General features: G+C 47.7%; 100 protein-coding genes, 4 tRNA genes and 1 riboswitch (2 of these 105 cut by a window edge). Of the genes, 43 read left to right on the forward strand and 61 right to left on the reverse strand.

The annotated features are described in order from the left end of the window. The 4 genes from BC792_RS04285 to BC792_RS04300 all read right to left on the reverse strand — a co-directional run. Positions 1–640: the 5' portion of an efflux RND transporter permease subunit gene (locus BC792_RS04285; RefSeq protein ID WP_148907756.1), read on the reverse strand. 2,549 nt of this gene lie to the left of the window's left edge; the window shows 640 of its 3,189 coding nt (coding positions 1–640); it begins with the start codon at positions 638–640; its stop codon lies beyond the left edge, outside the window. Positions 641–670: 30 nt separating this feature from the next. Then, complete coding sequence (locus tag BC792_RS04290) at positions 671–1,753, reverse strand: efflux RND transporter periplasmic adaptor subunit (protein WP_148907757.1); 1,083 nt, start codon at positions 1,751–1,753, stop codon at positions 671–673. A 266-nt stretch (positions 1,754–2,019) separates the two neighbouring features. Beyond that, positions 2,020–2,457, reverse strand: a complete 438-nt coding sequence (locus BC792_RS04295; RefSeq protein ID WP_148907758.1) for a hypothetical protein — start codon at positions 2,455–2,457, stop codon at positions 2,020–2,022. Between the two features lie 135 nt (positions 2,458–2,592). Then, a complete protein-coding gene (locus tag BC792_RS04300) occupies positions 2,593–3,507 on the reverse strand; it encodes a diacylglycerol/lipid kinase family protein (RefSeq protein ID WP_148907759.1) in 915 nt (304 codons plus the stop codon). Positions 3,508–3,868: 361 nt separating this feature from the next. Here BC792_RS04300 and surE point away from each other — a divergent pair, with 361 nt between their 5' ends. The 4 genes from surE (at position 3,869) to BC792_RS04320 (ending at position 7,276) form a co-directional block, all read left to right on the forward strand. Continuing rightward, entirely contained in the window at positions 3,869–4,597 is a 729-nt protein-coding gene (gene surE / locus BC792_RS04305) for a 5'/3'-nucleotidase SurE (protein WP_148907760.1), read from the forward strand. 282 nt (positions 4,598–4,879) lie between these two features. Continuing rightward, entirely contained in the window at positions 4,880–5,608 is a 729-nt protein-coding gene (locus BC792_RS04310; RefSeq protein ID WP_262713434.1) for a DUF3857 domain-containing protein, read from the forward strand. A gap of 9 nt (positions 5,609–5,617) precedes the next feature. Then, positions 5,618–6,532: a transglutaminase-like domain-containing protein gene (locus tag BC792_RS04315; RefSeq protein WP_148907762.1), complete on the forward strand. Its 915-nt coding sequence runs from the start codon at positions 5,618–5,620 to the stop codon at positions 6,530–6,532. 27 nt (positions 6,533–6,559) lie between these two features. Further along, entirely contained in the window at positions 6,560–7,276 is a 717-nt protein-coding gene (locus BC792_RS04320; RefSeq protein WP_170249951.1) for a DUF2569 family protein, read from the forward strand. 49 nt (positions 7,277–7,325) lie between these two features. Here BC792_RS04320 and BC792_RS04325 read toward each other — a convergent pair whose 3' ends face one another. Further along, a complete protein-coding gene (locus BC792_RS04325; protein ID WP_148907764.1) occupies positions 7,326–7,766 on the reverse strand; it encodes an acetyltransferase in 441 nt (146 codons plus the stop codon). 513 nt (positions 7,767–8,279) lie between these two features. Between BC792_RS04325 and BC792_RS04330 the strand changes: the two genes are divergently transcribed. After that, positions 8,280–10,301: a glycoside hydrolase domain-containing protein gene (locus BC792_RS04330; protein ID WP_148907765.1), complete on the forward strand. Its 2,022-nt coding sequence runs from the start codon at positions 8,280–8,282 to the stop codon at positions 10,299–10,301. A 390-nt stretch (positions 10,302–10,691) separates the two neighbouring features. Here the strand turns inward: BC792_RS04330 and BC792_RS04335 are convergent, their stop codons facing one another. The 4 genes from BC792_RS04335 to BC792_RS04350 form a co-directional block, all read right to left on the reverse strand. Next, positions 10,692–11,927, reverse strand: a complete 1,236-nt coding sequence (locus BC792_RS04335) for a chloride channel protein (protein ID WP_148907766.1) — start codon at positions 11,925–11,927, stop codon at positions 10,692–10,694. 144 nt (positions 11,928–12,071) lie between these two features. After that, positions 12,072–12,455 (reverse strand): DUF423 domain-containing protein, encoded by a 384-nt coding sequence (locus BC792_RS04340; RefSeq protein ID WP_148907767.1) that lies wholly within the window; start codon positions 12,453–12,455, stop codon positions 12,072–12,074. Between the two features lie 3 nt (positions 12,456–12,458). After that, complete coding sequence (locus BC792_RS04345; RefSeq protein WP_148907768.1) at positions 12,459–13,178, reverse strand: thioredoxin domain-containing protein; 720 nt, start codon at positions 13,176–13,178, stop codon at positions 12,459–12,461. Between the two features lie 96 nt (positions 13,179–13,274). Next, the gene (locus tag BC792_RS04350; protein ID WP_148907769.1) at positions 13,275–14,141 is read right to left on the reverse strand and encodes a helix-turn-helix domain-containing protein; all 867 of its coding nucleotides are present in this window, start codon (positions 14,139–14,141) and stop codon (positions 13,275–13,277) included. Between the two features lie 133 nt (positions 14,142–14,274). On the opposite strand from BC792_RS04350, the gene fucP reads away from it, so the two are divergent. From fucP to BC792_RS04390, 8 genes are all read left to right on the forward strand, one after another. After that, positions 14,275–15,534, forward strand: a complete 1,260-nt coding sequence (gene fucP / locus BC792_RS04355) for an L-fucose:H+ symporter permease (protein ID WP_148907770.1) — start codon at positions 14,275–14,277, stop codon at positions 15,532–15,534. Between the two features lie 33 nt (positions 15,535–15,567). Then, the gene (locus BC792_RS04360) at positions 15,568–15,900 is read left to right on the forward strand and encodes an L-rhamnose mutarotase (protein WP_148907771.1); all 333 of its coding nucleotides are present in this window, start codon (positions 15,568–15,570) and stop codon (positions 15,898–15,900) included. Continuing rightward, on the forward strand, positions 15,900–17,564 hold the full coding sequence (locus BC792_RS04365) for a UxaA family hydrolase (RefSeq protein WP_148907772.1): 1,665 nt from the start codon (positions 15,900–15,902) through the stop codon (positions 17,562–17,564). Before BC792_RS04360 ends, BC792_RS04365 begins: the two co-directional genes overlap by 1 nt. Positions 17,565–17,594: 30 nt before the next feature. After that, entirely contained in the window at positions 17,595–18,905 is a 1,311-nt protein-coding gene (locus tag BC792_RS04370) for an alpha-L-fucosidase (protein WP_148907773.1), read from the forward strand. Position 18,906: 1 nt separating this feature from the next. Then, complete coding sequence (locus tag BC792_RS04375) at positions 18,907–19,671, forward strand: SDR family NAD(P)-dependent oxidoreductase (RefSeq protein ID WP_148907774.1); 765 nt, start codon at positions 18,907–18,909, stop codon at positions 19,669–19,671. Positions 19,672–19,704: 33 nt separating this feature from the next. After that, complete coding sequence (locus BC792_RS04380) at positions 19,705–20,562, forward strand: fumarylacetoacetate hydrolase family protein (protein ID WP_148907775.1); 858 nt, start codon at positions 19,705–19,707, stop codon at positions 20,560–20,562. 70 nt (positions 20,563–20,632) lie between these two features. Next, positions 20,633–21,460 carry an amidohydrolase family protein gene (locus BC792_RS04385; protein ID WP_148907776.1) on the forward strand — a complete coding sequence of 276 codons (828 nt, stop codon included), beginning with the start codon at positions 20,633–20,635 and terminating at the stop codon, positions 21,458–21,460. Between the two features lie 10 nt (positions 21,461–21,470). Then, positions 21,471–22,259, forward strand: a complete 789-nt coding sequence (locus tag BC792_RS04390; RefSeq protein ID WP_148907777.1) for an L-fucose dehydrogenase — start codon at positions 21,471–21,473, stop codon at positions 22,257–22,259. 103 nt (positions 22,260–22,362) lie between these two features. On the opposite strand, the gene BC792_RS04395 is transcribed toward BC792_RS04390, so the two are convergent. Continuing rightward, positions 22,363–23,253: a cation diffusion facilitator family transporter gene (locus tag BC792_RS04395; RefSeq protein ID WP_148907778.1), complete on the reverse strand. Its 891-nt coding sequence runs from the start codon at positions 23,251–23,253 to the stop codon at positions 22,363–22,365. A 266-nt stretch (positions 23,254–23,519) separates the two neighbouring features. On the opposite strand from BC792_RS04395, the gene BC792_RS04400 reads away from it, so the two are divergent. After that, complete coding sequence (locus BC792_RS04400; RefSeq protein WP_170249952.1) at positions 23,520–23,891, forward strand: YkvA family protein; 372 nt, start codon at positions 23,520–23,522, stop codon at positions 23,889–23,891. A gap of 222 nt (positions 23,892–24,113) precedes the next feature. Here the strand turns inward: BC792_RS04400 and BC792_RS04405 are convergent, their stop codons facing one another. After that, entirely contained in the window at positions 24,114–25,295 is a 1,182-nt protein-coding gene (locus BC792_RS04405) for a hypothetical protein (RefSeq protein ID WP_148907780.1), read from the reverse strand. A 165-nt stretch (positions 25,296–25,460) separates the two neighbouring features. Then, positions 25,461–26,006: a helix-turn-helix domain-containing protein gene (locus BC792_RS04410; RefSeq protein WP_170249953.1), complete on the reverse strand. Its 546-nt coding sequence runs from the start codon at positions 26,004–26,006 to the stop codon at positions 25,461–25,463. Positions 26,007–26,381: 375 nt separating this feature from the next. Here BC792_RS04410 and BC792_RS04415 point away from each other — a divergent pair, with 375 nt between their 5' ends. After that, the gene (locus tag BC792_RS04415; protein ID WP_148907782.1) at positions 26,382–27,872 is read left to right on the forward strand and encodes an alanine/glycine:cation symporter family protein; all 1,491 of its coding nucleotides are present in this window, start codon (positions 26,382–26,384) and stop codon (positions 27,870–27,872) included. Between the two features lie 420 nt (positions 27,873–28,292). Here the strand turns inward: BC792_RS04415 and BC792_RS04420 are convergent, their stop codons facing one another. After that, positions 28,293–28,952, reverse strand: a complete 660-nt coding sequence (locus tag BC792_RS04420; protein ID WP_148907783.1) for a YceH family protein — start codon at positions 28,950–28,952, stop codon at positions 28,293–28,295. A 313-nt stretch (positions 28,953–29,265) separates the two neighbouring features. On the opposite strand from BC792_RS04420, the gene BC792_RS04425 reads away from it, so the two are divergent. The 3 genes from BC792_RS04425 to BC792_RS04435 all read left to right on the forward strand — a co-directional run bounded on the left by BC792_RS04425 (position 29,266) and on the right by BC792_RS04435 (position 32,527). Further along, a complete protein-coding gene (locus BC792_RS04425; RefSeq protein WP_148907784.1) occupies positions 29,266–30,171 on the forward strand; it encodes a histone deacetylase family protein in 906 nt (301 codons plus the stop codon). Between the two features lie 198 nt (positions 30,172–30,369). Next, positions 30,370–31,425: a nucleoid-associated protein gene (locus tag BC792_RS04430; protein ID WP_148907785.1), complete on the forward strand. Its 1,056-nt coding sequence runs from the start codon at positions 30,370–30,372 to the stop codon at positions 31,423–31,425. Then, positions 31,409–32,527: a DUF3810 domain-containing protein gene (locus tag BC792_RS04435; protein ID WP_148907786.1), complete on the forward strand. Its 1,119-nt coding sequence runs from the start codon at positions 31,409–31,411 to the stop codon at positions 32,525–32,527. The genes BC792_RS04430 and BC792_RS04435 overlap by 17 nt, the downstream gene beginning before the upstream one ends. A 21-nt stretch (positions 32,528–32,548) precedes the next feature. On the opposite strand, the gene BC792_RS04440 is transcribed toward BC792_RS04435, so the two are convergent. Next, on the reverse strand, positions 32,549–33,709 hold the full coding sequence (locus tag BC792_RS04440; RefSeq protein WP_148907787.1) for an MFS transporter: 1,161 nt from the start codon (positions 33,707–33,709) through the stop codon (positions 32,549–32,551). A gap of 218 nt (positions 33,710–33,927) precedes the next feature. On the opposite strand from BC792_RS04440, the gene BC792_RS04445 reads away from it, so the two are divergent. After that, the gene (locus tag BC792_RS04445; RefSeq protein WP_148907788.1) at positions 33,928–35,073 is read left to right on the forward strand and encodes a DUF2891 domain-containing protein; all 1,146 of its coding nucleotides are present in this window, start codon (positions 33,928–33,930) and stop codon (positions 35,071–35,073) included. 51 nt (positions 35,074–35,124) lie between these two features. Here the strand turns inward: BC792_RS04445 and BC792_RS04450 are convergent, their stop codons facing one another. Beyond that, positions 35,125–35,391 carry a 5-oxoprolinase gene (locus BC792_RS04450; protein ID WP_148907789.1) on the reverse strand — a complete coding sequence of 89 codons (267 nt, stop codon included), beginning with the start codon at positions 35,389–35,391 and terminating at the stop codon, positions 35,125–35,127. Between the two features lie 67 nt (positions 35,392–35,458). Continuing rightward, positions 35,459–35,551, reverse strand: a riboswitch (SAM-I-IV-variant riboswitch). 197 nt (positions 35,552–35,748) lie between these two features. Between BC792_RS04450 and htpG the strand changes: the two genes are divergently transcribed. Further along, positions 35,749–37,635, forward strand: coding sequence for a molecular chaperone HtpG (gene htpG / locus BC792_RS04455; protein ID WP_148907790.1), 1,887 nt, complete (start codon positions 35,749–35,751; stop codon positions 37,633–37,635). Positions 37,636–37,723: 88 nt separating this feature from the next. On the opposite strand, the gene BC792_RS04460 is transcribed toward htpG, so the two are convergent. From BC792_RS04460 to BC792_RS04490, 7 genes are all read right to left on the reverse strand, one after another. Next, on the reverse strand, positions 37,724–38,860 hold the full coding sequence (locus BC792_RS04460) for an agmatine deiminase family protein (protein WP_148907791.1): 1,137 nt from the start codon (positions 38,858–38,860) through the stop codon (positions 37,724–37,726). Positions 38,861–38,919: 59 nt separating this feature from the next. Next, positions 38,920–39,795 carry a carbon-nitrogen hydrolase gene (locus tag BC792_RS04465; protein ID WP_148907792.1) on the reverse strand — a complete coding sequence of 292 codons (876 nt, stop codon included), beginning with the start codon at positions 39,793–39,795 and terminating at the stop codon, positions 38,920–38,922. A gap of 118 nt (positions 39,796–39,913) precedes the next feature. Next, positions 39,914–39,987, reverse strand: a tRNA-His gene (locus BC792_RS04470). 186 nt (positions 39,988–40,173) lie between these two features. Next, positions 40,174–40,707 carry a DUF1697 domain-containing protein gene (locus tag BC792_RS04475; RefSeq protein ID WP_148907793.1) on the reverse strand — a complete coding sequence of 178 codons (534 nt, stop codon included), beginning with the start codon at positions 40,705–40,707 and terminating at the stop codon, positions 40,174–40,176. A gap of 59 nt (positions 40,708–40,766) precedes the next feature. After that, positions 40,767–41,219 (reverse strand): SRPBCC domain-containing protein, encoded by a 453-nt coding sequence (locus BC792_RS04480; protein ID WP_148907794.1) that lies wholly within the window; start codon positions 41,217–41,219, stop codon positions 40,767–40,769. 170 nt (positions 41,220–41,389) lie between these two features. Then, on the reverse strand, positions 41,390–42,214 hold the full coding sequence (locus tag BC792_RS04485; protein ID WP_148907795.1) for a VOC family protein: 825 nt from the start codon (positions 42,212–42,214) through the stop codon (positions 41,390–41,392). A 249-nt stretch (positions 42,215–42,463) separates the two neighbouring features. Then, positions 42,464–42,907: a VOC family protein gene (locus tag BC792_RS04490; protein ID WP_148907796.1), complete on the reverse strand. Its 444-nt coding sequence runs from the start codon at positions 42,905–42,907 to the stop codon at positions 42,464–42,466. 392 nt (positions 42,908–43,299) lie between these two features. On the opposite strand from BC792_RS04490, the gene BC792_RS04495 reads away from it, so the two are divergent. Further along, positions 43,300–44,850: an alpha-N-arabinofuranosidase gene (locus BC792_RS04495; protein WP_148907797.1), complete on the forward strand. Its 1,551-nt coding sequence runs from the start codon at positions 43,300–43,302 to the stop codon at positions 44,848–44,850. Between the two features lie 154 nt (positions 44,851–45,004). Here the strand turns inward: BC792_RS04495 and BC792_RS04500 are convergent, their stop codons facing one another. The 6 genes from BC792_RS04500 to BC792_RS04520 form a co-directional block, all read right to left on the reverse strand. Further along, complete coding sequence (locus BC792_RS04500) at positions 45,005–45,619, reverse strand: YdeI/OmpD-associated family protein (protein ID WP_148907906.1); 615 nt, start codon at positions 45,617–45,619, stop codon at positions 45,005–45,007. Positions 45,620–45,722: 103 nt separating this feature from the next. After that, positions 45,723–45,929, reverse strand: a complete 207-nt coding sequence (locus BC792_RS18285; RefSeq protein ID WP_170249946.1) for an iron chaperone — start codon at positions 45,927–45,929, stop codon at positions 45,723–45,725. Between the two features lie 43 nt (positions 45,930–45,972). Further along, positions 45,973–46,398: a DUF6157 family protein gene (locus tag BC792_RS04505; protein ID WP_148907798.1), complete on the reverse strand. Its 426-nt coding sequence runs from the start codon at positions 46,396–46,398 to the stop codon at positions 45,973–45,975. A gap of 29 nt (positions 46,399–46,427) precedes the next feature. Beyond that, entirely contained in the window at positions 46,428–46,859 is a 432-nt protein-coding gene (locus BC792_RS04510) for an SRPBCC domain-containing protein (protein ID WP_148907799.1), read from the reverse strand. A 14-nt stretch (positions 46,860–46,873) separates the two neighbouring features. Continuing rightward, positions 46,874–47,287: a hypothetical protein gene (locus BC792_RS04515; RefSeq protein ID WP_148907800.1), complete on the reverse strand. Its 414-nt coding sequence runs from the start codon at positions 47,285–47,287 to the stop codon at positions 46,874–46,876. An 88-nt stretch (positions 47,288–47,375) separates the two neighbouring features. Then, positions 47,376–47,954, reverse strand: a complete 579-nt coding sequence (locus tag BC792_RS04520) for a Crp/Fnr family transcriptional regulator (RefSeq protein WP_148907801.1) — start codon at positions 47,952–47,954, stop codon at positions 47,376–47,378. Positions 47,955–48,101: 147 nt separating this feature from the next. On the opposite strand from BC792_RS04520, the gene BC792_RS18290 reads away from it, so the two are divergent. Continuing rightward, a complete protein-coding gene (locus BC792_RS18290) occupies positions 48,102–48,251 on the forward strand; it encodes a hypothetical protein (RefSeq protein ID WP_170249954.1) in 150 nt (49 codons plus the stop codon). Positions 48,252–49,249: 998 nt separating this feature from the next. On the opposite strand, the gene BC792_RS04525 is transcribed toward BC792_RS18290, so the two are convergent. After that, positions 49,250–51,835 (reverse strand): DUF5686 and carboxypeptidase-like regulatory domain-containing protein, encoded by a 2,586-nt coding sequence (locus BC792_RS04525; RefSeq protein ID WP_148907802.1) that lies wholly within the window; start codon positions 51,833–51,835, stop codon positions 49,250–49,252. A gap of 163 nt (positions 51,836–51,998) precedes the next feature. Continuing rightward, complete coding sequence (locus BC792_RS04530) at positions 51,999–53,681, reverse strand: RluA family pseudouridine synthase (protein WP_148907907.1); 1,683 nt, start codon at positions 53,679–53,681, stop codon at positions 51,999–52,001. A gap of 126 nt (positions 53,682–53,807) precedes the next feature. Between BC792_RS04530 and BC792_RS04535 the strand changes: the two genes are divergently transcribed. The 3 genes from BC792_RS04535 (at position 53,808) to BC792_RS04545 (ending at position 55,871) form a co-directional block, all read left to right on the forward strand. After that, the gene (locus BC792_RS04535; protein WP_148907803.1) at positions 53,808–54,764 is read left to right on the forward strand and encodes an aldo/keto reductase; all 957 of its coding nucleotides are present in this window, start codon (positions 53,808–53,810) and stop codon (positions 54,762–54,764) included. Between the two features lie 19 nt (positions 54,765–54,783). Beyond that, positions 54,784–55,257, forward strand: coding sequence for a Dps family protein (locus BC792_RS04540; RefSeq protein ID WP_148907804.1), 474 nt, complete (start codon positions 54,784–54,786; stop codon positions 55,255–55,257). 194 nt (positions 55,258–55,451) lie between these two features. After that, the gene (locus tag BC792_RS04545; protein ID WP_148907805.1) at positions 55,452–55,871 is read left to right on the forward strand and encodes a DoxX family protein; all 420 of its coding nucleotides are present in this window, start codon (positions 55,452–55,454) and stop codon (positions 55,869–55,871) included. Positions 55,872–55,937: 66 nt separating this feature from the next. On the opposite strand, the gene BC792_RS04550 is transcribed toward BC792_RS04545, so the two are convergent. The 6 genes from BC792_RS04550 to BC792_RS04575 all read right to left on the reverse strand — a co-directional run bounded on the left by BC792_RS04550 (position 55,938) and on the right by BC792_RS04575 (position 62,347). Then, on the reverse strand, positions 55,938–57,593 hold the full coding sequence (locus tag BC792_RS04550) for a PNGase F N-terminal domain-containing protein (RefSeq protein WP_148907806.1): 1,656 nt from the start codon (positions 57,591–57,593) through the stop codon (positions 55,938–55,940). Positions 57,594–57,747: 154 nt separating this feature from the next. After that, a complete protein-coding gene (gene fabV, locus BC792_RS04555) occupies positions 57,748–58,947 on the reverse strand; it encodes an enoyl-ACP reductase FabV (protein WP_148907807.1) in 1,200 nt (399 codons plus the stop codon). 132 nt (positions 58,948–59,079) lie between these two features. Next, positions 59,080–59,508, reverse strand: coding sequence for a hypothetical protein (locus BC792_RS04560; protein WP_148907808.1), 429 nt, complete (start codon positions 59,506–59,508; stop codon positions 59,080–59,082). 60 nt (positions 59,509–59,568) lie between these two features. Beyond that, a complete protein-coding gene (gene asnA / locus BC792_RS04565) occupies positions 59,569–60,573 on the reverse strand; it encodes an aspartate--ammonia ligase (RefSeq protein ID WP_148907809.1) in 1,005 nt (334 codons plus the stop codon). A gap of 179 nt (positions 60,574–60,752) precedes the next feature. After that, entirely contained in the window at positions 60,753–61,079 is a 327-nt protein-coding gene (locus BC792_RS04570) for a HesB/IscA family protein (RefSeq protein WP_148907908.1), read from the reverse strand. Positions 61,080–61,174: 95 nt separating this feature from the next. Next, complete coding sequence (locus BC792_RS04575; protein WP_148907810.1) at positions 61,175–62,347, reverse strand: cysteine desulfurase family protein; 1,173 nt, start codon at positions 62,345–62,347, stop codon at positions 61,175–61,177. Positions 62,348–62,412: 65 nt separating this feature from the next. Here BC792_RS04575 and BC792_RS04580 point away from each other — a divergent pair, with 65 nt between their 5' ends. After that, positions 62,413–63,264, forward strand: a complete 852-nt coding sequence (locus BC792_RS04580; protein WP_148907811.1) for a mechanosensitive ion channel family protein — start codon at positions 62,413–62,415, stop codon at positions 63,262–63,264. Here the strand turns inward: BC792_RS04580 and BC792_RS18295 are convergent. The 10 genes from BC792_RS18295 to BC792_RS04625 all read right to left on the reverse strand — a co-directional run bounded on the left by BC792_RS18295 (position 63,261) and on the right by BC792_RS04625 (position 78,003). Then, on the reverse strand, positions 63,261–63,407 hold the full coding sequence (locus tag BC792_RS18295; RefSeq protein ID WP_170249955.1) for a hypothetical protein: 147 nt from the start codon (positions 63,405–63,407) through the stop codon (positions 63,261–63,263). The genes BC792_RS04580 and BC792_RS18295 overlap by 4 nt on opposite strands. A 119-nt stretch (positions 63,408–63,526) precedes the next feature. Continuing rightward, positions 63,527–64,864 (reverse strand): glycerol-3-phosphate transporter, encoded by a 1,338-nt coding sequence (gene glpT, locus BC792_RS04585; protein WP_148907812.1) that lies wholly within the window; start codon positions 64,862–64,864, stop codon positions 63,527–63,529. Between the two features lie 14 nt (positions 64,865–64,878). Beyond that, a complete protein-coding gene (locus tag BC792_RS04590) occupies positions 64,879–65,715 on the reverse strand; it encodes a glycerophosphodiester phosphodiesterase family protein (RefSeq protein WP_148907813.1) in 837 nt (278 codons plus the stop codon). Between the two features lie 107 nt (positions 65,716–65,822). Beyond that, on the reverse strand, positions 65,823–67,529 hold the full coding sequence (locus BC792_RS04595; protein WP_148907814.1) for a calcineurin-like phosphoesterase C-terminal domain-containing protein: 1,707 nt from the start codon (positions 67,527–67,529) through the stop codon (positions 65,823–65,825). Between the two features lie 120 nt (positions 67,530–67,649). Then, positions 67,650–69,197, reverse strand: a complete 1,548-nt coding sequence (locus tag BC792_RS04600; RefSeq protein ID WP_148907815.1) for a DUF5689 domain-containing protein — start codon at positions 69,195–69,197, stop codon at positions 67,650–67,652. Positions 69,198–69,239: 42 nt separating this feature from the next. Beyond that, the gene (locus BC792_RS04605; protein WP_148907816.1) at positions 69,240–70,709 is read right to left on the reverse strand and encodes a SusD/RagB family nutrient-binding outer membrane lipoprotein; all 1,470 of its coding nucleotides are present in this window, start codon (positions 70,707–70,709) and stop codon (positions 69,240–69,242) included. A gap of 136 nt (positions 70,710–70,845) precedes the next feature. After that, positions 70,846–74,079: a SusC/RagA family TonB-linked outer membrane protein gene (locus BC792_RS04610; RefSeq protein ID WP_170249957.1), complete on the reverse strand. Its 3,234-nt coding sequence runs from the start codon at positions 74,077–74,079 to the stop codon at positions 70,846–70,848. 59 nt (positions 74,080–74,138) lie between these two features. After that, entirely contained in the window at positions 74,139–74,864 is a 726-nt protein-coding gene (locus BC792_RS04615; RefSeq protein WP_148907818.1) for an MIP/aquaporin family protein, read from the reverse strand. Between the two features lie 24 nt (positions 74,865–74,888). Beyond that, the gene (gene glpK, locus BC792_RS04620; RefSeq protein WP_148907819.1) at positions 74,889–76,391 is read right to left on the reverse strand and encodes a glycerol kinase GlpK; all 1,503 of its coding nucleotides are present in this window, start codon (positions 76,389–76,391) and stop codon (positions 74,889–74,891) included. Between the two features lie 46 nt (positions 76,392–76,437). Then, positions 76,438–78,003 (reverse strand): glycerol-3-phosphate dehydrogenase/oxidase, encoded by a 1,566-nt coding sequence (locus BC792_RS04625; RefSeq protein WP_148907820.1) that lies wholly within the window; start codon positions 78,001–78,003, stop codon positions 76,438–76,440. Positions 78,004–78,131: 128 nt separating this feature from the next. Between BC792_RS04625 and BC792_RS04630 the strand changes: the two genes are divergently transcribed. The 3 genes from BC792_RS04630 to BC792_RS04640 are packed head-to-tail and all read left to right on the forward strand — an operon-like array spanning position 78,132 to position 83,606. Further along, positions 78,132–78,890 (forward strand): DeoR/GlpR family DNA-binding transcription regulator, encoded by a 759-nt coding sequence (locus BC792_RS04630; protein ID WP_148907821.1) that lies wholly within the window; start codon positions 78,132–78,134, stop codon positions 78,888–78,890. Between the two features lie 33 nt (positions 78,891–78,923). Beyond that, complete coding sequence (locus BC792_RS04635; protein WP_148907822.1) at positions 78,924–80,192, forward strand: Gfo/Idh/MocA family oxidoreductase; 1,269 nt, start codon at positions 78,924–78,926, stop codon at positions 80,190–80,192. An 18-nt stretch (positions 80,193–80,210) separates the two neighbouring features. Beyond that, positions 80,211–83,606, forward strand: coding sequence for a DUF1080 domain-containing protein (locus BC792_RS04640; protein ID WP_148907823.1), 3,396 nt, complete (start codon positions 80,211–80,213; stop codon positions 83,604–83,606). 223 nt (positions 83,607–83,829) lie between these two features. Here BC792_RS04640 and BC792_RS04645 read toward each other — a convergent pair whose 3' ends face one another. From BC792_RS04645 to BC792_RS04660, 4 genes are all read right to left on the reverse strand, one after another. Then, the gene (locus BC792_RS04645; RefSeq protein ID WP_148907824.1) at positions 83,830–84,918 is read right to left on the reverse strand and encodes a hypothetical protein; all 1,089 of its coding nucleotides are present in this window, start codon (positions 84,916–84,918) and stop codon (positions 83,830–83,832) included. Positions 84,919–85,189: 271 nt separating this feature from the next. Next, the gene (locus BC792_RS04650; RefSeq protein WP_148907825.1) at positions 85,190–85,768 is read right to left on the reverse strand and encodes a hypothetical protein; all 579 of its coding nucleotides are present in this window, start codon (positions 85,766–85,768) and stop codon (positions 85,190–85,192) included. Between the two features lie 843 nt (positions 85,769–86,611). Continuing rightward, positions 86,612–86,701 (reverse strand) — tRNA-Ser (locus BC792_RS04655). A gap of 107 nt (positions 86,702–86,808) precedes the next feature. Continuing rightward, entirely contained in the window at positions 86,809–88,950 is a 2,142-nt protein-coding gene (locus BC792_RS04660) for an HD family phosphohydrolase (protein WP_148907826.1), read from the reverse strand. 226 nt (positions 88,951–89,176) lie between these two features. Here BC792_RS04660 and rpe point away from each other — a divergent pair, with 226 nt between their 5' ends. Further along, positions 89,177–89,857 carry a ribulose-phosphate 3-epimerase gene (rpe, locus tag BC792_RS04665; protein ID WP_148907827.1) on the forward strand — a complete coding sequence of 227 codons (681 nt, stop codon included), beginning with the start codon at positions 89,177–89,179 and terminating at the stop codon, positions 89,855–89,857. A gap of 209 nt (positions 89,858–90,066) precedes the next feature. Continuing rightward, on the forward strand, positions 90,067–92,334 hold the full coding sequence (locus BC792_RS04670; RefSeq protein WP_148907828.1) for an aconitate hydratase: 2,268 nt from the start codon (positions 90,067–90,069) through the stop codon (positions 92,332–92,334). A 496-nt stretch (positions 92,335–92,830) separates the two neighbouring features. On the opposite strand, the gene dapA is transcribed toward BC792_RS04670, so the two are convergent. The 4 genes from dapA to BC792_RS04690 form a co-directional block, all read right to left on the reverse strand. Beyond that, the gene (dapA, locus tag BC792_RS04675; protein WP_148907829.1) at positions 92,831–93,712 is read right to left on the reverse strand and encodes a 4-hydroxy-tetrahydrodipicolinate synthase; all 882 of its coding nucleotides are present in this window, start codon (positions 93,710–93,712) and stop codon (positions 92,831–92,833) included. 21 nt (positions 93,713–93,733) lie between these two features. Next, entirely contained in the window at positions 93,734–95,752 is a 2,019-nt protein-coding gene (gene ligA / locus BC792_RS04680; RefSeq protein WP_148907830.1) for an NAD-dependent DNA ligase LigA, read from the reverse strand. A gap of 121 nt (positions 95,753–95,873) precedes the next feature. After that, positions 95,874–96,905, reverse strand: a complete 1,032-nt coding sequence (locus BC792_RS04685) for a glycosyltransferase family 2 protein (RefSeq protein ID WP_148907831.1) — start codon at positions 96,903–96,905, stop codon at positions 95,874–95,876. Then, entirely contained in the window at positions 96,902–97,768 is an 867-nt protein-coding gene (locus tag BC792_RS04690; protein ID WP_148907832.1) for a lysophospholipid acyltransferase family protein, read from the reverse strand. The genes BC792_RS04685 and BC792_RS04690 overlap by 4 nt, the downstream gene beginning before the upstream one ends. 76 nt (positions 97,769–97,844) lie before the next feature. Between BC792_RS04690 and BC792_RS04695 the strand changes: the two genes are divergently transcribed. From BC792_RS04695 to BC792_RS04710, 4 genes are all read left to right on the forward strand, one after another. Then, the gene (locus BC792_RS04695; RefSeq protein WP_148907833.1) at positions 97,845–98,453 is read left to right on the forward strand and encodes a WbqC family protein; all 609 of its coding nucleotides are present in this window, start codon (positions 97,845–97,847) and stop codon (positions 98,451–98,453) included. Between the two features lie 162 nt (positions 98,454–98,615). Next, a complete protein-coding gene (locus BC792_RS04700; protein WP_148907834.1) occupies positions 98,616–99,278 on the forward strand; it encodes a hypothetical protein in 663 nt (220 codons plus the stop codon). Between the two features lie 2 nt (positions 99,279–99,280). Then, positions 99,281–100,936, forward strand: a complete 1,656-nt coding sequence (locus BC792_RS04705) for an ABC1 kinase family protein (RefSeq protein ID WP_246154842.1) — start codon at positions 99,281–99,283, stop codon at positions 100,934–100,936. 415 nt (positions 100,937–101,351) lie between these two features. Further along, the gene (locus BC792_RS04710) at positions 101,352–102,152 is read left to right on the forward strand and encodes an alpha/beta hydrolase (protein ID WP_148907836.1); all 801 of its coding nucleotides are present in this window, start codon (positions 101,352–101,354) and stop codon (positions 102,150–102,152) included. Positions 102,153–102,168: 16 nt separating this feature from the next. Here the strand turns inward: BC792_RS04710 and BC792_RS04715 are convergent, their stop codons facing one another. Beyond that, positions 102,169–102,801, reverse strand: coding sequence for a sugar O-acetyltransferase (locus tag BC792_RS04715; protein ID WP_148907837.1), 633 nt, complete (start codon positions 102,799–102,801; stop codon positions 102,169–102,171). Positions 102,802–102,890: 89 nt separating this feature from the next. Between BC792_RS04715 and BC792_RS04720 the strand changes: the two genes are divergently transcribed. Continuing rightward, complete coding sequence (locus tag BC792_RS04720) at positions 102,891–105,152, forward strand: glycosyltransferase family 4 protein (RefSeq protein ID WP_148907838.1); 2,262 nt, start codon at positions 102,891–102,893, stop codon at positions 105,150–105,152. On the opposite strand, the gene BC792_RS04725 is transcribed toward BC792_RS04720, so the two are convergent. Continuing rightward, positions 105,098–106,567 (reverse strand): glycoside hydrolase family 130 protein, encoded by a 1,470-nt coding sequence (locus BC792_RS04725; RefSeq protein ID WP_148907839.1) that lies wholly within the window; start codon positions 106,565–106,567, stop codon positions 105,098–105,100. The genes BC792_RS04720 and BC792_RS04725 overlap by 55 nt on opposite strands. 110 nt (positions 106,568–106,677) lie before the next feature. On the opposite strand from BC792_RS04725, the gene BC792_RS04730 reads away from it, so the two are divergent. Beyond that, positions 106,678–108,141 carry an aminoacyl-histidine dipeptidase gene (locus BC792_RS04730; protein ID WP_148907840.1) on the forward strand — a complete coding sequence of 488 codons (1,464 nt, stop codon included), beginning with the start codon at positions 106,678–106,680 and terminating at the stop codon, positions 108,139–108,141. Between the two features lie 56 nt (positions 108,142–108,197). On the opposite strand, the gene BC792_RS04735 is transcribed toward BC792_RS04730, so the two are convergent. Both BC792_RS04735 and BC792_RS04740 read right to left on the reverse strand, forming a co-directional pair. Beyond that, on the reverse strand, positions 108,198–108,830 hold the full coding sequence (locus BC792_RS04735; protein ID WP_148907841.1) for an NAD(P)H-dependent oxidoreductase: 633 nt from the start codon (positions 108,828–108,830) through the stop codon (positions 108,198–108,200). An 8-nt stretch (positions 108,831–108,838) separates the two neighbouring features. Then, a complete protein-coding gene (locus tag BC792_RS04740; RefSeq protein ID WP_148907842.1) occupies positions 108,839–109,444 on the reverse strand; it encodes a TetR/AcrR family transcriptional regulator in 606 nt (201 codons plus the stop codon). A 157-nt stretch (positions 109,445–109,601) separates the two neighbouring features. Between BC792_RS04740 and BC792_RS04745 the strand changes: the two genes are divergently transcribed. Next, positions 109,602–110,429, forward strand: coding sequence for a patatin-like phospholipase family protein (locus tag BC792_RS04745; protein WP_148907843.1), 828 nt, complete (start codon positions 109,602–109,604; stop codon positions 110,427–110,429). On the opposite strand, the gene BC792_RS04750 is transcribed toward BC792_RS04745, so the two are convergent. After that, a complete protein-coding gene (locus BC792_RS04750; protein ID WP_148907844.1) occupies positions 110,392–111,216 on the reverse strand; it encodes an alpha/beta fold hydrolase in 825 nt (274 codons plus the stop codon). The genes BC792_RS04745 and BC792_RS04750 overlap by 38 nt on opposite strands. Before the next feature lie 156 nt (positions 111,217–111,372). Between BC792_RS04750 and BC792_RS04755 the strand changes: the two genes are divergently transcribed. The 4 genes from BC792_RS04755 (at position 111,373) to obgE (ending at position 113,566) form a co-directional block, all read left to right on the forward strand. Continuing rightward, a tRNA-Arg gene (locus BC792_RS04755) sits at positions 111,373–111,446 on the forward strand. Between the two features lie 378 nt (positions 111,447–111,824). After that, positions 111,825–111,898, forward strand: a tRNA-Arg gene (locus tag BC792_RS04760). 74 nt (positions 111,899–111,972) lie between these two features. Beyond that, positions 111,973–112,542, forward strand: coding sequence for an adenylate kinase (locus BC792_RS04765; RefSeq protein WP_148907845.1), 570 nt, complete (start codon positions 111,973–111,975; stop codon positions 112,540–112,542). Between the two features lie 22 nt (positions 112,543–112,564). Further along, the gene (gene obgE, locus BC792_RS04770; RefSeq protein ID WP_148907846.1) at positions 112,565–113,566 is read left to right on the forward strand and encodes a GTPase ObgE; all 1,002 of its coding nucleotides are present in this window, start codon (positions 112,565–112,567) and stop codon (positions 113,564–113,566) included. 94 nt (positions 113,567–113,660) lie between these two features. Here obgE and BC792_RS04775 read toward each other — a convergent pair whose 3' ends face one another. Continuing rightward, a complete protein-coding gene (locus BC792_RS04775) occupies positions 113,661–114,272 on the reverse strand; it encodes a hypothetical protein (protein WP_148907847.1) in 612 nt (203 codons plus the stop codon). Positions 114,273–114,278: 6 nt separating this feature from the next. After that, the gene (gene panB, locus BC792_RS04780) at positions 114,279–115,094 is read right to left on the reverse strand and encodes a 3-methyl-2-oxobutanoate hydroxymethyltransferase (protein WP_148907848.1); all 816 of its coding nucleotides are present in this window, start codon (positions 115,092–115,094) and stop codon (positions 114,279–114,281) included. A 137-nt stretch (positions 115,095–115,231) separates the two neighbouring features. Between panB and BC792_RS04785 the strand changes: the two genes are divergently transcribed. Next, a protein-coding gene (locus BC792_RS04785) for an RluA family pseudouridine synthase (RefSeq protein WP_148907849.1) crosses the window boundary here: on the forward strand, positions 115,232–115,343 show its beginning. Its footprint extends 632 nt past the window's final position; the window shows 112 of its 744 coding nt (coding positions 1–112); it begins with the start codon at positions 115,232–115,234; its stop codon lies off the right edge, out of view.

Genomic DNA, 115,343 nt, shown 5'->3' on the forward strand with positions numbered 1-115,343 from the left:
TAATGCTCTGCTGTCCCATAGCCTCCATCACTTCGTCTGTGGAAACGTTGTAGGCACGCATACGTTCCGGATTGAGCCACACGCGCATGGCGTAGATGCGGCTTCCTAATATTTTGGCGCTACCAACACCCTTAAGACGGCTGATTTCCGGAATGACGTTTACGTTGGCGAAGTTATAAAGAAACTTCTGATCGGCCTGGGGATCTTTGCTGAATACATTCACATACATGAGCATGTTTGGCGATGTGTAGCTGACAACGAGTCCTTCCCGCTGGACGAGTTCGGGCAGTCGGTTCGTTACCTGCTCAATGCGTGTTTTGACGTTTACCATCGCCTGACTGGGGTCTGTACCGAGGTCAAAATAAACCATGATAGTCGCTTCGCCCGCGCTTGTGGCGTCTGAGGTCATGTATTTCATGCCCGGCGTGCCGTTGATCGATTTTTCCATAGGTATGAGCACCGACTCGGTCAATACGTTGGCGCTGGCCCCGGGATAGGCAATGTTGACGACGACGACCGGAGGCGCAATGTCTGGAAATTGGGAGATGGGGAGCGTGCCTATCGCCAGCAGCCCCAGAAATATGATGACGATGGATAGCACAATGGCCAGCACCGGTCTTTTTATAAATTTTTCAAACATAGCTTTCGAAACTGATAAGACATCTATTGATTATTCGCTGGGTAAAATCAAATCGGACATGATTTGACGAGGCTGCTTCATAGCGTAGCTGATTTTATCGCCGTCCTGTACTTTTCGGATACCCTCGAGTAGGATCTTTTCGCTGCCGGTCAGACCGCTGCCGACAATGTAAAGATCGGGCAGCTCTGCTTTGACCGTGATCGGAGTGAGCTTCACTTTATCGGCTTTATCGACGATATAGACATATTTCTTGTCCATAATTTCGAACGTAGCTTTCTGGGGGATGATGATGGCTCGAGGCATTGGAATGCTCATCCGTATGTTGCCGGTTTGCCCGTTTCGCAGCAGGTTTTCCGGGTTCGGGAAAGTGGCCCGGAAGGCTATGTTTCCAGTTTCGTTGTTGAAGTCGGCTTCTATCGTCTCGACCTTCCCGTGATGCCCGTAGATGTCCTGATTGGCGAGAACAAGCTGGACCTGATCCAGGTTTTGTTCACTTTTATGACTTCTATAGTTTAGGTATTCGGCCTCCGGTACATTAAAATACACCCACATTGTGCTGTTGTCGGACAACGTAGTCAGGAGGTCTCCTTCGTCTACCAAGCTACCCAGTTTCATGTCCAAGTGGTCTATGATTCCGTCGTAAGGCGCGGTGATTTTTGTGAAGGAAAGGTGCGCCGATGCGAGCTCCATCTCTGCCTGTGCTTTTTTTAGCCGTGCTTTTGCCATGGAGAGCTCATTGGGAGAGACGACATTCTTTTCAGCCAGGGTCTGTATATTCTGTAACTCGATCGCCGTTGCTTCGGCTTCTGCCTGAGCTTTATGGAACTCGGCGTTGTAAATTTTTGTCATAATCTGGAAAAGCAGTTGCCCCTTGCGGACGTATTGCCCCTCGTCGACAAAGACCTTTTCGAGGTAGCCCCGTTCCTGGGAGCGCACCTCGATATGCCTGATGGATCGGATCTGGCTCACGTATTGCTTTAGGATGGTGGTGTCGGTCACCAAAGGTGTCGAGACCAGGAAATGGAGGCTTTCTTCTTTGTTTTCCTTATGGGTGCTGCAGCCGGCCCATGCGAGCCATGCCACGCAACCGATAAGCATGATGTTTTTTTTCATATGCTTGATGCGTTGATTAAATCTGTTTGGTGGGATAGGAAGCATACATCGTCTGCCACGCGTGACGGACACATATATATCCTATATGAAGTCGCTACGACGGCTGCCTAAAAGAAGGCCGTCGACGTACGGACTCCTACCCGCAGGTTGAATTAAATGTTATTTAGAAATCGATGAGTTGTGTGCTGGCAAATACGACTGGCCAGACCTGGTCTCTTATATCCGGGCGGCGGCAGGTTTACCATTAAAACATGCAAGGGGAATGTCTATGTCCGGAAATCGCGGAACAATAAGTATCTTTCTTTGTCAAAGCAGGTTGTAGGATGGGCAATGTCTGCCACGGTATGTTTAGACTGAAAGATGTAAGAAGAAAGACGGAAGGACAGGGGGCGTTGTGGGAGAAAACTGATGAGTGGCAGCGGAAAGTGGCCGGGGTCTTTTGGAACCTTTGGATCTCTCTCTTCAACCTTCTCTGAGCTCTCTTCATCATGATGGTGATGATACAGGGTTTTCCTTCTGAACTGCTGATAGTCGTCGTCGGCCCCGTTTAAAAATGTTTGGCTGTTGGCAGCTATAGCAAAAGGAGTCGCTTCGGAAGCGGGTTGTGCTGCGTTTCCTATTGACGCGAAGATATCCAATACCGCACCTAAGTTGATTAAAGCAATCAACAAGAGGAAAGATGATCGTATTACCCGCTTCGTCATTTGGTGGCAAATCTATAAAAAAGTATCAAAAACCAATGTTAATTTTTTGTAATATACTTTTTGCTGGGAAACTAGGTTTCGCATTGTATGCGCACCTGGTTGCCACATCACGAAGAAGCCGATTGGTGCCGATTGTTATGCCGAAGTATCGCTCACAAGGAAATCGACGATATCCTCGCGGCTTTCTACCGACACCGGAGCCTGCAATGGTAGGATCAGTTCGTCGTCCACATGCGTATAAGCACTGGGGCAGTCGATCAACAGGTTTTTCGCCTGGAATCTATGCCAGGTGAAAGAAGCTTCTTTTCCCGCTGCCAGCCGGCTGATATAGTCTGCAAATTCGTCGCGTTGATCATCGCCTACGACAACGATGTCGAAGACGCCATCATCGGTTTTTGCGTCGGCGGCCAACACGAGATTCGGCCCGACGGATCGGATGTTCATGACTTCCAATAGTATACAGCGTCCTTCGAAGATCTGGTTGTCTGCCTGTATGCGATAGGGCGTCGTATCCGCCGATAACGTCAGCTTGCGTAAGGCTCTCAAGGCAAACTGTAGCTCTTCGTCGGCAGAGGTCAGGCTGCTTGTATCTCTGTTGTCCATATGCCATATCAGGCGCGCGAAGACGCCGAAACCCATACTTTCCAAAAAGAAATTGGTATGGTGCAGGCTTTTTATCACGCCGAGATCAAAGCGTTGGCGTTTACTATTTTTCCAGTTTTTGATATGGTGCTCATGGCTGAGCTGAGGGTCGATGCCCAAGGTCTTTGCGAGGTTGTTGGCTGTTCCCATTGGTAGGATGGCCAACGGCAATTTTTTTTCGAGCAGGCTGCGCTGCAGCAGCTCTTTCATCACCTTCCGTACCGTGCCATCGCCTCCTGCCACGGCTACGAAATCGGTCTGGTCTAACTGTTCTTTCCAGTTGTCGCCTTTCTTTACCGAAAAATAGATACCGTTATATCCTTCGTCTTCGATGGTGCGTACGAGATCCATCTGAAGGTGATTTTTGTCGCCTGCGCCGGGGTTGTGCAATAAGATTACCGTTTTCATCCGTTTAAATTATATATAAGTGTACAGTACGTGGCCAGATCCCTGCTTTGCGGTCGTCGACGTTCCTCCTGCCCACACTGACGAACAACTATGTTTTGTCATGTATTAAAGTTATGCGTGTGGCATCTCCATTCTACAGAGGAGCGCGTCACACCCGGATTGTTTCTTATCGGGATGAAGCTATCAGATTTTTCACCCGTGTGCGGTTTGAATAAATCATGATGGTTTCACGACCTGTTTTACCTATGAACCTTTTGGGAAGGCAAATTGTTGTTATATAACATATAAATATTTACGTGAACGAGAGGGACGGCGCCGAGTAGCAGATTTTGAAGCGCCCTTCCCGCAAAAAGATGGTGAAATGAAGATACTGGTTACAAATGATGATGGCATATACAGTCCCGGAATAGCCGCGTTAGCCCGCGTGGCGAAGAAGTTTGGTGATGTAAAGGTTGTGGCTCCCGACGTAGAGCAGTCGTCCATGGGACATGCCGTAACGCACTCCCGTCCATTAAGTTGCAAGAAGTCGCCCATTGAGTTTCAGGACATTGAAGCTTATCGGGTCAATGGAACGCCTGCGGATTGTGTCGCGATGGGGACACACCTTTGGAAGAATGTGGACGTCGTGTTGTCCGGCATCAATATGGGACCTAACCTGGGGAACTCCATGTGGCATTCAGGTACGCTTGCAGCAGCGAAGCAGGCTGTTCTTTTCGGTATAAAAGGCATTGCGCTGAGCACGCCTGTAGGAAAGACGGAGCCGGACTTTGATTTGCTTGAGCCATTCGTCGAGCAGGCGCTCGGGCTGTTGCTGAAAGGCGACGAGCTTGCGCTGTACAACGTAAATTTTCCGGAGAGCCCGAAAGATATTGTTTGGACCAGGCAGTCGGTGAGGTTGTATGACGGGACCATCATTCCGGGGAAAGACCCTATGGGCCGTAAGCACTATTGGTTCACTGTTACGCCGTTGGAGGCGGCTGAAGAGGGTACGGACCGATGGGCGGTGGAAAACGACATGGTCTCGATTACGCCGTTGCGGCTCGATCTGACGGATGAAGCCACGCTGCAGGAAAAACTCGGAGAGACGTAGAGACCGCGCCGGATTTTTTTAGCAAATATTTCAGAGTAGTTGAAGTTATTCTTATATTCGGTAAACGTTATTAACCGATGAGAATAGGGCTATTTTGTACATTCTTTTTTCTTTTTATTGTCGGACAGTTGTCCGGATATGGTGCGACGCCAAGATTGAGCAAGGCGGACATTCCGCGATGGGTGCAAAGCACCCCAAAGCACCCCAAAGCAACCGAAGGCGCCTGATGACGAAGACATCAGTGCTGGTTACTATTTCGAACGTGTCGAATACCAGGTCAATATCGGTGACCAAAGCCGCTTTTACCGGGATGTTAAAGTGCTTACAGAAAATGCCGGCGCCGAATACGCCGGGCAGGTCAATATCACCTTTAACCCGCAGTATCAGACGCTAACACTGCATGAGCTATATGTCATCCGTGACGGAAAGCCAATAGACAAGCTGGACATTTCTAAATTTCAGCTGCTGGCGACAGAAGGAGAACTTTCGCGCTTCATTTATAACGGTACATATTCCGCTTATCTTTTGCTGGAGGATTTGCGCAAGGATAATACGATTGTCGTTTCGTATTCACTGAAGGGTTTTAATCCGGTATTTGGCAACCGGTTTTTTGATACCCAGTTCTTACAGGGGCCAGAGCCGGTTGGGCTTTTGTATGTGAACTATATCGTGCCCAAGGGGCGGACACTGCGTTTTAAAGGCTTTAAGGAGGCGCCGCCCGCCACGCAGCAGGATCTCGGAAACGCCATGTCCTATTCTTGGTCGATTGCGGGGACTGGGAAAGTAGACTATGAAAGCGACGTTCCGCTATGGTATGCAACACGGCAGCGTATAGAATGCTCGGAGTTTAAAAGCTGGGCGGAGGTGGCGCAGTGGGCGGCCGACGTAAATCCGATTCCGACGCTGGCTGTAGGCAGTAGGCTGCAGCATTTTGCGGACCAGCTGTGGAGCAAGGCCAACGGAAACTCTACACAGTACGTGAAGGAAGCGACCGACTTCGTGCAGAATTAGGTACGTTATATGGGGGTGGAAGTGGGCGAATACTCACACCGCGCAAATAACCCTGAAAAGGTGTTCGATCAACGTTATGGCGATTGCAAGGATAAGTCCGTGCTGCTTAGCGCACTGTTGAAATATAAGGGGCTCGGCGCCACTTTGGTTTTAGCAAACTCTTACGAAGAGTACGAACTACCGGAGTATCTGCCATCGCCGTCCGCATTTAATCACATGGTCGTTTATGCCGAGGTCGACGGCAGAGGCCAATATATAGACCCTACGATCAGCAATCAGGGTGGGCATATTCGCGACCGCTACTTTCCGTTTTATGGAAAGGTGCTGTGGGCAACAAAAGGAGGAAAGTTGAACGATACAGAAAAGATCGTGTCGGGAAACACCCGTGTGGAGGAACGCTTTCAGTTGCAGAAGGACGGTGGGGCGACGCTCGATGTGCTGACCATCTACACCGGAGCAAACGCCGATAATATGCGTAATTATTTTAAGCAGACGGCAAAGAAGCAAATCGAGACGTCGTATCTGGAGTATTATCAGCGGTTTTATAAGCAGCTTTCTAAGCGTTCGGCACTGACCTATGAAGACGACGTCGAAAATAACGTCTTTTCGACAAGAGAGTATTATACCATTAAACAGGCGGTGGATGTAGATGCAGCCACCGGTAGACGTCATATGGGTATATACTCAGCCACGCTGAGCAACTACCTACCAGAGGTCAACGACGCGCGCACGGCTCCCATCGCATTGCAATATCCGCTGTCTATTGAACATGATGTGTATGTGATCAATCCCGAAGGGAAGCCTGTTCCGGCAATGAAAGAAGCCACATTCACGGATAGGGAAAGCTACTATTTTGGCAAAACAATCTCTACCTCAAAGGATACCCTAAAAATTGCTTACCGTCTGGGGTTCCATGATACCTAGGTTGCCGGAGACAAGATAAATGAATATTTGGCCGATTTTTCGGATAGGGAAAGCTTGTTTTCGAACGCGGTCTATTTCGATGAGAACGGTTTCCTCTGGGGGTCCGGAGGCGGCGGGAAGTTCAGCCTATGGGCTATATTCGCTTTTTTCGGCTTACTGGCGATACTGGTTTGGGCGACAATCCGATATTATCACTGGCGCGGGGCGTCATCGCTGGTTCCGTTATATGATGAACCTGATTACGACAGCATTGGTGGCTGGCTGATTGTCCTGTTGCTGCTGCTGATTATTATACCTATCAATGTTTTTTATACGACAATGGTGGAGAGTGGGTTCCGGGAATCAGCGTGGACCATTATCACAATTGATTCGGGAGTTTCGCCGCTCATTTATCGCGCCCTTCTGGTCTTTGAATTTACTTGCAATACTTTCGTGATTTTCTTATCGGGATACTGCATATACCTACTTATCAAACGCCGTGATATTTTTCCGCAGACATTTTTCTGTTTCCTGGTGATCAGGGTAGCTTGTATGTTGATCGACTTGTTGCTTGTCTGGATTTTTCTCAAGGAACCGGTCACAGTCTTGGAGAGTCTGTCTGCTCTTGGAGGCATGTCGGTGTATGCGGTACTCTGGTCGTTGTATATATTCAATTCGACGCGGGTGAAAGGCACATTTCTGGTGCAAAGCGCCATATCTCGGGAACAACAGCACGCGGGAGGGGTTCAGCAGCTTGAGCAGTAAAGACGTGCGCCTCATCGGGACGTCGGGCAGCCTAAGAAAAAACCGGCTTTTATTTCCGGTATTCAAGGTGTAGGAGCGGGTATGGTTCGCCGAGGCCGTCGAGCGGGGATCTACCCGCTATTTTATAACCCGCCTTCAAATAGAATTCTGTCGCTTCCGTATTCTGTTCGTTGACATCCACCTTTAGTACACCCAGGATCTGGATTACATGGTGTAGCGCCTTCGTGCCCAATCCCCGCCCCCGATAGGCTGGGTCTACAAACAACATTTCAAGGTTGTCGGCAGAAACAGCAAAGAAAGCATATGCGACTGCCTGTTCTTCCAGGACAAAGACCTTGAGATGGGGCAGGAAGTCCTCAGGTATCCGTTTCTTTAATACTTCGAAGTAGTCTTCGGCCAAGAAGTGGTGAGTGGCCTTTACAGCCCGCTCCCAGATCGTCATGATGTCGGAGAAGTCTGCCGCGGTTGCCTGCCTGATAAGAATGTTCATCGTCTCTGCTTGTTTGCTACAAAGGTACGCGCTACCACGCGAATATCCTATTCCACATTAGGGACGGCAGAGGGAACGGAGCCCCAGAAGGGCGAGTATAGCTTAACATGGGTTTAACATAAGTTTGTTATCTTTGATGACGGTGCTTTACCCGATTTAGCGTGTGTTTACGCCGTATGAAACCTGCTGCATCGCCAGACAGTGAACGATTCATGCAAGCTTTCATTCTATTGAGCTGCCGGAGGCAACATGAACGGGGAGGGGCCATGCGATCATTCCCATATTATACGATGAATAACCGAATGTAGTGCTTCCGTGAATACTGTATAATACCCGTTGTGCATGATAGCGCCATTTATTGTCCGAAAGCCCTGATATGTCGTTTTGGGCTTCGACAGAACCGGTACTGAGCCTGCTGAAGTGTTCAGCGCGATGTCAAGGCTCTTGTATTTCAAAATGCAAACAGCGTGAATACTGCCTTCGAATTAGACACCAGGATAAACAGATTTTTGAATGAGACAACTATTTTCTTTCTTCTTTGCCATTTGCTTTCACGTAGGTATGGCGCAGACCATTCCGGTAAATGTATTTTTAGGTTCATCAGGAGATCATGGTCAGCTTTCCCCTGCTGCGTCATCGCCGTTTCATCAGCTGAGTATTCTGCCGTTCACCAACCCCGGAACGCACACGGGCTACGAATATTTAGCAAAGGAAATTAAGGGATTTACACATAACCGGTTCGAAGGAGTGGGCTGTATGGGAAGCGGCGGGCTCATTTTGGTGCAGCCGTTTTTAGGCGAGTACGTGGCGGACCGCCCGTTGCATAAAGTCCGTGAAGAGGCATCGCCCGGCTTTTACGAGGTTGAGACTGCCGAGGGAATAACCGTGCGTATTGCGACGGACCGCGACTTCGGTAGGGAACGGTTCGACTATCCAAAAGGAACCAAAGGTCTATTTATCGATCTGGCACACGCCTTTAACGGGGCGTTCGTATCGAATACGTTCATCAGGGAAGGCAACCGCCTTCTGGGAACGCTGCGCGCTAAGACCACCTGTCATGTGGGCATCTATACAATCTATTATGCGATGGAGATTCCTGCTGCACAAGCGTGGCACACGGTGGATAATAAGCTTTGGGTTACGTTACCCGAACAGGAGACGTCAGCCGATCTTAACATTACATTTTCGTCCGTAGATGTCGCAGATGCAGAAGCGAAGCTGGAAAGCGGTCGTTCCCGCGACTTTGATGCTATACGGAAGTTGTCGGAGGAACATTGGCGTCGTGTGCTGGGTACTGTCAAGGTAAAAGGCGACAAAGAGTTGACCGGTCTGTTCTATTCGTTGCTGTATAGGGTCTTTCAGTCGCCATACCTCATATCGGCGGCGGATGGAAGGTTTCAGGGGACAGATGGCGAGCAGCACCGATCGGACGAACGAAGGTACCACGGCTGGGCTATCTGGGACAACTACAAAACGCAACTGCCTTTGCTCGAGCTGTTGCTGCCTGATATGTATCAAGGCGTGACCTCTTCTATCGTGGATTTGTATCGCTATGGGAAATATGATTTTGCCGGCCCTTGGGAGCCCGCCAATTCCGTACGCACCGAGCATGCTGCCGTCGTACTCCTGGATGCACAGCGTAAAGGGTATAGCGTGCCGGTAGACGAGATCCGTGATTCTCTCGTTAGAGATACAGCGCGTTTTGACTTCTCTAAACCGGATAAATATTTAGAGGCGTGTTACGACATGTGGGCGTTAAGTAAGCTGCTGCCGGAGCAGGCTTCTCATTATAGGAGCAGGGCCGAAAGTTATAAGTATGTTTGGAACAAAGAGTTTAAGGACCTGTCCCGTCGGGACGTCGACCGCATGTCTGCGAGAGACATGTACCAGGGCACGGTCCGCCAATACAGGTGGAGCGTGCCGTTCGACGTGGTTGGTCTGCGGGAGCTGATGGGCGGCCCCTCATCATTTACCGAGCAGATAGACGAGTTTTACGACGGCTATTATTTTAACAGGGCGAACGAACCGGATATGCAGTCGTTTACCCTGTACTACGCCAGCGATAAGCCGTGGCGTTACCAGGAATGGGTGCGCCGCATCGCACAGGATACAACCATTCAGTACTATTTCAATGATAACAGCCGGGGAATAGGTGCGCATATTGACCGGATTTATAAAAACGAACCGAAGGCTTTTGTCCGCACGATGGACGACGATGCCGGCGCCATGTCAGCATGGTGGGTGCTGTCTGCCCTTGGCCTGCACCAGCCTCTCGTGGGCGAGCCTGTCTTTTACCTGAGTGTGCCTTTTTTCGATGAGATCGTCCTTGTCAACGGAGAAAAGCCATTGACCATTACGGTGTCCGACCCGGGAAACCGCTATATTAAAACGGTGCGCTGGAATGGCAAGGATCTGGGAAGGGTGTGGATGACACATGAAGAGTTACGCCGCGGCGGGCATCTGTTTATAGAAACTGCAGAAAAGCCTACGGAATACGGTCTCACCGACATCTGGGTCAGCGACCTGAAGAAGTAGCTTACGGAGCTGCAAAGAAAAATAAAAGAGCAAAGTACCTGTTATTGGGCTTTGCTCTTGGATTATATGTGCTACGCGAATATTTTGGATGTTAGCTGGCGATAGCCAACTCATCTGCTTCGTTAGAATCTTCTAGAATGGCCATCAATAAAAGATAATAGCCTTTTTCTAAACCTAATCGAGCTGCTTTTTCTTCTATATTTTCCATAATCTTTCCGTTTTAAGTTTTCAATGTCTGTTTGTTCACGGAAACTTTTTCAAAGCACGTGCCAAAGTATCATTATTTTTACAGACGGGGGTTATTCGCACGGTTTTCAGGTGTTAAGAGTCTCGTTCAGGGTATTATTACGTGCAGGCTGCCGCTTTTCCCGGATATTTACGGAATCGGGGTCAACTACGGAAGACCCGTTTGATCAGTCGGCCGGGGGTGTGGCTTTTCTGTGCGCTGTAGATGCCTTCTTTGCCGGAGACGATGAGGCTTACCATGCAGGTAATGAAAAAAAACAGGGCGCCTTCCAAGCCGAACAACTCCATAGCCATCACGGTACAGGCTATGGGGGTTTTGGTGCAGCCGGCGAACACCGACACAAAGCCCGTAGCGGCCAATAGGATCATGGGAAGCGGGATAAATGGGGCCAAAGCGTTGCCGAGTGTTGCGCCGACAAAAAACAGCGGAGTAACTTCCCCCCCTTTAAATCCGGCACTCAGTGTTAAGGTGGTAAGGATTATCTTTATCAGGAAGTCGTATGACGGCAATGGGGTCTCAAATGCGCTGAGGATTGTCGGGATGCCGAGGCCAATATGGCGCGTACTTTGAAGCAGAAAGACCGTAGCAACAACGGCGACGCCGCCGACTACCGGGCGGAAAAGCGGTTGCCTGATTTTGCTGAACAGTGCGTTAAAGAGATCGCCGCTTTTACAGAACAGCCGCGCGGCAAGACCAAACGCGAGACCCGCGGCGATGAGGTAGACGAGCACCTTCGGCGATAGGTGGGGGAGTCCGCCGAGCTGCGGATAATGCGTGTGGAGGTCGCCATATAAGCCGCATATTATATTAGACAGGTAGGCTGTACCGACGATGGGTACGATGCCCTTCCAGCGTGTACGCCCTAGTTGTACCATTTCCAGAGCGAATAGAGCGCCTGCCCAAGGTGTTCCGAAGAGGGAAGCGAAGCCGGCCGCAATGCCGCAAAGGAGCAGTGTCCTTTTTTCCTCCTTCGTCAAAGAGACCACTTTCCGCAGCTGGTCCGCTATTGACGCTCCATACTGAACAGCTGTTCCTTCCCGTCCGGCCGATCCGCCAAATAGGTGCGTAGCCAAGGTGGCCAGGATGATCATGGGCGCCATCCGAAAGGGGATACCGTCGTCCGGCCGGTAATATTCCAGCAGCAAAAGGTTGTTGCCTTTCTGCACTTTGCCTCCATACCGTTGATACCACCAGGATAGGAGAAGACCCACAACCGGCAGAAATAGAATGATGAACAGATGTTCTTCGCGCAGCGCCGTGACCCTGTTTAACAGATAAAGAAAGCAGGCTGATGTGCTGCCGACAGCCAGCGCCACAGCGAAGACGATAAATAGCCACTTGGCAAAAAAGAGAAACCCCGGATTTGCCAGCTTGATCATATTTTGTCGCTTCGTTTAAGTGTATTGATATTCATCTTCGGTCATACTTGATGGTATTCATAAATGCACTCCCGTCAGTTTTGCAGTTATGGACATTTTTATAAACGGAAAAAGCTGTCCGGGTTAGGTAAGCCGTTTCACCAACTAGCTGTTCGTTAAGAAGCTGACCATGAGGCTTATCCAGCCTATGATCATCAGGAGACCGCCGATCGGTGTTATAGGACCTAAAAAGCGTAATCGTACCTTCCAATAGGCGGCCAGGGAGAGCAGATAGATACTTCCTGAGAAAAGGAGCGTGCCTATAGATAACCCATAGAATGCCCAGCGGGCAACAGCAAGATCAAAGTTAAGGTGATAGCCTGTTATCAGCAGGGCCAGGGCGGCGTACATCTGATAGCGGACGCCGACCTCAAAAGAGGAGAGTTTTTCTTCCGGCAGTATCTTTTTTAGCGCGTGGGCTCCGAAAGCTCCGAGAACGATGGCTAGTGTGCCGTATACGCCGGCAACGGTTAAAACGAGCGTTTGCATAGTTTATTTCTGTTTGGTGTCAATGGCTTCGTATAAGTCTGTTTCCGCTATAAACCCGGTATGCTCCCAAACCAGGGTGCCATGGTGATAGAGCTGTAGGCGGGGAATACCGTCGATTGCCAGCTGCGTGAGAAGGCCTGCATGTTCATCGGCGTCTACGCTGACAACGCGCACGTCGTTAGCGCTGTCGTTTTCGAGGCGGGACAAAAAAGGCTTCATTTTTTGACATGGTGCACACCACTTCGCGGTGAAGTTGATCAATACCTTGTCGGCGGCACGAGTGAGCTTGCGGAAAGCAGCCAGATCCAGCCCGTTCGCACGGGCGGGTGTGGTATGGGGTAACGTTTCCTGATCAGGCTGTTTGGTTGGGAGACGCAGCATGCCTCCATCCAGCTCGTATACGTCGAATCCGCGTTCGGTCAGGTAAGTAGCGGCCTTTGCGCTTCGGCCTCCACTAAAGCAAAAAAGATAAACGGGGGTACGCACATCGAGCTGCTGTGCGTAGGCTTCGAAATCCGGCCTGTCGTTCCAGTCGCTATTTTTTGCATAAGCCAATGTTCCTTTTTGAAATTCTTCCGGCGAACGGACATCAATGAGGATACGTGGCTGTTTCTGGATACTATCCAGAAAACTTCCTGCGTCTAGTTTGGTCTGCGCCACTGTGCTGAGCGTGCAGCCCACCCATACCAACATTAAAAGCTGGCGTACCCTTGCATATGTCATACACAAAGATACATATTCCCAACCGGAAGAAACAACGCAAGGGGAGGTTAACAGTGGACAGTGATCATCATATGATGATGCAAGAGATCCATCTTCTCAGCGGGATCGTTGCGCTGCTTCACGATATGCCGACGGGGTGGTCCGTGTAATGGTTTTAAATATTTTGTGAAAGCTGACGAAATTTTGAAAGCCGCAGTCGAAGCAGATCTCTTTTATGGATAAACTCGTTTCGGTAAGCATCTTGCAGGCCTGTCCGACACGGATCTCATGAAGAAAAGCAACGAGCGTTTTTCCTGTGCGCTGCTTAAAGTATCGGCAAAACGAATTGGATGTCATCCCGGCGAGCTGAGCGACGTCTTCAAGACGAACTTTAGCTTTGTATTGTAACCGTATGTATTCCATAACCTTATTCATGCGTCTGAGGTCTTCCTCTTGTTGCAGGAGCGTATAATCGGGACTAACCAATGTTGCATAGCACGACAGGCCGGCGATATAACCGAGTGTCTCCAAGAGGGCTGTCAGCCGTTGGAAAGGCGCTTGTCGAACAATGCGGTCGAAAAAAACGGATAGTCTGGTATCCTCCTCAAAAATAAGGGCTCTCCTGGCTTTTTGATATAACTGTTTGATGTGAGATGCTTCTGGCAGAAGAAAGAAATCGGCGCCGATGAAGTCGGGCCGGAAATGTACCACGCGTATGTCGGCAGGTGCCGAGGGGCTTTGGTGAACGTATTCTTCGTCGAACAGCCAGTAGTGCGGTGTATTAGAGCCAATTAAAACAGTAAACTCTTCGGTAAAATGGTGGATGCAATCGCCAACGAAAAAGGTGCCTCTTCCTTTTTTTATGGAGATAAATTCAAGCTCTTCATGCGAGTGCCATACGTTGTGATTTTGCGGTGTCTGATCATGCCTTACGACAACCGTAGACGGCGTGCCAAAGGTGGGGGCAAGACGTTGGATAAACATGTAATAATTTATTTATTCTGATGAAGGGGTAAATGTAAAGTTTATGATGGTAATATTGTTTATTAATTCGGTAAAATTGTTCAATAGCCTTTTGCAGATTTCATTTAGTTTTACATTTTCCAATATAATTCCTATGGCACAAGCAAAAAACTACACGTTAGCGATTGTCCTGATTACCTCGCTGTTTTTCTTCTGGGGTTTCATCCATAATCTGGATCCTATACTGATTCCGCATCTGCGGAACGCGTTCAGCTTGTCGCATTTTCAGGCTTCCCTGGTAGATTCGGCTGTTTTTATAGCTTATTTCCTATTGGCGATACCTGCGGGACTGATCATGAAGCGTTTCGGATACAAAGCGGGAATCATTGTGGGGTTGGTATTGTTTGCGGTGGGGTGCTTCTTGTTTGTTCCCGCGGCGAATACGGTAAGCTATGCTTTTTTTCTCGGGGCGTTGTTTGTTGTGGCCTGTGGATTGGCAATTTTGGAAACGGCGGCAAATCCATACATTACAGTATTAGGAGATCCGTCGAAAGCTACCCAGCGTCTGAATTTTGCACAGTCATTCAATGGCCTTGCAGCCTTTGTCGCTCCGATTATCGGAGGCAAATATATTTTGACCGAGGAACCCAAGTCTGCCGATGAGATTGCCGCGCTTGGCGAGCAGGCTCGTGCGGCGTACATACAGGCAGAAACATCTTCTGTTAAGGGGCCCTATCTTATTCTCGGCTTGGTCATCCTGGCGATAACTGCGGTTTTTGTGTTGACCCGATTGCCCGACGTTAAGGAGGATGAACAGAGCCAATCTACCGGTGTCTTTCGGGCTTTCCGTCATAAAAATGTCACGTGGGCAGTAATTGCTCAGTTTTTTTATGTGGGGGCGCAGGTCTGTGTGCTGAGCTTTCTGGTTATGTTCGCGACCGACGTGGCGGGAATAGCTCCGGCAGAGGCAAAGTACTATTCGGGGGCAGCGGGGCTGGCGTTTATGGTCGGCCGTTTTGTCGGCACGTTTTTTATGCGCTATGTGGCCCCTACGAGGTTGTTGTTCATCTACGCGCTGGTGGCGTCGGCACTGACGCTTGTGGCGATCTATGCTACTGGACCGGTGACGCTATACGCGATGGTCGGCATTGCCTTTTTTATGTCCATCATGTTTCCGACAATTTTCGCGCTGGGAGTAGAGGGGATAGGTGCGGATACAAAGTCGGCGTCGAGCTTAATCGTGATGTCGATCGTAGGAGGAGCGGTTCTGCCCCCGCTCCTGGGGCTTGTTTCCGGCGCTACGGGAAGCTTTCAGCTGGCGTATTACGTCGTGCTGGCCTGTTTTGCCGTCGTCGCACTTTTTGCATGGAATAACAGCGGGAAGCGGATTCAGGAAGTGTCCGGAGGACATTAAGTTACAGGAATAACGGTTTAGAAAAAGAACGATATGAGAAGATACGCATTAGGACTAGATCTGGTGGATGATCCGCACCTGATTGCAGAATACGAAGCTTATCACCGAGCCATATGGCCCGAGATTGAAGCTTCAATCCGGGATGCCGGTATACAACATATGGAGATATACCGGTTTGGAAATCGGCTGTTTATGCTTATGGAGGTCAATGAAAAGTTTTCTTTCGAAGGGAAGGCTGTCATGGACGCTTCAAACGAAAAGGTGCAGGAATGGGAACAGCTGATGTGGAAGTACCAGCAGGCTATCCCAGGAGCAAAACCGGGTGAAAAATGGGTATTAATGGATAAAATATTTGAGTTAAAATAATGGAGAGAGCGCGTTTGTCGTATCTGCAAATCCATCCGAAAGATAATGTATTGGTGGCTTTGCGCGATTTACCCAAGGGGTTTGTTGTTGATTTTGAAGGAAAGCGTTTTGCGTTGCTGCGGGATGTCGCCGCCAAACACAAATTTACGCTAGGGCCTATGGATAAAGATGCTGCTGTAACGATGTACGGCGTGCTGGTCGGGAGATTGAATGAAGCAGTGGAGGCGGGAGAGCTGCTGACTACACAAAACCTGCGTCATGCGGCGGAGGACTTCAGGCTGGGGCAGCGTAAGCTGGAATGGACACGCCCCGATGTTTCCGCATTTGCGGGCCGTACTTTTAACGGCTTTCATCGCAGTAATGGCCGTGTGGGTACCGCCAACCACTGGCTTGTGATCCCGTTGGTATTCTGCGAGAACAGAAATGTGTTGACTCTAAAGGCTGCGCTCGAGGAGAAGCTGGGATACCGGGTGCAAACGAAGGACTACGGCAGCGAGGTCGATGAGCTTATTCTTCGCTACCGTAAGGGTGCCTCGGTCGAGGAGCTGCTGGGGGTTGATCTATCGTCCGCGCGTACCAGCAGCGATTCTAAGCGATTGTTTCCGAACGTGGACGGCGTTAAATTCTTAAACCATGATATGGGATGCGGCGGCACCCGGATGGATTCGGATGCGCTTTGCGGGCTACTTGCCGGATACATCACCCATCCGAATGTTGCAGGAGCCACCATACTGAGTTTAGGGTGTCAACATGCACAGGCCTCCATTCTTCGGGCCGAGATTGCCAGACGCGACCCTCAGTTTGATAAACCTCTTTATATCTTTGAACAACAGGTTGAGGGTACGGAACAGGAGCTGATGCATAAAGCTATCAAAGCAACGTTCGCGGGACTGACGTTAGCTGATAAGCAGCAGCGACAGCCAGCATCATTGGATAAGCTGTGCGTTGGATTGGAATGCGGCGGGTCTGACGGCTTTTCCGGCATATCGGCAAATCCTGCTTTAGGCTACCTTTCGGATATGCTCGTCGCGTTGGGCGGATCCGTAATACTGGCCGAGTTTCCCGAGTTATGCGGCGTAGAACAGGAGCTCAGCGACCGGTGTATTGACGAGGCAACGGCGGAGCGGTTTATGCACCTGATGAAAACATATAATGCGAAGGCTGAAGCGGATGGCTCGGGTTTTTACATGAATCCTTCGCCCGGAAACATTCGGGATGGGCTTATTACCGACGCCATAAAATCAGCAGGGGCAGCAAAAAAAGGGGGAACGTCACCGGTCGTGGCTGTCGTCGATTATCCGGAGCTTGCCAACTCTCCGGGTCTCAACCTGTTATGCACACCGGGGAACGATGTGGAGAGTACGACCGCTGAGGTGGCGGCGGGAGCCAATGTCGTGTTGTTTACTACCGGGCTGGGTACGCCTACGGGAAATCCCATAGCGCCGGTCGTGAAGCTGTCGACAAATACGAGAACGTATGAAAGGATGCCGGATATTATTGATTTGAACTGCGGAACCATCATTGATGGAGAAGAGACAATCGCAGAAGCTGCACATCGCATACTGGAATATGTTATCGAGGTGGCCAGCGGAAGGCTGAAGCCAAAAGCGGTACAATTGGGACAGGACGATTTTATTCCCTGGCGCAGAGGTGTGTCCTTATAAGTGTCTAAACGAATATCTAATCTATTTGTTATGAAGAAGGTATATGCTGTCATTTTATTTATCTGTTTACTACAGGTTTGTTTCGGGCAAGCTGGCTACCGGCCTGATCCCGAGAATCAAAGAAACCGCGAATGGTTTGAGGCTGCACGTTTCGGCGTGTTTATCCACTGGGGCGTCTATTCGTTACTGGGCGACGGGGAATGGGTCATGGAACAGCAGAACCTCGGTCTGGCGGAGTACGGCTTATTGCCCGGCTTTTTTAATCCGGTGGGCTTCAACGCCAAGGAATGGGCGAAATTGTTCAAAAGTGCGGGAGCCCGTTATATCACATTCACATCGCGACACCACGACGGCTTCTCCATGTGGAATTCACGCGCCTCCGATTACAATATTGTGAAGGCTACGCCCTTTCGACGGGACGTCGTGAAAGAGTTGGTAGACGCCTGTAGGGCGGAAGGGCTCAAGGTGATGTTTTATTATTCGCTGCTGGATTGGAAGCGCGATGATTACCTGCCGTCCGGACGTACCGGAAAGGGAATCGCGGGCCGGGACGAGAAAAAGGGCAACTGGGACGCGTATATTCAGTTTATGAAAAGCCAACTGACGGAACTGCTGACCGACTATGGGCGGATCGACGGGATCTGGTTTGATGGGCACTGGGATAAACCGTCTGCCGATTGGCGCTATGACGAAATTTATTCGTTGATCCACAAGCTGCAACCACATTGCCTAATTGGTAACAACCACCATCTGGCACCTTTTGCGGGTGAAGATTTCCAGATGTTTGAAAGGGATTTGCCGGGACATAATACAACGGGTTTCGGTACGGCGGCGGAACATGTTGGAGAGCTGCCGAAGGAAGTCTGTGGAACCATTGCAGGTTCTTGGGGATTTGATATTAAAGACCGGCAGCGGAAGTCGTTCAAGGAGATCTTGTCTTATTTGGTTAAAGCGGCCGGCTATGGCTCAAACCTCCTGTTAAACGTCGGACCAATGCCCAGCGGTAAAATCCCAGATTATCAGCAGGAAAGGCTTGTTCAGCTTGGGGAATGGTTGAAGATTTATGGAGAAACGGTGTACGGTACTGAAGCGGGGCCCGTGATGCCGACAGACGAATACGCGATGACAAAGAAGGGTAATACGATTTTTCTACATCTCTTTCGTCCTGATAACGGCAGCTTTATCATACGGGATTTTCCATACGAGTTGTCGTCGGTCGTATCCTTTGACGGGAAAACGAGCGTTCCCTATCAATTGCTGGATAAAAAGGTATTAGTGGTACAGCTTCCGGAAGGGTTGACGGATGCTCATGATTTGGTTTTAAGGTTAAGTATAAAGTGATATGTTAAAATTAGCGAATAAGGTTGCCGTCATTACTGGTGGCGGGAGCGGTATTGGACAGGCAATTTCTGAGCTGTTTGCTGCGGAAGGGGCCCGTGTTCACATCCTGGATCTGAATGCTGCGGTGGCGCAGCATGTTGTCGACGGCATCGTTGCCCGGGGTGGTACGGCGCAGGTGCACGCCTGTAACGTAAGCGATCAGGAGGAGGTGGTTTCCGCTGTGGAATCTATCGGCAGGGTTGACATCTTGGTCAACAATGCGGGCGTAGCGCACGTAGGTAATCTCGAGAAGTGTACAGAAAGCGACTTTGAGCGGATCTTCAACGTCAACGTAAAAGGCGCCTATAATGCCCTTTATGCCGTGGTTCCCGTGATGAAAAGTAACGGAGGAGGCGCTATTCTGAACCTGGCATCGATCGCGGCCGTAGTGGGTATAGCTGACCGCTTTGCCTATTCGATGAGTAAGGGGGCGATCTACGCGATGAGCATGTCGATTGCACGGGATTATATGAAAGACAATATCCGTTCCAATTCCATCTCGCCCGCGCGGGTGCATACGCCTTTTGTGGATGGATTTATAGCGAAAAACTATCCCGGTCAGGAATCGGAAATGTTTGAGAAGTTGTCGAAGTCGCAGCCTATAGGCAGGATGGCTAGACCGGAAGAAATTGCTAAATTGGCGCTGTTCCTCTGTTCGGATGACGCTGCGTTTATTACAGGAAATGACTATCCTATCGATGGCGGCTTTATAAAATTAAATAACTAGTAATAACGAATTTCGGATAAAAATAGAATCAAAATGAAGTTAATACGTTTCGGAGAATACGGAAAGGAAAAAATCGGCGTTCAGATTGACGGCGTCAACTACGATGTGTCGGCTTTTGGCGGCGATTACAATGAGCAATTTTTTGCAGAAAATGGATTGGCCAGGCTCGAGGAATTTGTGAAGGCGAATCAAGGAAAGTTAATAGAGGTTCCGCAGGGAACACGGCTAGGTGCGCCGTTTGCGCGTCCTTCTAAAATCGTGTGTATAGGCTTGAACTATAAAGATCACGCGGAGGAGACAGGGGCTAAAATTCCGGCGGAGCCAATTATCTTCATGAAGTCTACCACGTCGCTGGTAGGCCCTTATGATCAGATTGTTATTCCAAAAAATTCCGTTAAAACGGACTGGGAGGTTGAGTTTGGTATAGTTGTGGGGAAAAGAGCGAGTTATGTGGAAGAATCTGATGCATTGGATTATGTTGCAGGCTACGTGTTGCATAATGACGTTTCGGAACGCGCCTATCAGCTCGAGCGGGGTGGAACATGGGACAAAGGCAAAGGATGTGATACCTTTGCGCCAATGGGACCTTACCTGACGACAACCGACGAGATTCCAGATATTAATAATGTACGTTTATGGCTGAAAGTAAATGGCAAGACGTATCAGGACGGTAATACAAGCAATCTGATCTTTTCTGTGGCGCACGTTGTATCTTACGTATCGCAGTTTATGACATTGCTGCCCGGTGACGTTATCTCTACAGGGACGCCTGCGGGGGTTGGACTCGGATTTAATCCGCCTATCTATCTCAAGCCGGGAGATGTTGTTGAATTGGGGGCCGATTATCTCGGCGAATCCCGTCAGGAGGTGGTAGCCTTCGGACAAAATTAAACTGTACCGGCCCGTATCAAACCGTTTATCATGGTGCGGGCTTTTGTTGTTTACTTTAGATTTGATTTATATGCGTATCGATGCACATCAACATTTTTGGATTTTCGATGCTGAGCGCGATGCTTGGATTACGGACGACATGTCTGCCATCCGGAAGAACTTTTTGCCCACGGACCTAGGGCCTGTATTGAAGTCTAATGGCATTGACGGGGTTGTGGCAGTGCAAGCTTCGCAGTCGCATGAGGAGACGCAGTTCTTGGTCGACCTGTCCACCATGTATGCTATGATCAAAGGCGTAGTGGGGTGGGTCGATCTGCAATCGGCGGAAGTAGAGAAACATCTGACGTATTTTAAACAGTTTCCGATTATCAAGGGGTTTAGACATGTCATTGAGGCGGAAGAGGACCCCGACTTTCTGATCCGTCCTGCGTTCCTGCAAGGAATCCGACAGCTGACAGCCTTCGGCTATACCTACGATCTGTTGATCAGGCCTAGGCATTATGCGAGTACGCTCGTCTGCGTAGCGCAGAACCCTGGCCAACGTTTCGTTCTCGATCATATGGCCAAGCCTGCCATTAAAGCAGGGGAATTCGATGCCTGGGCGGCGTTCATGGAAAAGCTGGCCAGTTTTCCGAATGTCTATTGCAAGATCTCCGGACTGGTAACAGAAGCGGACTGGAACAGGTGGACGGTTAGTGACTTTAAGCGCTATATAACGCATGCTGTGCGTTGTTTTGGGGCAGAAAGGGTTATGTTCGGGACGGACTGGCCGGTTTGCCTCGTGGCTGCCTCTTATGCAGATGTTATGTCTATTGCCGGACACGGTGTGTCCGGGTTTTCGCAGGACGAGCGGGATGCCTTTTGGGGAGGTAATGCTGTTCGTTTTTACAACTTATAAACAAAGAAAGATGGATTTAAACTTGAAAGATAAAGTAGTGATCGTCACCGGAGGCGCCAAGGGAATCGGCCGGGCTGTGGTGATAGCGTTAGCTAAAGAAGGAGCCATACCGGTAATCGTCGGCCGCAAAAAGGCCGACAATGAGCGGGTCAGGGAAGAGGTGGCCCAGTTGGGAGCGAATGCGCTCGCGATAGAGGCGGAGCTATCGATACCTGAGGCGTGTAAACAGGCTGTGGAGGAGACGCTGCGCGTTTTCGGACGCATCGACGGACTGGTGAATAATGCAGGGCATAACGACGGTGTGGGCCTTATTTCGGGTAATTATGAGCGTTTCGTAGACTCGCTTCATAAAAACCTCATTCACTACTACCTGATGGCACATCATTGTATCGATGCCCTACGCGTTTCCCGCGGGAGCATCGTTAATATCAGCTCCAAGACAGCCGAGACGGGGCAGGGCAACACTTCTGCTTACGCTGCTTCCAATGGTGGGCGTAATGCGTTGACCAGAGAGTGGGCGGTAGAGCTGCTGCCTTACAGCATCCGCGTGAACGCCGTTATTGTGGCGGAATGCGCCACGCCGCAATACGATTCCTGGATACAGACACTGGATAATCCCGCCGAGACATTGAAAAAGATTACTGATCGTATTCCGTTGGAGCATCGTATGACGACACCGGAGGAGATTGCCAACACGGCCGTGTTTCTTCTGTCTGATAAATCCAGCCATACGACAGGGCAGCTTATTCATGTGGACGGAGGCTACGTCCATCTGGACCGTTCGCTCATCAAGGAGTAGTAATAGTAGCCGGTGGTCGTTTATCGTTGACGTTGTTGGCGCGACGTTGGCGATAGGCTTTTCTAACGTATTCGTCTGCCGCCGGCTTTCCGGTTGCCGGAAACTATTTTTGGGGTATTGTGTCTTCTGTAAATGGTTCGATGTGGACAAAGACGTTGCCGATATTTTCCAGGTTGGCTATCAGATAGTCTTTAAGGTTGTGTGCAATGTCGTGGCCCTGGCGAACGGACAGGTCCGGGTCGACAACGGCGTGGAGATCAATCTGGAACAACATGCCGATTTTGCGAATATAACATTTCTCAATGAGTAATACGCCGTCCACCCGGAGCGATTGCAGCCTGACCTCTTCCTCTAGATCACCGTATTGGTGTTCGTCCATTATTTCAGCGAGGGCAGGGCGGAATATGCCATAGCAGTTGTAGAGAATAAGTCCGGAAGCAAACAATGCTGCCCAGTCGTCGGCCGACTCGTATCCCTCGCCGCAAAATAATGCGATGGAGATACCGATAAATGCGGCAACTGATGTGATGGCGTCGCTGCGATGGTGCCAGGCGTCTGCTTTTAGGGAAGAGCTGTTTAAGGCTTTGCTCTTGCGGATGATTATACGGAAGGAAATCTCCTTCCATAGTATAATGGCACCAAGGACAATCAACGTCCAGGGCTTGGGGAGGTCGTGCGGTGTTCTGATGTTGTGGATACTTTCTTTCGCGATGACAAATGCCGAAACAACCAGGAAGATCACCACAATGAATGTAATAAGTGGTTCAATACGTCCGTGTCCATAGGGATGGGTTTCGTCTGCCGGCCGTTTGGAGTATTTTAATCCGAGCAGTACCAAAAAGGAAGAAAAGATGTCTGCCGTAGATTCGATGGCATCGGCGATCAATGCATAGGAATTGCCAAAAAAGCCGGCCAGCCATTTCAACAGGGCCAACAGGAAGTTGGTAAGTATGCTGAAGTACGTCGTCCTGATGGCCTTATCTGCGTTTGACATGCTCTTTTTTTTCAAAGATAGGGCATTTTCGGGAGGAAGGCTAGAGGGGTGGAAAAATTGCTGTCGTTCCGGCGCAACCCGTGGCGTTAAACCCTGGAGCGAAGGCGGTGTCTATTTAAACATAACATAACCCCGTTGTTCATATAGAGCGATAAGAGTCTTAATGTCACGCCGAGCACGCCGCGAGGCCAACTGTAGCTCAGGCGAGGGCCCGGACTTTCGCATGGTAAATGGGCACTATATTGTACAGCGGGTACTATAACGATATGAAAATAAAATGGCATAGAGCACTTTTGCTCTTTGAACAATTCCGCTCAAGACGTATCACGTCGGAGGATCTAGAAGCAGCTGACAAAAAAGCGACGCTGCTGGAGGATAAAATGGATGACTTTAGGCTGCTTATCGCCATGTGCAAAGATAGCATGGCGGGAAGGTATGCCCTCAGCAAATGGAACCTGTCGGTAGTGGTGGCTACAATTATTTATGTGGTTTCGCCACTGGACGCTATTCCGGATATGATTCCGGTCCTCGGATGGCTCGATGATATCAGCATCGTAGGCTATGCCATAAGCAAACTCGCCGAAGAAATGAAGCGATACCAGCAGTTTCGGAAAGAAAATAGGCTTTCTGCGGAATAATCCCAGAAGGATAGGGTACGGTGCCTGGCGGTTTCGGTCCCGTTTTTTTTTGTCAAAGTCCACATGAACAGCGGAAAAGGAAGGCGGGTGTCAGATCTATTGAATGAAATATCAACGTTACGTTCAGTCCTCTATGCTGAACGTAACGTTGATATCTTTTAGAAATGGCCGTTTTCAGTGTCACGTAGGCCGAATATGGCGAGATTGTCGTCTACGTGAATATCATTCGTTTGACATTTGTTTCAGGTAGCTTTCATAGTTGAAATAAGGCTCATTGGAGAGCGAATTTGGTTTCAGATACAAAGTGCCTGTTCGGTTGTCTAAAATCACATTGAAATGTTTTAAGACTTGGTTGCCGAAAAGACTTGCTTTTGCATTCGGTACAGCAGGATTGGAGGCATTGGTAACGATATCTCTGAACCCGACACCTGCGATGCGCGCATCGAGACGTATTATCTTCCGTCCATTGACCATAGTAAGTGCCTGAAGCTCATTCCAATTGTTTTCTACTGCCGTAAAATCATTTCCGATCTGCATCGAGCCGTCCCGTCCGGTATCGAAAAGAAACCATGCGGAATATTTTTTGTTATTGTGTACGATTTCTGCCTCAAACATTGGCCGGTGCTGTACATAGTAAACGGGCATTTTTTTATAGGTTTTGGCATCGCTTGGCAGCTGTTCGTAGATCGTGAATTCACGCTTATCGTAATCGATGCCGATGATCTTATCACGGAAAAGTCCGTTTCCGATAATCAGATCTTCAAAGTCGTCCATATTCCCGACTTCCGTTAGTGGGATATTGTCCCATTGTAAATGATGTATAGCCAGCTGGTTACCGAGGCTTGTTCTTTCTTTGTTTAACCCGTCTGTATTGCTGACCATTTTGTATGAAGAAAATTCCAGACCAATTTTTCCCGAGGAATTCCGATTCACGGCGCTGGTGCCAGCGCCCAAATCCAACTGAATGAGCACATTTTTTTTGTTGACTTTCCCGTTGAGGAAAATCTTGGAATTGATCAACTGAAAGGGGATATGAATCGGATGTGTCAAGGTTGTTTTCGCATCAGCCGCATCCGGGGGTAGGGTCGATGCGATCTGCACATGGCAGCTGTCTTTGCCATTGAGCAACACGACGAAATTATACTTTTTCCCTGGCTGCGTGTGAATGATTAGCCGATCTTGATCCGTTTCAAATTTTACGACGCTCTTTTTCGCCGGGACGTTTACATAGTAGGCGTCTGGATTTGCTGCGGGTTCCAAATGCCAATCCATTTTTACGTGCTCTCCATCGCTGATCCATGCTTTTTCTGAAGTGGCGGTTATCGTCCTGATTTTTTTTTGTGCTTGTGTCGTGTTTATCCAAAAGATGAGGATGGCCACGGTGGCAAAAAGGTGTTGTTTCATATGGGTTGTTTTCATTTGCTTATAGATACCCGTGCGGATTGATACTCCGGAAAGACGAGTATGCTGTTATTTGTTTTATGAGCAAAAGAATACGGTTCCATGGATAAACGCAAAAATATCGCCTGCCAATGCTACGACAGGAACCCGACAAATACCTGACAGTATTTATAACATGTTGATATTAGGGTATATACGATCTGTTTTTCCGCTGTTCAAAACCAGCGCATTTCTGACGATGACAAGTCCGTTTAGTGTGATCCATACGATCGGGATCAGCATTTTGGAGTTGCTTTGTACTGCCAACCAATCGTTTAGAATCAGAATGAAAACAAAAAGCAGGAGGGAAGCCAGCGTCCAAACGATCTGGATGGACAGGAGTTGCCTGTTGACCGGATTGAATTGCTTTTTCCAAACAATAATAGCTAATGGAACGAGGATATTAAGCGGAGGGAAGCAGACAAAAGGCAATACGGAAAGGTTGACGATTTTGTTCCACTTCAGTACGTTTTGGTAGGTACCGGCGAGGTCTCTGTCTGCGTCGAAATACGATTCGTCGACATCTAATGCCCGCGCAAGTGCTTTGCGCGTATAGCCCTTCGGTCTTTGGCCTGATTCAATTCTTTGAATCGTTCTTACGGAAATACCTGATTTTTCCGCTAACTCTTCTTGTGTTAGGTGAAGCTTTTCCCGCTGTTCCGTTAATTTCGACATTCCGATTTTTAGTTGATTATGTTGTGCAAGATATGAAAACAATTGTTGTTCAACAATCGCTAAACAGTTCCCTATCCTTAATTTACTGTATAACATATCATACCTATCTGTACTGCCGGGCGCGGTTTCAGGTGGGCGTCACGACAAGAACCTGCTCGCGGAGCGCGTAAACACTTTGTTACATAGCGTACGATTTGACGTTTTGTATAGGGTGAGCTCGTTTAGGCAACAGATTTTAGGCGGAAACCTCCGGTTTGCAAAGCGATGCCTACCGACATTTTCGGCAGTTTCGCACTTTTTCGTTTTTTATTACTCCTTTTTTGTAAAAAAAAAGCTTTTCTTTGCTGTGACTAACACGTACTGATGCCGTTTTCTATGGAAAGTTACATTGAAGCTGTCTCCAATATTGTTTGGAGCGATTTTTTTATCTACCTCTGTTTATTTACCGGACTTTATTTCTCTATCCGGACAGGTTTTTTACAAATCCGATATTTTAGGGAGATGGTTCGTCTGCTTTTCTCCAATCAGAAGTCGGACAAGGGGATTTCTTCCTTTCAGGCATTTGCATTGGCTATCTCCGGACGGGTTGGTACGGGAAATATTGTCGGCGTGGCCACCGCAATTTATATGGGTGGTCCCGGAGCGGTGTTCTGGATGTGGCTGATAGCCTTCCTGGGATCCGCGTCTGCATTTATTGAAGCTACGTTGGGACAGCTTTATAAACAGGAAATCGGCGGGCAATATCGTGGAGGACCTGCTTATTATATCGAAAAGGGGCTTGGCGTGAAGTGGTACGCGGTGTTGTTTGCCGTGGTTACCATCGTCAGCACGGGCTTTCTCCTTCCCGGCGTACAAAGCAATGCCGTGAACGCGACCATAACCAATGCTTTTTCAATTTCGCAGACGACAACATTATCACTATACGGTTTTTCTATTCCGATCAACTGGGTAGGGATGGGCTTAGTAGCCTTGCTCGCCCTTATCATTATTGGCGGCGTAAAACGGCTTGGGCAGGTTTCCGAGTATGTCGTGCCATTCATGGCAGGTGCGTATATACTGATGGCGCTGGTTATCATTGCCTTGAATTTTGCGCAGATTCCTGCCGTCTTTGAACTGATTTTGTCTTCTGCTTTCAGTGTGGATGCCACATTTGGTGGTATCATCGGCATGGCTATCGCATGGGGAGTTAAACGGGGTATTTATTCGAATGAGGCTGGGCAGGGCACCGCTCCGCACGCTGCTGCTGCTGCGGAGGTGAAGCATCCTGCACAGCAAGGGCTCGTTCAGGCTTTTTCGGTCTATGTCGATACATTGTTTGTGTGTACTGCGACAGCCTTAATGATTCTGTTCACGGGCAACTTTAATACGGTGGGCGAGGTTGCTGGGGGGATGCAGACCTTCGTCGTCGAAAATATTCCGGGCGTTCAGGCAGACGGCTTTACGCAAGCCGCCATTTCGGAACATTTTCCGGCCATAGGGCACCATTTTGTCGCCGTGGCTTTGTTCTTCTTTGCGTTCACGACGATAATGGCGTATTACTATTATGCAGAGACCAATATAGCCTATATTTTAAAAAGGCGTAAGAGCACCGTCTTACTCGTTTGGCTATTGCGGATCGGGTTTTTAGGCGCAACGTACCTGGGCACAGTGAAGACGGCAACGCTAGCATGGAGTCTGGGCGATATCGGCGTGGGGCTGATGGCGTGGGTCAACATTATTGCAATTTTACTTTTGAGCAGGCCGGCTCTAAAGGTGTGGAAAGATTATAGACTGAAGCGTAAGGCAGGGGACATGGATCCTACATTCGACCCACGGCCGCTCGGAATTAAGGGCGCCGATTTTTGGGAAAATAACGTGAAGCCGTAATTGTGTATGCATTTGTCCGGGAAACCGGACACCGTGTATGCGACCTAAAGAGTTTCGTTCCGGTTTTAAATTATGCCGGAACAGGTAGTCGCAAATATCAGTACGAAGGCGATGACCGCCAGTATGATAAAGGTCGTAAAGGGCGTTCTTCTCATGTGGATTTATTATTATTAGTCGTTCTACTCACTATAAAACAAAAGGCGTGCCTCAATTGTTTTTTTCGATTGCTATTTCGACGACTGAACGGAATAACGTGTAAACCGGCGCGTGGACCGACGGGCATTATTTTTCTCAGCGGAAGCATCCTTTCGTGAATCGTCCAGTTATAGATATGCTTTCCACCTGGATGACCCCCGGCCGGCCGGTGCGTCAATTGGTTCTCCCGAAGACCGGATGATACGATATAATAATTGGAATCCACTAAGTAAGCTGTTGGATGAGCGCGTCGAACTCCTGCCTCAAGGAGGCCAACTGTTCCTCCAGGACTACGACCCGTTCTTCAAGTTGCTGCACTTTTCCAGTGGGTGCTCCCTCTTCGTTACCAAACGCTGTTTCGTCCTCCTCTTCCGGAACGTCACCGAGTAAATGTATATACCGGGCTTCTTTTTGCCCCGGCCGTTTCGCCAGTTGTTTCACAAAAGGTGGGTTGTGGTCTTGTAGGCGTTGCAGGACTTCCTGTACCTCCTCGATGCTCTCAAAGTCGAAAAGCCGTCCGGCGTTCGTATTGATCTCGCCCGGCGTAAGCGGCCCCCGCAGGATCAATAAGCATAGTGCGGCGAGATCCTGCGGAATAAGTGGATATTGTATCGCCACATTGTGTTTGTACTTTGTTACCCGGCTGCCGCCACCGACAACCGTGGAGACAAGCCCTCTTTTCCGCAGGGCATCCAGTGCAGCTATAATCGTGTGTTCATCATATGAAACAACAGGTTTACGCGAGGTTTTTTGATTGCACGCAGATTGTAGGGCGTTCAAGGTCATCGGGTAATATTCGGGGGTCGTCTTCGACTTCTCGAGTAAGGAGCCGAGGACACGTAACTCTTCTGCGCTTAAAACCGGTAAGCTTGCTGTTTCTTCCATCGTTTTGTTTGTGTTAATATGGTCTCTATTTCCGAAAATAGCTAAAATAGTGGTATTTCCAAAATGAAGTCTGCTGATTTACACGAAAACCCCGAAAACGGGGGTATTTAAAAAAACGAAGCGTTCTCCGTGTCGAAATCAAACGCTGAGCGGGGCGGGCGATTTGCAGCCTGCAGTTATATGCATATAGTTTTCAGATTTATCGGGTGTCTTCTTAAATTCGCGGGGGAGCGTTCAACGCCGGACCGACGCGTCGACGGCGATGGACGTCTTTGAACGTTATACGTAGTAAACACATTAAGAGAACTTATCCATGTTGCGCATTGCCCATCATCCTGCATATAATCATCCCGTTCGGGAGGGACATCGGTTTCCGATGGTTAAGTACGAACTGATACCTCAGCAGCTGTTGCGGGAGGGGATGGTTTCTCCTGCTCATTTTTTTCAGCCCGAACTTGCGGAAAGATCGGTTATTCTTTTGGCGCATGACGCTGAATATGTGGATCAGCTGATGGACCTGACGCTGGATGCCCGGATGGTGCGGCGGATCGGTTTTCCGCTTTCCCAGTCGTTGGTGGAGCGGGAGCGATATATCGTTGATGGCACAGTGCAGGCCAGCTTACATGCACTACAGCACGGAGTGGCTTTCAATACGGCGGGTGGCACGCACCATGCCGGCCGCAACTTTGGCGAAGGGTTTTGCCTGTTCAACGACCAGGCTGTTGGTGCGGCGTACCTCATTCGGCACGCGCTCGTAAACCGGATTCTCATCATCGATTTAGATGTACATCAAGGAAATGGCACGGCGCATATCTTCGCGGATCACGATTGTATATTTACTTTTTCCATGCACGGCGAGAAAAATTTCCCCTTTATTAAGGAGCGTTCCCACCTGGATGTGGGGCTCCCGGATGGCGTGGATGACCGGGCTTATCTAATCTTGCTGCGGGAGCAGTTGGATGCTTTGTTTGCGTCAATAAGGCCTGATTTTGTTTTTTATCAGGCAGGTGTGGATGTATTGGCCACAGATAAGTTAGGAAAGCTACAGTTGACGGGCGACGGGTGCCGAAAGCGTGACGAGCTCGTTTTCGGATATTGCAAAAAATACGGGGTGCCGGTTGAGGTGAGCATGGGAGGCGGCTACTCGGTACACATCAAAGATATCGTGAATGCCCATGTTGCGACGTTCAAAGCCGCGATCGAGGTGTTCGGCCTCTGAGGGTGCACGCCGTCTTAAGTGGGGAATCGCTGCCCTTTCGAGCGGTTGTACCTACCTGGCACCGTTCCACGCGTGCGCCCGCGGGACGCTACGACAATTTTATTAGCGGGCCGGCTTTTTCCACAAAGCTGGGTTTTATCAATTATTTTAAGGTATTTTTGTGCAATTTCATTAAGATTATCGTTTAAGATACCAAGTATGTTTTTCCATCAAGACGCCACCTTTAAACAACTTTCTATTCATCGCGTTGGCAATAAAGCGCAGGATGAGTTTTATGCGCTTTCCGACCATCCTATCGATCTTACAAAAGACGAGGTGTTGCCGGATCTGCTGATGCAGTATTTTATGAAGCCCTTCGCCAAAGCGAAGGAGGTATACCGCTTTTACCACCCGAACGATGACCTGCAGCTGAACGAGGTATATTACTTTGCCAGGCAATATTTTGATGCTAAGATCGATTTTCATGAAATGTCGCAGCAACTGGCCAAACATTTATATGAGGTGTCGGAACATCCCAAGATTAAGGGTGGGGAGATGTATGTGGTAGCGTTGCAGCATGTACAGATGGAAGGCGAAGACCACGACGCGATCGGCATATTTAAGTCTGAAAATAAAGAAGCGTACCTCAAGGTGTATCCCAGCGGAGAAGGATTTGACCTTGACTACGAGCAGGAGGCCATCAACATAAACAAACTGGACAAGGGTGTCGTCATTGTTAACGTAGAGGAGGAAGAAGGATATAAGGTTCTGGTTGTCGATCAGACAAACCAATCGGAGGCTGTATATTGGAAAGACGACTTTTTGAAAATCAGAGCCCGGAACGACAACTTTCAGCAAACGGGCAATATGTTGAAGGTGTACAAAAATTTCGTAAACGACAAGCTCGATGAAGTTTTCGAGCTGGAAGCAGCAGATAAGATCGATCTGCTGAACCGGTCGATGGATTATTTTAAAACTAAGGAAACCTTTGATCAGGCCGAATTCGAAGAAGAAGTTATTGGAAATCCGCAGGCGGCGTCGCTGTTCAAGGAGTATCAGCAACACTTTGAAGAAGAGTTCGACTCGCCGTTCCAGCCAAATTTTGAAATCGCCTCGCCGGCCGTCAAGAAAATGGCGTCGTCCTATAAGTCGGTGATCAAGCTGGATAAAAATTTTCACATTTATATACACGGCAAACGGGAATATTTAGAGACGGGGTTTGATGAAGACCGCGGAATGAATTACTATAAGCTGTATTTTGAAAACGAAAGTTAATCGCAAGGACAACGGCGATCGTAAGATGAAGCGCTATATTGCCGCGATCGGCGTAGGGCTGCTCGTTTTATGCTGTCTGGAATGGATGAAGCAGTGGCCCGGGGTTGTCGAAAGGTACTATAGCCTCGGGTTCTATCCGCTGTTCAGCTACGTTCCCAAGACCTTGTTTGGATGGATACCGTTCAGCGTCGGCGACATGCTGTATGCAACGCTGGTTGTTGTTCTATGTGGCCTGTTTCTCAGGGTGTTGATTGACTTATGTAAGGGCAGGTGGAGGGATGCTTCTACAGCTATGCTGCGTGCAGTGCTGTTTGTCCTGGGGCTTTATATTTATTTCTATATCAGCTGGGGGCTCCATTACTACCGTGTTCCATTACAGGAGCAGTTCGGCTTGCAGGTAGACCGTATAGATCGATCCGACTACCTGACGGTGCTGGATCGTTATGTTGACGAAGTTAATGTCTTAAGGGCACAGCTGGATACCGGGGTGATGGATACAGAGCGCGCGACCCGTGAATTGGAAGCTGTAATGCGTGCTGATGACAACGGGCTTCATATGCTTTCCCGCACGCAGGTTCGGGTCAAACACCCGATTTCCAGCAAGCTTGCCTCTTATTTTACCGTGACAGGCTACCTTAATCCGTTTACCCAAGAGGTACAGGTGAATGCCTTGATGCCGAAAACGGCCTATCCATTTACGGTGGTCCATGAGTTGTCGCACCAGATGGGAATCGGGTTTGAAGATGAATGCAACTTTATAGCTTTTTTGGTTTTGCACCAGCACCCGGATATCTGGTACCGTTATGCTGCCTATTATGAAACCGTGCAGTACTTATTGAGGCCCCTGTATTATGAAGATAAAGGACGCTATGATGCGTATGTCGCAAAGCTCTCCGTCGCGGTGAAACGGGATATGGAGCAGGAGCGCCTCTTTTGGCAGGCATACCGCGGTCCGTTAGACCGGCTTATGAATATTTTTTACAGCGGATATCTGCAGCATAACAACCAGCCCGAAGGGATGGCACGCTACTCCCTGATGAGCCGGCTGGTCGTGGCATGGGAGATGCAGAAGGCCGGAACGGGCACTGCTTCAGGTGATTAGCTTCCGGTTGGACGATTTCTCCTATAGGTTCATTTGCGGGCGGACCACTTTCGCTAAGAAGATATAGGCTAAAACCGCTCCCATGCTCGCCATGACGATGCCAACCAGGGAGGGGTAATTATAGGCGTAACCCATCGTGATGGGAACAGCTCCAAGGTAGGCACCTAATGTGTTGCCGATATTGAAACTGGCTTGTCCTGCCGAGGCTGCGAACGTTTCGGCTCCTTTAGCGTTGTTGATCAACATCATTTGCAATGGCGAGCCAATGGAGAAGGAGATCATTCCGGTAATGAAGGCCATCGGATAAGCGAGATAGGTAATATGCGCAGTGAAGAACACAACGCATAGGCAGACGGCCATGGCCGTAAAACTAGCTATGGCTGCCTTAGATGGAGAAATTGTGTCGGCCAATTTTCCGCCCATAATGTTGCCGAAGAACATTCCCAGACCGATCAATATCATGATCAGTGGTACGCGGTCAGCCGGTATGCCCGAAACTTCGGTTACGAGCGGTGCTATATAGGAGATCCACGCAAAAAGGCCACCGGTTCCTATAGCGATGACAGCTACCATCAACCAGGCGTCCCAGCGGGCGAAATATCCTATCTGTTTGAGAATGTTATTGCTTTTGTTTGCTTCGAGTTTGGGCATCCAAAAGTAGAGCGCGAGAAACGTTACCAGCCCCAAGAGGCTGATCACCGCATAGGTAATACGCCAGGAGTAATGGTGGCCGACGTAGGTTCCGAGTGGCACGCCAGCGAGGTTGGCTATCGTCATACCCGTGAACATGATGGATATGGCCTGCGCTTCTTTGCCCGGCTTGGCCAGACGGGCTGCAACAACAGAGCCCACGCCAAAGAAAGCACCATGGGGAAGGCCTGCAACGAATCGGGAAGTCAGGAGCAGCAACTTATTCGGGGCAATCGCAAAGATGCCGTTGAACACGAAGAATAGTAGCATTAAGAAAAGCAATACCTTGCGCGGTGAATGGCTGGAAGTAAATGCAACCAAGGTGGGCGCTCCGACGACGACGCCAAGCGCATAAAGTGCTATTAAATTGCTGGCTGTGGGTATGTCGATCTGTAAATCTTTTGCGATATCGGGAAGGATACCCATCATGGTAAACTCTGTCATACCGATAGCTAATCCGCCGAGAGCCAAGGCGATAAGTGCTTTGTTCATGTATCTGTATAAATGAGACGGCAAAGGTAATCTTTAATTGCTAACGCGGCTAATTAAATTTTCATGAAGAAGTAAAAAAGCAATAAACAGCCTGTGTCTCCGAGTCTGATTCCATAAGGCACGTTTCCCTCGGTGTATTTGTCGCCACCGGTATTTTTATCAAAAAAGGCGAGCATGCTTCCATATACAATTAATGTTTTTATTTTTATGGTATGTACATGGCCAAAACATATTTTTTTAAAGCTTTTCAACATGTCGGCGGATGGGCTGCCGTCGTGTTGATCTCCGCGGGCATTGCTTCTTTGTCGGCATGTCAGGGAAATAAATCAGGGCAGAAGCCGGAAAATAACGAAACAGAACGTTTCGAGATCAGCGAAGAGACAGCACGCACGATCTTTGAGTTGCCTACACATTGCCTCGATCAGGAATACCCCAACAAACTTGGACAAGTGATCGGAAGTGCCTCCGACCTGAAGAGTCCGAAGGCATTACGTCCTATATTTTATGGGTGTTTTGATTGGCATTCCGCTGTCCACGGTTATTGGTCGATCGTGCGTCTGCTGAAGTTGTATCCGCAATTGGATTCGGGGGGGAAGGTCCGGCAGTTGTTGAACACCCATATAACGGAAGAAAATCTCGCGGTGGAACTTGCGTTCTTTAACGACGAAAACAACCTTGGTTTTGAGCGTACTTATGGATGGGCGTGGTTGTTTAAATTGCAGGAAGAGCTCAGGGCGTGGGACGACACTGATGCAAAGCGCTGGTCGGCCGTTCTTCAGCCGCTTGTCGACCTGCTCGCTGAGCGAACGCAGGTATATCTTTCGAAGCTGATCTACCCGATCCGCACGGGGCAACACGATAATACGGCGTTTAGCCTGACACTGATGTATGCGTATGCGACAGCTGTCGGCGATATGGATCTCGTTAATGCTATTAAGACGACTAGTATCCGCTTTTATGAAAGCGATAAAAACTGTGATCTCGCATACGAGCCCGGTGGAAACGATTTCCTTTCGCCGTGTCTGGAAGAGGCCTATCTGATGAGCAAAGTGATGCCGAAGGATGAATATAAGAACTGGCTTCTTAATTTCATGCCATTGCTGTTTGAGGAGGAAATAGAAGAACTGCAGCCGGCCATCGTCAGTGACCGCACAGACGGGAAACTGGTGCATCTGGACGGTCTTAACTTCAGCCGCGCCAATTGTTTATACGGAATAGGGAGAGCTTTGCCGGAACTTCAGCAAAGCCTTAACCCGATAGCGAACGCCCACATCGCGTTTTCCATAAAGAACCTTGCCAACGACGATTACATGGGAAGCCACTGGCTGGGTACATTTGCTTTGTTAGCCTTGTCTAATGAATAGCGTATGATTGGTACAAAATAGGCTAAAGGCGCACGCCGGCATTTTGTTAAGCTATCCATGCAACGGTATAAGCGCGTTGTTCTCCAGCTTAACCTTGACAATCTGGATAACGCTGAAGCCATCCTCCTTTGAAATAATGGGAGAGAGGTCAATCCCCTTCCGTGCCAGGGCCTTGAGTATGGCGTTGCGGAAAGTAGAACGGGTTGCTCCCCAGACTTTGTTCTCTACGATATCGTTGTTGAACGTGATCAGTTCAGGCACAGAGTAATTATTAAACTGTTCCTGCAGATGCTGTGATAAGCGAGTAGTTGTTGACATACAATTTAAACTAAAGCGTTTGACCATAAATTGTATCCAGAAATGTTGTTGGCTTTAAAGCCGGCGTGGGCAACGTTTATTTTGGTACATACCCGTATTATTTTACCACCGCGGTGACTGCACTCGGTTGGTATTGCTGATGCAATTCTGAATACTCTACAAATCTAATAGACTTTTATTAAAATAGCAAATTTATTTTAGAGCGTGGGGGATCTGTCCTACGTGCGGGCGGGAGGATGACAAGATGTTCCTCGAGCAGCGGGAAAGACGTCATGAAACTGTCATCCTGTCCGTTGTGGGCGTTTTGGAATATTCCTTGATGGCCAATGGAGTAGGTTGAAAAAAAATAACAGATATATGCAAGAAAAAGGTAGTATTTCGATTCATACCGAGAATATTTTTCCGGTAATTAAAAAGTTTCTGTATTCGGATAATGAGATCTTTTTACGGGAGCTTGTATCCAACGCGGTAGACGCCTCGCAAAAAATAAAACGTCTTTCTTCCTTAGGCCAATTTCAGGGCGAGCTCGGCGACCTGACAGTGGATGTCAAATTTGACGAGCAGGCAAAGACAATTACTATTTCCGACCGTGGTATCGGGATGACGGCTGATGAAATAAAAAAATACATCAATCAGATTGCGTTTTCAGGTGCTACGGAATTTATGGAGAAGTTCAAGGAAGCAAATGATGCGAACGAAATCATCGGCCGGTTCGGACTAGGGTTCTATTCCGCTTTTATGGTGGCGGACCGCGTAGAAATTGAATCGTTATCTTATCAGGATGGCGCCGTCGCGGCACATTGGAGCTGTGATGGCAGTACGTCGTATGAGATATCAGAAGGGTCGCGTACCGAACGGGGAACTGATGTTATCCTTCATGTTAACGAGGAGTCCACTGAATTTCTCAACAAAGCGCGTTTAAGTGAGATTTTGAATAAGTATGCCCGCTTCCTTCCCGTGCCGGTGCGTTTCGGAACGAAGACGGAATCGCAGCCCGATGGCGAAGATGAAGAAGGCAAGCCGAAGTATAAATCGGTAGAAGTGGATAACATCATCAATAATACGACGCCGGCATGGACGAAAGCGCCTTCGGAATTGAAAGATGAAGATTATCTGGCCTTCTACCGCGAGCTGTATCCTTATTCAATGGACGAACCGCTATTCTGGATACACCTGAACGTGGATTACCCATTCAACCTGACAGGTATCTTGTACTTCCCGAAGGTGAAGAACGAGATGGATATCCAGCGGAACAAGATTCAGCTATACTCGCGCCAGGTGTTTATCACAGACGAGGTAAAGGATATAGTACCGGAGTTCCTGATGTTGTTACAGGGCGTCATCGATTCGCCGGATATCCCGCTCAACGTTTCGCGCTCATTCCTGCAGGCCGATAGTAATGTAAAGAAAATCAATAGCTATATCACGAAGAAGGTTGCCGATAAGCTAAATGAAATTTTCAAGGCTGATCGTAAAAATTTCGAAGAAAAATGGAATGATATCTCGCTGTTCATTAAATATGGTATGTTGAGCGACGACAAGTTTGCCGAGAAGGCCAACGACTTCTGTTTGTTGACAAACACCGAAAACGAGAGCTTTACGTTGAAAGAATATTACGAGAAAGTGAAGGATATTCAGGTCGACAAAGACGGCAATATTGTTTATCTATATACAAACGATGCGTCACAGCAAGATGGCTTTATAACATCGGTTAAAGCGAAAGGATACGATGTACTTGTTCTCGACGGTCCTTTGGATACGCATTTTGCGGGCTATCTTGAACAAAAAGGAGGTGAGAAGGTACAAGCTAAGCGGGTAGATGCAGACGTCGTTGATAAACTGATCCAAAAAGAGGAAAAGCAGACACTCGCCTTGTCGGAAGAAGAATCGAAAAAAGCTACGGAAATATTTGAAAAGGCTATTTCACGAGCGGACATGAAAGTGGAGGTTGATGCGCTGCACGCCGACGATCTTCCTGTTTCGGTAACGATCGATGAGTTTATGCGCCGGATGAAAGACATGGCTAAGACAGGAGGAGGCATGGGCTTCTATGGCACGCTGCCGGATAATTACAAAGTAACCGTGAACGGAAACCATCCACTGGTCAAACGGATACTGGACAGCACAGAAGAGGAAGGAGCGAAGCTGGCAAAGCAAGCTTTTGATTTAGCTCTGCTCTCCCGCGGATTGCTTAAAGGCGCAGACCTGACTTCTTTTGTGAAGAGAAGCGTCGAGATGATCTAAATACCCTGAGTCGATTCATATTTTCGCTCAGAACACGTTGAACGGTTAAATTTATCTCCCGCCGAAATTAGGCGGGAGATTTTTTTGTTTATACGTTTGGGTTACTGTTCCCGCGTTTCTTTTCTGAAAGTTGGTGGTGTAGTGCCATGTCTCCGTTCGCCGGCTCTTGCTGGCTGAGGCAATGAAAACTGCCCAGACCCCATATGATATCAACCGAGTTTATTCCCACTACTTTTCTGGAAGGAAAACACCCCTGTAAAATGTTCAATGCGCGCTGGTCGTTCGGATCGTTGAAGACAGGAACCACAACAACGTCGTTAGCGATGTAGAAGTTAGCATAGGAAGCGGGTAGCCGTGTGTCTTCATAGATGACAGGGGCCGGCATTGGTATTTCTACAATATTCAATGGCTCGCCGTTCGGCAGGCGGAGTGTCTTGAGCTGCCGAAGATTTTCTTGAAGGATGGCGTAATTTTCGTCATCTGGATTCTCCTCAACGACAGTGACCACCGTGTTTTCGTTCACGAAGCGTGTAATGTCGTCGATATGTCCGTCCGTATCGTCGCCGACTATTCCGTCGCCCAGCCAGAGAACCTGATCCTGTCCGTAGAATTCTTTTAGATACAGTTCAATCTGTTCTTTGTTCAGGTGAGGATTACGGTTTTTATTTAAGAGGCAGGCTGTTGTTGTGAGCACGGTGCCAGCGCCGTTGAATTCTACAGATCCACCTTCCATTACGATGTCGGGCGTGAAAAGCTGCCAGCCAAAGTGCTTAGCAATTTTTGTTGGAACAACGTCGTCAAGGTCGTACGGCGGGTATTTTCCTCCCCATGCGTTGTATCCCCAGTCGACTACGGCTTTCTCGCCCGTTTGTTTATTGACGACAAAAGCTGGACCATGATCGCGGCACCAGGCATCGTTGGTCGGGTGAAAAAAGAACGCGATGTTCGCGAGGTTAGCACCGGCCTTTCGTAGTTCTTCGGTTGCAAAGTCCTGCATCTGTTTGTCGGCAACGTTAATCCGAACAAGCTGTCCGTCGGCAACGACCTTTATAAATTCGCAGTAAGGCGCATATATGCTATCGATTTTTCCCGGCCAGGATGCTTCTTTATGGGGCCAGCTTAACCACATGGCTTCCTGCTTTGCCCACTCCGCAGGAAACGAAAAGCCAAGGCTTTTCGGAGATTTCTCAAAAATGGAAAGACTAAAAGGCTTGTTCTGTGACATTCTTAAAAGTGAAGTAGTTGGGGCTTAATGCTAAAATCGTCAAATGTAACTTGTTCGAATTAATCTTCGTCTATAAAGCGTTTGGTGATCGGGGCATACGTTTCGATGCGTCTATCGCGTAGAAACGGCCAATGTTTGCGGAAATAGTCGGCTTCATCGAGATCCAGTTCTACGACTGCCGTTTCTTCTTCTTCATGTGATCCGAGGTATAATATTCTTCCTTGTCCGTTTGTTACGAAGCTACCACCCCAAAACTTCATGGCTCCGTCCTGCTCGAAACCTACACGGTTGACGGAAACCACGGGAACCCCGTTTGCCACGGCGTGTGACCGTTGGATTGTCTGCCAGGCGTTGTATTGGTCTTTGTTTGTCTCCTCGTCCTGATCGGTTGCCCAGCCTATGGCCGTTGGGTAGAACAGGATTTCGGCGCCCATCAGCGCTGTGATCCGCGATGCTTCGGGGTACCATTGATCCCAACAGATGAGGACGCCGATTTTTCCGAATTTCGTCTTGAAAACTTTGTATCCTAAATCGCCCGGCGTAAAGTAAAATTTCTCATAGTAGGCAGGGTCGTCGGGGATATGCATCTTGCGATATTTACCGAGGTACGCTCCATCGGCGTCCAATACGGCTGTTGTATTATGATATAAGCCTTCTGCTCGCTTTTCAAAAAGGGAAGCGATGATCACTACACCAAGCTCTTTTGCTACAGCAGATAGTTGATCTGTTGACGGCCCGGGGATGGGTTCGGCGAGATCAAAGTTATCGTAATCTTCTACGTCGCAAAAATACAACGAGGTAAATAGCTCCTGAAGACATATTATCTGTGCGCCTTTCGCTGATGCCTCCCGAATTTTAGAAATGGCTTTTTCTAAGTTCGCCTGTTTGTCTGCTGTACAGCTCATCTGCACAACACCAACTTGTACTTTTCTCATACGTTGTCTTATAGTTTGCAAGGGACAAAGATAAGATTAATGATCTGAAAAATAGGAGAGGAAAAGCAAGCTTAGGGTAAAAATAAAAAAAGCGAAACTTGCGTTTCGCTTTTTTTCGGGTGGATAATCGGGCTCGAACCGACGACCCCTAGAACCACAATCTAGTGCTCTAACCAACTGAGCTATACCCACCGTGATTTTGATGAGACAAAAGTAGAACAAATACGTATATCCTCCAAATAAAATTGCTAAAAAATCTGACGTTATGGCCGAATAAGTTCATTTTTAATAAGATAATTTTTGCGATGAGCAGTAAGGAGCTGAGGTGTTGTGGGTGTGCCGTCCGTCGGTGCGCGCTCACTCTTCTTTAAGCGTAGTTTACGGAGCTGTAGCCAGTTCTAGCAGTTTGCGGAACGTGTTAAGGTTGCGTCCTGTACCGGAGACCTTCAGCTTGCGTTCAAAGTAGTTATTGCTCATTTTAGCCTTATAGGCGCCATGAGGCAAATAAAAGTAGAGCACGTTTTCTACCGTATGAAACCATTCATCGCCGTGGTCGGTGAGGCGCAGCTGGTGTACAAGTTGCTCGTCGGGTATTTGGTTTAGCAAGGTAATAAACAGTCGGTTAGGCTCCGTTGTCCGTTCTGCCGGAATACCGGCGATGATGCGTTCTATTTGTTTTGCATCGACAACGAAAGTTTCTATATCCAGCGCAAAATGGCTTTGTAAAAGAGCGTGTACGCTCGTTTTTACGGCTGCAGGTGAGTCGTCGGAGGTTAAAATAATATTACCGCTTTGTATATACGTATCTACGTCAAGGAAGCCGGCTTCCGTAAGCCTTTCCCGCAGATCAGCCATTTTGATGATGTTTTTGCCCGACACGTTTACGGCGCGGAGTAATACAATGTACTTCATGCGTATAGTTATCCGTTAGTATTGATTTTGTTGAGGGGGCATTTATAATCCGCTGCCGTCTATTGTTTCGTGCGCATAAAATCGAAGGCTCCTTTTCTTAAATTGATTCCATATTCAAGGTAGGCCTTTAGACATGCCAAAAAGTTAGCCCAGCCTTCCGTTTGCCCTTTCATTTGGTTGATGCCTTCGGCTGTGTTTTCCATCTCATGTTCAACAACTCGTACAACGGTCGCGTTGTTTTCCGCTTCCGAAAGAAAAATCTCTACAAGCTGGTTGTCGGCACCACCGCTCCAATCGAACGAGATGTAGCTGTTAGGGACGATCTCCTTTCCGACGACTGGAAAGCTGTCGGGAAACTCGGGGAACATCCACTCAACAGTGATACCGGTTTGGAGCCTGCCGGATGAGCTCGCAATAAAGTAACCGCTCATCTGTTCGTGGGCTACGATGGCTTCGAACACGTCAGCAATCGGTTTCTGAATCTGTATTTGTGCGTTTGCTGTCAGCTTCATATGTAAACGGTTATTCGTTATGTTTATATTTAATGGCATTCATGCTATCCCGTCCGGATTGGCAATCCTTGACATTTTTATCGTATTTGACTTTGCGCGATGTCGGTAGTCCGCGGCTATCGATAGCAGATGTAACCATAATGACGGATACCGTATGCGCAATTTAACAATTATTTTTTGAGGTCTTCCATAATAATTTTTTGCATTTGCATCAATGCTTCACTGGCGCGCGGGTTCGCCTGTAGGATACCGCCCAGGTTTTTGGGCACTATCTGCCAGCTGACGCCGTATGGATCTTTACACCATCCGCATCGGCTTTCTTCTCCGTCTTTTGTAAGGGAATGCCAGTAGTAGTCTATTTCAGACTGGTCATCGCATTCAATGACTAGGGACACTCCTTCGGTAAAGGTGAACGGCTGCGGTACGCCGCTGTCCATGGCGGCAATCGTGTATCCTTCGAGGACGAACTGGGTGTGCATGACCTGACCTTTAACATCCCCGTCGGGGTAGGTGAGAACTCCCTGTTTTACGAAATTTTTGAAAATACGTTCATAAAAGCTGGTTGCTTCGGCACATCTTCCCTGCTGGGGCCCACAGAACATCAGCGTTGGGACAATGGACTGTTCGTTTACATCGGCCAGTTTGCCCTGATAGAGCTGCCATGACACGTCGTATCTGTCGGAAAGCCATCCATAGTATGGGCTCCACGGGTAAGAATCCAGCGGCATTAACGTATGCCCTTCTGCAGCAAGCCCGTTCCAGATCTTTTCAATTTCCGCCTGCGTTTCACGCACGATCATAAAGGAAATGGCCGGATTCGGACGGAAGGCCGGCCCTCCATTTATACCGATAAAATCGGTGCCCAATACTTTCGCGGCAACAGTGACCGGATTGCTATCCATGATGCTGACTTCATGAAATAGGGATGCGTAATAGTCAAAAGCTTGTCTGGCGGTATTATCAAACCAGATAGCCGGATATATTTTGCTTTTCATAATATAGCGAGTTGTTATCGGTTATTATATAACTATAAACGGTCTTGCATGGTAGGTGTTGAACACCTGTATGGCTCGTGAGTTCCCGCCCGTTGCAACGATGCCCGTGACCGGATTTCGTCCCGGGCATCGTTGACTGCAAGTAGACAACATGTTACCGCAGTATGGAGGTCAGTCTAAAACTGGGTGGCCGAAGCGGCTTTAGGCGGCGTATCATGGGCCATCGTCCGGAAGTGTCGCGAAAATATGCTATCCCATCTTTTTATTTCCTTCGTAATGTACCATCCAGCTCACGCCGAATTGGTCCGTAAAAGAGGAATAGAGCTCCGCAAAGAATGTTTCGCCGAGATCCATTTCGATGTTCTGAGCGTTTTTACTAAGCTTGCTATGAAGGTCGCGTGCCTCCTCTGCCGATTGTGCGTCGAGCATAATGTAGGTAGCGGTGCCGAACACAGCTTTGTGTCCGAAGTTTTCGATGCAGTCGGACCCCATCAGCATGACATCTCCGTTGATATGAAGCGCAGTATGCATAATCTTGTTTTTGTCCTCGTCGGGAATGCTGAAGTTCGGATCGGCGGGCATGTCTCCGAAGCGGTGACTGCCTAGAAGAGGGCCGCCGAATACCGTTTGATAGAAGTCAAAAGCCTCTTCACAATTGCCGTTGAAATTGAGATAAGCGTGTAGTTTTGCCATTTTGTTGTTGCGTTTTTATGGGTAAATATTCTGTTGTTTTATAGTGTCGTCGTGTTTAATGTCTTAGACGTCCTCCGGGCCTGCCAATCGGACACTGACCTGATCAAAGTTAGGCGCTTCTTGCTGACGACCCCTTGCCATAAGACAAGAATTGCGCGGAAATGTTTGCTGTTCGGGCCGCTTGTTTTGGCCTAGTGTGCTTGGAATTGCAGCACCTTCCTGGCCAAATACTTTTTTAAGTGTTCTTTATACATTTAATTTTTTTTTATATATTCGGGGATAGGATAGGCTGGCTGGCCGGAAGCATACAAGCTGTTCCCAACGGAGGGGGGCTGAGCAGCAAAGGGCAGCAATCTTTCTAACCTGTGCTAACACAAAACCTAATTTCAAATATGTTAAACACTAAAAACAAACTGTTGATTATTCTTTTTGCGACTACGTTTTGGAACGTCGGTGCGCAGACAAAGATTGAGTTGTCTCCAAGAGAAAAACCGGTGACAATCAGTAAACACATTTATGGACACTTTGCCGAGCATCTGGGGCGTTGTATTTATGATGGTTTTTATGTTGGGGAGGACAACACGGCAATTCCGCACACGAACGGTGTCCGCAACGATGTGGTGGCAGCGCTGAAAGAGTTGCAGATTCCCAATTTACGATGGCCCGGGGGCTGTTTCGCAGATACATATCATTGGAAAGACGGAATCGGCCCCAAAGAAAAGCGTCCGGCGATCGTAAACAACTGGTGGGGTGGTGTTACAGAGGATAATTCTTTTGGTACGCATGATTTTCTGGACATGTGTGAACTGTTGGAGACGGAGCCGTATTTAGCTGGTAACGTTGGAAGCGGAGAGGTTCAGGAGCTGGCGGACTGGGTACAGTACGTCAATTTTGAGGGACGGAGCCCGATGTCTGACCTCCGTCGGCAAAACGGCCGCGAGAAGCCGTGGAAAGTTAAATTCTGGGGCGTCGGAAATGAAGCGTGGGGATGCGGGGGGCATATGACAGCCGAATATTACAGTGATATATACCGAAAATATGCGACGTTTATGTCGGACTGGTCGAATACGGGTGGATTGTATCGTATAGCGTCGGGTGCCAACAGCGCCGATTATCATTGGACAGAGACGTTAATGAAGAAACTTCCGAAAAATCTCGTCAAGGGAATCGCGCTTCATCATTATGCTGTTATCGATTGGAACAAAAAGGGTCCGGCTATCGAATATACGGACGAACAGTATTTTAGGACCATGAAATCGGCTTGGTTTATGAACGAGCTTGTAGAAAAACATAGCGCTATTATGGATAAATATGACCCCAACAAGGAGATTGCGCTGGTTGTCGATGAGTGGGGGGGATGGTATGAAGTGGAGCCCGGAACCAACCCCGGATTTCTATATCAGCAGAATACGATGCGTGATGCTATGATTGCCGGCATGACACTCAATATTTTTAATAACCATGCCGACCGTGTAAAGATGGCCAACCTGGCGCAGACAATTAATGTGTTGCAGGCGGTTATTCTTACAAAGGGAGAGAAAATGATTACGACGCCTACTTACCATGTGATGGAAATGTACAAAGTACATCAGGACGCTGAACTGATTCCATTGGCTATCGACAGTAAGAGTTTTGTCTGGAACGATGAGGCTATTCCTGCTGTGTCAGCTTCGGCTTCAAAAGCCAAAGACGGGAAAACTTATCTTTCATTGGTCAATATTGATCCAAAAGCCAACCAGGATGTCGAGATTAATCTAGGAAAAGCATTTTCAGGTGTTTCAGGACGTGTCCTGACGTCGAAGGAGCTAAGAGACTTTAACGATTTTGATGCTCCGCAGCGTATTGCACCTCGTCCATTCGATGGGTCGAAGCTGAATAAAGAGCGACTACACGTATCCTTGCCTCCGTTTTCGGTTGTTGTTCTGGCGTTAGACGAACAATGATCGACGTTGCTGATGGGCACGGCTTAGGGAATCAATCATGGCGTTGGGAAGGATAAGCGCCATGTCGTCAACGGTAGGATACACGGCGTAAGGCTGTCCAGCCGACCAACCGCTGGAATGAATTCGACGGCTTTTCCAGCGGTTGCTTGTAATGTCAGCGCCTGTACTTGTCGTGTAACCCCCGACCGGCAAAGATTAAGGGCGTAATCTTTTCGATGCGCGCCATCTTGGTTTTTTCCTGTTTCGCTTCATCGACGTATTCCATGTATTCCCGTTGTTTGCCGGGAGTCAGGCTGTTGAAAGCTTTGTGCAGCTCGCTGTTTTTGGTTAGAGCTTCCTTGAGCAATCCGGCTGGTTCCTGACCTTTTCTCTTTTCCTGTTTTACCTCTTTGCCCTGAACAGCGTTTTGTATTGCCTCTTGGACATATTGTCGGATCTTCGTGGCATTCATTTCATCGGCTGAGGAAAAGCGCCACTGACGTAACGCTTTTGTTTTCCCCTCGGACGCGTTTACGAGCACGCCGTCTTCGTCTGAGAGGAAGACACCGTTGTAAAACCAAATAGCAAAATGGTTTTTAAAACCACCATATGAGACTATGTTTTTGCCATTGTGGGTATATACATCGCTTCCCCACTTGAAGGTCCTCGTCAAAGGAAGTTCGTTAAGGATCTGCTGTATTCTCTCTACAGCCTCGGCCCATTGGGGTTGGTGACGTTTCCAGTCGGGGGTAGACTTGTCTTTTAACCGTTGTACATTGAAGTGGACCATCTTTTTCAGAAGCTGGATAGGGAGATCGGCGCTTAGCGGAATCTGAACGGCTCCCTTGGACGTCTTATATGCGGTAAGTTCGTCAGCGAAGTGTTCTATGGCTTCAGGGCCGGGATACTAGGTGGTTTTTGAATAAGGCGAAATGGATTAGATTTCCGTGGTAACGAAAGGTCGGCATCTGGTAGTTGATGGTTTCCGTAGCTTCCGGCGCCGCCTGCGCAATAATGCGCCGTACTTCCTGAAGCAGCGCCTGCTTTTGGTTATCGAATTGTGCTATGTATTCGTCTATGGTTGTAAAATTGCTCTGCATAAATGGGCGTGTGATGTGTATGATTAGAACAGTGACATGCTACTCATTTTTCCATGGTCTTTCTGGATTTCATCGCGGCGACTTTGCTGATGTCCGAATTATTCAGTAGCTGTTGGTATTCTTCGGAGGAGCTATCTACCAGTTTGATCTTCCCTTGGCCGTCCGCGTGGATTCCCCAACCATAGGTTTTTGCAAGGGGGGAGGTCCGCAGACAGGGTTGTCCTTTGGAAAAAAAGCGGAGGCGGGCTTCTTGCCGCTCGTCTTCCCTCAGGCCAAGTCTATCAGCGTAAACGGTAAAGAGTAAGTCGTCTGAAGTAAACGCGTACGGATGGTTTATTAACAGGTCGAACTGTAGGGCAGCTACGGTTTTGGCTCCGGCCCTGGCGGGAGGTGCGGCGCCTCGATGCGCCTTGCTGTCTGCCGCGACTGTAATCAACGTGTCGTAATAATTTGTGCTATATGCTTTCATGGTAGTTGCTGCTGATATGATCGGTGATTTTAATGGCTGTTGTCGCCATAAACCCGTTCCACATAGTTTTTGAAGTTAATCAGAATAGCTTCCCAGCCCGCCCGTTGCATCTCTATTGGGTTCGCGCTTTCGGGTTCAAATGCTACCGAGAGGTGGGTGATATTGTCTTTACTGTCGAAAGTAACTTCGGCACTCCGGCCGTCGGTCATCGTGTAGGCTATACGTTTAAAGGGCTCAATAGCAGTATATCTACCTTCGAAGTCGAATCCGAAACTACCATCTTTCGCCTCCATACGGTTGCTAAACTTCCCACCTATCCGGAGGTCATTTACGGCGTTGGTGCAGTGCCAATCATCGGAGGCATGGTTCCATTGCTTAATATCTTCTGCAGAGTGATACGCGTTCCAGACGGTTTCTACGCGGTTGTTGATGGTGATGTTGATGTGAATGGGTGTTTTCATAGTATATTTTTTAGTTAAGCTCTGTCGTCAGGTTGCGACGCCCCATCGGATTGGCCTTTGGCTTTACTCTTTAGTAACAGAACACTTCCGGCTGGGTCTTTAATCCAATGCATGTTGTTCGTATCAATCTTCTCGAGATCGTCTGCAATCAAGACCTCGTTTGTCTGTAAATACCGTGTACTGCTGTCGACGTCGTCGGTAGTCATCTCTAACCATATTTGCTGATGGGGCAGCTCCTTAACACAGTCGAGCCACAATATATTTGGGCCGAAGGTTAATCGATGTGTAGCTAAAACCGTAGGGTGGTCGATGGGCACTTCCTCTACATCAAAGAGCAGTATATCCCTGTAGAACGCAACGGTTTCGTTGTATTTTTCCGGAGGAATTTTCATGGCGATGTTGAAGCCGCCCTCAAAGTTGATTTTCATAATACTGATCTGTATATTGTTGTATCTACTCAAAAATACGGCGTGGCTTCTGCAAAGGAATTGCCGTAAGGCAAGTTCTTTTGATGGTTTATTTTCCTACCAGTTCCTTCCGTATCCGGCTCAGGGATGTATCGGTGATACCGAGGAAAGTGGCAATATGTTTCAGCGGAGCCTGTTGTAAAATTTTAGGCTTTTCGTCTAGAAGCTGTTTGTAGCGGTCAAGTGCAGACAGGGTGATCATATCCAATGCTCTTTTTTTTGTTAAAAACAGCTGATGGGCCATCCACGCACGTCCCCATTCGGCGAGTGCCGGCATTGTTTCAAACAAGGTTTGGAAGCTGTCGAACTTTATCCTCCACAGTGTGCAGTCCGTAAGACATACCATGTTTTCTTTCGTGGGGATATGATGGAAAATGGACGCCACCTCGATAACGATTTCATCTTGACAGAAAAAGTTGGTACTGATATCATTTCCGTCGTAGTCGTAGACAAAAGAGCGTACAATACCCTCCTCCAAAATATAATAGCAGTTGCTCACTTCTCCTTCCTGCAAAAGAAGATCTCCTTTTTTATAGTGTACGCGTTCATGATGGTTGACAAGCAGATCCAAGTCGTTGGAAGTCATGGTCGGGTATTGATATATCAGACGTATTTTCTCTGGATACATGGTCTATTTATTAGTTCGCCCATCCTTTTTACAGGACAGTGGTATTCTCTGCTAAAAATATAAAAAACTTTCATGATTCCATGGCTATAAGCCGTAAAGTCGTTGATTTGTAAAGTCGTAAAGTGGAGGGCTAATGGCAGATGGCTAATGGCAGATAGCAGATGGCAGATGGCTAATGGCAGATGGCAGATAGCAGATGGCAGATGGCTAATGGCAGATGGCAGATGGCTAATGGCAGATGGCAGATGGCAGATGGCTAATGGCAGATGGCAGATAGCAGATAGCTATAAGCCGTAAAGTCGTTGATTTGTGAAGTGTGAAGCTGTTTTTGATCGCCACGAACATCATCTAACCAGTCTAACTCATTTAACTTTTCTAACCCCTAATAGTAGCCGTAAAGTCGTTGAATTGTAAAGTCGTAAGTGGGGGCTAATGGCTAATGGCAGATAACAGATGGCTATAAGTCGTAAAATCGTTGATTTGTGAAGTGTGAAGCTGTTTTTGATCGCCACGAACATCATCTAACCAGTCTAACTCATTTAACTTTTCTAACCCCTAATAGTAGCCGTAAAGTCGTTGAATTGTAAAGTCGTAAGTGGGGGCTAATGGCTAATGGCAGATAACAGATGGCTATAAGTCGTAAAATCGTTGATTTGTGAAGTGTGAAGCTGTTTTTGATCGCCACGAACATCATCTAACCAGTCTAACTCATTTAACTTTTCTAACCCCTAATAGTAGCCGTAAAGCCGTTGATTTGTAAAGTCGTAAAGTGAGAGGGCTAATGGCAGATGGCTAATGGCAGATGGCTAATGGCAGATAACAGATGGCTATAAGCCGTAAAATCGTTGATTTGTGAAGTGTGAAGCTGTTTTTGATCGCCACGAACATCATCTAACCAGTCTAACTCATTTAACTTTTCTAACCCTAATAGTAGCCGTAAAGTCGTTGATTTGTAAAGTCGTAAAGTGGAGGGCTAATGGTAGATAGCTAATGGCAGATGGCTAATGGCAGATAGCAGATGGCTATAAGCCGTAAAGTCGTTGATTTGTGAAGTGTGAAGCTGTTTTTGATCGCCACGAACATCATCTAACCAGTCTAACTCATTTAACTTTTCTAACCCTAATAGTAGCCGTAAAGTCGTTGAATTGTAAAGTCGTAAAGTGAGAGGGTAATAGCGAATGGCAGATGGTAACCATAAGCCAACAGCCACAAGCTTACGCTACCCAATACTCACATCTCACATCTCACATCTCAATACTCACATCTCACATCTCAATACTAACATCTCACTTCTATTAGAAATCGAATTTAACGCGGACCCGTATACCGTGTTTCGGCGCATCTGGCTGATCCAGATAGTTTAGGCGCCGGACATAGTCTACGCGGATAAACTTAAAGATGTTTGTCAAGCCGACGCTGGCTTCGACGTACGGTCTGTTCCCGAAACCGTACGTTATGGGTTGGTCATGTTCATTTTTCTGAAACTGAAAAACGCCGTTTGTGTACTGCGGATCGTTTTCGTGACGTAATGCCCCATAAATGGCTTTGACACTGAAGACCTCTCTCCATTTTAATCTTTTAATCAACGGGATTTTGTTCAGCAGGAAGCCATTCATATAATATTGTACGTTCGCAGCCACGGAATGGTCGCTGACAAATTCCAGAAAGTTCATCAGGTTGTACGAACGTAGTTGATACGCGTAGGTTTGATTTGCCCGATGTATGTTTAGGAAGGGGAATGGGATTTGGTTTCCGAGAATATAGTTACCTTCGAGATTGACGTCGGCATAGCCAAGCTGCGAAAAGTAAAAACGCTTGTCTACCCCTAGGGTAAAGTTGTGGTAATTGTATTCGCCGTCCAATACGTCCTTCAATCCGGCCACATAATTGAGGTAGAAAATCGGGTACTTGTTAAATATGGGCGTACGGTATAATTTGCCTTGATAGAACTCTTCGTGAGGCGCATAGCGCAGGCTGACCGAGAGTTCGGTTGTATTCAGCTCATTGAATAGCCGGTTATTTCCCTGCTCATCCAACATCTGGTAGGTTAAAATTCCCGCCGGTTGTTGACGCCATTTGGAGAAACCTATGGTATATGAAAAGCGGTTTTCAAATTCGCGCTTGTATTCCAGACGATAAATATCGTTGTAGAGGTACCGCTCGTTTTCTCCGCGTTTGAAAGATAGCAGAAAGTTGTCCTCCTGCACGAATTCGAGGTTTTGGCCTGGAATTTTGGTGTCGCGCATAATGGAAGCACGCAGGTAATGTTGCGGGAACGTATAGACCGACTTATTGTTGAGTGCATATGTGCCGCTTAAGAAATATTTCCATTTCTCGTCCTTAAAACCATATGCGGTGTATCCTTCTGCGTAGAAGCGTTTACTTAAGCGGTCTGTCGTACGTCCACCCACCCGCAAACGGAATCCCTCGACGGGGTTGAAGCTGTAAAACGTATTGACCGGGCCGATCTCGAGCGGCCCTGCCTGTTTGTACCCCGATAGAACCAGGGCGCTGATATCCATCAAGCGTTGAAAGGAGGGGATAAGCTGCAGCGTGTCGATATTCCGATAAATATGTTGTTCTGTCGGTTTTAGGGGTACGGGACGATGTGTGGCCCAGTACTCATCGGTGAGGGTTTCTTTCTTTTCTTCGTAAACTTTGACAACAGAAGGACCAGCATACATAGAGTCAGGCTGTACGAGTCCTGTCTTAAAGTCTTCAAAAGTTACGGTTCTGTTTCCTTTAATTCCCGTGCCTTTGTCTGTCAGGGAAAAATCAAGCCCTAGCGAACTTGTCCGTAAATAGTACCTGCTGTTTTGATCCTGCTCGAAATCAAGCTTTACATCGAGATCGCGGACAAAGTTCAGATTGATGTCATCGGAGACACTCAACTCGGCCCGTTTTACCGCATATTTTCCGTCCAGTGTAATGTACAACCTACCTTGAAACAGTAGATCAGCTTTGTTCCTCGGAAAAAAGCTTAGTTCCACCAGATACGGGGTCTCGGTTTTTACGGTGTCCGTAATATAGAACTTGTAGAAGGTCGGCGACGATCCAGCTATAGGACTTAAAAACTGATTGGTCACGAGTTCTATATTGCTTTCGTAGATATCTATATCTTGGTATAGCTTGTTGAAATAAGCGCTCAGCCCATCGTTGTCAATAAATTTGGGATCAAATTGCGCCCGCTGTTCGGCCAAGATAAGCTGTTTCGTCGTGTTGGGCTTCCTCCGGGTGTAGACCTGTGACAGGCGCTCCTCAATAAAGGCGGGAAGTGTATAACCTCTGGTTGTATTACTGCCCACCTCGGCATCTTCTTTCTCAAAGAGAAATTGGTAGTTCTTAAAGGCCTTCCTGTTTTTGAACTTTTCCGACAGGTTGCTTAGTCCCAGGGACACTTTCTCGTATTGTTGGTACTGTGCATAGTCGTATGCCTCTATACGGTTCTCGTCTTTGTGGGCGATTACCTTGCGGATTAATTCCACTGCCGGATTATTCTTATTGGAATATTTGGAGCGCTTAGGTGCTTTAATTTGAACGGCTTCGATTGTATTCTCCTCCGGTACCAGGTACACGGTAACCTCCTGATAGGACTGACCGCTTATGGTGACATCCTGCGACTCATACCCTACGTAGGATATACGGATTTTGGAAAAGCCTGGTTCTACCTTTAAGACGAAGTTGCCGTTGTCGTCGGTGGAGGTTGCTGTGGTCGACCCAATAGCGGCGATGGTGGCATAACCAATAGGCTCTTTGTTGGTAACATCCATCACCTTTCCTTTCAGATGTAGGGTCTGTGCCGAGGCGACGGAAGATAAAGCAAAAAACAAAATTAATGTTGCTATATACCGGAGGAATACCTTGATGTAACGTGTTGACATATCGCTTTCGTTTTTATCCTATCGATTTGACTTTTGAACTTACAAAGTCAGGTCTTTAGAAAGTCGAACAAAAGTAATAATAGTTTAATTGATTTAAAAAGGGCGCGATAGCCGAGATTGAGAATGTGACTTTATCTTGATGTTTCTGTCTTTTCCGTTACAATTAGAACGGATCGTGGACTTCGAACGAGACAATTTGGTGCGTTGTCGGGTGTTTAAATTGGATGTATCCGGCGTGGAGGTGAAGTCGGTGCGCACGTGTTCCATACAAGTCGTCGCCGACAATGGGATGGCCCAAACCGAGGTGGTGCGCGGCGTGAACACGCAACTGGTGCGTGCGACCTGACAACGGGAAGAAATGTATCCGTGTGTTGCCCTTCTCAAGGGCGACGACTTTAAATTTCGTTTGCGCAGGTTTCCCATACTGGTAACACACGACCTGTCGGGGACGGTCGTCAAGATCGACCCGGAGAGGAAGGTCGATAAGCCCTTCATGCTCATGCAGCTCGCCTTCCAGTAACGCCGTATATCGTTTGAACACGGTATGCTTTATGAATTGGTCCTGGATGGTTTTGTGTGCTTCTTTGTGCTTTGCCAGGACCATGATCCCGGAGGTAGACATGTCCAGCCGATGAATGATAACGGGGCCGGAGACGTCGGGATGTTTCGCTATACGCGTATATACAGAATCGCTGACGTGGATTCCCGGCACAGACAGAAACTCGCTGGGTTTATTCACGACAATAATATCGCTGTCCTCGTACAATATTTCCAACTCCTTGTTGACGGCCGGATTGTCTAACATCGGATTGGGCGCGACATTTAGCCCCTTCAGCATATGGGCGAGAATCGGTTCGCATTTGCTTTTACAAGCAGGGTAGAAATGGCGGTGTTTCCTTATTTCGGAGGCCGGCGAAACGCCCCACCAGAACTCCGCCATGCTGACGGGCCGGAGACGGTGCTGATAGGCATATTGTAGCAGCTTCGGCGCTGCACATTCGCCTGCTCCCGCGGGCGGTAGCAGCTGCTTGGATTCCTCGAAGATGGACAGCACGCTCTTGGTCTCCCCACGCGCGTTTAAAAACTGGTACTGATCAAAAAGCCGCTGCTGAAGTGCCGACGATTTTATTTTGCGGAGCTCGCGGAGTTCATCAATAGAAGACTGTCGGCGGTGGATCTGCCCTTCCACATCCTGTAACTTCTCTTTCCACGTGTTTTTTAGAACGGCGTATTCATGTTGATCGCGGTAGCTCTGTTTGACAAGATCGGTTTCCAGTACCTGATAATCTTCAGCAGATAAGGCCGGTTTTTGAGTTTCTCTGGCTTTTTTTCTGGCGGCCTTCTGCTGTTTCATGTACGCGCGGAACGCTGTTAAGGACGAATCCGCTTCTTCCCGGAGTTTGATGAGCCGCTGCTTTAATTCCGCAAAACCAGCGTCTTCTTCCAGGGATGTAATGCGGTGATTTATGGCGTTGATTTCTTCTTCCTCCTTTAGGAAGAAGCCGTCTTCCCGAAGCATGTCGAAGATAGGCGGGACCAGATAGCGGTGTTCGTTCCTACCGGCGAGTTTACCTGAGCAGGCCGCCAGATAGCCCAGCATGCCGTCCTCCCGTTCGACAACCAGCACCCCGAACATCTTTCCGATGGGCGAGCCCTCCATGGGACGCAGACCGAAATTATGTACAAAGTCCCGCTGACTTTCGAGATAGTCCTGTAGTTCCGATGCGGCAATCCTGCTTAACTCATCGGGCTCATAACAAAAAGGAAACGTGAAGAGCGAAGGCTTTTCAAGTCCTGAGATGTCCGATTGAAATGTGTGAAAGAATGCCGGCGAATCTATACCCATATCCAAGAATTGCGTGTGCAAAGGTACATAAGTTTGGGGAGATTTATGACAATAATATGGATGTCGGATTTTGATAAACAACGGCTAAAATATGTACATTAGGTCTTTAATCAAAAGGAGGTTTACATGCAGAAAAATAAATTAAAGAATACCGAGCTATCTATCGTGCCATTGATCTTTGGAGGAAATGTCTTTGGGTGGACGTTAGATGAGAAGAGCTCCTTTGATGTGTTGGATACCTTTGTTGACTTGGGATTCAATGCCATCGATACGGCAAATCAGTATTCATATTGGGTGCCGGGAAATAGAGGTGGGGAATCGGAGACCATCCTAGGCAACTGGTTGAAATCCCGTGGTAACAGAGATAAAGTCGTGCTGATGACAAAGGTAGGCGGCGTGTTCGCCGACAATCCGAAGCCGAATACGACGAGAAATCATATCCTCGAACAGGTAGACGCATCACTGAAACGGTTGCAAACAGACTATATTGATCTGTATCAAACGCATTTCGATCAAGAGGAAACGCCCGTTGAAGAAACGTTACGCACCTACGAAGATCTGATCAGGGCCGGTAAAGTTCGGTATATAGGGGCGTCCAATCTGTCGCCGGCACGGCTTAAAGAGTCGATGGAGACCAGCAGAAATCTGTCGCTACCTTCGTATGTTTCGTTGCAACCCGAATACAATCTTTATAGCCGGGAAGGGTTTGAGAACAATTACCTTGCAACAGCGCAGGCATACGATTTATCCGTCATACCCTATTTTTCGTTGGCCAGCGGATTTCTAACGGGGAAGTACCAGCAGGAAGAAGACTTTGCCAAATCAGCCCGTGGCGAGGGTGTGAAAAAGCAGTACTGGAACACCCGCGGGGAAAAAATCGTCAAAGCGCTTTTTTATGTTGCTGAGGAAAACAAAACAACGCCCGCGGCTGTTGCTTTAGCATGGTTATTGCATCAACCAACGGTAGCCGCACCTATTGCAAGCGCAACGAAGACATTACATCTAAAACCGTTCGTAGATGCGGTGGAATTGAAGCTTTCAAAAGAAGCCCTCATTTTGTTGGACGAAGCAAGTATGTATTAATCGATTAATTGTTAGTAATATGAAAACAAACATTGGTATTAAAGAAAAAGATACGCAGGCAGTGGCGGTGATCCTAAACAAGCTACTAGCGGATGAGCACGTCCTGTATGTAAAAGCACGCAATGCGCACTGGAATGTTGAGGGGCGTGACTTCCATGCACAACACGTGTTTTTCGAGAGCATCTATGACCAACTAAGCGAGACGATTGATGAAATTGCGGAGCGCATCCGCTCTATAGGCCACTACGCCGTCGGCACAATGAAGGAGTTTTTAGAGCTTACACAACTGTCGGAGTTACGTCATACAAAGAATGATAGTTTAGGGTATATTGAGGAGTTGCTTTCCGATTTTGAAGCAATTATTGTATATATACGCGAGCAGATTGAGACCGTTGGGGAGAAGCATAAAGACGCGGGAACCGAGGACTTCCTCGTGGCTATTATGGAGCAGCATGAAAAAACAGCGTGGATGCTGCGCGCACATCTCCGCTAGTCGATAGCCTGAGCTTATAATAAGCTGGAGTGTCTCCTGTATTTGTTTGTTCCAGACAAATACAGGAGACACCTTTTTTTTTGAGGTGCAGGAGGAAGATCCTAGTGACACTTGTTTAGACTAAATTTTAATTGGGTGATGAAAGTATACATAAGTCAATTATATTTGTGCTATAAACACATCTTTAGACTGTTATGAAGAAATTTTTTCTTGCCGTTAACAAGGGAACTGCAGCCTCTAACCTTGCTGCATTTGTACTTCGTATAGGCTTCGGGGTACTGATGATACCCAAGCACGGCTATGTAAAACTGGTGGAGTTTAATGAACGAAAGGATCAATTCATGGATTTTCTCGGGCTAGGGGGGACCGTATCCTTAAGTCTAGCCATATTTGCGGAATTCTTTTGTTCTATATTGCTGATTTTGGGACTGTTTACGCGGCTGGCGACTATCCCTCTGTTGATCACGGTGCTGGTTATATTTTCGGTACACAACTGGGAGTTCTTTGGTAAGTACGAACTAGCTACGGCGTTTTTTATAGGCTATTTGGGGATTTTAGCACTTGGTCCCGGCAAGTTCAGTCTCGATTACCTGTTGTTTAGGAAAGGGCGCTAGTAGTTTTACCTCTATAAAGCTATTTCCTGTATCCGGTATACAGGAAATAGCTTTCGGGTGATGATATTATCGGTAGAGCAATGCACCTGATACATTCCAGAAGCTGAAACTGGTGCCTTCCGGTTCTCCCTGCGGGATCTGTACGCGTATAGTGTGCTTGCCTGCTTTGAGCGAACCAAGATTGATGTAGTTGGGTGGTGTTACTGTTCCCGGACACCAGTTTGATCGGCTCAGATCTGATGAGGAGAGACCGTTTTGAAAGTTGCCGGAGACGGGGTTGTAGAGACGGTAGGATCCGCAGTCGGTACGCCATGGCGTAAATTTAAATGCGGGCTCCCCGTTTAGAAAGATGCGGTTTTCTTTTGGGACAAATTCGTCGCCGCCGCCCCATCCACCGTGGCCTGTGGTAATGTAGCGCAGTTGTACGTCTGTAGCGTCTTTGTCTAACTCGAAGGTCACTTCCAGGCCTTTTTCCTGACTAAAAAAGGTGGCGTACGTCTGGCCGCCCATCTCCATGACGTTTGTCGTATTAAAAATGGGCAGGACTTTGGGCGATTCCATTTTCGACGCGCCGGGATGGATCGTGATTTCCAGGCTGACTTTGTGGCCTCCCTTGTCGTAATTTCCGATATACGTGCCCACGTATACTTCTTTGCCTGCCATCAACGACAAAAACTCGGAGATGTCCTGGCGGTAGATTGCCGAGTCTTGCCATGTTTTGCCTTTTAGTGTCAGACGGTCGTTAAAGTGCGATACGCCGAACGGCGTAAAAAAGCGCATAAGTTCATATACAGGCGAATATCCCTCGGTTCGGACCATTCCGGGGTACTCCTTGCCATCGCCATTCCGGTACATCGGCAGCGTGTTCATTCCGTTTTTCATGCCATCGAGGAAGGTTTGCGCCTGATCATCTGCGATCATGAATACGGAACCTGTCCGGTCGTATGCGTCGCCATTAGATTTTTCTATGAGCTGTACAAATGCTTGGTGGCCACCCGCCAGCTCCGGTACTTTAATTTTCTTTACAATGACGGTCCCGTTTGCGAAACGTAGGACGCTGTCTGACGTCGTTTTTTCGTTGAAGTTGATCTGCTCATCTTGAAAGATAGGGATCTGGATGAATCGGCTTTTCCATACTTGGTCCTGATAGGTAAGAGCATCGACAACGTTCTCAAAAGGCCGCAGCGCCACGTTTGACGGAATATGCGATAGCTTCTCTACGTGAATTGCCGTGATCTTCGTATTGCCATTCCGTACGTATTCCAGTACCAAACCTATGTTTTGCCCCAGTTCATTAGGAGCCCCTTTGACGTTTAAGTCGTTCGTGTACCACAGTTCGATGCTATTTGAATTGACCGAGGTAATTGCCTTTTTGCAACGATAACCTAGTATCGTTTTTGTTTCGTCTGTAAGTGTTATCTTATCCCGTCCAAGGATCGTCGTGTCAAGTGTAGCGAGCTCCTTTGAAGCCGAAAAGTTGGTCAACTTATAATATCCGCCGCTTTTTCGGTCGACATAAAATGTTTCATATGGATACGAACTAGTTGACTGCGTTATGTTATGCGTTGTGATAACCGTTTGGTTCGCGTCCGTGAAGACCAGTAAAGGATCCTGTTGAGGAGACACCTTGTCGTTATAACTCCGCTGATAGGTAACCTTATACGATTGTGCCGATGTACCGGTTAGTATGATGAGGAAGAGGACAGATAGCAGGTACTTCATATGTAAATGGTTATTCATTAGTGTGTTTATATTTTCATGGTATTCATCAGCCCACTGCGTTGATTTGTTGGCGCCTTAGCTCTGGCGGATAGAAAAAGGCTGGTAAAAAAATAGCCGCCCCAGACCTGAGGCAGCTATTTTCATGGTATAGTGATTAAGCTTTAATACTCGGTATTTCTACAACCTCGTTAGTATCAGCTTCATAGTCTATCTGATCAAAGTTGAACCCAAACAGATGGAAGAACTCACTGCGGTAGCCAGCGATGTCGGAGATTTCTTCCAGGTTCTCCGTTGTTGCCTGTTCCCACAGCTTAGCGACTTCTGCCTGTACATCGTCGCGCATTTCGAGGTCGTCGACGCGGATGCGGCCTTTTTCGTCGACAGGAATTTCTCCTTCCTTGTATAGGCGTTCTGCAAACAGACGTTGCATCTGTTCAATCGTTCCTTCGTGGATACCTTTCTCTTTCATGACTTTGTAAAGAAGAGATATATATAACGGAACGACTGGTATGGCAGAGCTGGATTGCGTAACCAGGGCTTTGTTTACAGAAACGTAGCTGACGCCGCCGATGTCCTGTAACAGGCTATTAAGTACCGGCACCGTACCTTCTAGATGGTCTTTGGCTTTTCCGATGGTGCCATTTCTATAGATCGGATAGGTCAACTCAGGGCCGATATACGAATAGGCTACTGTTTTTACTCCCTCCGCGAGAACACCGGCACTTTTCAGGGCTTCTATCCAAAACTTCCAGTCTTCGCCACCCATCACGGCAATCGTGTTATCGATTTCTTCCTGACTTTCTACAGGCTGAATAGAGATGTCCGATACAACGCCGGCATGGAAGTCAACGGTTTTGTTGGTGAATGGCTGTCCAATGGGCTTTAAGACCGACGCGTGTGCAACGCCCGTTTTTGGATGGGTACGGCGAGGCGACGCCAAGGAGTATACCACTAAATCTACTTGGCCTAAATCTTGTTTAATCAAGTCGATCGCTTGTTGTTTTACCTCGTCCGAGAATGCATCGCCATTGATGCTTTTCGCATAAAGGCCGGCTGCCTGTGCCTCCTTTTCGAAGGCTGCAGAGTTGTACCACCCCGCAGTACCCGGTTTTCCGGGCGCCGCCGGTTTTTCGAAAAATACCCCGATTGTGGCAGCTCCCGAACCGAAGGCTGCCGTAATGCGTGAAGCTAGACCGAAACCGGTAGACGCACCGATCACTAAAACTTTCTTGGGGCCATTTTGAATTTCGCCCTTGGATTTTACGTAGTCTATCTGTTGTTTAACGTGTTCCGCGGTACCCTCAGGGTGCGAAGTTAAGCAGATAAAACCTCTTACACGTGGTTGTATAATCATAGTTTTCTATCTTTTCGAATTGAAGGTGCAAATTAAGTAAATTTACTAGAATTATAGGAAAATATACGCGATAATCTTGATCGTTCTTTCGGTAGAAGACCGGCTAGCGACACCTAAGGGAAAGGCTCCCACCTAATCTGTACGGCTTTTCTGCATATCGACCCGCACGGTGTATGTTCCCTGGTAGAGACTTTCCTGCATCAGATTTTCTGCGACAATGATATGGTAAACTCCGGAAATCTGTAAACTGTCGGTATATGCTTTGCCGAACGGGCCGTCCGTTTCGCCGTCGGGCGAAACGATTTGTGCGAGACGGATATTCCCGGTATCGCCCGGTGTGATGATCCTGATTGTTACCAGTGTTGGCTCATTTAAGCGGAAGGATAACGTATCTTTAGCGCCTGCGGCTTTTTCCCGCTGGAACTGAAGACGGCTTCCGTTATCAGCCGAGTGTTGGCCTGCCGTGATCGGCAGGGTGTCGGGCGGCATCTCCGGAGTCTTTGAGGGCCGACACCCAACCAAAGCGAGAAGGAAAAAGAGTTTGTATGATCTATATTTCATGAGCAACGCCTTTCATCTGATAACGAAAGGCGTTGTAATTTGTTTGAAAATAAGTCCTTATTAAAGCAAATGAATGCCCTGCTGAATCAGTTGCTGTCTCTGTTGCTCGTCCCATATACTCACCTGCACTTCGCCGATATGAGCTTTCTTTAGCATAAACATGCATACTCTCGACTGGCCTATCCCTCCGCCAATAGATTGAGGCAGTTGGTCGTGTATAAGCATACTATGAAAAGGCAGACTGGCCCGGTCGATGCTATTTCTAATCTCAAGCTGCCGAAGCAGCGCGATTTTGTCAACGCGGATGCCCATTGAAGACAATTCGAAAGCCGTATTAAGGATCGGATTCCAGACCAGAATATCCCCGTTGAGTCCCCGATAACCTTCTTCGTTATCTGTACTCCAGTCGTCGTAGTCGGCCGCACGCCCGTCATGCGGGAACCCATTACTGAGTTCGCCCCCGATGCCGTAAATAAAAACGGCCCCATGTTCTTTAGCAATGGCGTTCTCCCGTTCTTTTGGTGTTGAATCGGGATACTTCGACAGCAGTTCCTCTGCTGATATAAAACGGATGGTTTCGGGCAGAACCGCACGTTTGTCCGGGTATTGCCTTTCGACTTCCTGCTCGGTTTCATATAGGCATTGGTATATCTTTAGGACGGTCTCTTTTAAATACGCAAAGGTCCGGTCGGTGTAATCAATATGTTTTTCCCAATCCCATTGGTCTACGTAAATTGAGTGTATCGGGGTGTAATCTTCGTCAGGGCGCAGTGCGCGCATATCGGTAAGGATACCTTCGCCCTTCTCGATGCCGAGCTCCCGTAAACGTACCCGTTTCCATTTCGCCAGCGAATGTACCACCACGGCCCGTTTTTCATTCAGCGATTTGATAGGGAAGCTTACGGGGCGTTCGATGCCGTTGAGGTCGTCGTTGATTCCCGTCCCGTCCAGTACGATCAGGGGAGAGGATACCGGAATTAAGTTTAATGCCTGTTTCAGTTTATTCGAAATAGTGTCCTTAACAAACGTTATCGCTTGCTCGGTTTTTAATAAGTTACGTCCCATAAAATGTGTTAACCCTCAAATACCATAATCCAGATTTAGTGAGGTGTTGGTATTTTTATAAAATTTCCCAACAAAAATAGTTATTTTATTAAATTTTTATGTAAAATTTTGAAGATATTATTACAAATAAAGGCGGTCCTTAGAACCGCCTTTATTTGTAATAATATGTATGTTTGAGGTTACACGGAAAAGCTTTCGCCGCATGCACACGTACGCGAGGCGTTTGGATTGTGAAATTCAAAACCTTTGCCGTTGAGCCCATCCGAATAATCAAGCTCGGTACCCGCCAAATAAAGATACGATTTGATGTCCAGGCATATCTTAATTCCTTTGTCCTCGCAAAATTGATCGCCCTTTTTTTCTTCATTGTCGAAGTTCAGCTTATAAGACAGGCCTGAACAACCGCCACTTTCTACCGCTACCCGCACAAAATAGCTACTGTCATAGTTTTCCTCCAACATGATCTGTTGGATGCGTTCTTTTGCTTTATCTGTTATGGTTACCATTCCGTCCATAGTTCTTCCTACTTTTAGACTACAAAAGTCGTCAATCTTTTTTTTACTTTCAACTGGCGCCGGTCGAGAAAATGTCACAAAATACGTTAGTCTATCAGTCCGTCCAGAAACAGCTTCCATATCGGCGACAGCTGGCGTACGTTGTACACCGTTTGAATAATATCCTCTACGGCACGTTCTACCTCGTCGCGTTCGGTAAATTTGCTAAGGCTGATACGGATGCTACTGAAGGCGTCATCGTCGTTTACGCCCATGGCTTTGAGTACGTGGGAAGGGTCCAGTAATCCCGATGCGCAAGCTGATCCGGATGATAGGGCAAGCTGTGGGAGGGATGTCATTAATTCGGCAGACCGTATATGGCGGAAAGCAATATAGCTCGTATTGTCGAGCCTATCAGCTTCTTTGCCATGGACAATCACCTGTGGTACCCGGCGCTGGATCTGCTCTTCCAGGTAGTCCCGGTACGATCTGATTTGCGCATGAGGCCTGGCAATATCCAAGGCTTTTCCACACCCCACGATGGCAGCCACGTTTAAGGTGCCTCCGCGGAGCCCTTGTTCCTGTTTTCCTCCGCTGACAAGTGCTGGAATCTGAATGGGTTTAGTTTTCCTTCGGATGAATAATCCGCCGACCCCCTTTGGTCCATGGAACTTGTGGGCGCTAAACACCAGTATATCGATGGGTATCCGTTCGAGGTCAAGCTCCCGCTTGCCTACCAGCTGTGTGGCGTCGCAACAATAAAGAACGTCCTGCTCCTGGCATATTCGGGCGATATCCTCATACGGATGTACGACGCCAGACTCATTGTTAGCAGCCATAATGCATACGAGAATCGTATCCTTCCGGATTGTATCCCGAAGCTGCTGTAGATCGATCTCGCCGTTAGCATTCACGGCTAAGTACGACACTTCCACACCCCGTTTTTCCAGATAGGCGCAGGTACTTAAAACCGCCTTGTGCTCTGTTTGGCACGTGATGATATGTTTGCCCTTTTTACCATACGTCTCGACGACACCTCTAAGGACCGTATTTATCCCTTCGGTCGCACCTGAGTTAAAAAAAATCTCGTTATCCTTTACGTTGAACTTCTGCGCTATCTGGCGCCTGGCCTGTTCAATAGCCTGGTTGGCTTCCCTGCCGGGTTTATGCTGTATGCTAGACGCATTTCCATAAGATTCCTGAAGAAAAGGTAGCATGCTTTCCAGGACGGCCGGATCTATTTTGGTGGTGGCATTATTGTCCAAGTATATCCAAGACATACGCTAAAGATAGGGTAAATATTATTAAAAGATTCATTCGGTCTAAGAAAATTTTATTTTTGTTCATGGAAAAACTCGAACGTAGTGTAGAGCGGCTAACCGATCTGGTTATCCTAAAGATGCCGAGTATTATTGTTGCCCTGGTAATCCTTATTGCCGGTCGGTATGTGATCAGTTTTACGCTACGTATGTTGGAACGTAGGTTTGAAAAGAAGGATATCGATCGCTCTATCCGAAGCTTTATCAGCAGCCTGGTTAGGTTTGCGATGTATTGTTTGCTAATCCTTACCGTGGCGAACACGATGGGGATACAGACGACGTCTTTTATTGCCGCTTTATCGGCCTTTGGGTTGGCTGTGGGGATGGCTTTGCAGGGGAGCCTGTCCAATTTTGCCGGTGGTGTACTTATTTTGATGTTCCGGCCGTTTGAGGTGGGCGATTATATATCGAGTAATAATGGATCAGAGGGAACGGTGGAGCAGATCGACATTTTGTACACCACCTTGGTCAGCGCCGACGGTATCAAGGTTTTCAGCCCTAACGGGACGCTGGCAAACTCCGTTATTAAAAACTATACAAAAATACTCTCCCGCAGATTTCAGTTCGTTATCGGTGTTTCCTATGAAGATAATATTAAAGAAGCCAAGGATACGATTGTTGCGGTTATTCAAAGCGACGACCGCGTATTGAAAAATCCCGCTCCCGAAGTTTTCGTGAGTGATCTGGCTGATAGTTCTGTAAATTTAACCATCAGGGGATGGGTAACTAAAGAGCAGTTCTGGGCGACAAATAACGCCTTACAGGAGAAAATTAAAATTGCGTTGGATGAAAAAGGCATCTCTATACCTTATCCGCAAACCGAAATGCGTATAAAGCAGGAGAGTACAACCGCGTCCGGCGCCGCTAAGGACAGCTAATCGAGCGAGCGTGTCAATACGTAATAACGGTAGGCGAGGACTGCTTGTTGCCACTTAGTAAGTTTGGCGGGGTCTTTCCCCGAGAGCTTCGGCAAAATAGCCTTATTGATTTTGTTCAGTGTTTTAAAGATTGCTTTTCTCATGCTACGCGATGTATGTAGGGATAACAAAAAGTCCTGCAAATCGTTTTGCAGGACGCTATTTTTGTCGGGAACAGTTGCGTTGGCGATCAATATTAGCTAATAGACTACCGTCCGATGATCTACCCCTCCAGTAGTTTCCGCTCCCGACTCCACGTAAATGCGGTGAACGTGATAGCCAGTATGCAGGCGCCCAGTATAACTTCGAATGCTGCATTCCATCCACTTTTATCGACGATAGCCCCTAACGCAGCATTCGCTAACAGATCTCCAATAAAATAACCAAAAAGTCCTGTCAGTCCGGCGGCGGTTCCGGCTGCCTTTTTGGGAACAAGATCGAGCGCCTGTACACCGATCAGCATAACCGGACCATAGATTAAAAAGCCGATTGCCCAAAGGGATCCATTCACCAGCCAAGGGGCGTTGATCGGCGATGTCCAATACATAAATACGGAGCACAAGGTAAGAGCCATGTAAATGATCGTGACGGGAGCTCTCCGGCCGCGGAACACTTTGTCGCTCAATACACCGCAGAGGATTGTTCCGGGGATGGCCGCCAATTCGTAAATAGAGGCAGACCATGCCGCTTCCGAAGATGAAAAATGTTTGGCTTCCTGTAAAAACGTGGGGGCCCAGTTGATAATTCCGTTCCGTACGAGGTATACAAACGCATTTGCGATAGCGATAAACCACAGCATTTTATTGTTGAGCACGTATTTGAAGAAGATTTCGGTGGCGCTGAGTTCCTTTTCCTGTGATGCGTCGTACGTTTTTGCATAATCGTTATGATATTCCTCGACGGGCGGCAGTCCGCAGGACTGCGGCGTGTCGCGTACCAATAAGACTACAACGAAAGCGAACAGCATGGCAACCATACCTGGGAAGTACAGACGTGCCTGCCAGTCTACAAACAGCTCCACTCCCCAGATGGTCAATGGGCCGACCAGGAACCCTCCTACATTGTGAGCAAGGTTCCATATTGACATGGTTGTGCCCCTTTCTTTAATGGAGTACCAATGAACCACGACCCTGCCGCAGGGCGGCCAGCCCATACCCTGGAACCAGCCGTTGATGAATAAAAGGGCGAAGATGATACCGATGGAAGAAGTGGCCACGGGCAAAAAGCCCATGAGAATCATGGTCAACGAGGACAACACCAATCCGGCAGCAAGAAAATAACGGGCATTGCTGCGGTCGGAAACATTCCCCATCAAAAATTTACTGAGTCCATAGGCTATGGAAAGAGCAGACATGGCGAACCCGAGCTCGGCCTTACTATACCCTAAGGTGTCTTGCAGATCTTTGACAGCGAAAGAGAAATTTTTTCTGACAAAATAGTAGGCAGCATATCCCAAAAATATGCCGGCAAATACTTGTATTCTCAGCTTTTTATAGGTTGCATCAATCTTGTCGGAAGGGAGGCGGTCTTTGTGAGGTGCGGGCTTAAATATATTTAGCATATCTTGTTGTCTTTCTAAAATAGATTTGGGTAATCACTGATGATGCCGTCGACACCCATTGATGTCAACCGCTTAATTTCGTTTTTATCGTTTACCGTCCATGGGATAATCTTAATGCCCCGCTGTTTAGCCTGTGTCAGGAAATCTGGCGTGACTAACCTGAAGTTTGGGCTAATAATAAAAGGGGTGAAACCCAGCTCTTCTACAAGGTCTTTGACCGACTTCGTGTTTTTGGCGTCGATCAGATAAGAAGTTCGAATCTGCGGATAAACTTTGTTGATGTACTGAATGGTACGCTTGTCGAACGACTGAATTACGGTCCGACTTGCGATACCCTTGTCGACAACGATCTGAAGGACTAGATCGGAAAATTCCTCTGGGCCGGGGTGATAGGTGTGATCTTTAGTGGGTGAGCTTTTGGTTTCAATATTATAAAACATGGGCTTTTTCCGTTTTTCCCTCGCGTACGCTTCAGCCTCGTCAATTAAGTCGCTTAACAGATTGATGGATGTTTTGATTTTTTTTTGTTCGGGAAAGTCGCTATACGGTTTGCTGCCAATGTCAAAAGCCCCGAGTTCATGATAGGTGTAACTGTAAATGATTCCCTTGATGTCTTTACCTGCGAGTGGCTCCCCGTTTTTGTATTGGACAAATTTGGGATTTAAGGAGTCGTCATGATAGACGACAACTTTTTTGTCCTTGGTGATATGGCAATCCATTTCCAGCGTCGTCACTTTCGGCAGATCAATCGCCGTCTTCATTGCGCCGATAGAGTTCTCCGGATAGAGCCCCCGGGCCCCTCGATGTCCTTCATAGGAAAATACGGGGAATGCTATTGTATCGCCTTGCATAGGAGTTTGCTTTTTTTGTGTTAGAATGGTGCATGCTGTACCTAAGAATAGGACAGCAAATGCGCAGGTTGTTTGAAGCTTGTTCGTGCTTATCATAATTAACTTTCTTAATGCATCTGATGGTGAAATGGCTTAGGTCGGACCATCGTTTCCTTAAATTCATGACCGTTGTCATCTGTCACTGATATATCCAGCGTTGTGTTGGCCTTTGTTGCTTGTGCTACAAACAGGTGAGACGTGTTCACTGACAAAAAAGCCGGTGTAGGAGTCGCGTTGGCGTTCAGACGAACCATCGTATAAGATATTACATGGAGGGGGTCTTTTTGATGGACCTGCTTGACCGGAAGTACCTTGCCATTCTCCTTGACTTTAATTTTCCAGCCGGGTCTGTAGCCCCAGATATTGAGCAAAATCTGGTTGGACTTATTGGGTGATGTATATTCGGCCGCATAATCCTTGACCATCGCCTGATGTACGGAGTCTGCTTTTGGAGCAAATCCGTTCGCTGTTATATGTACCGTGTTTAAGTCGTAAGCGCGAAATTGATAATCTTTTCCGTAGCCAATGCTTTTGTAATATATAGCTTGTCGGGAGCGGTCGGTTTCCATTACCGCGTATCCTCCTGGGCTACCATCCTTGCACACATGGTTTCCTGCGCCATGTTTGCGGCCGGTCCACCACCATGTCGCGCTGACCGCGCCGATATTATATTCGTCGAGCGCGCTGTGCACGTCAGCAATGCGATAATTGATGTGCGTATGTCCGGTAAATATTTTTATGTTGCTGAAACGTTGAAGAGTATTCTGTAAGCGACCCGCATTCTTTAAAACGATATTGGCGTTTCCTAATCTCGGATTACTATGAAGAGGAATATGCATGGCCAGCACAATTGGCGTTTTAGTGTCGGCGAGCATCGCCAGATCCCGTTCTAACCAGGCAATTTGGCGATCGGTGATTTCCGCCTCATAGCTGCGGTCGCCTATTGTCCCCGGCGCTCCGCCCGAGTTTTTAAAGACGACATTGTCTAAGACGACATAATGAACCTCGCCTATATTAAATGAATAGTACGTTGGGCCAAGGGTGTGGCGGTAAGCCGCTTCTGAAAGCCAATCGTTCGCTATGTAAGGGTCATTGTCGTGATTACCGATCGTGTTGAATACAGGAAAATCAAGGGATTCCATCTGACGTAAATACTCGGGTAGCCCGAAGCTGTTTTTGTACCAATATACGTCCCAGGACTGATCGCCTAATGTCAGTGCATAAAATTTCGTGCCTGCCGCCTTATATTGAGCGGCCAGTTGCTTAATATCATTTAAGAAGCCCTTCTTAAACTGTTGGAGATCATCATTTCTATTTGCCAAATGCATATCCGCCAGGAACGCAATGACGTGCTTGTCAGAGGTGGAAGGAAAAAGCTCAAAATCTTTTGTCTCCAGTTCGTTTGCGTCTTTGGAAAGTATCTGAAAAAATTGAGGGACCGTTCTTACCACAGGTACCTCGTAGTTACGGGGTACGGAGATAAAGACATAGCCATTTTGTTTATCGGAAGGGAGTTGGTAATTGCCGTTTTTATCCGTTTTTGTTACGAGGATTCCATCGGATACCACGGCATCGGGAATGCCCTTGCCTTGATGGTGTACTTTGCCCCGGATTGTTGTTTTTTGAAAAGACGGAACGTGGGATATTCGTGCAAGCACGGAATGATGGATCGATTGAGAATGTTTGGCTTCCTGTAGCGCAATTCCGCCTTGCTTTCCTCCCGTGACGGTGAAAAGTAGTATATACGGTAGTAGGGTTAGATAATATAGCGTCATTCTAAAGTTTTTTGCATCGGTGCGTTGTGCCAGCGCTTACTGTCATTGGAAGCGCCTAAAGCCTGATATTAGTAAACAGATACAACCCGCTTAAGCAAGTTGTATCTGTTTTTAGTTTTGTTATTCTATGTGTCTGGTCATGCCTTCGCCGGTTTCTATTTCACTAAGTGTCGCGTTCTTTTCCAGGTGGACCAGCGTGTGCGCGCGCGGAGATATCCACTCGCGGGTCGTTGGATTGAATTCGCCTCCCAGTTTAAAGAAGTAGCCCACGTCCGTGTTTGTTACACCGCCATGGTGAGGGAACCTAAAGTCGTTTTTACCCTCGCCCATAGAAAAGAACGGCGTGAGTTCGCCTGTTTCTTGAATATACTGCGCATAATGGTCGTTGTTCGTTATTCGATATCCAATGCCTTGTTCAACGTCTATGACGGATGCGGTCGCTGTGCCCCCGTAGAAAATAACGTCAATAGGAACCGATTTGTCGGATACGTTCGTGCCCACGAAAACGGCTATACCCGCGGCGTTACCGCTATTGGCCAAAAGGTTGGAGGAGGCATTGCCGACCCCGTCACCGATTTGAGTATGGTAGGCTATCGTTTTTATCCAATTTGCTTCTTGGATAGAGGTAGAGTTTGCGCCGTTAATGCGTTTGTTGGTGCCGCCGACATAGAAGATGTCGCCTTTCTTCACCGATCCCTCGGTTATATTGAATTTGTAAGTTCTGTTAGCGCCCGTGGCCCATCCTGCCGTATGCAGCACCGTGCCCGCATTGTTCGAAGTCACTAAAGAAAACGGAATTTCCGAAAAATCGATATCGGTATTGGCCATAAGCTGGATGTACTCGTAGTTACCATCTCCTCCGGAAGGGTCATTGCAGAACCCCGTGATAATGATCGGCCGTTCGCCCAATTCCTCCGGGATTTCGGGATCAGAGACGTCTTCAATATCCTGTGTATATCGTGGCCAGATACTAATGCGGCTGGGTGTGCCGGGTGCTTGAAGGAATATTCCGGTGACATTAACATTACGGGGTACCTGCATGGCAGCGTGACTGGCGGAGGCCGTCGTCTGTATGAGCAATGTATCTGCTCCACTCAGCATTTGTTTCGTCCCTGAAAATGTTTCGCCCTCGGTAGGCCGTGGATGCATCTCCCCGCCAATGACACGTACGATGGTACTTTCAAACTCGTTTGGACGTTGATAAGCGGCTGCGCCGGTGATGATTCTGCGCATCAGGTTGTCAACCCTGCCCACAACTTCGATATCGGCTGCCGTGACGTTGTCGATATACAGATAGCCATCCCGTCTCAAAATCTTGTTATCAATGTGGACGAGCACGGAATCGCCGGGACTATACTTGGAGGCATCGGCACCTATTTTGAGGCTGATACCGTGCAGTTTCGAGCCTTGTCTCCACTGCTGGATGACAATCATTCCGGCCGGCGCATTACCCGCTTGGTGGTCGGAGATAACAACGCCGGCGGTCATTTTAGCCTCAAGAAGATTTTGGGCGTTTAGTTGTACATCTTCACCTTTATGGATCATCCGAATATCCTCAATTGCGATATACGGACTTAATTGACCATCGATAAAGTCTCTTTTTTCGCAGGAAAGCATCAAAACGACGCATATCGGCAATAGGAGGGTGTATAATAGATTCTTTTTCATCTGTTTATTTATTGATGAGTTTAACTTCTTCATTTCTAACAATTAGGGGCGTTGCCACCAGACCAACGTATTGATATTGTCTGCACCTTGCTCTGCCACGGCTGCCCGATAGTTTTCCCTGTTGGTAGACTGTACATACACTGGATAATTGAGCCGGGCTGGCATTTGTCCATTGTTCAGATGTCCCGATGCTATAGGAAGTACGGGATGGCCGGTCCGTCTATACTCGAACCAGGACTGCAGGTCCGTAAAGAAAAGAGCGTAGTATTTCTGGATATGGATAAGTTCCATTTTTTCTTCATCTGAGTATGTGTCGCTCCATACGACATGTTCGCCCGTCAGATAATAGGAGGGCACGTCGAAGCCCCATAGTTCTATTCCTGCGACCGTTCCGCTTTCATAATACTCGCGAGCCGGTTTACTATTAATCCAACCTTTGACGGCTGCCTCTGCGAGGATAAGTTGCAATTCGCCGTAGTTCATAATGTTTCCTAATAACGGTTCAGACAACAAAGACGTTGGAAGGGTGGATTTAGCAACCGGCGGCTGTCCGACGGGATACCCGCTGGGAATCCCGGCATAGTCTCCATCGACGAGTGTCGCCCATTTTTGAATTCGAGGATCGCTACGTTTGTTGAGATTGTCGATAAAAAAGCTTGCCGATTTTGGTGTGTACCAATCCGCAGGCCGCCACGTTGCAAACGGCGAAACATAGGGGGCGGAGCCTGTCCAGCGCAAAATAGCTGAGTCGTCGTTGCTTGCCATTATCGGATATTCTGCTGGGGAGGTGTCGACAATTTTCGTGATAATGGCAGATGAATTGAGTTCAGTTTTATGGGCAACCCGCAGTGCCAGTCTTAAATAGAGTGAATTTCCGAACCTGCGCCATTTCGTGGCATCCCCGCCAAAGACAGGATCGGCCAATTCAGAGATGGCGCCGGTAGCAGGAATTCCTTTTAATAGTTCGTTGGCCTCTTCCAATTTAGCGAAAAGTTGGGGGTAAATATCTTGCTGCCTGTCGAACACAGGCATAAACTGGTTGAGATCTTTTCCTTGCAGAGCTTCTGAGAAAGGGACATCACCATAGGTATCCGTCAGCATCGAGAAAATCCATGCCTCGCAGATCTGGGCAACGCCCATATACGCCGGTTGATTGAGTTCTTCTGCAAATTCATAAATGTCGCGAAAGTTACGCAGCTGGAGGTACCAGTTATTCCAAAGGTAATCGGCTTCCGAAACCCGTACATCGTATCGGAATATACGTCCTTCGCCGTCGCCCATGTTAACGGTTACCTGCATAAGTTCGTTTGTTATCCGCTGGCTACGGTTCATATTATATCCCACAACCTTCGTAATTGCAGGTGCCAACAGATTATTAGGCTGCACTTTGGGGCTGGTGTTAGGATTGGTATTAATCTCCTTGAAATCCTTATTACAAGACGTTGAAAACACACAGGTAGTCAGCCCAAGTCCTAATAGATATATCGTTTTAAAAATAAGTTTCTTTTTCATATGTGAATAATTTACGACCATATGGCGCATCCAGATTGAAGCATCTTGCTTGTTTTTCTATTTCCGAAGCACACCTGCTCCTGGTGGTTATTTATATTTTTCAGCAACCATAGATGCACCGTAAGCAATGTTCTTGTTATAGACCGACGACCAAATTAAATCCAAAGGTGCGGGTGGCAGGAAACTGCCCAAGTTCAAACCCTCTGGTGATCTCTCCATTTCCCAATGTTCCAAATTCAGGATCAAATGCCGGCCAGCTGGACCAAATGAACAAGTCGCGGCCGAAGACGCCCACTGTGGCCCGCTGCAGGCCTATACGGTTTAGAAAGCCGGCGTTCAGGGAGTAGTCAAAGCGCACCTCACGGAGCTTTAGAAAGTCTGTCGAATACGAGGTGCCTTCTACATTGTCGCGTCCTAGATGCGCGTTGTAATAGTCCCAGACATTTGTTGCGACCACATCGTTCGGACGGTAGGTGCCGTCGCCGTTAGCAATGACGCCGTTACCGATGATACCGTTGTATCGCCCCCGTAGTGTATTTTTAGTTTTTCCCTGTTCAGCGAGGGTAGCGGCGGTTAACGAGTAGCCTACAGCGCCAAATTGTGCGTCGAAAAGGAATCCTAAGCGAAACTGTTTGTAGCGGAACTCGTTGTGTAAGCCCACACGCCAAGCGGGGTTTGTCTGTCCGATGTATTGTACCGAGTCCGTAAGCGTAGGAAGTCCGTTTTCATAAATTATCTGTCCGTCAGGGGCTCTATTGTAACCCCGCCCCCAAAGCTCGTCCATACGACCGCCAACTCTGGCCGTGATGACACCGCGGCTGCCAGGTCCGTTTTGAAGGATCATCTCGTTCATCTCGTCGGTTAACTTGACTACCTTATTTTTGTTGGTACTGAAGGTAGGGCTAACGATCCATTCAAGCCCTTCTGTTTTTCTTATCGGCACAATTCTCGATTCAATTTCCAGTCCGCTATTTTGAACAACTCCGGCATTTACCAGGACGCTGCTTGCGCCGGATGAACGGTCGACAACAGCTCGTAGATGCTGGTTGGATGTACGCGCTGTATAATAGGTCATGTTCAGTGAAAACCGGTTCTTAAACATACTGATATCGGTTCCCACTTCGTAACTCCATGTTTCAAGTGGTTTTAAGTGGAGATTGGGCATGCCGGTAGGATTCGATCTACCGCCTGGGAATGTCGGATCGACTTCATAATTATAGGAGGTCATATACGGATCCATAGAACCGCTCCCAACTTTGGCAGCTGACGTACGTAATTTCAGCAGCGAAAATTGAGACGGCAGTTCGAAAGCATCTGAGACAACGAAGCTTAGATTGATTGAAGGGTATTGAAAGGGTGAGCCGTTGCTGACGGGCGAAGCGAGTGTACTTGCCCAGTCATTACGGAAAGATAAGTCTGCAAACAGGTAGTCTCGAAACGATATCGTTCCGAGCGCATATAAACTGTTGAGTGCGATCTGCGAACGGTAGGGAGTACTGACGAGCACACCTGCGGCGTTGCCCAGATTATATATACCTGGATAAGCCAGCGAGTCAGCAGCGTTGCGCTCGATGGACCCTTCGTTGCGTAAACTGCTGGCACCAGCCGTTACTCTGATTTTCACCTCTTCAGAAATTTCCTTGTTATACGTCAACATGATGTCAGAGCTGACTTCGGTGTTATTTATCACTTGCGTGCGATACATGCCTTTTCTGAATTTTTCCGTGTCGTAAGGACGCTGCTGATTTCTTTTTTCGCTGTTGAGGTCTAAGGTTGTTCTTACCATTAGCTCCCATGCGTTGGAAAATTTATAGCTAGCTTCTATGTTTCCTGTAAGCCCGTGGCGCTTATTCTGATTCAACATTTCGTTTGTAATCAGAAACGGGTTGTCGACCAAGCTACTGAAAGGGTAATTTTGTACCATGTTTTCCTCGCCATGCTTCCAATAGTCCCTTAGCCAGTCTAAAGGGGCGTTCGGTTGATGAAAAATATTCCAATACATGAGTGATTGGTTATTATATCCGCTTGACGGCAAATTGTCGCTTCTATTTTGGCGGTAATTGATTTTCGCCTGGACTTTTAACTTGTCTGTAACGTTATGATTCGCCGTTAACGATACGTTGTTACGCTCGTATCCTGTGTTCGGAATAATCCAGGTATTACGTAAGTCTGTAAAAGAAAAGCGTAGCTGTGTTTTGTCATTTCCACCGTCCAGGCTGATGGAGTTTGTGAAGGTGGATCCCGTCTCAAAGAATTCTTTCCTTGCATTGGGGTAGGGTTGCCAAAGAGTCCGTTCGGCAGCACGGGTCTGTGTAACAGGATCATACTGAAAGTAATACTGTCCGTCAAACTTTGGGCCCCACGCGGAACTCGTGCTTCTTGTGCTGGCTCCATCGGGGCTTTCTAAAAAAGAATAGTATCGCACCCCTTCCGTACCTTGACCGTATTCAAATTGATAGTCAGGCCATCTTGAGATAGATTCCAGCGTCGCGTTGGATGTCACGGTTACACCGACTCCTTTCCGTGACCGACCAGATTTAGTGGTTATAACGATTGCTCCATTTGCACCCCGCTGTCCATAAAGGGCGGTAGCATTTGCACCTTTTAACACAGTTAACGACTCAATGTCTTCGGGATTAATGTCGTTTATGCCTGTTCCGAAATCTGAAGGAGAATCTCCCCCCAAATATGCGCCGTGGCCGGTGCCCACCTGATTACCGCTGCTGTTGCTGACTACAACGCCATCGATAACAATTAAGGCGTCGTTGGTTCCCGTCAGGTTGTTCTCCCCGCGTAAAATTATCTTGTTGGACCCAGCGGGCCCTGCGCCGGAGCGGACGAGGTTTACTCCTGCAACACGTCCAGATAATGCTTCAGACCAGTTATTGGGCAGTGCCTCTGTAAGTTGGTCGCCTTTTAGCTCAGTGGCCGCATACCCAAGGGCCTTTTTCTCCCGCTGTATCCCTAATGCCGTGACGACTACCTCGTCGATATTCTGTGTGTCTTCTTGCAAGATAACACGCTCGTTATCGCTGGCCGAGGAGAATGTCTTTGACAGAGATGTGTACCCAATCAGCTGGAAGGCCACAGTAGCACCGGCTTCTATTTCTATGCTGAAAGAGCCATCAGACTGCGTGGAGCCGACAACGGTTCCTCCGGAGCGAATAGAAACGCCTCCCAACGGCTGCCCTCCGCCGCCTTCTACTACTTTCCCGGTTATCTTTATCCTTTGCTGTTGTGCAAAAGAGGTATTAATAGTCGAGCCGAACACGGCGGCCTCGCCAAGATAACAGGTCATGGCGAGCGCAAGCAGTAACGACTTACGTCGAAACAAGGGGAATCGCCCCTTGTAAGTATTTTTTGTTAACATAGAGTTATGGATTATAGAACTGGTTATAAAAGTTTTTACATAGGTAGATGGTGTACAGTCTAATAGATGCACAGGTATAAAAACGCCGCTAATAGTGCGCCCAGTAGCGGCCCGATAACGGGTACCCATGCATATGACCCATTGAAATGGGCCTTGTTGCGCAACGGAAGGAGCGCATGGACAATCCGGGGGCCTAAGTCGCGTGCCGGATTGATGGCATATCCGGTTGTGCCTCCGAGCGATAAACCGATGACCCATACAAGAAAGGTCACCGGTATTGCGCCGATAGATCCCAGTCCGATCGGCGTATCGTCGCCCATAGAAGCATCCGTAAAATGTAAGATTGTAAAAATCAAAACAAAAGTGCCCACAACTTCGCTTACCAGATTGATAGGCAGGTTGCGGATGGCCGGCGCTGTACAGAAAACAGCTTGTTTTGCTCCGGCATCTTCCGTGTGATCGAAGTGGTCTTTGTACATGAGCCAGACGATGAAGGCGCCAAGCATCGCTCCCATGAACTGGGCGGCCATGTAAGATAAGGAGGTTAGGAGGTCCAATTTACCGAGCACAAGGTTGGCCAATGTAACTGCGCAGTTGAGATGTGCTCCGCTGTGAGGTCCCGCAATCGTGACGCCAACAAAGACGGCCAAGGCCCAAGCGGTACAGATGACAATCCACCCCGAATCGTGCCCTTTCGTACCCTTAAGGACGACATTAGCCACAACACCGCCCCCGAGAAGGATCATGGCTGCAGTTCCAATTAGTTCTGCTAAAAAAGGTGTCATAATGTTAAGGTTTAAAATGATATATTATTGCTGGTTGTAGTTTGCCCAGAATTTGACGGTATCCGTTGCTCTTTTCCATTCCTGAAGTTGGCTTTGATACTTTTTAGTTCTGTCGAAGGCAAACGTCTTCTCTTCTTCCCACAACGTTCGAAGCTGATCGATGTCTTTCCAGAACCCGACGGCCAATCCAGCGAGGAAAGCGGCGCCGAGGGCCGTGGTCTCTGTAATGGCCGGCCGGACGACGTTGGTTCTGAGGATATCCGCCTGAAACTGCATAAGAAAATTGTTTTTCGTTGCTCCACCATCTACGCGGAGCTCTTTAATTTTCGATTTGGAATCCATTTCCATGGCCTTCAAAATGTCATACGTTTGATAGGCGATGCCTTCTAATGCGGCACGCGCGATGTGCGCATCGCTTGAGCCACGTGACAGTCCAAAGAGAGTTCCCCGCGCTTCTGGGTTCCAGTGCGGCGCACCGAGACCCGAGAACGCAGGAACAAGATATACGCCCTCCGTACCCGCAACGCTTGTTGCTAATTTCTCGATGTCTTCAGATTTTTTGATAATGCCCAGCTCGTCCCGCAGCCATTGCACAACCGCTCCGCCGATGAAAATGCTTCCTTCCAGCGCGTAGTTCACCTCGTTGCCGATTTTCCACGCGATGGTTGTAACCAGCTTGTGGGTGGATATAACGGGCTTCTTCCCGATATTCATCAATAAGAAACAACCGGTGCCGTACGTGTTTTTGACCATGCCCTTTTGGGTACACAACTGACCGAACAGCGCTGCCTGCTGATCGCCGGCTATTCCTGCGATAGGTATGGGACGGCTGCCTAACTCTGTGCTTGTTTCTCCATATACTTCGGAGCTGCTACACACAGTCGGCAGCATGGATTTTGGAATATCGAATATGGAAAGCAATTCATCGTCCCAAGCTAGCGTATGTATATTGAAAAGCAAGGTCCGTGAGGCGTTCGTCACGTCAGTAATATGCTTCTCGCCGTTTGTGAGGTTGTAAACGAGCCATGAGTCGACGGTTCCGAATGCCAGTTCTCCCTTTTCAGCAAGTTTTCGGGCGCCACGCACATGTGTAAGAATCCAGTTGATTTTTGAGGCCGAAAAATAGGCATCGATGAGCAAGCCAGTTTTTTCCTGTATCAGCTTGTCGAGACCTTTGTCAGCAAGAGACTGACAATACGCCGCTGTACGGCGATCTTGCCAGACGATCGCATTGTACACCGGTTCGCCTGTTTTTTTGTTCCAGACGACGGTGGTCTCGCGTTGGTTGGTAATGCCAATGGCTTTTATGGCCTCGAGCTTTATTTTCGATTTTGCGATAACCTCCGTAAGGACGGAAAACTGAGTAGACCAGATCTCTCTTGCGTCGTGCTCAACCCAGCCCGACTTGGGAAAAATTTGCGTAAACTCTTTCTGGGCGACATTTTCAATCTCCCCTTTTTTGTTGAATAGGATAGCCCTTGAGCTGGTCGTCCCCTGATCTAATGCGAGAATAAACTCTTTCTTCATACCGTATGGTTTATATGGTTATTATAAATCTATTTAACATGTAAGCTTAGAGCATGTAAGTCTTTACGAGATTTCGATAATCGTCCAGCTCTTTGTCCATCCACAGATCGTCTTTGCCGAGCTGGTCTGCCATTATTTTGGCCACTTTCGGTGCGGCATCCAATGAGGCCTGCGCATCGAGCAGCAGCAGTCTTATACGTCTTGCTAAAAAATCCTCCAGTTTGACCACCATTTCGTATCGGCAGGCCCAGATAATTTCGGCAACACGGAAATCATAATCAGGATGTATCCTTTCAGCGAAGCTGGTATGGGTATCCATTAATTTCCTGATGGGCTCGTAATCCGACCCGTATACCTGCCAATGGCCGGCCCTGCTTTCGGTGCTGTGTCCGTGCAAAGGTAGATCAGCGGTTTTACACCTCTTTTCCGGTAGTTTTCCCGTTTTAATCGCGAGGTCTACAGTTTCTTCGCCCATTTTCCTGTAAGTAGTCCACTTCCCCCCCGTAATAGTAATAAGACCGGAATCGCTTTTTATGAGCTTGTGGTCCCTCGATATTTCTTTGGTGCTTTCTACATTTCCGTCCTGAGGAGCCGCCAAAGGCCGTAAGCCGGCAAAGATACTTTTTATATCGCTCCGTTTGGGCGGATTCTCTAAATATGATTCAGCTGTCGTCAGGATGAAGTTAATCTCTTCTTCCAGTGGACGGGGTTCGATTTGGTGTTCGTTCAACGGGGTGTCTGTTGTGCCCAAGAGCACCTTTCCATGCCACGGTACCCCGAATAGTACCCGTCCATCGCTGGTTTCCGGTATCATTAGCGCGTCTTCGTTGCCCAGAAATTTTTTGTCGACGACGACATGGGCTCCCTGGCTGGGACGCACCAGGTTCTTGTGGGTTGGTGTGTCAAGCTTTAGGATATCATCAACAAAAATACCCGTTGCGTTAATAATCACCTTGGCCATGATATCGTATCTGCTTCCGGAGTCTCCGTCAATAACGGTGAGCCCATTTACGGTCCCTTTTTTGTCTTTGCGGATGTGGACCACTTCGGCGTAGTTAACGACAGTGGCACCGTATTCAACAGCTGTCTGTGCCAGGTTTATAGCGAGACGTGCATCGTCAAACTGTCCGTCGTAATATTGTATCCCGCCTTTTAATCCTTCCGTTTTTACTTTAGGCAATTTTTTAATTACTTCTTCTTTGTTAAGCAGCTTGGACTTCCCAATGCGCAGCTTGCCTGCCATCCAATCGTACAGCTTGAGCCCGATGAGAAATTTCATTTTGCTGATTAGGCCATAAGAAGGAATAACGAAACTTTGAACGAAAGAAACATGAGGTGCATTTTGGAAAATTAGACCTCTTTCTTTCAAAGCAGAATAAACCAGCTTAACATCTCCATTCGCCAGATAGCGAACGCCGCCATGCACCAATTTGGTACTTTTGCTGGATGTCCCTTTTGCGAAATCATATTTTTCGACTAAGAGAGTTCTATAACCTCTGGAGGCGGCATCCACGGCTATCCCGAGTCCAGTGGCCCCTCCGCCGATGATGGCGATGTCCCATTCCGGAGTTGATGCAAGGTTTTTTATTGCTTCGCTTCTTGTGAAATTCATTTTGCTTTCTTTCGTTGTTTGCTAATTGTATAGGTAAAATTAGTAAAAAACGTAAACAAACGAAACTTTATGAAATTTTTTTTGGTTTTGTTTGTTGCGAAATCGGGGTTAATGCTTATCTTGGAGCTATGAACAACGTCGAACGTCATCAGTTTATAATTAAACAAATAGAAAAACATGGCCACGTAGCGGTTGTCGACCTTTGCGAAGAACTAAAGGTTTCTTCTGTGACCATCCGGAAGGACCTGCAGTTTTTGGAAGATGCAGGGATTTTATTTCGCACGCACGGGGGCGCGACCAATGTTAATCCTTATCAAAAAGATCGTTCTATTAATGAAAAAGCCCACCTGCATGCGGAAGCAAAAAGACGTATAGGAATAGAAGCGGCGAAACTGGTGGAGCCAAACGACTCTATTATTATCGCATCCGGTACGACGATGCAGTTCTTTGCGAAGGAAATTTCTCCGCAGGACCGGCTGACGGTTATTACCTCTGCGATCAATGTAACAATGGAGCTCATACGGCATGATAATGTGGATATTATTCAGCTGGGAGGCCCTGTTCGAAAAACATCTTCATCGATTATGGGTCGTTATGCAGAAGACTTGCTGGGCGATTTCTTTTGCTCGAAATTGTTTCTGGGCGTTGACGGAATAGACGCCGAATTTGGAATTACGACGACAAATGCGCAGGAAGCGTTGCTGAACAGAAAAATGATGGAATCTGCCCACAAGGTCATCGTTCTTGCTGACGCCTCGAAATTTGATCGTAAAAGTCTCGGTAAGATCGCTACGTTATCGAAGGTGGATATGATCATCAGCGACGGTATGCCTGTCAAATACCAACAATTATGTGACAACTTAGGTATTGAATACAAAATATGCTAACTTCGAAACTTCAACTAAACTAGCTAATCCATAATGAAAGAAAAAAACACTTCAAGACGTGATTTTATTAAGAAGTCATTGATCGGTGCTGCTGCTTTTTCCATTGTTCCGCGGCATGTGTTGGGTGGCAAGGGTTTTTTAGCGCCCAGCGATCATCTGACCAAAGGTGTGATCGGTGTAGGTTCTATGGGCCGCGGGCACTTCGGTTATGCCGGCACCAAAACCGTAGCGATCTGCGACGTTGATACGCGCCATCTCTCCCTGGCCCAGCAGGCGCTGGGAGGCGGGGTCAAAGAGTATCACGATTTCCGTGACCTTATCCAGGATCCTAAGGTAGATATCGTGCATATCGCGACACCTCCGCACTGGCACGGTATTATGGCGGTGGAGGCGGCCAGATCCGGAAAGGATATCTGGTGCGAAAAGCCTATGACGCGTACCATCGGTGAAGGAAAGAAGGTGAAGGAGGCTGTAGCCCAGCACGGTAACATCTTCAGGCTGAACACCTGGTTCCGTTTTGATGCCAATTTTTACGGCATGAATGTGCCGGTCAGGAAAATAAAGAAACTGGTAGACACCGGTATGCTGGGATGGCCGCTAAAGGTGACAATCAGCAAGCATACGGGCTTTGACTGGAAATTCTACTGGGTAGGAAAAGAACAGCTTCCGGTAGAGCAGGTGCCCAGGGAGCTGGATTATGAAATGTGGCTTGGACCGGCTCCATACAAACCGTACAGTACACACCGTGTCCACACCACCTTCCGGGGCTATTGGGACTACGACGGGGGCGGTCTGGGCGACATGGGACAGCATTATCTTGACCCTGTACAGTATTTTCTCGGTAAAGATGAAGAGAGCCCTGTAAAAATAGAAGTGGACGCTCCGCAACAGCATTATGATGCCGTCGGCACATGGCGAAAGATAACCTATACCTATGCCGATGGATGCCAGATAATCCTGGACGGAGCAGGGACGGAAGAAGGACAGCCCTATATAGAAGGTCCGAAGGGTAAATTATATAAAGGTTTCGTGTCGGACATTCCGGATCTGGAGCGTAAACTGGCGCAGTACCCGGAGCCGGCCCCTCAGGTGACCGACTTTGTTGAAGCGTGCCGTACCAGACAGAAGTTTGCGCTGAACGAGCAGAACGGGTATTATTCGGCAACCCTCGTCAACCTGGGGCTGGCGGCACTGAGGCTCAACCGAACCCTACACTTCGACCCGAAAAAGCAGGAGTTCATAAATGATGAAGCAGCTAATCGATTACTCGACCAGCCGATGCGGGGACCGTGGACTATCTAATCTACCTATTGTAAGAAAATGAAAAAAGTATTTAATACATTATCAGCATTGCTGCTCCTGCAGGTGGCGGCATATGCCCAGCAACCTGCTAATAGAACGTCGGCAACGAAGATTGCCGACGTGTTGGCCCAACAGCCTGCTGAGGAGCGTGAAAAGTTTCTCGCTGCGATGAAGGAACTGGAAAATTTCACGGCAGAGGATGTTACCAACCTTCTTCTGCGGCTAAAACCGCAGGGGGGGAACAACGTCGCTGTCGAGTATGCTGCTAATTCATATTCATTTTACGTGATGCAGCCGGGAATGGATGCAAAGCGGCAGGCTTTTTCGCAGGGCCTGGTGGGGGCTTTGCAAAAGCTGGAGGACAGAGATAATAAGGCATTTGTGCTCCAGTTGATGAAGCAGGCCTCTAAAAACGAGGCGATCGCGGCTATTGTGCCTTATCTTACGGACGAGTACCTGGCCGGTAAAGCGGCGCTGGCACTAAACGGAATAGGAACACCGGAAGCAGCTCAGGCACTCTCACAGGCCTTAGCCGGAGCGACATCGGAAAAAATAACCACCGCGCTCGTTGCCGCGCTGGGCGACCTGCGTTCAAAAGCAGACGAAGAGGCGATTATCGCAGCCTTATCGAAATACACATCGGATAACTTTCAGCGCAATGCGTATACGGCGTTGAGCAGGATCGGGGGTACGAAATCGGCTCCAGTCTTTCTTTCGAAATTAAAATCGGTCGACTACCAGTTCGATAAGTCGAATATCGGCGGGCTCACCCTGGACTACGCAAATAATCTCTATAGCCAGGGCAATCAGAAGCTCGCGCTATCGGTTGTCAATGCCGTCATCCGGGGCGCCCGGAAGGCTGATGCGCCATCGCTGCAGGCCGGCGCTTTGGAGCTGCTGACCAAGGTAAGCCCTGCGAAGGCCCGAAAGCAGCTGATGAAAGCGGCCACAAGTGAAAATGCGTTATATAGAACAGCTGCGCTTGAGCTATTGAACGAACACGGAAGCATCAGTGATACACGTCGGCTGGTCGCGGCATTAGCGAAAGCTTCACCTGACGTGCAGGAGAGTATCTTCCGGTACCTGGCCGGGGATAATAATTTTGCCGACACGGCCGCCGTGGCCGGCATCCTAAGGAACGTGACCGATACCCGTGCCAGGATTGCCGGGCTGCAGGCCCTCTCGAGCCTGTCAGATGGAAGTAATGCAGATTATCTGATTTCGCAGATTGCCCTGGCCGATGAAGCGACAACCAAGGCTATCGTAGCGCTCCTGTTATCTTCGAAAGATGCCAATACCGTAGCTGCGATCAATAAGACCGTTCCCGGCGCGGACAAAAAAACACAGCTGGTATTGCTCGGTGTTTTATCGGGGAGGACCGCTGCGGGATCCTCAAAGGTTGTGCTTCCGCTGCTTGACAGTGACGATACCGACATCAGAGCGGCGGCACTAAAGGCATTACCGAACGTGGCTACACCGGACGACTATGACGCTATTGTGGAACGTCTGTCCAACGCTTCAGCGTCGGATGCGCCAAGCCTGCAACAAGCGCTCGTCAGGGTGGTGAACGCCAGTACGGATAGGGATGCAAAGATAGAAAAACTTAAGGGCACCGCCCTGCAGCAAGGGGCTTCCGGCGGTATTAACTACTATCCCGTGTTTGCCGGGGTAGGTGGCCCGGAATCGCTGGAAGCGGTCCGGAACGGGCTAAGGAGTGAGAGCCGGAAACCGCATGCCGTCAAGGCGCTGGCAAACTGGTCAGGACCTGAGGTGCTTCCAACGTTGATTGCCCTTTCCCGATCTGAAAAAGGAAGTGCAGATTTCGACGTTGTCTTCAAAGGGTTAATTAAGCAGATCAATGCCAGTGAGGATACGCCCGAACAGAAAACGCTGTTTTTGAAAGACGCATTCGATATAGCGGAGACCTCTGCACAGAAAAGCCAGGCACTGGCGGCCCTACAGAGCACCGGAACATACCAGGCCTTGGTGTTTGCCGCGAAATATCTGGATGATGAGGTGCTGAAACGGGCTGCGACAAACACGGCGATGAACATTGCGATGGACAATAAAGCGTTTGTCGGGAGTGAAGTACGGGGCATCCTGGAGCAGGCCATGACGAACCTTTCGGGAAGCGAAAGCTCCTATCTCCGTGAAGCGATCGTGCGCCACCTGGCAGAGATGCCGAAGGGAGAGGGATACGTGTCGCTGTTTAACGGGAAGGACCTGACAGGATGGAAGGGACTCGTCGATAACCCCATCGCCCGAGCCAAGATGTCCGCTAAGGAGCTGGCACAGAAGCAGGCCGTCGCCGATAAAAAGATGCGGGAGACATGGACGGCAGAGAACGGACAGCTCGTATTCAGCGGTCACGGAGACAACATCGCAACAATAAAGCAATACGGCGACTTTGAAATGCTGATCGACTGGAAGCTTGATCCAAATGGTAAGGAGCCGGACGCCGGCGTTTATCTCCGCGGGACGCCACAGGTGCAGATATGGGACATCTCCCGTACCAATGTGGGTGCACAGGTGGGGTCGGGCGGCCTGTATAACAACGTAAAGCATGCCAGGAACCCCTCGACAGTTGCAGACAACGCGTTAGGCGAGTGGAATACCTTTAAAATACGTATGGTCGGCGAGAAGGTGTGGGTGTGGTTAAACGGCGTTCCGGTAGTAGACGGGGTCGTGCTGGAAAACTATTGGGATCGCAACCGGTCTATCTTTCCAATGGAGCAGATTGAATTGCAGGCACACGGCTCCCGCGTATGGTATCGGGATATATATCTGAAGGAACTGCCGCGTAAAGAAGTCCATACACTGAACGCGCAGGAACGGGCAGAAGGATTTGAGATGCTGTTTGACGGGACGGACTTAGATAAGTGGACGGATACGCCGGCATATGAAATAACGCCGGAAGGTTATGTCCGGGCCAATCCTGAAGCCAAGTTTGGAAAGAATCTTTACACCAAAGAGGAATTCGGCGACTTTGTATACCGGTTTGAATTCAAACTGACACCGGGCGCAAACAATGGTGTCGGCATCCGTACACCGCTGGAGGGAGATGCTGCCTACGCCGGGACCGAAATACAAATCCTGGACAACGATGCGGAGATTTATAAGAACCTAAAGGAATATCAGTACCACGGGTCGGCATATGGTATCATACCGGCAAAACGTATAGCTATGAAGCCGGTCGGCGAGTGGAATACACAGGAGATTCTCGTGCAGGGAAGCAGGATTAAAGTAACCTTAAACGGTACTGTAATTTTAGACGGCGATTTGGCCGAGGCATCAAAAAACGGAACACTGGATAAAAAAGATCATCCAGGTCTGAAGAACAGCAAAGGCCACATCGGATTTCTAGGACACGGCTCGGAAGTGTTCTTCCGTAATATCCGAATAAAACGGTTATAGTACCGCCTTATGAAGCTTGCGACAAAACGCCCGATCAACTGATCGGGCGTTTTTCGTGATTAAGAGATAACGTCAGTTTCACCAGAGTAGTGGGAGGAAGGCTGACATGAGCGCCCGCGATATAACCGATACGCTGCCGAAGCCAAGGTGCCCCTGCTGCAGCCGTTGGAATGGATGCAGCAGGGGTATGGCCGCGTCTGCACGTGTTATACGGCCTAAGGCGTCAAAACAAAGGTATGGTTGACTCATCCCGGCTGTCTAAAGCGAGGCCGACAGGCGTTCCAAACTCTTCCGTGTCGAGTATCTTATCAGGTTGTACATTCCCGTTATCAGTTATTTTAAACCGGAAGATTTTTTTCGTTTTGTCTGCCACATAGATGTACTGCCCAGTCGCCCGGGAGTCAATAACCACATCGACGGGTTGCGTAAGTTGTGTGGCTGCGCCGGTAATGATACGGGTAGGTTCTAATTTAGATCCGGAAAGCATTGTTCCGAAGGCTTCAAAGATGAGAATACGGCCCGTTCCGACTGTTGTGCCATCGGTATAGTCGGTGATCGCCAAGACATTTTTTAATGTATCATAGCATAATCCGCGCAGATTTTTTGCACCATCGATTTCCAGTGTACGGCTCGGAGCAAACTGGGCAGAGGAATCCACGGGGTTTACACGTACCGTAGCGATATTGTCGAAAACATAGATGCCGCCGTTATCGCCCTGTTTAGAAACAAACAGCTGGTTGCTTTTGTATGCAGCTCCCCACATTGGCAGGTTTCCGGTGAATAGATTTTTACGTGGTTTTTGATTCCGGCTCATATTTTTGGGTCGGTCTACGACATAAATTCCGGAATTTTCGCCATTGGCATTCACGACAAACAATGCATCGGAAGCCCGGTGATAAGCTAGCCCTTTCACGCTGGAGAAAAAGTTGCTGGTCATACTAGCCGAGGTGTTGGCGAGCTCACCTTTATCGTTGATATTCACCACGTACAAGGACGGATCATTCGCACCAGTGGGGTTTGCACTGGCTTGGATTAGTGCTTTTAAAAAAGGATTAAAATAAATAGGTCCTCCGCCTCTTGCTGGTGAAAGATGAGTTGTATCAAAGCTAAATACCGTAGAATCAGCTCTTCGTACAACACGGATATTGGTGTCCGGTAAGCCGGAATTCGATGTTCCATACTCTTCGAGAGATACATAAAGCCGCGAAAAGTCGAATGCCTGCTGGTCGGGCTCCACCGAATCGTCGGAACATGATAGACAAATAAGTATGGCTAATAGTGCGGGAAAGGAATATTTAATCACTTTTTTCAACTTTAAACGTGTTCGACTATGCGTATTATTCAGAACGTTAAAATACGAATTTTCGATACACTTTTGAAAAGAATTAACGTACCTAACGGCTCATAGGCGGATTGAGGTTAAAAAAAACATCCAACCCGCGGGGTTCTTATGGATCAAGCATAATAATTGGGGTCGATAATCTTGGGCATTCGGGGAGATGCTAACCCCGCATTACTGTGTAACAGCTATCCGATTCTGAAATATAATGAACTCTTATGGAGTTCTAACGCGCAAGGCAAAATCAACCTAAAGTAACGTATAGCGTTACCGGACAGATATCGTGGGTACGTTTTTTTAAAATATAAAACAGTTCATTGTTAATTGAAAAACATAGCAATTTTTCCCCGCCGGAAAAGGAAAAGTGCTTTGCTGACGTTATTTGAACCAACGTGGACGACATTACGTTGGTGCTGCACGTCATTACGTCGCCCGCGGACGTAAATTCCTCGCCCGTGGACGTAAACTCCTCGCCCGTGGACGTAAGCACATCGCCCGCGGACGTAAACATGTCGACCGTGGACATAAACTCGTCGCCCGTGGACGTAAACATGTCGACCGCGGACATAAACTCGTCGCCCGTGGACGTAAATTCGTTGACCGTGGACGTAAACATGTCGCCCGTGGACGTAAACACATCGACCACGGACGTAAATTCGTCGACCATGGACGTGATTACGTCGACCATGGACGTGATTACGTCGACCATGGACGTGATTACGTCGAACACGGAAGAAATTACCTTAAATCTAGACATTATCTCGTCTGATGCCCACGTAAGTACGTCAGCATCCGGTGTAAAGTCATCCGCTGTCCACGACATAGCGTCCGCTCCGCATAAGTTTACGTCGACAGCTGGCGTAATATCCGCCAGCGCTGGCAAGATTACGTCCGCGCAACTTTTTTGTGCGTAGAATGCTTTTAAGCGGCTTTAAGAACAACTTCTTACAAATTTCTGCTCCTGCCAACAAGCTGATCAACGGACAATTTATTTCCAGAAGCATCGACCTTAATTCTAACTATTTAGAGGTGTGGTGATATCAGTTTCTCAAATTATTTGCTTAGTCCACAACTTTTGTACATGATCCCAATTTCTTCCTGTTCAGATTGACCAAATTATTTGCTTAGTCCACAACTTTTGAAACTGATCCAATAAAAGACGGTTCGAAATAAAAAAAAGCTCCAATCTTTTGATTGAAGCTTTGCGGAAGGAGCGGGATTGGTTCAGCCCCACGGGGCCCAGGGTAGCCCTGAACCCTCTTCGAGTCGAACCCGTGGGTTCTCATCCCTTGGGCATCAAAATAAAAGACGGTTGGAAATAAAAAAAGCTCCAATCTTTTGATTGAAGCTTTGCGGAAGGAGCGGGATTGGTTCAGCCCCACGGGGCCCAGGGTAGCCCTGAACCCTCTTCGAGTCGAACCCGTGGGTTCTCATCCCTTGGGCATCAAAATAAAAGACGGTTGGAAATAAAAAAAGCTCCAATCTTTTGATTGAAGCTTTGCGGAAGGAGCGGGATTATTGCATGATCCCCAATGGGGGAGGCTTCACAAAAAATAAAGCCATTCACTTCGTTCATTCTTTTTGTCGTTTAACCCTTTTGTTCAAACGTTGTTTGCAAAAGTCTATAAACGACAAAACCCGACAATAGTCGGGCTTTATTTTTTAGTGGCGGAAGGAGCGGGATTCGAACCCGCGGTACCGTTTCCAGTACGACAGTTTAGCAAACTGTTCCTTTCGGCCTCTCAGGCACCCTTCCGTGTTTCGACAGTGCAAACATAACGCAAATATTTTATTCTGCAAAGCTTTGAAATGTATTTTTTAACAAATTTTAATAACATTCTGACTGTCAAAATGATTAGGTTTTTACTGGATTGCAGGCGTTGTTTTCTTGTTTATATCGTAGTCTATCCGCACGTGGTAAATGCTTTTTAGCATGGACTTAAAGATCTCTGCAACCTCGGTGATATCGCGCATGGTGATATCTGCATTCATAAACTGACGCTGTTCGATTTTATAATCTATAATTTTGTCAACCAATTTATCAATGGAGTCCGCGGTAGGCTCTTTCAGGGCTCTGGAAGCGGCTTCTACCGAATCCGCCATCATCAAAACTGCTGTCTCTTTTGAAAACGGCACAGGCCCCGGATATCGGAATATACTTTCGTCGACGAGTTTATCAGGGTTGTTTTTGACAAAAATGTTAAAGAAATAATCTACCCGCGTGGTGCCATGGTGTGTTCGGATGAAGTCGATTACAGCCTCAGGCAGGAGGTTTTTCTTAGCCATCTCAATACCCTTGTGAACATGGGATATAATGATCTGTGCCGATTGCTCAGGGGTCAGTTCCGCATGCGGGTTGGTATCGGTCTTTTGGTTTTCGATAAAAAACAGCGGGTTGAGCATTTTGCCGATATCGTGATAGAGCGCGCCAGCCCTAACCAGCAATGGATTTCCACCGATCTTATAAATCGCCGCTTCCGCCAGGTTGGCTACCTGGAGCGAGTGCTGAAAGGTTCCCGGAGCTTTGAGTGATAACTCACGGAGGAGACGCGAGTTGCTATTGGTCAACTCCATTAAAGTCAGGTCAGAGACGATACCAAAAAGACGCTCAAAGGCATAGATAAGTGGATAAGCAAGAAGCGTTAAGCCCACACTGACGACGAACGGGACAATATCCGACCAATATATGGAATGAAGCGTTCCATTCCTTGTTAGCACCAGACCGACATACGCAACAATATATGTGGCCAATATGATTAATGACGAGATCAGGAACTGTTCCCGTTTTACAAGTGTTTTTATGCTATAGATCGCCACCATCCCGGAAATAAACTGTAGAAAAACAAACTCATAGCTGTTTGGCACAAACAGGGCGGCAATCAGTACCATTAGAAGGTGGATGTTGAGCGCTACACGTGTGTCAAAGAGCACTCTAAAAATGATCGGTACGCTGCAATAGGGAATATAATACAGACTCGGTATTTTCATATTAATGGCCCATGATAGTACGCCTAACATAGACACAATGACAATCATAATGATAAAGATCAGCCGGTTATTGTAGTAGATAGAGCCCCGAAAGAAATATAGGAACACCATGAGCAGGGCTATGCAGAGCGAAATCATCACGAACTGCCCCAGGGCCACGAAATTTTGATTTCCACTTATCCGTGCCTCATCCTCGAATACTTTTCTTAGCGATTCCAGCTTTTGGTAGGTTTCATTGCTGATGATCTTATCTTTCTCAGCGATCAGTTCCCCCTTTTGAACCACGCCACGGGTGGTCGAGATGTTTGCCAGGGCATTCTGCTCGACCTTGTTTGTGAGGTTTTCATCGAAGATATAGTTAATGGTAATGTAATTTTTCAAAATCTCGGCCAACCAGCGTTTTCTGTCGATTTTGCCGTTCTTTTCTAAGCTTTGTTCTATATACTGGTTGGCCGATTCAATGGTGAAAATATCGGCAGTGTTCTTCTGCTGGGCGATGTTTTCATGAACCAATGTGAAATTATACTGACTTTGTGTTCTGTCGACCTTTTCGGGGTTATTGCCCTTGTTCTGATACCTGTTATTGAGGGATATAATGCCTCGGTTATAGACGTAGTTCAGTAGGGCATTGCCGACTGACTGGTATACTTCCAGGCTCTGCTGGGAGAGGGAGTCCATGCTGCTGATCTGCCATTTTTCGGCGATGTCCGTATTGAATTGGTCGATCTGTTCCTTGCTGGCGCTTACATTTAGGTTGTAAATCGGTTGTACCGTTTTCAGAATCTGCTCCCGATCCCGGTCCAATTCCTCCTGCGTTTTCAGAATGGCAAAATTATAGGGAGATACGAGGTTGTCATGGTTCCAGGCCTTCCCTTTTTGAAATTCATACCGAAACCGCGGCTGCTTAGGGAGGAAGATACATATGAGGATAATGGCCAAGATGACCATGGAAAATTTAATCAGAAACGAGTTGTTCTGATGCTTTCCGCGAATGTAGTTTATTTTAAGTTTAGCCAAAATCCTGTTGTATTAAGTGCGTTTTACAAACTTAGATAAATTGCCCTTTAGATGCAATATAAACGCGCTAGATAGTAAAAGCAATTATCGATCTCTCCTCTGCCACCTAGAACTGTTTTATTAGCGGAAATCTTCTATAATAAAAGTAAATCGCTGACTGGATTAAAATACGAAATTTCCCGAAAATTAGTTTTGGACTTCCGTATCTTTGCGAAAAATAACAAACATGTCTACAACAAAACATTTGATTGCGCCTTCTGTTCTGGCGGCGGATTTTGCAAAACTTTATGATGACGTACAGATGGTGAACAGGAGCGAGGCAGATTGGTTTCATATCGACATTATGGACGGGGTTTTTGTGCCCAACATTTCCTTCGGATTTCCCGTTATGCAAGCCATCGCCAAGCACGCGAAGAAACCACTCGACGTTCATCTGATGATTGTAGATCCCGACAGATATCTGAAGACATGCAAGGACTCGGGAGCGGCGGTTATCACGGTACATTACGAAGCCTGTACGCACCTTCACCGGACCTTGGCAGCTATCAGAGAGCTAGGGTGCAAAGCTGGAGTAGCTCTAAATCCCCATACGCCCGTGAACCTGTTAAAAGATGTTCTTCAGGACCTCGATCTCGTTTGTCTGATGTCGGTAAATCCGGGTTTTGGCGGGCAGAAGTTCATTGAGCAGACCTATTCAAAAATAAAGGAGCTGCGTACGTTGGCAGCTGGGGTCAACGATCGTCTACTCATCGAGATCGACGGCGGTGTAGGTGCCGGGAACGCAGCGGCATTACTTGAGGCAGGGGCCGACGTACTGGTTGCAGGCAGCAGTGTTTTCGCAGCAGCAGATCCAGAAGAGGCAGTCCGCCAATTGAAAAATGTACAAGCCGGCCTGCAGAACGCATAGACGTTGCGGATGGCAGTGTGGGTTGATAGGTTTATCTTCGAAAATAGGCACTGACAAGCTGGATGCTTGCTTGTTTGGATTTATTCCAAATTATGGTTTAGCTTGTCTGAAATCTACTTAAAACCTATTCTTTTTTGTATTTTTGTGTGATTCAGAAATCGGGATAACCGGTTTAGTTTTAATAGAGTACATCAAATAATTATTAATAAATGGCTTTTGATATAGAAATGATCAAAAAGGTTTATAGCCAGTACGATGAGCGTATCGCCGCTGCACGTCAGGTTGTTAATAAGCCTTTAACCCTTGCTGAGAAAATTTTATATGCTCACTTATGGGATGGAAACGCGACTCAAGCTTATGAGCGAGGAAGTTCCTACGTGGACTTTGCTCCGGATCGTGTTGCCATGCAGGATGCAACGGCGCAGATGGCTTTGTTGCAGTTTATGCAAGCTGGACGCGCTAAGGTGGCTGTTCCTTCTACAGTTCACTGCGATCACTTGATTCAGGCAAGAGATGGTGCTGAGCAGGACTTAACACGGGCAAAAAACGAAAGCTCAGAAGTATTTAATTTCTTATCTTCCGTTTCAAATAAATATGGTATTGGTTTCTGGAAACCCGGAGCCGGTATAATCCACCAGGTCGTGCTGGAGAACTATGCTTTTCCGGGCGGTATGATGATCGGTACGGATTCACATACGGTGAATGCCGGTGGTCTAGGTATGGTGGCTATCGGTGTAGGTGGTGCGGATGCATGTGATGTAATGGCAGGATTGCCATGGGAGCTGAAATTCCCTAAACTTATCGGTGTTAAGTTAACCGGTAAATTAAGCGGATGGGCTGCACCTAAAGATGTTATTCTGAAGGTAGCTGGTATCTTAACGGTTAAGGGCGGTACCGGAGCCATCGTGGAATATTTTGGAGAGGGCGCTGAGTCGCTTTCATGTACCGGTAAAGGTACGATCTGTAACATGGGTGCAGAAATCGGGGCTACGACATCTACTTTCGGATACGACGCGTCTATGGAGCGCTATTTACGGGCTACCGGTCGTGCAGATGTAGCAGATGCGGCCAACGAAATCAAAGCTCACTTGACGGCGGACCCTGAGGTATACGCTAATCCGGAGCAATATTTCGATCAGCTAATTGAAATCGACCTTTCGGAGTTGGAGCCTTCTTTAAATGGTCCATTTACTCCCGATTTATATACGCCGGTGTCTCGTATGCGTGAAGAAGCTGAGAAGAACGGGTGGCCACTGAAGGTAGAGTGGGGGTTAATAGGTTCTTGTACCAATTCTTCTTACGAAGATTTGTCCCGCGCCGCTTCTATCGCGAAGCAGGCAATCGATAAAGGTTTGGTTACCAAAGCCGAATTCGGGATCAACCCAGGTTCCGAGCAGGTACGTTACACAGCCGATCGCGATGGCCTGTTGAAGACGTTTGAGGAGCTAAATGCAACGATCTTTACCAATGCTTGTGGCCCTTGTATCGGAATGTGGGACCGTGCGGGAGCCGACAAACAAGAGAAAAATACCATTGTACACTCGTTTAATCGGAACTTCGCGAAGCGTGCCGACGGAAACCCAAATACATATGCGTTTGTGACTTCTCCTGAGATGGTTGCTGCTATCGCAATATCCGGAGATTTAGGTTTCAATCCTGTTACGGATACACTGATAAATAAAAACGGCGAAGCAGTGAAGTTGGATCCTCCAACGGGTGAGGAATTGCCTTCTAAAGGATTTGACGTGGAAGATCCCGGTTACCAGGCGCCTGCCGCTGACGGCTCGGGTGTTCAGGTTGATGTTTCTCCAACGTCCGACCGCCTACAGTTGCTCGAACCGTTTCCTGCATGGGAAGGTACAGACTTAACAGGTCTGAAACTGTTGATTAAGGCGAAAGGTAAATGTACTACGGATCACATCTCCATGGCGGGTCCTTGGTTGAAGTACCGTGGTCACTTGGATAACATCTCCAACAACATGCTTATCGGAGCGGTGAATTATTTCAACGATAAGACGGATCTCGTTAAAAACCAGTTAACTGGCGAGTACGGACCGGTTCCGGCTACGCAACGTGCTTATAAAGCCTCAGGTATCGGATCTATCGTTGTCGGCGATGAGAACTACGGTGAAGGATCGTCACGCGAACATGCTGCGATGGAGCCTCGTCACCTTGGCGTGCGCGCAGTTTTAGTTAAATCATTCGCCCGTATTCACGAAACGAACCTGAAAAAACAAGGTATGTTAGCATTGACGTTTGCCAATAAGGATGACTACGAGAAAATTCAGGAGAATGACACAATCGATATCCTTGGATTGACGACTTTCGCACCAGGCAAGTCATTAACGCTTGTGTTGCATCATATCGATGGCTCTCAGGAGGAAATCGTGGTTAACCACACCTATAATGCACAACAGATCGAATGGTTCAAGGCCGGTGGAGCATTGAATATCATTCGTGCAAATCAGGCGAAATAATAGAATTCGTCACGATAAAAATCATGTCTCCTACATTTGTTCTAAACAAACGTAGGAGACTTTTTTGTTTTAGTCCTTTTAACTTTTAAGTTTACCAGGCGGTCCATACGGGCAGCAGAACCGAAGAAAAATGCCTCATTGCGAGGCTCAAGGTTTGCGGAAACGGATAAATCGATTAGGCGTTGTTATGTCGAACTGAGAGAGGGGGACGTCATTCCAAAAGGTGTGAAGTGTCCGCCGTGTGCCGATCTTGATGGCATCATACGTGTATAAGGGATAGATTGCTTCCCCGTTGCACCCGTCGACAGCAGCACCCCTTAACCGTAAATATGTTATCGAGGCTAAAGGAGATGGCAGGCATGGATAACCGGCAATTATGACGTCGTCGTCATTGCTCCTCCCGTTTTTCATATTCGCAATAACGACGACATCAGGCTTTGGACAGCCACTTTATGGACATTCTATCAAAAGGCGGAATAATTATTCTCCCAAATCGTTAAGCAAGTAATGCAATTTCTTGCTTAATAGCATTTTGGGTTTCTTTGCTAACCGTTACTAGTGGTAGACGAACGTAGTCGGAAGAAATTATTCCTTTCTCTTTTAACATATACTTTACGCCGGCAGGATTTCCTTCGACAAAACAAAGATCCGTAATTTTAAGCAGCTGGTTATGGATGGTCCGGGCGTCCGTATAATTTCCTTCCGCGCATAATTTGGTAAGTTTAGCTACTTTTTGCGGGTATGCGTTTCCTATAACGGATATAATTCCCGCTGCTCCGATGGACATCATAGGTAAAGTGACAGGGTCGTCGCCAGAGATCAGGAGGAAAGAGGCCGGCTTATCGCGCATGATTTCACTAAACTGCGCGAAGCTTCCAGAAGCTTCTTTTGTCGCGACAATGTTGCTGTATTCGTTTGCCAACCGTAAGGCAGTGGATGGGGCGACGTTGCTCCCCGTTCTTCCCGGTACGTTGTATAGAATAACTGGAAGTTTTGAAGCCTCCGCGATAGCTTTATAGTGCTGGTATATACCTTCTTGCGTTGGCTTGTTGTAGTAAGGGGAAACCGAAAGAATGGCGCTATATCCGTCCGTGTCAAACTGTTGGATCTGTTTTACAACCTCGGCGGTATTGTTGCCTCCTATTCCGGCAACCAGGGGTACGCGTCCGCTAACACGCTCCGCTGTAAAGTCCCAAACTTGCTTTCGTTCTGCTGCAGTTAACGTTGCTGTTTCTCCTGTAGTGCCTAAAGAAACTAAATAATCCATGCCCTCATCGATCTGGAATTCTATCAGTGCACCTAGCGACTCAAAATCGATTGTTCCATCTTCGTTAAAAGGAGTAACTAAAGCTACGCCTGCTCCATGAAGCTCATTCATTGTGTGATATATAATTTAATGCTATTGTTTAATCATCTGTAAAATATCCTGATCGGAAATGATAGGAATTTGTAGTTTTTCCGCTTTGGCTAATTTAGATGGCCCCATTTTGTCGCCGGCCACGAGGTAATTTAGTTTCGCGGAAATCGAAGAAACCATTTTTCCGCCATGCGACTCGATCAGCTGTGCAAGTTCTTCGCGGGAAAAGTCTGCGAAGACGCCGGAAATCAAAAAGGTCTTTCCGCTCAGGCTGTCGCCGGCAAGTGTGATCTGCCGTTCTTCTATTTCGAAGTGCAATCCCGCAGCCTTGAGTTTTGTAATCTCGGCCAGGTGCCCGGCATCGTGTAAATAGCTGTGCACGCTCTCCGCGATGCGCCCGCCGATATCTTGTACCCCTGCAATTTCTTCCACGCTGGCAAGGGCCATGTTGTCTATGTTTTTGAAGTGCAACGCGAGCTTTTTCGCAATGGTTTCGCCGACATGGCGGATGCCAAGGGCGAATAGTACCTTTTCAAATGGCTTCGTTTTGGAGTTTTCTATTCCCTGCAGCATGTTCTCGATCGATTTTTCGCCAAACCGTTCTAACGACATCAGGCGATCCCGGTGATCTTTCAATGCATAGATATCGGAAATCCTACGAAGCAGCCCTATTTTGTAAAAGGTCTCCATGGTTTCATCTCCCATGCCTTGGATATCCATCATTTTCCGACCTATAAAATGCTGTAACTTACCCACTATCTGAGGTCGGCAACCATCCTCGTTGGGGCAATAATGTACGGCTTCTCCTGCTTGCCGGATCAGCGGAGTTCCACACTCCGGACACAGGGTCGGGTAGGCTATTGGCTTCGTATTTAAAGCCCGCTTTTCATTGTTTACGCCAACAATCTTAGGGATAATCTCACCGCCCTTTTCCACGTATACCGTATCTCCTTCGTGCAGGTCTAAACGTGCGATTTCGTTAGCGTTGTGTAACGACGCCCGTTTTACGGTCGTCCCCGCTAGCAGGACAGGCTTTAGATTTGCTACAGGGGTGACAGCGCCGGTCCTTCCCACCTGGTATGCGATGCTGTTTAAGGTTGTTTCAGCCCGCTCGGCTCTATATTTATAGGAGATAGCCCAGCGGGGCGACTTTGCGGTAAAGCCCAGCTCTTCCTGTTGTGCGTAGTCATTAACCTTAATTACTATACCATCGATGTCATAGGATAAGGAGAGCCGCGCTTCATCCCAATAGTTGATGAAGTCGAAAATCTCATCGATATTTTGACATAGCCGGGTATGTTCGCAAATGGGGAAGCCCCAGTCCTTGACGGCCTGTATACTTTCCCAATGGGTGTTGAAAAGTTTATTGCGATTATCGGTATACAGAAAATAGAGAAAGCAATCCAGCGGTCGCTTTGCTACCTCTTTTGGATCTTGCAGCTTGATCGTGCCGGACGCGAAATTTCTAGGGTTGGCATATGTAGGCTCGCCATGATCTTCCCGTTGCTTATTGAGTCGTTCGAACGCGGGCCGGTGCATAAAAATTTCGCCCCTGATTTCAAACATCGACGGGTAGTCACCGTTTTTCAGCCGGTGGGGAACGCTATGAATTGTTTTTACGTTGTTGGTCACTTCGTCACCCTGTGTGCCGTCTCCACGGGTCACGGCACGGACTAATTTCCCCTCTTCGTAAGTCAATGATATAGATAAGCCGTCGAATTTTAACTCGCATACATATTGAACGTCGTCGCCTACAATCTTGCGGACGCGCTCGTCAAAATCGCGAAGTTCCTGCTCGTTATAGGTGTTGCCCAAAGACATCATTGGCCAACGATGACGCACCGTATTGAATTTCTGCGTAATATCACCCCCCACTTTAAGCGTTGGAGAGTTGGGATCTATATATTGCGGATATTGGGCCTCGAGCGCTTCGAGCTCCTTCAGCTTCTGATCAAAATCGTAATCCGAAATAACCGAGTTTGCCAATACATAGTACTGATAGTTATACTCGTTTAGCTCTTTCGTTAGAAGCTTGATTTTTTCTTGAATATCTGCTGACATAGTCTGCAAATTTATGAAATTAAGCGCGTATTCAAGTTAAAAACCTCGTTTTTCGGGAAATCTGCAAACTTCCGAACTTGTGGAAAGGCCGCCGACGGATGTCCATTCGACAGCGTGTGCACTAACGGAAATTTTCGCCTTTCAATCCGGAAAATTTCCGGATTTTATTCACGTAAAAGGCCCATAAAATGCTTTTTGTGTATAGCCCCTTCAAGTTCTCCGTGCTGTCGTATTTTTTTCGTTTTTTTGCGTTTTTAACAATGTGTAGGAAAAAATACTGATGTGCCCGGCTAATTGCCCAGGCATCCCGCGGTTTGCGGTCAACGAGAAATTTGATTAAAGCCAGCAGGTCGAGCCAGAGACGCGCGAAAATTACCCATACTGCGGTCAGCAATGGCAGATTTTTCTGAAGCATAACCAGATTGTTCCGGAAGTTCAGATAGGTCTTCTTGGGGTTACTCGCCTGCAGTGTTCCACCACCCACGTGGTAAACCGTAGAAGTGGCCACATATCCGATTTTATATCCCATGCGTTTGAGCCGCCAGCACAGATCGATTTCTTCCATATGGGCGAAGAAGTCGGCATCAAAACCGCCCGACTGTCGCCAGGCAGCTGCTTTGATAAACAAGGCCGCTCCCGTTGCCCAGAATATTTCGCAAGTATCGTCGTATTGACGCCTGTCCGCTTCGATCTCATGAAACAGGCGTCCCCGGCAAAACGGATAGCCGTACCGGTCAATATATCCGCCCGCGGCACCGGCATGTTCAAAAAGCCCCTTCTCGTGGTAGGCTAATATTTTAGGCTGGGCCGCAGCCATTTCGTGTTCCGAGTCCAGATATTCTACAACCGGTTCAATCCAGTTAGGAGTAACTTCGACGTCGGAGTTTAATAGAACAAAGTAATCGGCGTCCACCAACTTTAATACCTCGTTGTACCCCCCGGCGAAGCCAAGATTCGCTTCGTTACGGATAATACGTATCGACGGATAGGTTTCTTGAACAAAACGGACGGAATCGTCGGTTGAAGCGTTATCGCCGATGATAAATTCTATGTTAGGGTAGGTGCTATTGTATACGGACGGAAGAAATTTCTCCAGGAAAAATCTGCCATTCCAATTGAGAATAACAACAGCCACTTTTGGGTAATGTTTCATGTTCTGCGTTTTCTTTTCCAACGTCTATGCGACCAAAGCCAATACGCTGGCTGTTCGCGGATCATTTTTTCTGTAAAATGATTGTGAAGGTCCGTTATAGCGTGGGGCCGAAACTCTTCGGGCCTTTCCACGAGTGTCGTAAATTGGCAGTAATAGTGCCCCCGTTTGGGCTTTCGGCCAATATGGCAATATACAACCGGATTACCCGTCATCCGGGCGATCCGTTCGGTTCCGGTGTAAACGAGCGTATCCTGATTCAGGAATTCCATGAAATAGTCCGAGTCTTGGTAAGTCGGCGTTTGATCCGCAACAAACATGCTGATATGCGGTGCGTTCCGTAGCCGCACGATATGCCTCAGGATCTGTTTCATCGGCACCATGACCGCGCCGAAACGCGAACGGAGACTGTTGTAGACGTCGTTGAAATCCGTGTCGTTGAGCGGCTTGTAGATGACCAACCGTGGCGACTCCGTCATCAGGGACAAGCGGTGGATTCCCAATTCCCAGTTGCCGTAGTGTGCTGTTACTCCGACTACGCCTTTTCCATTTTTTAGATGCCTGAGTATCTCCTCTTCGTTAAGTAATTCGATACGTTTGATCACCTCTTCCCGGCTTATCGTCCGCATTTTTATAGCCTCGACAATCAGATCGGGGAAAAAGCGATAGAATTTTTTCGCAATATGATGACGCTCCACTTCCGATTTTTCAGGGAAGGAGTTTTTGAGGTTCTCGAATACCACTTTTCTACGATATCGTACCAGGTAGAACAACGTAAAATACAGTACGTCTGATATACTGTAGAGTACCCAAAACGGTAGCAACGAAAAAATATAGAGCAGCGAAGCTATGCTTTTTTTTCTCATGAATACGGTCAAATTCCTGGGATTCCCTGCAAATATCCCTAAATAAGTTTACTTTTGCCTAAAATAGTTAAAATCGATGGAATCACAGTTGCTTTTACCCGCTTTTTATCTACCGCCTGTCAGTTATTTTCATATTATCCAACAAACAGATCAGCCAATCCTGTTAGAAAGGTTCGAACATTATCCAAAACAGAGCTATAGAACGCGGACGAAAATTGCAACTGCCAATGGTACGCTTGACCTCATCGTCCCCATCATACACGGACGGAAAGAACATGTGCCGATGAAGGACATCCGCATTAACTACGAATTTGATTGGCAACGCCTACACTGGCTTAGCCTGCAGACGGCGTATCGTAGCTCGGCTTACTTTGAGTACTATGAGGATGACTTCCTGCAATTTTACAATAAGCGTCACGACTTTTTATTCGATTTCAACCTCAGCCAGCTCGAGCTTATTCTTAAGTGCTTAAAAATCCGTCGCGATATTGTGCCCACGTCGACATATATTCCTCTTGTGGAACCGCACGATTTCAGAAGGGAAATTCACCCTAAAAAAGAGAGCGTTTGGACCGCTCCTAAGCCCTATTACCAGGTTTTCTCAGAAAAGCATGGTTTTCTTCCTGAGCTAAGCATTGTCGATCTGTTGTTTAATCAAGGGCCTCAAAGTCGGAATTACCTGTAAAGCACGAATTGGCGAACCCCGGCTGTCTACCTTCCGGATATCTATTGCCCTCGTGCATAAGCTTCACCCGTCATTGGGGATGGACGCAAAAATAATTATCGGCTTTCCAAAAATATGAGAACATTTTTGCGCGCTCGCTGTTGAGATAGTAAACCGGATTTCATGGGAAAACTGTTTGCTCTTCTTTTCATAAGTATAGGGTTCGGAAAAGTAGCTGCCCAAACGGAGGCCGACACGCTGCACTTCCGTAAAATATACTACTTTGGAGGTACGGGGCTCTCGTTCCCTTTAGGTAAAACGGGGGAGGCCCTGACAACCAGGCTCTTTTCGGGAAGCGCAGGTTTAGATATTGCTTTAAAGAACCCCAGCTACTTTCTAACTCCGACCTTGTATATGTTAACCTTCGGGTATGACCAGCTTTTGCCGGATCCCGACTACAATTATATGGTAAAGAATGGCCGGGCGAGCTTCTACATGTTAAGCCTCGCCGCCGGACGCCGTAAGCAGTTCAAAAGGTTGAACACTTACGGATATATAGGGCCGGCAATTGGGCTGATAACCGAGCCACGGGGCGACGTTGCGGGAGAGATTTTACAGATGTCGAATAAACGCTCCCTCACGCTGGCGGGAAAGGTGGGCGTGGGATCCGACTATAAATTTTCCGGTTTTTTTATAGGAGCAGAAATTGGCTATCTTTATAATTTCCGAAAAATTGAAGGTAATCCAGTCCAGTTCCTGACGATTATGGTTGGACTAAAATCGGATATAACCCGGCTGAGCGAAAGGGTCACCCGCGTAATCGGCATAGATACCTATAAAGATTAATTATGTATGGCGTCCATAAAATAAAACGTGTCGGACAGATTTTGCGGATTTTGTCAAAGCACGGATTCGAAGAAATCATTTCCCGGTCGAATATTGATCGGCTCATACCTGACAGCTTTTTATTATGGAATACGCATACCCGAAAGATCTTTGAGGAAGATTTCAATATCCGCATCCGCCTAGCCATGGAGGAACTTGGGCCAACCTTTATAAAGCTGGGGCAACTGCTGAGCAATAGGGCTGATATTATTCCCCATGAAATGCGGAGGGAGCTGGTTAAGCTGCAGGATGAAGTACCACCCGAGCCAATTAATGTCATAGATAAACTTCGGACATCCTTAAATATCGAAGCATCAGACCATTTTACGCATATCGATGATGTGCCGATAGCAGCCGCCTCTATCGGTCAGGTCTATAGGGCCGTCCTCCGAAACGGTGATAAGGTTGTTATCAAGGTTAGGCGGACCGGTGTTCAGGAGATTGTATATGCCGATCTGGATTTTATACAGGACCTTGTCCGATTATTACGCAAGAAATACGAGGTTATCCAGAAAATAAACCTCTATGAGATTGTTCAATCGTTTGCCAGTGCGCTGACGGACGAGCTGTCGTTTACGAATGAACTGAATAATATTGAGCGTTTTAGGCGTAATTTTAAAGACAACGGACAAGTGTACGTTCCTAAAGTATATCGGGAGTATAGTAATGATGAACTGTTGTGTATGGAGTATATTGACGGGATCAAGCTTAACGATATAGCCGGCCTACAGCAGTACGGCCTATCTTCTGCAGCAACGTTGCAACGTTGCTTGGACCTCTATCTCGAACAGGTGCTTCAACATGGCTTTTTCCACGCCGATCCGCATCCGGGAAATGTGCTGGTAAACGACAGAGGCCAAGTAGTCTTTATAGATTTCGGCTCCATGGGTTTTATGATTCCGCGCGATCGGGATATCATTGAAAGGATGGTGATCAACTTTTTGATGAATGACGCAAAGGATCTTATCCGCAATATCAAAAGGTTGGCCGTCCTGCATCACATACAGGACGAGCGCCAACTGGAAAGAGATGCGTACGAGATTTTTCAGATGATTGAAGAGAATGCGCTAGAAGATATTGACATTTCGGTCATGCTTCGAAAGTTGAATAAGGTGTTGCAGTACAATAACATTTTGCTTCCCGACTTCGTATATATTTTACTACGTGGTGTTTCTATCCTGGAAGGTACAGGCCGGCAGCTTGATGCACGGCTAAACATCCCTGAAAGCATTAAACCTTTCGCAAAGAAGATAGCGCAGGATAAAATGTCGTCTGACTATCTTAAAAAGAAACTGCTGGAGAAAAGTAAGTTTATCAAAGAGGTGCTAACCGAGGTTCCTGAGGATATGATTGCGGTGCTGGAAAAAGTAAAATCAGATAAACTGTCCTTCAACCACAGGATTCACGACTTCGACCGGATGCAGCTTATTCTTCATCGTATTGGAAATAAGTTCCTGTTATCTATACTTGCCATGACATTTGGCGTCGGCGCAAGTATCCTCGCACACGGCCGCGTTGGATACCTGCTGTGGGGCATGCCGATACTTTCCTGGTTGGGATTTTTAGTTAGCTTCATTCTTTCAGGAATACTTCTTATCTATCTGGTTAGAAGTAAGTAGCTGTTAAAATACGTTAAAAAAATATATAAAAAAATTCCTTTAGGTACTATGCGGCAGATGATGTCGTTATTTAGGTATACTATATAAAATTCATAATAGGTTAATAATTGGTTTGGTAAACGTCCGCAGTTCCCCGCTACGGACGTTTCTTTTTCCGTCATGTTTTTGAAAATTGCAGCGGGTGGAGTTCGTATGCGAGACCGGATGACGTAACCATAGAGTCGTCGACGTTGCGATCTCCGGTTCGGAAAGGGGGGAATAGATTGCTGATATTCATTCCTAACAGGGCCGCATGAATACCGCAGGGCGAATCTAAACCAATGCCCCTATTATGCAATAGTTTTTTTATACTATGGTGTTCGCGAATGTGAAGCATTTTATTTAGGTTTGGTAACCATTTTAAAAACGAAACAACATGAAGACACTGTTACTGTTATTTTTATCGTTCGGAACATTAACTACGTTTGGGCAGGACTACCGGACGGAAGAGAATATTGCATACGTGGAAAAAGCTGGTTCTTCCTATCAGCGGGAGCAATGTCTGGTAGACATATATTATCCCACTTCGGGCGAGCAGAGGCCCGTGGTTGTTTGGTACCATGGAGGCGGTCTTACCGGAGGAAGAAAAGAGATCCCTGAGTTTTTGAAAAACAAAGGTTTGGTCGTTGTTGGCGTAGGTTACCGGTTCGCGCCCAACGTTAAAGTAGAGGACATCATTTCTGATGCCGCCAAAGCAGTATCGTTTGTCATCAAGCACGCTGAACGCTATCGTATCGACCGCACCAAGGTGTTTCTCTCCGGTCACTCCGCTGGTGGTTATCTGGCCTTGATGTTAGGCTTAAACAAAGCTTACCTGCATGCTGAAGGGATAGATGCCGACCGGCTAAAAGGTGTTATTTCGTTCAGCGGACAGGCTATAACCCACTTCACCGCGAGAAAAGAACAGGGGATTGCGGAGAAACAACCAACGGTCGGGCCATTGGCTCCTTTATATTGGGTGCGTTCCGACGCTCCGCCGATTGTCCTTTTAACGGGCGACCGCGAAAAAGAAATGCTGGGTCGGTACGAGGAGAACGCCTATTTGAAGAGAATGTTGTCGATTGCCGGACATAATGATGTCCGTCTTTTCGAATTTCAGGGATATGGACATGATATGACTTATCCCGGCTTTCCGGTGCTTATCGACGAAATCAACCGCATATTAAAACAAGAATAAAAGGGTATAAGCATAGCTACACAGCGCTGTCCATATCTTCGTCCCGGAACCGTTCGTTTTTATAGAAGAACTGTCGGTCCCGCTCGGTAATTTCCCTGAGAACCCGACAGGGATTACCGGCGGCAACCACATTGTCGGGTATATCTTTTGTAACCACTGCGCCGGCGCCTATAACAACGTTTCGCCCTATCTGCACGCCCGGATTAACAACCGTCTGCCCCCCAATCCAGGTGTTATCGCCAATCACGATAGGTTTGGCGAACTCCCAGCCCGACGCACGCATCGCTGCGTCTATAGGATGACCAGCCGTAAAAAGCGAAACGTTAGGGCCCATCATCACATTGTCTCCGATACGTACAGGCGCACAATCAAGGATGGTGAGATTATAATTGGCGTAAAAGTTGTCACCAAGATATATATTATAGCCATAGTCACATCGGAACGGTGGTTCAATATAAAAACGTGAAGTGGTGCCTCCCAACAGCTTCTTTAGCAGTTGTTTTCGTGCCTTTATCTTGGATGGCTCTAAGTTGTTAAACAGAAATAGCTGCTCCTTCGCATGCTGCCGTTCTTCAAATAGCTCTTTTCCGGATGCTTTATAAATTTCGCCAGCAACCATTTTTTCTTTGGATGTTTTCGTCTTATACATACCACAGAAAAATAGCGAAAATTATTAACGTTTCTACTTTTAGAAAACAAAAGATGTAAAAAACCGATTCTCCTACTAGGAGACTCGCCATGAAAATAGCATATATCAGTACCTACGTACCTAGGCAATGCGGAATTGCCACCTTTACCAACGACCTCATCAAAGCGGTGTATTACAATGATCATCAACAGGTTATTGATCAGCACGTATTTGCCGTGTCCGACGAAAAAGGCGCTTACGACTACCCCAGCGAAGTGGTCTATGAAATTGAACAAGGATCCAGACAGCACTATATAGGAGCAGCAAGCATTATCAACAGTGGGGCATACGACGTGTGCTTACTCGAGCATGAGTACGGAATTTATGGCGGGAATAGCGGCGGCTATATCCTGTCATTGCTCAAAAGGCTGCGTATTCCGCTACTGGTCAACCTCCATACCGTGTTGGAGAACCCTTCTGTCGATGAAAAAGCCGTGTTGGAGGAGATCGTGCAGCGGGCAGACAAGCTGATTGTCATGACGACATATGCCGTGGGGATCTTACAGCGCGTTTATAGCGTCCCGCTATCCAAGATCGTAGTGATACCACACGGGGTTCCTTCTTATCCGCTCGGAAACCGCGAAGCAAAATCGGCCCTCGGACTTGCCGGCAAACGTGTGCTTTTGACATTTGGTTTTCTGAGCCGGAATAAAGGTATCGATGTTGCCATTAAAGCATTGCAGGAAGTTGTCAGACGTTTTCCCGATGTGGTGTACCTTGTGGTGGGCAGGACGCATCCCAATGTGTTAAAGCATGAGGGGGAAGAATACCGGCACCACCTGCACGCATTAGTCGACGAGTTGGGCCTGCGTCAGCATGTTGTGTTCGACAACTCGTTCATCGAGAACGAGCGGCTGGCGACCTATCTTTCGGCCTGCGATATTTACATTACACCCTATCTGAATGAGGCCCAGATTACGAGTGGAACACTATCTTTCGCTATGGGAGCGGGTGCATGTGTTATATCGACTCCCTATTGGCATGCGAAAGAGGCTTTGGCCAAAGGACGCGGCATACTTTTTAATTTCAAAGACCATGAAGGACTGAGCAGGGAACTCGTACACCTTCTCGAAGACGACCGTCGGTTGCAGGCCGTCCGGACGCGTGTAGCAGGCCTCAAATTTGATTTGTCATGGAACAAACTTGCACTTCAGTATATGGAACTATTTCTAGAATCAAGACAACAGTATGTTTTCGACCAGGACAAGAAATCGCATAACAAGAAGCTGGAGTTACCTCCATTGGATTTACAACACGTCCGCAGGTTAACAAATCAGGTGGGGATCATTCAACACGCGACTTACGCAACGCCCAATTATCATCATGGATATTGTCTCGACGACAATGCCCGCGCATTGTTGCTGGCGCTGATGGTTCAGGAAGACCACCCTGATAGGGACGTCATGGATCTGATCTCTACGTATGTGAGTTATATACATTACGCCCAGCGAGCGGATGGAAACTTCAAAAATTTCATGAGTTTTGACAACCGGTTTTTGGAAGATGTGGGATCGGAAGATGCATTTGGGCGCTGTATCTGGGCGCTGGGTTATCTGGTGCGGAGCCGGACAAACGCGAGCTTTCATCAGATCGGAAAGGAGATGTTTGAGCGGGCGAGGCCACATCTGCAGAAGCTCCGTTCCATTAGGGCAATAGCTTACTGTGTTCTCGGCGTAGCACATTATCTCGAACAGGCTCCCCAGCACGAAGGTTTCATTGCTGAGCTAAGAGGGCTGGTACAGTTTATCTGTCACGAGTTCAATGCGAACAAGGGCGTAGACTGGGAGTGGTTTGAGAAGATAGTGTCTTACGACAATGCTATTATCCCTACGGCTTTGTTACGGGCCAATGTTTATTTGCATATGGACGATGTGGAACAGATCGCCCTGGCATCGGCCTCATTCCTCGACGGAATACTTTTCAGAAAGCAAGAGCTCTCCTTGATCGGCAACGACGGGTGGTACGCTGCAGGTTCCCCGCTTGCAGAGTTTGGACAGCAGCCAATCGAAGTTTACAGTACGATGCTGATGTACGAGGAGCTTTATAAGATCGACCGTCGTCCAATTTACAGGGAGCGCGTGGAACGGTCGTATCAATGGTTTTTAGGAGGCAACGATCTGCAGCTTAACCTGTTCGATAAGGAGACTGGAGGCTGTTGTGACGGACTGGAATCCTATGGCGTCAACAGAAACCAGGGCGCGGAGAGCACGATAACGTTCTGGTTGTCTACCGTACACATGTATCGTGCTCTGAAAAATCACCCATTAGCCAAAAGTTCGGCTAGTAAATCCTCGACGTTCACGGTCGCGTAACTCGATGCATAGTCGGACATCGCATACGGAATGATGAGATGTCCGTTATGTATCATCTGCCCACAGGAGTACACGACATTGGGCACATAGCCTTCGCGTTCAGTAGTCGTGGGTGATAATATCGGCTGTTTTGATCGGCCAATTATCTTTGTAGGGTCTTCTAGGTCCAGCAGCGCCGCACTCAATGTATACATACGCATTGGGCCCACGCTATGCGTGATGACCAGCCATCCCTTTTCCGTTTCCACGGGCGATCCGCAGTTCCCCAGCTGGACAAACTCCCATGGCTCTTTTGGCTCCTGTAGGAGGATGATATCTTCGTGCCAGTTGGTGATGTTGTCGGAGAAGGAGATGTAGTTGTTCTCGCCATCCACACGGCTTAGCATGGCGTACTTGCCATTGATCTTACGCGGGAATAGCGCTGCTCCTTTGTTGGCAATCTTTCCGTTGATGGGCTGTACCTTAAAATGGATAAAGTCTTTCGTAGACAGTAGTTTGGGCAGAATGGAAAAACCATCGTAGGCCGTGTAGGTGGCATAATAGGTGATATGCCCTTTTTCGTCCTGAAATCTGACAAAACGGGCATCTTCGATCCCCCTTATTTCAGTTTCGGCCAGCGGGAAGATCACACGCTCCGAAATAGCAGTATCTAAGGAATAGGTCATTTCGTAATGCGACGATGCCAGCCACATCATTTGGTTCGCCAACGTTTCACTGTCCAGCGAAAGCGTGTGTTCCTCTTTAATTTCCCGCACAAAACGCCGAAGCTCTTCGTACGTGAATGTTTTTGTCAGTTTGTTGGTGATGATGCGGAGCATTTCTTCTTCTGGAGCGTGTAGCGCTACTAATTTGGCAAGGAAATCCTCTTTTTCATACTGGTGATTCTTGATCTGCTTGGGTTTCTCCAATAGACGTCCTACTTCATCTAAATGAATGTTGAGCTGCTCGTCGATCACGCCCGAGCGGAAAACAATGGAGGATACATGCCCTTCACCGGTCGCACGGAAGCTCAGTATCACGCGTTTTTCCCCATCTCTCAGCTGAGACTGGTCGATATCTTCAATGATCGATGGATTAAAAAAGGCAGCGGCCTCGATAGAATACTCCATGGTAAAGTAAGCCCCGATGATCAGCCTTTCTTTATATGTTATCTCCCGGTTTCCAAGGTTCATCTTTTTTATGACCGGTGTCAGCCGCCGGAAATTCTTTTCCAAAATGGAAACCACGCTGCGGTGCCTTTTTGAAAAATTGCGGAGAATCGTGTTCAATAGCTCGTTTTGCCGGTTTTTCGGCAGTTCCAAAACCCGCCGGATGATTTTTATCGATCTGTCCTCGCCGAGCTGAAAGAACCGGGCTAACACGCGTTTGGAGTCCGGACTAAATATAATAGGTTTACGTTCTACTTGTACAGCCATAGTTTTTGCTATTTATTATAATAATCGTTCTTGACAGAAAATTGTTTGGCATAAGTTGACAGGCCGTTGTTGGGAGAATGTGTATTTTTGGCCTAAACTACGATAACCATATGGATAAAATATTAGAACACATCGAACCCCGTGCGGTATGGCAGTATTTCGAACAGTTGAATGCTGTACCTAGAGGGTCGAAAAAGGAAGACCGTATTGTTCAGTTTATGTTAGACTTTGGAACTGGCTTAGGACTTGAGGCGCTAAAGGATGACGTAGGGAATGTGCTGATACGCAAAGATGCAACTGCCGGTATGGGCCACTGTAAGACGGTCATCCTGCAGTCGCATCTGGATATGGTTCATCAGAAAAATAACGACACCGTGTTCGACTTCGAGAATCAGGGAATTACGATGTATGTGGACGGAGATTGGGTAAAGGCGAAAGGTACCACATTGGGCGCCGACAATGGGCTTGGTGTTGCTGCTATTATGGCCGTCTTAGCCTCTACAGATATCGCGCATCCACCGCTTGAAGCACTGTTTACCATCGACGAAGAGACGGGCATGACCGGTGCGAAGGGACTCCAGAAAGGGTTGCTGAAGGGTAGTATCCTGTTGAATCTTGACACCGAAGACGATAGTGAAATTGATATCGGCTGCGCGGGGGGCGTCGATATAACGGCACGTATCAGCTATACGCCCGAAGCGGTGTCGCCGGGCTCTCAGGCTTATACCCTTGCGGTGAAAGGGCTGAAAGGTGGACACTCCGGAATGGATATACATAAAGGGCTCGGCAATGCAAACAAGATCTTAAATAGAATACTTTTCGAGCTTTTGCCTTTCGATATACGGCTAGCAGGTATAGAAGGAGGAGGGTTGCGTAACGCCATCCCCAGAGAAAGTACGGCTACGCTGGTGGTGGGGCGGGAGGATAAAGAAGCCCTGGTCGATACGATCAGCAAGCTGCGCAGCCTGTTAACAAAAGAGTACGGGCACGTTGAGCCTGAACTTGCGATACAGCTTGTTGAGTCGCTGGCTTCTCCCGAGGATGTGGTTCCACGCAAGATGCATGAGAAGCTCATAAAAGCCATCTATGCCGCACCTAACGGTGTATACCGAATGAGCCCTGCGTTCGACGGGCTCGTGGAGACATCCAATAATATTGCGCGCGTTGATGTCGGAGGTGGAAACATTGTTGTAAAATGCCTTACCCGTTCGTCGGTGGAATCTTCAAAAGAAGACCTTTCGAATGCCCTGAGGAGCTGTTTTGAACTGGCGGGAGCGCATGTAGAGTTATCGGGAGACTATCCCGGTTGGACGCCTGATCCGGATTCCGCGATATTGCGCACGGTAAAAGAAACGTATATGGACCTCTTCGGCGAGGAACCTCAGGTCGTCGCTTGCCACGCCGGACTGGAATGTGGTATTCTGGCGGGCATCTATCCGGGAATCGATATGGTGTCCTTCGGCCCGACAATCAGGGGTGCACATTCTCCGGAGGAACGGGTTTCCATATCGTCAGTGAGAAAATTCTGGTCGTTGTTGTTGGCCGTTCTTAGGAATACGCCGGCTTCCAGCTGATAAACAAATAAGGCATGCCTTTGGATACTTCCAAAGGCGATGCCTCTCGTTGTTGTTTAGTTGTGTCGAATTACGAAATCCTCTTTTGGTACACGCACTTTCTTAAGGTTTACCAACCAGTCGTTCTCTGCATCCCTATACCCGAGAGCTAAGATCGTCACCGACCTAAGTCCTAAAGCGGGAAGCCCAAGCAATTCGTCGAGCTGTGCATTGTCGAAACCTTCCATAGGCGTCGCATCGACCCGTTGCTCGGCCGCTGCTGCGATGGCAAGGCCGAAACCGATGTACGCCTGACGGGCGGCGTGGGCGAAATGCTGCTCTGACGTCTGCCGTTGGAGTGTTCCGAAAAGCTGATTTTTATAAGCATCCGAGAATCCTGCCGGCAAGTCCCTTTCCTGCTCCTGCTGAGCAAAAGTCGCATCTACCCGCTCTTTCGTATACTCATCATAGGCTGCGAACACCAACAGATGCGAAGCATCCTGTATCTGCGATTGTCCGAACGCAATAGGTTGTATTTTGGCCTTTAAATCAGGGTTTGTAATCTCAATGACTTTATACGGTTGCAGTCCCGACGAGGTAGGTGCCAGCCGCGCTGCCTCTACGATGTAGTCTACTTTTTCTTGTTGTACGGCCTTGCCGTTCATCTTTTTTGTAGCATAGCGCCACTGTAAATCATCTATTAAGCTCATTTTTTTGTTTATCTTTTGTGAATTAATGTGAACATAAAACTTTCTATAGCGTCTGTAAAGACAGGAGTAGGACCGTCCGGAATGCCGTTTCCGGAAAGCAGTTCGATGGATATAAATCCGTGAAGGATAGACCAGAAGGTTTTCATCTTCAAGTGCAGATCTAAATGCCCGTTTTGATATTCTATCGCGACATCTTCGATTACCCGATACATTGTTTCGGACATCTGTTTTATCTCGGAAATGCTATTCACCGTTTCACATGCCGGCATTCCGAGCCCGAACATTATACGGTAGTGCTCCGTGTGCGACGCCGCAAAGGTCCAATACGCATAGGCCAGCTGCCGAAGACGGGCTTCACTACCTACGACCGCCTGCTGGACCCGTAGCATTTCTACCGTCAGCTTGTCGAATCCATCTTTAATAAAGTATTCCTGTATAGCCTCCTTGTTTTGAAAATGTTTGTAAATAACCGGAATGCTATATTCGATAGCCTCCGCTATGCGGCGGATCGAAAGCGCCTGCCACCCCTCTTTCTGGATGATGCTCCAGGATTGTTGGATGATCTTCTGCCGAAGTTCTTCCTGCTGACGTGCCTTCCGTTCGGATATTCCCATTTGTGTTTAAACATTTAGTTAACAGTGTTAGCAAAAGTATCATAATTAATTTTTTAAAAAAAACGCTGGTGGATAAATCGACATTTTTCTGACATGACCGCTCCGGGGGATAGGATTTCTGTTGCAACTGAGGCTTATTTTGTTTAAGTTTAACCTCATGAAAGCTGCTAATAAGCAACAGAAGGTGTCCTTGGTGCTCGGAAGCGGCGGGGCGAGGGGGATTACGCAGATCGGCGTGATACAATGTCTGGAAGAGCAGGGCTTTATCGTGGATGAGGTGGTAGGATGTTCCATCGGTGCGCTGGTAGGAGCTGCATATGCGTGCCGGCGGGTGCAGGAGCTGGGGGATTGGATGAAGACGTTGACGAAGACGCAGGTATTCAAATTAATGGATTTTTCGAATCCCCGATATGGACTATTAAAAGGAGCCCGTGTCCTAAACACCTTACATCAGGTTTTCGACGATGTTAATATAGAAGATTTGCCGTTGAGATACACAGCAGTGGCGACCGATCTGGAACGGGAAGAAGAGGTTTTGTTCCGCGAAGGAAGCATATACGCTGCTATACGGGCGTCGATAGCCATCCCCGGGGTGTTTACGGGTGTTTCCTGGTCGAACCGTTTTCTTGTAGATGGAGGCGTTTTGAATCCAGTTCCGGTCAACCACGTATCCAAAAAGGAAAATATCGTGATTGCCGTTAATCTGGACGGGATCCCAGCGAAGGACGACGGGCTAGTTCCCAAACTTAACCCCGTTGCGCTATTGCAGGAATCGTATTACGCAATGCGCCGGCGGCTGAGTAGACTGACCTTGGAACTATATAAACCGCACTATACCATTACGGTGCCCCATAATTCCGCAGGTATATGGGATTTCCACCGTTCCAAAGAATTGATCGACATGGGGTATAATTTGACAGAGCAGGCACTAAAAAGCCAGCACCAGCTTAAACTTCCCTTAGAAAGTCGTCCAACAGCTGGTTGAAACGTTCAGGGTTTTCTAAGTTGGGGAGGTGCCCGCACTGTTCGATTTCAACAAATTTCGAGTTCGGTACGGCCTGTGCAATATCTTCCATGTCCTGACGCGCTGTTATTTTGTCTTCCGTGCCGCGGATCAGAAGTGTTGGCGCGCTGATCGAGGAGAGGCTATCGCTGGTGTCGGTACGCGACGCCAATGCCAACAGGGTCGCGCAAATAGTGCGGATACTGTTCCGCCGGATACTGCTTTTGATCAGTTCCACAGCCTCTGGTTTTTCTTCAATGCTATTTGCCGCAAAAACATTTTCCACAAAGCCGATGGCAAATGGCCGCCGGCCATGATTAAGAACAGCCTGGATGCTGTCAAAGCGTTTCTGTCTCCCGGCGTTAGTGTCGGCCTTGCTATGGGTGTCTACAAGCACGAGGCCATTGATCTTGTCGGGAAATAATTGGTAAGCGCGCAGTGCAATGTAGCCGCCCATGGATATGCCACATAATACGGCCTGTTGGATTTCCAATTTTTCTAAAAAGACGCGGAGATCCTTCGCAAAAACGTCAATGGAGAAAAAGCCGTGCCCGCTGGTGCTATTCCCATGTCCGCGTATATCGATGGCAATGCCGGTTACATCGTCGGACAGTCCGGTAAGCTGCTCGCGCCACATATTTTTATTAAATGGGAAACCGTGTAAGAAAATAATAGTTTTTAGTGAGTCGATTCTTGCTTTTTTGATGTAATAGGATATACTTATGTCACCAATTCGAATTTTGTTGCTCTTTATTAAGCGTTCAACCATATCATTAAATTTATACTAAATGTAATTATTTTTTAATCAACAATATATGTACCATTGCAATTTTATTTGTCCCGTTTTTTGAAAAATAATTTGGAAAAATAGAAAAAGTGGCGATATTTGCGTCACCAAAATCGACAGCAGGTCGATAAAAAAAGAGCGCTCATAGCTTAATTGGATAGAGCATCTGACTACGGATCAGAAGGTTAGGGGTTCGACTCCCTTTGAGCGCACGGTATAACGGGACAAAAGAGGAATTCTTTTGTCCCGTTCTGTTTAGAATGCGACCGTGCGCTTCTGCCGGTCCGGCAAAAATTCCATGGCCTTTTTGTTTGTCTTCCTATCGCCCCCGCGGGGAAACGATAAAGCGCGAAGCAGTCCTTTGCGAGTTGGGGCGATCTACGACAGATATAACCGCCATAAGTCGCTTACCCGCCCGTACTCCGGACGGATGGGAAGGCAAAAAAACGAAAAGCGGATGGGGCTGAATAGGAGATCGTTGCCCTTTATCTGTGGCATAAAGTGAAAAAAAAGTTTGGATACAACTTCGTTTTGCCTATATTTGCATCACCAAAACAATACGGGCGATAAGTCGAAATGTGTTGGTTGCCGCGCTCATAGCTTAATTGGATAGAGCATCTGACTACGGATCAGAAGGTTAGGGGTTCGACTCCCTTTGAGCGCACTTAGTTACACGAAGCCTAATCCGACAAGATTAGGCTTTTTTTTCGAACAAAGAACAAAAACAATACTACACTTATGCTAAACCTTGTCTTATTCGGTCCTCCAGGTGCTGGTAAGGGTACTCAATCAGAAAAACTCATCGAGAAATACCAGTTAGTTCATATTTCCACGGGAGATATTTTTCGGTCACACATAAAAAACCAGACAGAACTTGGACAACAGGTAAGCCAGATCATTGCGGAAGGTAACTTAGTTCCAGATTCCATTACGATTGCTATGCTGGAAGAAGAGATCAAAAAGAATCCAGGTGCTAAAGGATTTATATTTGATGGTTTTCCGCGTACCGTGGCGCAGGCCGAGGCGTTGGACAAATTTTTAGTATCAATCGGCCAACGCATCACAGGGGTGGTAGCATTGGATGTGACGGAAGAAGAGCTAACACAACGTATAGCCAAACGTCAGGAAATTTCGGGGCGGGCGGATGATGCCGCTGACAAACTGAAGAAACGTATAGAAGAATATTTCCAAAAGACGATCCATGTGTTGCCTTATTACGAGGCTCAGGGAAAGTTGTCCAAAGTTAACGGTATTGGTGATATCGAGACAGTTTTTGAGTCGTTAACAGCTATTATCGATCAATATTAATTAAAAACATAGATATTTACATATGGCCCAAGGCTCAAATTTTGTGGATTATGTGAAGGTGTGTTGCCGTTCGGGACACGGAGGGGCTGGCTCTGCGCATCTGCACAGAGATAAATTTACAGCTAAGGGCGGTCCCGATGGAGGCGACGGGGGGCGCGGCGGCCACATTATACTTAAGGGCTCAAGCCAGCACTGGACGCTTCTGCATCTTAAATATAGAAAGCATATCATCGCAGCGAACGGAGAACCCGGGGGAAGCGCGTTGCGAACAGGGGCGAATGGTAAAGACGAGATTCTTGAGGTACCATTGGGAACCATTGCCAAGAACGCCGAAACCGGTGAGATATTGTTCGATATCACAGAAGACGGAGAAACAAAAGTCTTGACGCCGGGAGGAAAAGGAGGGCTCGGCAATTGGCACTTTAAATCGTCCACCCAGCAGACGCCCCGTTTCTCGCAGCCTGGCCTGCCCGGCAAGGAGGAATGGATTATTCTCGAGTTAAAAGTCTTGGCCGATGTTGGGCTGGTAGGGTTTCCCAATGCCGGAAAATCCACATTACTATCCGTCGTTTCCGCGGCGAAGCCAGAGATTGCTAATTACCCCTTTACCACGTTAGTGCCAAACCTTGGTATTGTAGGGTACCGCGACAACCGATCGTTCGTCATGGCGGATATTCCGGGCATTATCGAAGGAGCATCTCAGGGGAAAGGACTTGGACATCGGTTTTTGCGCCATATTGAACGAAACTCTGTTCTTCTGTTTATGATTCCTGCAGATACCGACCGAAGCATCGAACAAGAGTACCAGATCTTACTGGATGAACTCACGGCTTATAATCCGGAGCTGATGGATAAGCCCCGGTTGCTGGCAATAACAAAATCGGATATGTTGGACGAGGAGCTCGAATCCGAAATGGCCGAAACGTTGCCCAAGGGTATTCCGGCAGTGTTTATATCGTCCGTCTCCGGAAAAAATATTCAGACATTAAAGGACATGATCTGGCGGGCCATCAACGGCGAATAAAAGACATTTCTACAAACTATAAACAACAAGAGAGGCTCCAAAAGCCTCTCTTGTTTGTTGTAACCACCTGATCCGGGAACGGTTACCAAGCGGCCTAGATAATGGGAAACAAACGTGTTTCTACCTCTATATGTCGAAAGGAGCGAAGCCGCTCGAAAAATATACTGTTGGCCCTAGAGGATCCGTGCTGTTCGATTAAGTAGGGAACGATCACCGTTTGACGTCGCAGACGGATCTTGTAATATCCGAAAAGTGTACCTCTGTTTTTTTGAACTGATTTTACTTCTGACACACCGATCGGGTCGTTTAGAAGGTTGAAATACAGGGTCTCCTGCTGAATGTATTGTACTATTACGTTATCTGTTGTCGGATCGAAATATATACGTTGGTTCCGCACGGTCTTCACATGGTTGGTCAATACGATTAACTGGCCAATTAAATAAAGACTTAGGGGCAGCGCAATCCACAATATTTTGATTTTCATGCCGAGGATGAGCACCAAAAAGAACAGGCCAATTCCAATGCCGACTGTCCATAAGGTATTGCGGGTAACCCGAGCCAGTATCTGGGGGGAAGTATCCAGATGGGTATAACTGTTTGGCTTGGCTGATTTAATTAGCCCCCCGGCGTCCTTTCTGAGGAAAAGCCGCCTTGACAGAAAATAAAACAATATAGCACATAAAGCTATTATCAACAGGATCTTCATGTGGCGCTAGTACTGTTCAGATTCATTGGGATAATCACCGGACTTTACGTCGGCAACATATTTTGCAGCGGCATCCACAACGTCACTGTACATGTTCATATAACGTCTGAGGAATTTCGGTTTAAAATCTTTGGTGTACCCCAGCATGTCGTTCACGACCAAAACCTGTCCATCGCATCCGTTGCCAGCGCCTATCCCGATGGTCGGTATACGCAACGACTGCGAGACCTCCTGCGCCAAGGCTGCCGGAATCTTTTCGAGAACGACGGCAAAGCAGCCTGCGTCCTGCAGAGCTAAGGCATCCGACTTTAATTTCGCCGCTTCCTCTTCCTCCTGTGCGCGCACCCCAAAAGTGCCAAACTTATTAATGGCTTGAGGCGTAAGCCCCAGGTGCCCGCACACCGGAATTCCGGCGTGGATAATTTTTTTTATGTTATCTAAAATTTCGACGCCTCCTTCCAGCTTCAGGGCGTGGGCACCGGACTCTTTCATCATGCGCACTGCCGCTTTAAAGGCGTCGTCAGCAGATCCTTGATATTCGCCAAATGGAAGGTCGACCAATACGAGCGCTCTCTTTGCACCCCTCACCACCGCACTGGCATGATAAATCATATGGTCCAACGTGATAGGTAGCGTGGTTTCATAACCGGCAAAAACGTTTGCAGCAGAGTCCCCAACCAGCAGAACATCCGTACCGGCCTCGTCCAAAGCTTTTGCCGTAGAGAAGTCATAAGCCGTCAGCATACTGATCTTTTCGCCCTGTTGCTTCATGGAAAGGATCGTATTTGTTGTTACACGTTTGATAAGTTTGTTTACAGACATTTTCGACGTTTTAGAATAAGCAAAACTACCAAAAAACTTATAGAACCAAGACACAAGGTTGAATAGTTTGAAAATGTCGTCCCGGCGGCTAGGCGCATGGCTTAACTTTCTCGCCTTTATTTTGTACTTTTGCAGCTATGCAGGAGAACGACAATCGTTTATTTAAGTTTCCAAAATTTCAGGATTTAATCATTTTTGAGGACGATAATCTCATCGTTATTAACAAGCCTCCTTTTGTAGCTTCCTTGG

It is taken from the genome of Sphingobacterium allocomposti (genome assembly GCF_008124885.1).
In the GTDB taxonomy this organism is placed as follows: Bacteria; Bacteroidota; Bacteroidia; order Sphingobacteriales; family Sphingobacteriaceae; genus Sphingobacterium; species Sphingobacterium allocomposti.

Coding starts and splice junctions, on each gene's coding strand:
- BC792_RS04430 (WP_148907785.1), top strand. CDS start 30,370: ATGTTTTTCCATCAAGACGCCACCTTTAAACAACTTTCTATTCATCGC.
- BC792_RS04590 (WP_148907813.1), bottom strand. CDS start 65,715: ATGCAAGGCGATACAATAGCATTCCCCGTATTTTCCTATGAAGGACAT.
- ligA (WP_148907830.1), bottom strand. CDS start 95,752: ATGTCAGCAGATATTCAAGAAAAAATCAAGCTTCTAACGAAAGAGCTA.
- BC792_RS04635 (WP_148907822.1), top strand. CDS start 78,924: ATGAAAGAAAAAAACACTTCAAGACGTGATTTTATTAAGAAGTCATTG.
- BC792_RS04420 (WP_148907783.1), bottom strand. CDS start 28,952: ATGGAAGAAACAGCAAGCTTACCGGTTTTAAGCGCAGAAGAGTTACGT.
- BC792_RS04545 (WP_148907805.1), top strand. CDS start 55,452: ATGAAGAAATTTTTTCTTGCCGTTAACAAGGGAACTGCAGCCTCTAAC.
- BC792_RS04510 (WP_148907799.1), bottom strand. CDS start 46,859: ATGAAAACACCCATTCACATCAACATCACCATCAACAACCGCGTAGAA.
- BC792_RS04535 (WP_148907803.1), top strand. CDS start 53,808: ATGCAGAAAAATAAATTAAAGAATACCGAGCTATCTATCGTGCCATTG.
- BC792_RS04630 (WP_148907821.1), top strand. CDS start 78,132: ATGAACAACGTCGAACGTCATCAGTTTATAATTAAACAAATAGAAAAA.
- BC792_RS04390 (WP_148907777.1), top strand. CDS start 21,471: ATGGATTTAAACTTGAAAGATAAAGTAGTGATCGTCACCGGAGGCGCC.
- BC792_RS04475 (WP_148907793.1), bottom strand. CDS start 40,707: ATGAAGTACATTGTATTACTCCGCGCCGTAAACGTGTCGGGCAAAAAC.
- panB (WP_148907848.1), bottom strand. CDS start 115,094: ATGTCTGTAAACAAACTTATCAAACGTGTAACAACAAATACGATCCTT.
- BC792_RS04290 (WP_148907757.1), bottom strand. CDS start 1,753: ATGAAAAAAAACATCATGCTTATCGGTTGCGTGGCATGGCTCGCATGG.
- BC792_RS04445 (WP_148907788.1), top strand. CDS start 33,928: ATGGCCAAAACATATTTTTTTAAAGCTTTTCAACATGTCGGCGGATGG.
- BC792_RS18295 (WP_170249955.1), bottom strand. CDS start 63,407: ATGAGAAAAGCAATCTTTAAAACACTGAACAAAATCAATAAGGCTATT.
- BC792_RS04735 (WP_148907841.1), bottom strand. CDS start 108,830: ATGAGCTTAATAGATGATTTACAGTGGCGCTATGCTACAAAAAAGATG.
- BC792_RS04500 (WP_148907906.1), bottom strand. CDS start 45,619: ATGGTCCACTTCAATGTACAACGGTTAAAAGACAAGTCTACCCCCGAC.
- BC792_RS04525 (WP_148907802.1), bottom strand. CDS start 51,835: ATGTCAACACGTTACATCAAGGTATTCCTCCGGTATATAGCAACATTA.
- BC792_RS04465 (WP_148907792.1), bottom strand. CDS start 39,795: ATGAGAAAAGTACAAGTTGGTGTTGTGCAGATGAGCTGTACAGCAGAC.
- BC792_RS04700 (WP_148907834.1), top strand. CDS start 98,616: ATGGGAAAACTGTTTGCTCTTCTTTTCATAAGTATAGGGTTCGGAAAA.
- BC792_RS04725 (WP_148907839.1), bottom strand. CDS start 106,567: ATGGCTGTACAAGTAGAACGTAAACCTATTATATTTAGTCCGGACTCC.
- BC792_RS04380 (WP_148907775.1), top strand. CDS start 19,705: ATGAAGTTAATACGTTTCGGAGAATACGGAAAGGAAAAAATCGGCGTT.
- BC792_RS04450 (WP_148907789.1), bottom strand. CDS start 35,391: ATGTCAACAACTACTCGCTTATCACAGCATCTGCAGGAACAGTTTAAT.
- BC792_RS04480 (WP_148907794.1), bottom strand. CDS start 41,219: ATGAAGCTGACAGCAAACGCACAAATACAGATTCAGAAACCGATTGCT.
- BC792_RS04740 (WP_148907842.1), bottom strand. CDS start 109,444: ATGGGAATATCCGAACGGAAGGCACGTCAGCAGGAAGAACTTCGGCAG.
- BC792_RS04315 (WP_148907762.1), top strand. CDS start 5,618: ATGGGGGTGGAAGTGGGCGAATACTCACACCGCGCAAATAACCCTGAA.
- BC792_RS04375 (WP_148907774.1), top strand. CDS start 18,907: ATGTTAAAATTAGCGAATAAGGTTGCCGTCATTACTGGTGGCGGGAGC.
- BC792_RS04350 (WP_148907769.1), bottom strand. CDS start 14,141: ATGTTTATCCAACGTCTTGCCCCCACCTTTGGCACGCCGTCTACGGTT.
- BC792_RS04405 (WP_148907780.1), bottom strand. CDS start 25,295: ATGAAACAACACCTTTTTGCCACCGTGGCCATCCTCATCTTTTGGATA.
- surE (WP_148907760.1), top strand. CDS start 3,869: ATGAAGATACTGGTTACAAATGATGATGGCATATACAGTCCCGGAATA.
- BC792_RS04705 (WP_246154842.1), top strand. CDS start 99,281: ATGTATGGCGTCCATAAAATAAAACGTGTCGGACAGATTTTGCGGATT.
- BC792_RS04460 (WP_148907791.1), bottom strand. CDS start 38,860: ATGTCACAGAACAAGCCTTTTAGTCTTTCCATTTTTGAGAAATCTCCG.
- BC792_RS04570 (WP_148907908.1), bottom strand. CDS start 61,079: ATGGTAACCATAACAGATAAAGCAAAAGAACGCATCCAACAGATCATG.
- BC792_RS04505 (WP_148907798.1), bottom strand. CDS start 46,398: ATGAAAGCATATAGCACAAATTATTACGACACGTTGATTACAGTCGCG.
- fabV (WP_148907807.1), bottom strand. CDS start 58,947: ATGATTATACAACCACGTGTAAGAGGTTTTATCTGCTTAACTTCGCAC.
- BC792_RS04690 (WP_148907832.1), bottom strand. CDS start 97,768: ATGAGAAAAAAAAGCATAGCTTCGCTGCTCTATATTTTTTCGTTGCTA.
- BC792_RS04515 (WP_148907800.1), bottom strand. CDS start 47,287: ATGAAAATCAACTTTGAGGGCGGCTTCAACATCGCCATGAAAATTCCT.
- BC792_RS04715 (WP_148907837.1), bottom strand. CDS start 102,801: ATGTATAAGACGAAAACATCCAAAGAAAAAATGGTTGCTGGCGAAATT.
- BC792_RS04765 (WP_148907845.1), top strand. CDS start 111,973: ATGCTAAACCTTGTCTTATTCGGTCCTCCAGGTGCTGGTAAGGGTACT.
- BC792_RS04295 (WP_148907758.1), bottom strand. CDS start 2,457: ATGACGAAGCGGGTAATACGATCATCTTTCCTCTTGTTGATTGCTTTA.
- BC792_RS04750 (WP_148907844.1), bottom strand. CDS start 111,216: ATGGTTGAACGCTTAATAAAGAGCAACAAAATTCGAATTGGTGACATA.
- glpT (WP_148907812.1), bottom strand. CDS start 64,864: ATGCTAAATATATTTAAGCCCGCACCTCACAAAGACCGCCTCCCTTCC.
- BC792_RS04560 (WP_148907808.1), bottom strand. CDS start 59,508: ATGAAATATAGATCATACAAACTCTTTTTCCTTCTCGCTTTGGTTGGG.
- glpK (WP_148907819.1), bottom strand. CDS start 76,391: ATGAAGAAAGAGTTTATTCTCGCATTAGATCAGGGGACGACCAGCTCA.
- BC792_RS04365 (WP_148907772.1), top strand. CDS start 15,900: ATGGAGAGAGCGCGTTTGTCGTATCTGCAAATCCATCCGAAAGATAAT.
- BC792_RS04695 (WP_148907833.1), top strand. CDS start 97,845: ATGGAATCACAGTTGCTTTTACCCGCTTTTTATCTACCGCCTGTCAGT.
- BC792_RS04410 (WP_170249953.1), bottom strand. CDS start 26,006: ATGTCGAAATTAACGGAACAGCGGGAAAAGCTTCACCTAACACAAGAA.
- BC792_RS04650 (WP_148907825.1), bottom strand. CDS start 85,768: ATGTCGTGGACAGCGGATGACTTTACACCGGATGCTGACGTACTTACG.
- BC792_RS04360 (WP_148907771.1), top strand. CDS start 15,568: ATGAGAAGATACGCATTAGGACTAGATCTGGTGGATGATCCGCACCTG.
- BC792_RS04775 (WP_148907847.1), bottom strand. CDS start 114,272: ATGAAGATCCTGTTGATAATAGCTTTATGTGCTATATTGTTTTATTTT.
- BC792_RS04710 (WP_148907836.1), top strand. CDS start 101,352: ATGAAGACACTGTTACTGTTATTTTTATCGTTCGGAACATTAACTACG.
- BC792_RS04330 (WP_148907765.1), top strand. CDS start 8,280: ATGAGACAACTATTTTCTTTCTTCTTTGCCATTTGCTTTCACGTAGGT.
- BC792_RS04415 (WP_148907782.1), top strand. CDS start 26,382: ATGGAAAGTTACATTGAAGCTGTCTCCAATATTGTTTGGAGCGATTTT.
- BC792_RS04595 (WP_148907814.1), bottom strand. CDS start 67,529: ATGACGCTATATTATCTAACCCTACTACCGTATATACTACTTTTCACC.
- BC792_RS04345 (WP_148907768.1), bottom strand. CDS start 13,178: ATGACATATGCAAGGGTACGCCAGCTTTTAATGTTGGTATGGGTGGGC.
- BC792_RS04575 (WP_148907810.1), bottom strand. CDS start 62,347: ATGTCTTGGATATACTTGGACAATAATGCCACCACCAAAATAGATCCG.
- BC792_RS04610 (WP_170249957.1), bottom strand. CDS start 74,079: ATGTTAACAAAAAATACTTACAAGGGGCGATTCCCCTTGTTTCGACGT.
- BC792_RS04335 (WP_148907766.1), bottom strand. CDS start 11,927: ATGATCAAGCTGGCAAATCCGGGGTTTCTCTTTTTTGCCAAGTGGCTA.
- fucP (WP_148907770.1), top strand. CDS start 14,275: ATGGCACAAGCAAAAAACTACACGTTAGCGATTGTCCTGATTACCTCG.
- BC792_RS04730 (WP_148907840.1), top strand. CDS start 106,678: ATGGATAAAATATTAGAACACATCGAACCCCGTGCGGTATGGCAGTAT.
- rpe (WP_148907827.1), top strand. CDS start 89,177: ATGTCTACAACAAAACATTTGATTGCGCCTTCTGTTCTGGCGGCGGAT.
- obgE (WP_148907846.1), top strand. CDS start 112,565: ATGGCCCAAGGCTCAAATTTTGTGGATTATGTGAAGGTGTGTTGCCGT.
- BC792_RS04385 (WP_148907776.1), top strand. CDS start 20,633: ATGCGTATCGATGCACATCAACATTTTTGGATTTTCGATGCTGAGCGC.
- BC792_RS04325 (WP_148907764.1), bottom strand. CDS start 7,766: ATGAACATTCTTATCAGGCAGGCAACCGCGGCAGACTTCTCCGACATC.
- BC792_RS04370 (WP_148907773.1), top strand. CDS start 17,595: ATGAAGAAGGTATATGCTGTCATTTTATTTATCTGTTTACTACAGGTT.
- BC792_RS04530 (WP_148907907.1), bottom strand. CDS start 53,681: ATGGGTATAGATTCGCCGGCATTCTTTCACACATTTCAATCGGACATC.
- BC792_RS18290 (WP_170249954.1), top strand. CDS start 48,102: ATGGCAGATAGCAGATGGCAGATGGCTAATGGCAGATGGCAGATAGCA.
- BC792_RS18285 (WP_170249946.1), bottom strand. CDS start 45,929: ATGCAGAGCAATTTTACAACCATAGACGAATACATAGCACAATTCGAT.
- BC792_RS04600 (WP_148907815.1), bottom strand. CDS start 69,197: ATGAAAAAGAATCTATTATACACCCTCCTATTGCCGATATGCGTCGTT.
- BC792_RS04490 (WP_148907796.1), bottom strand. CDS start 42,907: ATGGCAAAACTACACGCTTATCTCAATTTCAACGGCAATTGTGAAGAG.
- BC792_RS04625 (WP_148907820.1), bottom strand. CDS start 78,003: ATGAATTTCACAAGAAGCGAAGCAATAAAAAACCTTGCATCAACTCCG.
- BC792_RS04605 (WP_148907816.1), bottom strand. CDS start 70,709: ATGAAAAAGAAACTTATTTTTAAAACGATATATCTATTAGGACTTGGG.
- BC792_RS04720 (WP_148907838.1), top strand. CDS start 102,891: ATGAAAATAGCATATATCAGTACCTACGTACCTAGGCAATGCGGAATT.
- BC792_RS04580 (WP_148907811.1), top strand. CDS start 62,413: ATGGAAAAACTCGAACGTAGTGTAGAGCGGCTAACCGATCTGGTTATC.
- BC792_RS04520 (WP_148907801.1), bottom strand. CDS start 47,954: ATGTATCCAGAGAAAATACGTCTGATATATCAATACCCGACCATGACT.
- htpG (WP_148907790.1), top strand. CDS start 35,749: ATGCAAGAAAAAGGTAGTATTTCGATTCATACCGAGAATATTTTTCCG.
- BC792_RS04440 (WP_148907787.1), bottom strand. CDS start 33,709: ATGAACAAAGCACTTATCGCCTTGGCTCTCGGCGGATTAGCTATCGGT.
- asnA (WP_148907809.1), bottom strand. CDS start 60,573: ATGGGACGTAACTTATTAAAAACCGAGCAAGCGATAACGTTTGTTAAG.
- BC792_RS04615 (WP_148907818.1), bottom strand. CDS start 74,864: ATGACACCTTTTTTAGCAGAACTAATTGGAACTGCAGCCATGATCCTT.
- BC792_RS04540 (WP_148907804.1), top strand. CDS start 54,784: ATGAAAACAAACATTGGTATTAAAGAAAAAGATACGCAGGCAGTGGCG.
- BC792_RS04640 (WP_148907823.1), top strand. CDS start 80,211: ATGAAAAAAGTATTTAATACATTATCAGCATTGCTGCTCCTGCAGGTG.
- BC792_RS04685 (WP_148907831.1), bottom strand. CDS start 96,905: ATGAAACATTACCCAAAAGTGGCTGTTGTTATTCTCAATTGGAATGGC.
- dapA (WP_148907829.1), bottom strand. CDS start 93,712: ATGAATGAGCTTCATGGAGCAGGCGTAGCTTTAGTTACTCCTTTTAAC.
- BC792_RS04485 (WP_148907795.1), bottom strand. CDS start 42,214: ATGAAAAGCAAAATATATCCGGCTATCTGGTTTGATAATACCGCCAGA.
- BC792_RS04670 (WP_148907828.1), top strand. CDS start 90,067: ATGGCTTTTGATATAGAAATGATCAAAAAGGTTTATAGCCAGTACGAT.
- BC792_RS04745 (WP_148907843.1), top strand. CDS start 109,602: ATGAAAGCTGCTAATAAGCAACAGAAGGTGTCCTTGGTGCTCGGAAGC.
- BC792_RS04340 (WP_148907767.1), bottom strand. CDS start 12,455: ATGCAAACGCTCGTTTTAACCGTTGCCGGCGTATACGGCACACTAGCC.
- BC792_RS04425 (WP_148907784.1), top strand. CDS start 29,266: ATGTTGCGCATTGCCCATCATCCTGCATATAATCATCCCGTTCGGGAG.
- BC792_RS04395 (WP_148907778.1), bottom strand. CDS start 23,253: ATGTCAAACGCAGATAAGGCCATCAGGACGACGTACTTCAGCATACTT.
- BC792_RS04495 (WP_148907797.1), top strand. CDS start 43,300: ATGTTAAACACTAAAAACAAACTGTTGATTATTCTTTTTGCGACTACG.
- BC792_RS04550 (WP_148907806.1), bottom strand. CDS start 57,593: ATGAAGTACCTGCTATCTGTCCTCTTCCTCATCATACTAACCGGTACA.
- BC792_RS04300 (WP_148907759.1), bottom strand. CDS start 3,507: ATGAAAACGGTAATCTTATTGCACAACCCCGGCGCAGGCGACAAAAAT.
- BC792_RS04400 (WP_170249952.1), top strand. CDS start 23,520: ATGAAAATAAAATGGCATAGAGCACTTTTGCTCTTTGAACAATTCCGC.